Genomic DNA, 111580 nt, shown 5'->3' on the forward strand with positions numbered 1-111580 from the left:
GGTGCGACGAAGGAGCTTCGAAGCCACCCTCGGCACCTTGGTCATCGTCCCGGGTGGTCTCGCCCGGCACGATGCCCTCGCACCTCGACCAGCGAAGACGTCAGGCGGTGGTGCCGGGCTCGAGGCGGGCGCCCGGCTCGAGGACGACCCCCTTCGCCACGTGCGACTCACGACCGACGAGCACGACGGCGGAGTCCGAGGGCGGCCAGCGCTTCGGCTGGGCCCCGACCTGCGCGTCCTCGCCGACCCGGCACGAGTCGTCGACGACCGCGGCGAAGACCTGCGCGCCGGACGCGACCCGGACCCGGTGCATGAGCACCGAGTCCTCGACGACCGCCCCCGCCTCGACGACGCAGCCCGGTCCGACGACGCTGCGCCGCACCGTGCCGTGCACGTGCGACCCGGGGCTGATCATCGAGTCCTCGACGACGCTGCCCGCGTGCATCATCGGCGGCGGCATCTCGGGCGACCGGGTGAGGATCGGCCACGAGGGGTCGTCGAAGACGTCGACCCGACCACGCAGCAGCTCGCGGTGCGCGGCGAGGTAGGCGGAGGGGCGGCCGAGGTCGCGCCAGTAGCCCGTGAGCGCGTACGCGTGGGTCTTGCCGCCGTCGACGAGCCGCGGGAGCAGGCGGTCGGGGAAGTCGCCGATCCCCTCCGTGAGCCCTGGGTCGGCCTGCGCCCGTTCGTGCCGGATCGCGTCGAGCGTGCGCAGCAGCACCGGCACGTCGTAGACGAAGACCTCGGCGGCGATCGTCGTGTGCGGCGGGGCGGTGGGCTTGTCGGTCAGCCCCTGCACGACGCCGTCCCGGTCGACGTCGACGACCGTCTTGTGCTTGGCCTGCGCGAGCGGCACCTCGACGGTGACGATCGTGGCCTCGGACCCGCGCTCGAGGTGCTGGGCGACGACGGCCCGCATGTCGAGGCGGTAGACCTGGTCGGCGCTCGTCACGACGACGACCTCGGCACCCGCCTCACGCAGCTGGGCACCCATCTTCAGCAGGTCGTCGGCGTTGCCGGCGCTGAAGCCCTCGGACCCGCTGGCCTGCCCTTCCTCCGGCACGAGCCGCCGGTAGCCGCCGCGGGTGCGGTCGAGGTCCCAGGGCCGCCCACCGGCGAGGTGGCGGTCGAGCGAGGACGCCTCGTACTGCACCGAGACCCACACGTCGGAGATGCCGCTGTTGCCGAAGTTGCTCAGCGCGAAGTCGACGAGCTGGTAGCTGCCGGCGAAGGGGAGCGCGGGCTTGGCGCGCTCGCGCGTGAGGACGTCCATGCGGGAGCCCTGACCACCCGCCTGGACGACCCCGACGATCTTCGGGACGCGGGAGAGGGGGACGACGCTCGACATGCGGCTCAACCTAGTCGCGCGGACCGCCGTCACACGGCGGGTGGCTCCCCCTTCGCCAGCCACGACATCGCCGCGGCGACGAGGGTGCTCACCCCGGTGTCGAGGGTGGGCTGGACGACGGGGGCGAAGGCCGGCGAGTGGTTGACCGGCAGCTCGCCGAGGCGGCCCTCCTCCTGCGCCCGGCGGTAGACCTCGGGGTCGGTGCCCCCGATGCCCCAGTACGTGTAGGGCACCCCGAGCGCGGTGGGGACGTCGCTGAAGTCCTCGCTCGCCGACTGCAACGGCAGCTCGACGACCGCGTCGCCGAAGACCGCCGCGAAGGCCTCGTGGACGCGCTGCGTCGTGCCGGCGTCGTTGTCGGTCAGGGGGTAGCTCTGGTAGCGCTCGACGTCCGCCGGGTGCGGGGTGCCGGCCGCTGCGCAGATGCCCTGGACGACCCGGTCGATCCCGTCGAGGACGACCTGACGGGTGTCGTCGTCGTAGGTGCGGATGTTGATGAGCAGCTCGGCGGTGTCGGGGATGATGTTCGCCGTCGTGCCGGCCCGGATCGACCCGACGGTGAGCACCGCCGGCTCGGTCGGCGCGACGTCGCGCGAGACGACCTGCTGCAGGGCGACGACCGCGGTCGCGGCGACGACGACCGGGTCGACGGCGACGTGGGGCATCGACCCGTGGGCGCCGCGCCCGTGGATCGTCACCCGCAGGCTGTCGGCGGCGCTGAGCACCGGGCCGGACCGGGTGCCGACGTGGCCCGCCGGGGCGACGAGGACGTGCTGCCCGAGCGCGACGTCGGGCGAAGGGATGAGATCGGCCAGCCCGTCGTCGACCATCCGCTGCGCCCCGTCGCCGTGCTCCTCGCCCGGCTGGAAGAGCGCGACGAGCGTGCCCGACCAGTGCTGCGACCCCTCGGCGAGCAGGTGGGCCGCCCCGAGGAGCGCGGTGACGTGCACGTCGTGCCCGCAGGCGTGCATCACCGGCTCGCCGTCGGCAGACGTCGCCGTGCTCGCGTAGTCGAGACCGGTCGACTCGAGCACCGGGAGCGCGTCCATGTCGGCCCGGAGCAGGACGACGGGGCCCTCGCCGTCCGCGAGGACCCCGACGACGCCGGTGCCGCCGACCCCTTCGTGCACCTCGAAGCCGTCGGCCCGCAGCCGCTGCGCGACGAGCCCGGCGGTGCGGTGCTCCTCGTGGGAGAGCTCGGGATGGGCGTGCAGGTCGCGGTAGAGCTCTTCGAGCTCGGTGCGGACGGTGGCGAGGGGCTCGAGGACGCTCTGCACGCTCATGCCCCATGGTGCTCCTCCTCGGGCTCAGTCGGCGTACTGGACCCGGGCGTCGCCGACCGAGCTGCTCACCGTCACCGAGCGGTCTGCGGTGGGGTCGTCGTCGACCTCGACGACGGGGCTGCCGACATCGGCCTGCACGTCGACCCGGTAGCGTTCGCTGCCGCGGGGCAGGACGAGGACCGCCTCGCCGACGTCGGTGCTCACGTCGGCCGAGCGGACGGGAGACGCCGCGACGACCCGCACCGAGCCGACGTCCGCCCGGGCGGTCACCCGCTCAGCGGTCGTGCCGACGACGCGGATCTCCCCGACGTCGGTCTGCACGTCGACGTCGCCGGAGGTGCCGGCGACGCGGATCTCGCCGACGTCGAGGTCGACGCCCACCTGCGTGCCCTCGGGCACGACGAGCACCCACCGCGTCTCGCAGGGGTTGCTGAAGGGCCCGCTGCGGCACTCGCTGCTGGCCACGACCTCGTCGCCGGCCGTGCTCACCGAGACCTCCGGCCGCACGAAGCTCCACCGCGTCGTGCGCACGAGCGAGGGTCGCTCGCCCGGGTCGGCGGCGCGGACCTGCACGGACCCGGTGCCCCCGGCGACGCGCAGGCTCGTCATCCCGACCGGGAGGGCCTGCTCCTGGCGGTCCTCCTTGGTGATCATCGGCCCGACGAGTCCCGACATCACGCCGAGGACGAGCAGGGTGGCGAGGACCCCGGCGACGAGCCGGACGAGCCAGGCGAGAGACCGGGTCGTCGGGCCGCCGCGCGGGCGCTGGGTCGGTGCCCCTTGGCCGGGGGCGCCGGGTGCACCGGAGGTGCCGGGCAGACCGGGCAGGGCCGCCGGGCCGCCCGCACCTGCGGGTCGTGCCGTCGGCAGGGTCGCGGTCGGGGTCGAGCCCGCGGGGGGCGGGGGGACCGGCTGGGTGCGGTCGTCGGCGGCCATCTCAGCGCTCCTCTCCGTGGTCGAGCCAGCGCAGGACGGCGAGCACGCGGCGGTGGTCGCCCTCGGCCGGCGGCAGGTCGAGCTTGGTGAAGATCGAGGAGACGTGCTTCTCGACGGCCCCGTCGGAGACGAAGAGGGCGGCACCGATCGCGGAGTTCGTCCGGCCCTGTGCCATGAGCCCGAGGACCTCGCGCTCGCGGGGGGTGAGGGCGGCGAGCGGGTCGCGGTTCGCGGCCCGCGAGAGCAGCTGGCCGACGACCTCGGGGTCGAGGACGGTGCCGCCGCCGTGCACCTCGTGCAGCGCGGCGACGAAGTCGCCGGTGTCGGCGACGCGGTCCTTGAGCAGGTACCCGACTCCGCGCGGCCGCGAGGCGACGAGCTCGGTGGCGTACTGCTCCTCGACGTACTGGCTGAGCACCATGACGGCGGTGTCGGGGTGCTGCTCGCGCACGACGAGCGCGGCCTTGATCCCCTCGCTCGTGTACGTCGGCGGCATCCGTACGTCGACGACGACGAGGTCGGGCTCGTGCTCGGCAACCGCGCGCAAGAAGCTCTCGGCGTCGCCGCACGCGGCGGCCACGGTGATGCCGGACGCGCCGAGCAGCCGCACCAGCCCGTCGCGCAGGAGGACCGAGTCCTCGGCGAGGACGACCGTGAGGTCGGTGGGGGTGGGGGTGGTCATGACTGGCTCCTGCCGGGACGAAGGGGGAGGACGGCGTGCAGGGTGGTGGGCCCGCCGGCGGGGGAGGTGACGTAGAGCTGGCCGTCGACCGCAGCCACGCGCTGCTGCAGGCCGGCGAGCCCGGTGCCGCGCGAGGGGTCGGCACCGCCGCGGCCGTCGTCGCTCACGGTGAGCGCGAGCACCTCGCCGTCGGCGGCGGTCGCGCGGCTGACGTCGACCGTGGCCGAGGTGGCCGCGGCGTGCTTGGCGACGTTGGTCAGCGCCTCGGAGACGATGAAGTAGGCGATCGCCTCGAGCGTCGGGTCGACCCGGCCCACCCCGCGGACGGTGACGGAGACGGGCAGCGGGCTGCGGTTGGCGAGCGCGGAGAGCGCGGCGTCGAGCCCGCGGTCGGCGAGGATCGGGGGGACGATGCCACGCGCCACCTGGCGCATCTCGACGATCGCCTCCTTCGCCGAGGCGTGCGCCTCGTCGACGAGCTCGCGGGCCGTGGCGGGGTCGCGCTCGAGGGCGTCGCGGGCCATGCCCAGGCTCATCGCGATCGAGACGAGCCGCTGCTGGGGACCGTCGTGCAGGTCGCGCTCGATCCGGCGGCGCTCGGCCTCGACGGAGTCGACCGTCTCGCGCCGGCTCTCGGTGAGGGTGTCCACCCGGGCGCTCAGCTGCTCGACCTCCCGGCGGCGGTCAGCCCCCAGCAGCCACCGGGCGAGGTTGACGTCGACGGCGGCCAGGGCGCGGGCGGCCAGCGGCAGCAGGAGCAGGACGACGACGCCGATCGCGGTGCCGACCCACGGCCCGCTCCCGTCGCCGATGGGGATGCCCCAGAAGATCCGGACCGTCTCGACGTCGACGCCGAGCCGGATGAGGGGCAGCAGCGCGAGGAGCAGGGCCTGGGCGAGGACGGCGAGCGTCACGGCCCCGATGAAGGTGCCCCACAGCGCGTGGAGCGCCCAGTACGCGGCGGCCCGCCAGTCGGCGGGGTCGAGGACGAGCCGGCGCCACAGCGGCTGGTCGGTGCGCACCGTCGGAGGGTCGATCGTCGCGCCGGTGAGCGCGCCGACGCGGTGGCGCTCGGCCCGACCGAGCCAGCCGCCGAGCAGCAGCGTGCCGACGGCGAGCGGCAGGGTGACGAGGGCACCGGGCAGGCTGACGATGCTCGCGAGGAGCACAGAGGACAGCACGATCGCGACGGCACCGGTGAGCAGGTCGGTGAGGAGCAGGGCGAGCGAGCCCCAGCCGCGCACCCAGGTGCGGGCCAGGCCGGGTGGGTGCGTCGGGGTGGCGACGGCGGTGCTGGTCATGACGACAAACCTAGGAGGACCGGCTCGTCACGTCTGCCCCGCGGGCACCCAGGTCGGGGGTGGGGCTGGCCCCACCCCCGAGGTGGGGTCGGCGGCGGTGAGGACGGGCGCCGGCACCAGTGCGGCGCACGGGTGCCCGGCGAGAGGTTGGAGGCGCACGACCACGCCACGTCTCACCCCTTCGCCACCCCATGGAGCCACCCATGTCCGTGCTCACGCCGCACCGCGACCCTGCACCGCCCACGCCCCCGCCGACCCCGGCGTCGACCCGCCCGGTCGGGTCCCCGCTCGCCCGGTGGTGCGCCCGCCACCGGTGGGTCGTCCTCGCGCTCGCCCTCGTCGCCCTCCTCGGCGGCGGGGCCGCCGCGAGCCGGGACATCGTCACGACCCCGCCCGAGGCCCAGCTCGTCGGCGACTCCCGCGCGGCGGTCGACATCCAGATGGCGTCCGACCTCGGCGGCGCCCCCGTCGAGCACGTCGTCGTCACCGCGCGGGACGGCTCGATGTCGGTGGCCGAGCGGACCGCTCTCGGTCGCGAGCTCATCGCCGCCTACGAAGGGGTCGACGGCGTCGCCTTGGTCGGCGACCCGGTCCCCGGGGCCGACGGCGCGAGCGTCGTGCTGCCCGTCGAGCTCGACGCGGTCTCGAGCTCCGGCGGTGCAGAGGCCGAGGGACCGAGCGCCTCCGACGTCGTCGGCCCGGTCCTCGCCGTGACCGACGACGTGCGCGCGGCCCACCCCGATCTCGAGGTCGGGCAGGTCGGCGAGGGGTCGGCCTCCCTGGCGCTCGACGAGTCGATGGGCGAGGACTTCGCCCGGGCCGAGCTCTTCAGCATCCCGCTGACCCTCGTCATCCTCGCGATCGCCTTCGGCGCGGTCGTCGCCGCAGGCGTGCCGCTCGTGCTCGGTCTGCTGAGCGTCGTCACGGCGATGGGCATCACGGCCGCGCTGAGCCGTGGTGCCGTCGACGTCGACCCGAACGCCCAGAGCCTCGTCCTGCTCATCGGGCTGGCCGTCGGTGTCGACTACGCGCTCTTCGTCCTGCGCCGCGCCCACGAGGAGCGGGCCGCGGGGGCGAGCGTCGAGGACGCCATCGCCGTCGCCGGTGCCACCGCGGGTCGGGCCGTCGTCATCTCCGGCGTCACCGTCGTCGTCGCGATGGCGGGGATGCTCGTCGCGGGCGGGCTCTTCGCCTCGCTCGCGGTCGGCACGATCGTCGTCGTCGCGCTCGCCGTCGTCTTCTCCGCCACCGTGCTGCCGGCCCTGCTCGCCGTCCTCGGCGACCGGGTCGACGCGCTGCGGCTCCCCTTCGCCCGGCGCCGAGAGGCGCGCCGCGCCGCCGGTCGCTCCGTCTGGGGCCGCGTCGCCGGTGTCGCCACCCGCCGCCCGCTCGCGTGGGCGGCGGTCGTCACCGCGCTCCTCGTCGCGCTCGCCGCCCCCGCGCTCGGCATGAAGACCGCGCTCGGCGGGGTCGAGACCCTGCCCCAGGACCTGCCCGTCGTCGCCGCCACGCACCAGCTCGAGCGGGCGATCCCGAGCGACGGCACCGCCGTCCAGGTCGTCGTCAGGGCTCCGGCCGGCAGCGAGGCCGAGGTGGCCCGGGCGCTCGAGGCGTCCTCGGGCGACCTCGCCGCTCTGCCGCACGTCTCCGGGGTGGCGCCCCAGCCGCAGGTGTCCGGCGACGGCACGGTGAGCGTGCTCGACGTCGGTGTCGGCATGAGCGCGTCCGACGAGCGCCTGCCCGGCGTCGTCGCCCAGGTGCGCGACGAGGCCGACGACATCCGCGCGGAGCTCGCGGACGTGCCGGGCGCGCAGGTGCACGTCGGCGGTCAGGCCGCGTCGACCGACCTCACGCAGTGGATGGACTCGCGCCTGCCGTGGGTCGTCGGCTTCGTCCTCGCGCTGACCTTCGTCGTCATGGCGCTGTCCTTCGGGTCGCTGTGGCTGGCTGCCGCGACGATCGGGCTCAACCTGCTCTCCGTGGGCGCCGCGTACGGCGTGATGACCGCGATCTTCTCCGGCACGTGGGCCGAGTCGGTGCTCGACTTCGACTCGACCGGTGCGATCGCGGCCTGGTTGCCGCTGCTGATGTTCGTCGTGCTCTTCGGGCTGTCGATGGACTACCACGTCTTCGTCACCAGCCGGGTGCGCGAGGCGCGGCTGGCCGGGTCGTCGCCGCGCGAGGCCGTGCGTCTCGGGGTGGCCCGCTCCGCCGGGGTCGTCACGAGCGCGGCGGCGGTGATGATCGGCGTCTTCTCGATCTTCGCCACCCTGTCGGTGCTCGACATGAAGCAGCTCGGCGTCGGGCTGGCCGTCGCGATCCTCCTCGACGCGACCGTCGTCCGCGCGCTGCTGCTCCCCGCGGTGCTCGCGCTGCTCGGTGACCGGGCCCACCGCGGCCCGCGGTGGCTGCCGGCCTTCCACCACTGAGGGGCTGACGGTCCCCCTTCGCCCCCACCCCCCCAACCACCCACCACGCCGAACCCCGCTCGTGGTCCGTGAGCCCCGCTCGTCGCCGCCCCGCGAAGAGCGGGCATGACGGACCACGAGCGGGTCTCGGCGGGCGAAGGGGGGAGGGGGGCGAGCCGGCGCGAAGGGGGGACGTCGGCCGGCGAAGGGGGACCGTCGTGGGTGACGATGGGAGCCCGCCCTCACCCACCGCAGGAGCTGTCATGGCCGGTCCCACCTCGTCGCCCGTCGCGATCGTCACCGGTGCCTCCTCGGGCATCGGGGCGGCCACCGCCCGCCGTCTCGCGCGGGCGGGCTTCGTCGTCTACGGCGCCGCCCGCCGGGCGGACCGCCTCGCCGAGCTCGGCGACGGGGTGCGCCCCCTGGTCCTCGACGTCACCGACGACGCGAGCATGGTGGCCGGGGTGGAGCGGGTGCTCGAGGAGCACGGCCGGGTCGACGTGCTCGTCGGCAACGCCGGGTACGGCTCGTACGGGTCGGTCGAGGAGGTGCCGCTCGACGAGGCCCGGCGCCAGCTCGAGACCAACGTCATCGGCCTGGCCCGGATGATCCAGCTCGTGCTGCCGACGATGCGTGAGCAGGGATCTGGCCGGATCATCAACGTCTCGTCGATGGGCGGGCGCTTCGCCGGGCCCTTCGGCGGGTGGTACCACGCGAGCAAGTTCGCGCTCGAGGGTCTCAGCGACTCGCTGCGGGCCGAGGTCGCCCCCTTCGGCATCCGGGTGAGCGTCGTCGAGCCCGGCGCCATCAAGACCGAGTGGGGCGGGATCGCCACCGACTCGGCGGTCGAGGTGTCGGGCGACGGGCCGTACGCGGCGCGGGTGCGGCGGATGGCGAAGGGGCTGTCCAGCGGCATCGAGCGCATCGCGTCGTCGCCGGACGTCGTGGCCAAGGCCATCGAGCACGCCGCCACCGCCGATCGTCCCCGGATCCGCTACGCGATCGGCGCGGGCGCGAAGCCGGCGACCGTCGCCGCGAGGGTCCTGCCGGCCCGGGTGCTCGACGTGCTCGTCGCGCGCGGGATGGGCTGAGCCCGCCGCCCCCCCGCCGCCCGCGGCACGGGCTGAGCCCGCCCGCCGCGCCGAGACCCGCTCGTCGTCCGCGAGGCCCGGTGCCCGCCGGTCGGCGAGGAGCGGGTGTCACGGACCACGAGCGGGTCTCGGCGTCGCAGGCACTGTGAGTGCAGGGGGGAGGGCTGGGGGTAAGAGGAGGGTGGCGGGTTCGGGTGCCGCTCAGACCGTGTCGTCGAGGGGCTCGTCACCCTCGACGTGCATCGCGGCCTCCTCGGCCGGGTCGTCCTGCGAGACGTGCCGCTCGTCGGCCGCGGAGTCGGAGACGAAGTCGTCCTCGGCCGGGATCGACAGCGGGTCGTCGCCGCCGACGCGCGGCTCGCGGTCCAGGCCGCTCTCGTTGTCGGGGGCGCCGTAGGCGGTGCCCTCCTCGGGCACCTCCTGCGCGATCCGCTCGTCGATGGTCTCCTCGCCCTCGGCCCAGCCGGCCATCTCGCGCTCGGTGTTGCGCGGCTGCATGTCGGGGGGCGTGATGGGCAGGTCGTCGGTCTCGTCGGAGCCGATCCGGACGTCCTGCTGAGCCTCGTCGAGGTGCTCGTCGAGCCCGACGATCTCGCGGTCGGTGTTGTCGCTGGTGGGCTGGTCGCTCATGCCTCCACCCTGACACGCGGGGGGTGGGCCGACGGGGGTTCTTGTCCACCCCGGCTGCCCGCGAGCGGCTACCCCGGCAGGAGCGAGATCTTCTGCCAGATCTTCGCGGCGAGGCCCGAGCACAGGGTCTCGACGTCGGAGACGGTGTCGAGGACGACGTCGTCCTCGCTCGCCTCGGCGCACAGGGCGGCGACCTTGCCGGTGAGCGAGAGCAGCTCGGAGCAGTAGTCGAGGTACTGCGCCATCTGGGCGCGGGTCATCGCGTCGCCGACCGAGGCCTCGGTGGGGACGTACGCGGGGTTGAGGTGCTCGGGGTCCTTCGTCAGCTGATGCATGTCGATGACGTGCGCGAGCGAGCGCAGCCGGTGCAGCAGGGCGAGGATCCGGGCGCGCTCGAGCCGCGAGGGCAGTGCGAGGAGGAACCACACGGCGATCGCCGCGAAGACCACGTCGTTGATGCCCGACTCGACGAGCGGCACCCAGCGGCCGGCCTCGCCCTCGTAGGTGCCCATGACCTCGCGCAGCACCGCGGCCACGACGTAGAGCGTGACGCCGACGATGACCAGCCCGAGCGCGAAGGACATCCACCGCGTCATCCGCAGCCGCACCCGCGAGGCCCCGGAGACGTCCTCGACCTCGTCGGCGAGCATCGACAGCTCGCGGGCGACGCGAGGGAGGTTGCGGTCCGGGAAGCGCGTCGTCACGCGCTCCTCGAGGGTGGCGATGGTGGCCTGGACGCGGTCGGCGTCGAGGCGGTCGAGGCGAGGCACGCAGGAAGGGTAGGTCGTGGGTCGCCGCGTGGCAGCCGCGGTGCCATGCTCGACGCGACGCCGAGCGAAGGGGGCAGCCGTGGCCTTCGAGACCCATCCGCTGACCCCCGCACGCTTCGAGGACTTCGCCGACGTCATCAACCCGAACCGCCGTGCCACCCACTGCTGGTGCCTGTCGCACCGGTTGCGCGCGGGCGAGATCGAGGAGCTCGGTGGCGGCAGCCGCGAGGAGGCGATGCGCGCGCTCGCCGCCCGCCGCAGCCGCCCCGGCGTCATCACCTACGACGACGGCGTGCCCGTCGGGTGGTGCCACATCAGCCCGCGCGAGGAGATTCCGCGGCTCGTGCGCTCCGAGCTCATCCGCCCCGTCGACGACGTCCCCGTCTGGTCGATCATCTGCCTCGTCGTGCGCGGAGGGCACCGGCGAAGGGGTGTCACCGCCCACCTCGTCGACGGTGCGGTCGCGTACGCCCGCACCCGCGGGGCGCCGGCGGTCGAGGCGTACCCCGTCGACCCGGAGGGCCGGATGGACACGACGATGGCCTTCGTCGGGACACGGGCGATCTTCGAGCGGGCGGGCTTCGAGCAGGTCGGCGTGACCGACGCCGTCGCCTCGAAGATGCCCCGCATCGTCATGCGGCGCAGCCTGGTCTAGGGGCTCAGGCCGGCGTCGGACCTGGGGGACGACGGGACCCCGCCGCGCTCCTGACTCCCCCCTTCGCCGAGGTACCTGACTCCCCCCCTTCGCCGAGGTACCTGACTCCCCCTTCGCCGAGGTATGGCAGATCGGCCCCGGATCCACGGATCCGGGGCCGATCGCCATACCTCGGCGGGGGTCGTGGGCCACGCGCGGGTCATGGACCCCGCACGCAGTCCTGCTCCCCGCGGGTATCGACCGGCCGCCATGCACGGGACGTGGCGAGGCGACGGGGCGGACTAGCCGGCGGCGGGGACCCGGTCGAGGTGCTTGATGTCGTCGGGCAGGCCGGAGCGGGAGAACTCGCCGTCCCGCTCGCCGCCGGGCAGGAAGTGCGGCTCGATGACGAAGTCGCTGCTCTCGTCCGTCCCGTAGCTCGGCTCGGTGACCTGCGTCCCGATGAGCATGGTCCGCCCGTCGCACTCGACGACCACGGCCATGCTCCGCATCTGCGGTGTGATCGCACCCGGGGCGACCTCGGCGGAGTCCTCGTCGACGGAGCACCGGGTGTGGAAGTCGTCGAGCACCGCCATCTGCGCAGCGCTCGGCGCGGGCTCGAAGAGCTCGGGGTGCTCCGAGACGGTGCCGTCCGCGACGGCCTCGGCGAAGTCGTCCGCCGTGTCGTGCGCGCTGCGGGCACCGCAGGACGCGAGCGTCATCACCCCGAGCACCGTCGCCGCCGCCGCACCTGTCCTGATCCCCCAGCTCGCACGCATGGACCAGATCGTAGGTGGCGTCGGGGGCGGTCATCACCAGCTGTTGACGACGACGGCCACGTCTGCCCCGCAGGTCTGCTCGACCCGGTCGAGCACCGAGGCGTTCGTGGCATCCGTGACGCAGCCCTGGTCGTCGAGGCCGGTGACCGTGAAGGTCTTCAGCGCGTCGTTCATCGACGCCAGGCGCCCGGTCACCAGACGTGCGCCGTCGTCGCTCTCCTGGACGTCGCCCCCGCACGCACCCAGCACCACGAGGCCGATGCTCAGCGGGAGCGCGCGGAGGGTCCGGCCTCGGCGTGCGCGTGCCAGCACTGTCATGGCGTGACGCTAGCGGGGCTCGCGGCCGCGGGGACGGCACCCGGCGAGCCCGTCGTCTGATCGAGACCCGACCGGGTGCGGTTCTACTCTTCGTGGGTGGACGAACTGCCGGTCAGGCATGGCACGGGTCGGCGCGCGGAGACGTGCGCCGAGAAGGGCAGGAAGTAGACCCCGGTCATGCTGCACGCACCCGGCCGCTGCCCGGGCAGCGCGCGGGCGACGACCGTTGCCGTCCCGCCGCACTCGTCCGGTCCCGCGATCGCGGGACCGGCGCGAAGGGGGTGACCCCGGTGGTCGTCGTACCCGCGGGTCACGACCGAGGCGTGGTCTCGAGGCTCCGGCCCTGGCGGGCCTCCGCGCCTCGACCAGCAAGGGCCCGCCGCCTCAGGTCTCGCGACGGACCAGCACGGCGGCCTGGCCGTCCTGCTCGGCGCCCACCGGGCCCCGTCGCATCACCGCGACCTCGACGAGGCCGGCTCGGGCGAGCATCGACAGCACCGCGTCGGGCTCGCGGTGCCACCGGGGCAGGTGGTCGACGGCGAGCCCGCGCTCGCGCATCCGCTCGCCGAGGTCGCGCACCCCCGACCCGGTCTGGAAGCCCACGAGCACGAGCCCGCCGGGCCGGACCACCCGCGCCATCTCGCGCACGGCGCGCGCCGCTTCGGCGTCGTCGAGGTGGATGAGCGAGTACCACGCGAGCACCCCGTCGTACCGACCGTCGTCGCCACCGAGGTCGACGAGCGACTCGGTCTCGAAGCGGATGTCGGGGTGCGCGGCTCTCGCCTGCTCGAGCATCCCCGGCGAGACGTCCACGCCCTCGACGACCGCCCCTCGGTCGGCGAGGTAGCGGCTCATCCGGCCCGTGCCGCACCCGGCGTCGAGCACCCGGGCGCCCGGTCCGAGGAGCTCGACGAGGTGGTCGACCATCGCCAGCTCGGGCGCGCTCTCGGGCTCGGTCGTCGGGTACGCGGCCGCGTACGCCTGCGCCATCGCGTCGTAGGCCGCGCGCACGTCATCGGTGTCGCTCACGACAGCACCGACCCGATCGCGGCGGCGAGCCCGCCGAGGAGGAAGCCGACGATGCCGAAGACGAGCGGGCGGTTGTCCATCGCCGCGTGCCCGGTGGCCTCGTGGGTGATCGCATGGCCCCGGCCTCGTCGCAGCAGGTAGCGGTTGACCGGCAGCGCGGCGAAGAACGCGACCGTCAGGGCGAGCCCCATCGAGACCCAGAAGAGCCAGTCGCCCAGCCCCGCCTCCATCGCGCCCGGCACGAGCCACATGACCGCGTTGTCGACGACCTCCATCGTCGCGATCGAGAGGGTGTCGGCAGCGAGCACGAGGGTGAGCGCCGAGCCCAGGGCGACTCCGGCCCGCACCAGGGGCAGGGCCGACAGCGAGTACCCGAAGACGAAGGCCAGCGCGATCGCGAGAGCCGTGGTGCCGAGCGTGTGCCATCCCAGCGCCGTGCCGATCATCAGACCGGCGATCTCCCCGATGGCGCACCCGGTGAGGCAGTGCAGGGTCGCGCTGACCGCCATGCCGGACATGTCGTGCGCGTCCTCGGGGTGAGCGGTGGTGTCCATGATCGTGACAATATACCCCATAGGGGTATGTGCGCCAGGCATCATGACGCCCATGCGCGCCGTCCTCGTCACCCGCACCGGAACCCGCCCCGAGGTCACCGAGGTGCCCGACCCCGTGTGCCCGTCCGACGGCGTCGTCGTCACCGTGACGGCGACCGGGGTCTGCCGCAGCGACTGGCACGCATGGATGGGTCACGACCCGGTCGAGCTGCCCCACGTGCCCGGTCACGAGCTCGTCGGCACGATCCGCGAGGTCGGCCCCGAGGTCGCCCGCTGGCAGGTGGGGGAGAGGGTCACCGCTCCCTTCGTCTGCGGATGCGGCCGGTGCCAGTGGTGCGCGCAGGGCGACGGCCAGGTCTGCCCCGACCAGACCCAGCCCGGCTTCACCGGGTGGGGCAGCTACGCCGAGCAGGTCGCCCTGCACGCCGCCGACCACAACCTCGTCGCCGTGCCCGAGGGCGTCGGCGACGTCGAGGCCGCGGCACTGGGGTGCCGCTTCGCGACCGCCTACCGCGCCGTCGCCCAGCACGGCGGGGTCGCTCCCGGCGACGAGGTCGCTGTCCACGGCGCCGGCGGTGTGGGCCTGTCCGCGCTGCTCGTCGCGCGCGCCCTGGGCGCCCGCGTCACGGTCGTCGACGTCGCGCCGAGCGCGCTCGAGCTGGCCCGCACCCTCGGGGCCGACGCGGTCGTCGACGGGTCGGGGCGCACCCCCGAGGAGGTCGCGGCCGAGGTCGTCGCGGCGACCGGCGGTGGTGCCCATCTCTCCCTCGACGCCTACGGGTCCGTCCCCACCGCGCGGGCGAGCGTCCTCTCCCTTCGCCGCCGGGGGCGTCACGTCCAGGCCGGTCTGCTCCTCGGCGACCAGGCCGACGCCGCCCTGCCGATGGACCCGGTCGTCGGGTGGGAGCTGTCGGTGCACGGGACCCACGGCCTCGCGGCCGCGGACTACCCCGCGATGCTCGACCTCGTCGCCGACGGGATCGACCTCACCGCGCTCGTCGGGCGGGTCGTCGGCCTCGACGAGGCCCCGGACGCGCTCGTCGCGCTGGGCGCGGGCGCGCCCGCCGGCATCACCGTCGTCCGGCCGTGACCGACGACGGGCTCACCTCGCGCACCGAGACCACCCAGGAGTGCACCGAGTCCTCGCGGTAGCGCGACCGGCGTGAGGTCGTCGACCGGCCGTCGACCGACGCGCTCATCGCGACGAAGCCGTCGGGCGAGACGGAGCTGCCCGGCGACAGCCCGCGGTCGGTGCTCACGACGAGCTCGCCGGTGCGGGTGTCGAGCACCTGGACCTTCGTGCGCAGGCGGTTGCCGGTGAACCACGAGCTCTCCTTCGTCTCGTAGAGGACGAGGGCCCGGCCGCGCGGCTCGTTCGTGGCGATGCGCATGCCCTCGGGCACCTCGACGGTGCCGAGGTCGCGCTCGGTGAGCGCGTCGCGGACGGCGAGGGTGTCGCCCGTGCGGGTCAGCACGAGCCGGTCGTGGCTGACCGACCCGCCGTCGGGCACCTGCTGGTCCTTGCCGACCGGGGGAGCGTCGACCGTGACGAAGGTGGACCCGTCGAGCAGGCGGACCGAGTCGCCGCACTCGACGGTGAGCACCCCGTCCTCGGAGAGACGACCCTGGGTGTCGCCCGGGTTGCCCAGCCGGGCGCCCGGGCAGGTCGTCGTCGCGACCGTGCGCCCGGTGCGCAGCGAGGTGACCTCGACGGTGTCGCCGTCGCGGCGCATCGCGCGCTCGCCCTGGACGACGACCCGGCCGGTCGTCCGGTCGGTGAGCTTCGCGACGGTCGCGCCGGTCGCGAGGTCGAGGACGTCGGTGCGGGTCTGCGAGGGGTGGATGGCGACGTAGCGCTGCTCGGGCTGGGCCATCGAGCGGTAGCCCGCGACGTCGGCCTCGCAGCCCACCTCGGTGTCGTGCGTCCAGGCGACCCGCCCGTCGTCGAGCCCCACCGCCGCGACGACGGTCCGCCCGCCCGGCGCCTCCTCGTCGAGGCGCCCGCCGTCCGTCGACAGGCAGGTCGCGACGACGACGTGCTCGTCCGACAGCGCGACGAAGACGGCGTCCTCGCCGGCGACGAGGCGGCGGTCGCCGAAGGCGACGAGGAGATCTCGGGCGCTCGCCTCGATGCGCGTGCCGTCCTCGCTGATGATCGTGACGTCACCGCCGAGCAGCGAGATGGCCCGCCCGTCGGAGGTGATGGCGTCGGGGCTGTCGAAGGAGGGCATCGACCACTGCCGACCGGTCGGCCCGTGGACCATGAGGACGTCCGCGTCCCCCTTCGGGGAGGTGGAGAACCACCCGCCGGGGCCCATCGTCACGAAGCGGCTCTCGCCGGACCACACGACGCCGACGGCGTCGTCGGGTCCGGTGAGGTCGTCGACCCCGGCGGCCCGCTCGGCCCGGCTCGGGCCGAGGACGCCGGCGCCGAGGAGCACGACGAGCAGGGCGACGACGGCCACCGCGACGCCGACGAGGACCCGGACCGGGCGCGCGCGGCTCATCGGGCCACCCCGACGACCCAGTGCGTCTCGTGGTCCGCGGACTCGACGAGCGCGTAGCCGTCGGGCGTGACGTCGGCGCTGAAGTCCAGGCGCCCCGTCGCGTCGGCGACGAGGTCGCCGGTCTGCAGGTCGACGAGACGCATCGACGAGGCGTGGTCGTCGCCGACCTCGGCGAGCACGAGCAGGCGGCCACCGGGCTGGTACGCGGCGACGACGGCGTCCTCGGACTGCATCGCCACCTCCTGGTCGGGCCGCTCGCCGAGCAGGTCGCGCACGTGCAGCGTCGTGCCCTCGCGGGTCAGCGCCAGCCGGCCGCGGGCGACCTCGCGACCCTCGGAGAGGGGCTCGTTGATCCCGCCCCCGTCGTCGGGGCCCTCGACGAGCTGCTCGCCGTCCCACACCCAGGAGCGCTCCATGCACCCGGCCGAGAGCGCGCCGAGCTCGCTCACCTGCCCGTCGATGCCGATGTCGTCGCCGAGCGAGGCGACCCGGCACTCCTGCTCGTCGAGCGTACGACCGGAGCGAAGGGAGATCGCCCGCACCCGGTCGCCGACGGTGACGAGCGCGTCGTCGCCGCGCACGGCGACGTCGTGGATCTCCAGGCCACGCCACCGCTGGGCGACGTCGCCGTCGGAGAGGTCGACGGCGAGGACCTCGTCCGGGGTCTCGACGAAGGTGTACCGCTGGGCGGGGACATGGCGCGCTTTGTAGGTGGCGACCTCGGGGTCGCAGGAGGCGGCGACCCGGGTGGCCCACGAGACGTCGCCGTCGTCGAGCGCGACGCCGGCGAGCACGGTGACGTCCTGGGCGGCGCCGTCGGACTCGTCGGTGAGGCAGCTGCGCACGACGGCGTGGGTCGCGCTCGCACCGACCAGCTCGAGCCGCTCGCCGGGCCACAGGTCCTCGCCGTAGGCCTGCGCGACGTCGCGCACGTCCGCGCGCTGAGTGCCGTCGGCGGTGCGGATCTCGACGGCGTCGCCGTCGAGCAGGAGCACCGTGCCGTCCTCGGTGAGCAGGTCAGGGGTCGCGCTGAGGCCCGACTCCATCTCGGGCACCTCCCACGACGCGTCGGTGCCCACCTGGCGCACGAGGTCCGGCGCCCCGCGCCGTCCCGACTCGTAGTACCACCCGCCGGGCCCGATCCGCACGAGGGCCTCGCTCGTCAGCGCGACCTGGCCGGTGACCTCGGTCGTGGGGTCGAGGGCGCGCCAGGCCAGGCCCGCGGTCGCCGCGACCGCGACCCCGGCGGCGAGCACGCCGGCGACGACGAAGGGGGTCTTGCTGCGCGGGGTCGTCAGGTCGGCGATCTCGTGCGGGCTCATGGCGACATCGTCTCCCGGCCGCCGCGGCCGTCGGTACCCCACGAAACGACGGCGATTGGGACCGGGGGAATGGATCGGCTATCGTGTTAGTTGAGAGTTAAACCAATGCACGTAGCATCACCGAAGGAGAGCACCACATGAAGATCGGCATCATCGTCGGCTCCGTCCGCGAGGGCCGCGCGGCCCGCACCGTCGCCGAGTGGGTCCAGGCCACCGCCGACCAGCGCGAGGAGGCCACCTTCGAGATCGTCGACCTCGCCGACTTCGACCTGCCGATGCTCACCTCGCCGGTCATCCCCGGCATGGCGAACCGCCAGTACGACGACGAGCGCGTCGTGCGCTTCGGCCAGGCGATCGACCAGTACGACGGCTTCGTCTTCGTCACCCCCGAGTACAACCACTCGATCCCCGGCGCCTTCAAGAACGCCTTCGACTCCCTCGCCCCCGAGTGGATGGGCAAGACGGTCGCCTTCGTCTCCTACGGCGCCGACGGCGGCATCCGCGCGGTCGAGCACTGGCGCTCCGTCGTCGCGAACTTCTCGATGCACGCCGTGCGTCAGCAGGTCGCGCTCAGCCTCTTCACCGAGCTCGGCCAGGACGGCCTGCAGCTCCAGGAGCGTCGCGCCGGTGAGCTCGACGTCCTCGTCGACCAGCTCGTCGCCGCGACCCGCGCGCTCGTCCTGCAGGACCAGCCCGTCGCCTGACCGGCCCCGCCAGACCTCGAGCTACGGCGCGGTACTGGTCGCGATCGCGACCAGTACCGCGCCGTAGCGCGCGGCAGAGCGTGCACCGTGGTGGCACGGCCCGTCGGACGACGAAGGGGACCCCGACCGATCCGGTCGGGGTCCCCCTTCGTCGTCTCGGCTCAGCGCACGAGGGCGGGACGCTTCGGGTCGAAGGTCCAGCCCGGCACGAGGGCCTGCATGGCGATCGCGTCGTCGCGGGCGCCGAGCGCGTGCTCCTCGTACAGGGCGTTGGCCTCGGCGAGTCGCTCGCGGTCGAGCGTCACCCCGAGCCCCGGGGCCGTCGGCACCTCGATCTGCCCGTCGCGGATCTGCAGCGGGTCGGTCGTCAGCCCTTGCCCGTCCTGCCAGATCCAGTGCGTGTCGAGCGCGGTGATCTCGCCCGGGGCGGCCGCGCCGACATGGGTGAACATCGCCAGCGAGACGTCGAAGTGGTTGTTGCTGTGCGAGCCCCACGTCAGCCCGAACTCGTGGCACATCTGCGCGACGCGTACCGAGCCGGCCATCGTCCAGAAGTGCGGGTCCGCGAGGGGGATGTCCACGGCGTTCGTCCGGATGGCGTGCGCCATCTGGCGCCAGTCCGTCGCGATCATGTTCGTCGCCGTCCGCAGACCGGTGGCCCGCTTGAACTCCGCCATGATCTCGCGACCCGAGTAGCCCCCTTCGGCACCGCACGGGTCCTCGGCGTAGGCGAGGACGTCACCGGTGCCACCCAGCAGGCGGATCGCGTCGGCGAGCAGCCACCCGCCGTTGGGGTCGAGCGTGATCCGCGCGTCGGGGAAGCGCTCGTGCAGCGCGGTGACGGCCGCGACCTCCTCCTCGCCGGGCAGCGCGCCGCCCTTGAGCTTGAAGTCGGTGAAGCCGTACCGGGCCTGCGCAGCCTCGGCGAGACGCACGACGGCCTCGGGCGTCATCGCGACCTCGCGGCGCACCCGCTCCCAGTCGTCGGCGCCGTCCGGCTCGCGCAGGTAGGCCCCGCCCACCTCGTCGGGGTCGGCGACGTAGAAGAGGTAGCCGAGCATCGGCACGTGGGTGCGCTGCTGGCCGTCGCCGAGGAGCTCGGCGACGGGCACGCCCTGCTCCTGGCCGGAGAGGTCGAGCAGCGCGGACTCGAGCGCGGTCACCGCGTGGATCGTCGTGCGCAGGTCGAAGGTCTGCAGCCCGCGCCCACCGGAGTCCCGGTCGGCGAAGGCGGCGGCGACGTCGCGCAGCAGCGAGCGGAAGCGGGCGACCGGCTGACCGACGAGCAGCTCGGAGGCGTCGAGGACGGTGCGCCGGATGGCCTCGCCACCGGGCACCTCGCCGACCCCTTCGCGACCCTGCGAGTCGGTGACGATCGCGATGTTGCGGGTGAAGTACGGGCCGTGGCACCCGCTGAGGTTGAGCAGCGCCGAGTCGTGCCCGGCGACGGGCACGACCTCGACGCGGGTGATCGTCGTGCTCACGCCTGCAGCTCCCCGTCGACGCGCCGCAGCAGACCCCACGGGTTGTCGTCGCGCAGCGCCTCGGGCAGCACGTCGGACGGGACGTCCTGGTAGGCCACCGGACGCTGGAAGCGCTCGATCGCCAGCGAGCCGACCGAGGTCGTGCGGCTGTCGGAGGTCGCGGGGAAGGGACCGCCGTGGACCATCGCGTGCCCGACCTCGACCCCGGTGGGCCAGCCGTTGAAGAGGATGCGTCCGACCTTGCGCTCGAGGGTCGGCAGCAGCGCGCGTGCCGCCTCGGCGTCGCCCGCGGCCGCGTGGACCGTCGCGGTGAGCTGGCCCTCGAGGTCGGCGAGCGAAGGGAGGAGGCCCTCGACCGAGTCGTAGCGGATGACGACGCCGGCGGGCCCGAAGACCTCGTCGGCGACGACGGGGGAGTCGGCGGAGGCGGCCTCGGTGAGCTGCGGCGCGGGGGCGTCGGAGCCCTCGCCGGCCGAGCCGGTCGCGAGCACCGTCATGCCGTCGCCGGAGGACTGGCGGGCCGTGCCCTCGGCGTACGCCTGGGCGATGCCGGACGTGAGCATCTGCGTGCCGGAGGCCTGGCCGACCGCCTCGGCGGCGGCGGCCACGAAGGCGTCGCCCGCCTCGCCGCGGGGCAGGAAGAGCAGGCCGGGGTTGGTGCAGAACTGGCCCGCCCCGAGGGTCAGCGAGCCGACGTAGGCCTGCGCCAGCGCGGCGACGTCGCCCTCGAGCGCCCCGGGGAGCACGACGACGGGGTTGATCGAGGACATCTCGGCGTAGACCGGGATCGGCACCTCGCGCTCGGCCGCGGCACGCACGAGGGCGAGACCGCCGCCGCGCGAGCCGGTGAAGCCGACGGCGGTGATCCGCGGGTCGCGGACGAGCTCCTGGCCGAGCTCGATCCCGTCGCCGAGGAGGAAGGAGAAGGTGCCGGCCGGCAGACCGGCGCTCGCGACGGCGCGGGAGACGGCCTTCGCGACGAGGTAGCCGGTGCGCGGGTGGGCGGGGTGACCCTTGACGACGACCGGGCAGCCGGCGGCGAGCGCGGACGCGGTGTCGCCGCCCGCGGTCGAGAAGGCGAGCGGGAAGTTGCTCGCCCCGAAGACGGCGACCGGGCCGAGCGGGATCATCCGCTGGCGGATGTCGGCGCGGGGCAGCGGCGTGCGGTCCGGCTGGGCCGGGTCGACCCTCACGCCGAGGTGGTCACCGCGGCGCACGACGCCGGCGAACATCCGCAGCTGGCCGGTCGTGCGACCGACCTCACCGGTGATGCGGCCCTGGGGCAGGTGCGACTCCGCGACGGCGGCCTCGACGAGGGCGTCGGTGTCGGCCTCGATCTCGGCGGCCACCGCCTCGAGGAAGTCGGCGCGCTGCTGCGGGGTCGTCGCGCGGTACTGCGCGAAGGCGTCCTCGGCGGCCTGGGTGGCGGCGGCGACGTCGGCGGTGGCGCTCTCGGCGCCGGCGACGATCGAGGTGGGCTGGTCGGTCATGTGGTGTCCTCTCAGCGGGCGGTCTCGACGAGGCGGGTGCGCTCGACGAGGGTGGCGAGCTCGGCGCGCTCGTCCGGGCGGAGGTCGGTCAGCGGCGGGCGGACCGGGCCGGCGGGACGGCCGATGGCCTCGAGCCCGGCCTTGACGATCGAGACGGCGTACCCGGGGGTGCGGTCACGGATGTCGAGGTAGGGCAGGACGAACTCGCGCAGCCGACGGTAGACCTCGTCGGTGTCCTGGCGGCGCACGGCGTCGTAGAAGGCCACGGCCCACTCCGGCACGAAGTTGAAGAGGGCGGAGGAGTAGGTGCTCACGCCGAGCTGGAGCAGCGGCAGGGCGAAGGTCTCCGCGGTCGGCAGGCCGCCGATGTACATGAGGCGGTCGCCGACGGTGGCGTAGGTGCGCGTCATCTGCTCGACGTTGCCGATGCCGTCCTTGAAGCCGATGAGGGTCGGGTTGGCCTCGGCGAGACGGGCGACGGTCGGGGCGTGGAGCACGGCGTTGGCGCGCGAGTACACGACGACGCCCAGGCCGGTGGCCTCGCACACGCGGCTCACGTGCTCGTAGAGGCCGTCCTGGCCGGCCTCGGTGAGGTAGGGCGGCATGAGCAGGATGCCGTCGGCGCCGGCGTCGGCGGCCGCGCGGGCCTGGGCGACGGCGTTGACGGTCGCGCCGGTGGCGGGAGCGAGGACCGGGGTGCGCCCGGCGACCTCGGAGACGGCGGCGCGCACGACGGCGTCGGTCTCGGCGAGGCTGAGGCTGAAGCCCTCGCCGGTGCCGCCGGCGGCGAAGAGGCCGGCGACGGGGTGCTCGGCGAGCCAGGCGAGGTGCTGGCGGTACGCGTCGAGGTCGAGCTCGAGGTCGGGGGTGAAGTGCGTGACCGGGAAGGAGAGCAGTCCGCTCTTGAGCTGCTCGGCCAGGTCTGCGGGGCTGTAGGCGGTCACGCTGTCGTCCTTGTCGTCGTACCGGTGGGGGGTTCGTCGATCACGCTAGGAGGGGTGGACGATGCCTGTCCAAGCCCAAAGATGTATCCCGCAATACCCCCCGGGCATCGCTGTCGCGCGACGACGACGCCCGGGGAGCGCGCGGACGTCAGCGCCGCGGTGCGACCTCGGGCTTGACGGCGACGACCGGGCAGCCCGCCTCCAGCAGGAGGCGCTGGGCCGTGCTGCCGAGGAAGAGCTTGCCGACGGGGGACCGGCGGCGCAGGCCGATGACGAGCATCTGGGTGTCGTCCTCGTAGGAGCGGTCGAGCAGCTCGGTCTCGGCCTGCCGGTCGTCACCGACCTCGACGACCTCGGCCTCGGCCCCGGCGGCGGCGAGGGCGTCGTCGGCGTCGGCCCGCTCGGCTGCGGGGACGACGAGGACGAGCTCGCTGCCGTGGGCCCGCCCGTGCGAGACGGCCTCGGCGAGGGCGGCGCGGCCCGCCTCGGTGGCGCGGTAACCGACGACGACCTTCATCGGGTCACCTCCGGCACCGGGGTGAGCACGGACCCGCGCTCGAGGAAGGCGTCGAGGTTGTCGAGCACCATCTGCTCCATCGCGGCCCTCGTCTCGTGGGTACCGCTGCCGAGGTGCGGCAGGAGGACGACGGAGTCGAGGTCGAGCAGGGCCTGCGGCACCTGCGGCTCGTGGGCGAAGACGTCGAGCCCGGCGCCCCGGAGCCGGCCGGCGAGCAGCAGCTCGACGAGCGCCTCCTCGTCGACGACCGACCCCCGCGCGACGTTGACGAGGAACCCGTCGGGGCCGAGCGCCTCGAGCACCTCGTGGTCGACGAGGTGGGTGCTCGACGGTCCGCCGGCCGCGGTGACGACGAGGACGTCGACGCCGGCGGCGAGCTCGCGCGGGGTCGCCGCGTAGGTGTAGCCGACCCCGGGCACCTCGCGCCGGCTGTGGTAGCTGATCGGGCAGCCGAAGGCGGACAGCCGGGTGGCCACGGCCTGGCCGATCCGGCCGAGCCCGAGGATGCCGATGCGACGGCCGCTGAGCCGGTGCATGAGCGGGTAGGGGCCCTGCGCCCAGTCGCCGCGGCGCACGAAGCGGTCGGCGGCGCTCAGCCCGCGGGTGACGTCGAGCGCCAGGCCCACGGCCGTATCGGCGACGCAGTCGGTGAGGACGTCGGGGGTGTTGCTCACCGTGATGCCGCGCTCGACGGCGCGGGCGACGTCGGTCGTGTCGTAGCCGACGCCGAAGTTGATGACGGCGCGCAGGTCGGGGAGGCGCTCCATGAGCGCGGCGTCGACGCCCGTGCGACCGGAGGTCACCGCGGCGGTGACCCCCGCTGCGTGCTCCGCGAGGAAGTCCGCGGACGCCTCCCCCGGCGGCAGCTCGAGGGCGCGGTACCGCGTGCGCAGCGTCTCGGACAACGATGGCTTGAGGGGGCCGACCTGGAGGACCCGGGGAGCTTCTGTCATGCGCTCGACGATAGCGGTGTCGTATATATCTGGACAGAGTTCATGGATGTGAACTCTTGACGGCGGGGTGATCGACCCTTAGCGTTCCACCACCGGAACGTCATCCACATCCGTGAACGACCGGCGCCAGCGATGTCGCCGAGCCAGGAGGCCCCATGGCGCAGCGTCGTCCCTCGTCCCGAGGCCGGGTGCGCCTGACCGCGCTCGCCGCCACGCTCCCGCTGCTCGCCGCCTGCTCGGTCGGCTCGGGCGAGTCCTTCTCCACGGACGCCCTGCGGGTCGTCCTCTCGCAGGAGCCACCGTCGCTCGAGCCGTGCGACTCCTCCCTCACCGGCACCGGTGTCGTCGTCCGCTCGAACATCACCGAGCCGCTCGCGGAGCGCAACCCCTCGACGGGCGAGCTCGAGCCGCTGCTGTCCACGGGGTGGACCTCCTCGGCCAGCGAGCGCACGTGGACCTTCGAGCTGCGCGACGACGTCCGCTTCTCCGACGGGTCGACCTTCGACGCGAAGGACGCGGTCCACTCCATCGACCGGGCCGTCAACGGCGACCTCGCGTGCAACGTCGAGGGCTACGTCTTCGGCGACACCGACCTCGAGGCCGAGGCGGTCGACGCGACGACGCTGCGGGTCACCGCGCCCGAGGCCGACCCGATCCTCCCCCTTCGCCTCTCCTTCGTCGAGATGGTGCCCGAGGAGACCGACGGCGAGGCCAAGGTCCGGCAGTCGATCGGCACCGGGCCCTACCAGGTCGACTCCTGGCGGGCCGGCACGAAGCTCAGCCTCTCCGCGAACCCCGAGTACTGGGGCGACGCCCCCGACTTCGACCGCGTCGAGTACCAATGGCGCGGCGAGGGCAGCGTGCGGGCCGCGATGGTCGAGCGCGGCGAGGCCGACGTGGCGACCAACCTCGGCCCGGAGGACGGCTCCGAGGAGCTGACGACGACCTACCCGAACAACGAGACCGCCGCGCTGCGCATGCAGATGGAGCAGCCCCCGCTCGACGACCGCCGGGTGCGCGAGGCGATCGCCTACGCGGTCCCGCGCCAGGCCCTCGTCGACGAGCTCTACCAGGGCGAAGGGGAGGTGGCCGCCCAGCTCATCCCGCCCGGCGTCGTGGGCCACGACGACGACCTCGAGCCCTGGCCGACCGATCTCACCAAGGCCAAGCAGCTGCTCGCCGAGGCCGAGGCCGACGGCGTCGACCTCAGCCCGCAGATCCGGCTCGTGGGTCGCTCCGGGCAGTTCCCGCTCATCGACGAGACCATCCAGGTCATCCAGCAGCAGCTGAGCGGCCTGGGCCTCGACGTGAAGATCGAGATGACCGACACCCTGGGCACCGTGGCGCTGCAGGAGCGGCCCTTCCCGCAGGACTCCGGGCCGTACCTGCTGATGATCCAGCACGGCAACCAGGCCGGTGACGGCATCTTCACGATGGAGCAGTACTACCTCAGCGAGGGCAACCAGAGCGCCGGTGGGACGACGGAGCTGGACGAGATGATCGAGAGCGCCTCGCAGGACACGGGGGAGGGCCGGCAGACGAAGCTCGAGAAGGTCTTCCAGACCGAGCCGAAGACCTCGACCCAGTTCGCCTTCATCGCCCACCAGCGCGCCACGATGGCGCTCGCGCCGCGGGTGTCCTACGAGCCGAACTCCGCGACGGGCGACGAGATGCGCCTCGCCGAGTTCACCCGAGACCAGTGACGGGCGCCGCCATGACCGCCACCGCCACGACGACCCGGACGAAGGCCCACCCATGCTGAGATTCCTGCGCCGTCGCTCGCTGACGAGCGTCCTGCCCCTCGTCGTCGTCCTGCTCGGCGTCTTCGTGCTCGCCCGGCTCACCGGCGACCCGTCCGCCCTGTACCTGCCGGAGTCGGCGACGCCCGCCCAGCGGGCCGAGTTCGCGGCGGCCAACGGCTTCGACGACCCGATCCACGTGCAGATGCTCGACTACCTCAAGGGCGTCGTGCAGCTCGACCTCGGTCAGTCGCTGCGCACCGGCGAGGACGCCGGGACGATGGCGCTGCGCGCCTTCCCCGCGACCCTGCAGCTGGCCGGGGCGACGATGCTCATCGCGATCGTCCTCGCGATCGTCATCGGCAGCTGGGCGGCCTACCGGCCCAACTCGATCGGCGACCGGATCGCCTCGACCCTGTCGATGATCGCCGCGAGCGTCCCCGACTTCTGGCTGGCGATCATGGGCGTGTGGATCTTCGCCGTCGTGCTCGGCATCCTGCCGACGTCGGGCGTCGACTACGGGATGGCGTCCTGGGTGCTGCCGGTCGCCGTCCTCGTCGTCCGGCCCCTCGGCGTGCTCACCCAGGTGGTGCGCGGCGCGATGGTCTCCGCCCTGTCCGCCCCGTACGTGCGGCTCGCCCGCAGCAAGGGCGCCTCGGACACCCGCGTCGTCACCCACCACGCGCTGCGCAACGCGGCCGCCCCGGCCCTCACCGTCGCCGGCGACCTCACCGTCGGCCTCGTCAACGGCGCCGTCGTCGTCGAGACGATCTTCGGCTGGCCGGGCATCGGCAAGCTGATGATCGACTCGATCGTCGGCCGTGACTTCGCCGCCCTGCAGGCCGCGGTGCTGCTGACCGCGGTCGCCATCTTCGTGCTCAACATCGTCATCGACATCGGTTACGCGCTCCTGGACTCCCGGGTCCGCGAGACGGCCACGGCCTGAGGAGGACCAGATGAGCGCCACCCTCGAGTCCCGCACCGAGACGCCCGTGGAGGGCGAGCCGGCCCGGACGTCCTCGCTGCCCCTGTGGCGGCTGCTGCTGCGCGACCGCGTCGCCACGGCCGCGGCCGTCGTCCTCGCCCTCGTCCTGCTCACCGCGGCGATCGGGCCGATGCTCGTCGGCGACGCCGCCAACCGCATCGACCTCGCGCGCGGACGCCAGGCCCCCTTCTCGCTCGAGTCGGGCTGGCTCGACGTGCTCGGCACCGACCTGCTCGGCCGCAGCCTGCTGGCCCGTCTCGTCGTCGCCGCCCGCACGACGATCCTCGTCGCCGTGCCGGCCGTGCTCGTCGCGGCGGTCATCGGCTCGGCGATCGGCATGTGGGCCGGCTACCACCGCGGCCGCCGCGAGACGATCGCCATGCGCGTCGCCGACGTCATCCTCAGCTTCCCCTCGCTGCTGCTCGCCGTCGTCGTGCTCTACGTCTTCTCGCCGAGCGCCGCGAACATCGTCCTCGTCCTCGCGATCACCCGCATCCCGATCTACCTGCGCACCGCGCGGGCCGAGGCCGCCGAGCTGCAGAGCCGCACCTTCGTCGACGCGGCCCGCACCTTCGGCACCCCGAGCGGGGCGATCATCCGGCGGCACGTCCTGCCGGTCATCCTTCCGACGCTGCTCACCGTCGCGACCCTGGAGTTCTGCTTCGTCATCCTCGCCGAGTCCTCGCTGAGCTTCCTCGGCATCGGCATCCAGCCCCCGGACGTCAGCTGGGGCCTCATGGTCAGCCAGGGCCGCGCCTACCTGCAGACCGCGTGGTGGCTCTCCTTCTTCCCCGGCCTGGCCATCGTCCTCACCACCGTCTCGGCGAGCATCCTCGCCGCCTGGGTCCGGCTGGCGACCGACCCGGCGCAGCGCTGGCGCCTCGCGCTCCCGCGCTCGGCCCGCCGCCGCTCCGTGCCCCAGATCAAGGAGTCCACGACGTGAGCACCGCAGCCACCCAGACCCGTCCGACCCCGTCCGAGGACCGCGAGGTCGCCCTGCGCGTCGAGGGCCTCAGCGTCGACATCAGCACCCCCGGCGGCGTCGTGCGCGCCGTCGACGACGTGAGCTTCGTGGCGCGAAGGGGGCAGACCGTCGCCCTCCTCGGTGAGTCCGGCTGCGGCAAGTCGCTCACCGCGACCGCCGTCGTGGGCCTGCTCGACCCCGTCGCGAGCATCGGCAGCGGGTCGGTGCACGTCGGCGACACCGATCTCGTCACCGCGAGCCGCTCGCGGCGCCGGCAGATGGCCGGCCCCGAGATCGCCATCGTCTTCCAGGACGCGCTCACCGCGCTCAACCCGGTCAACACCGTCGGCAGCCAGCTCGCCGAGCCCTTCCGGCTGCACCGGGGGATGTCGCGCAAGCAGGCGAAGGTCGAGGCGGTCGACCTCATGCGCCGGGTCGGGATCCCCGAGCCCGAGGAGCGCTACCACGCCTACCCGCACCAGTTCTCCGGCGGCATGCGCCAGCGCCTGCTCATCGCGATCGCCGTGGCCCTCTCGCCCGACGTGCTCCTCGCCGACGAGCCGACGACCGCCCTCGACGTCACGGTGCAGGCGCAGATCATGCAGCTGCTCGCCGACCTGCGCACCGAGCACGACATGGGCGTCGTGCTCATCACCCACGACCTCGCGCTCGTCTCCGAGCGCTGCGACCGCGTCGTCGTCATGTACGCCGGGCGGGTCGTCGAGGAGGGCCCGGTCGAGGAGGTCTTCGGCTCGCCGCGCCACCCCTACACGCGGGGGCTGCTCGAGTCCGTGCCGAGCGAGGACCACCGCGGGGCGGACCTGCCCTCGATCGGCGGCTCGCCGCCCGAGCTGCACGCCATCCCCGCGGCCTGCGTCTACCAGGACCGCTGCCCGCTCGTGCAGGACGTCTGCCGCGCGGAGCGCCCCGCGGTCCGCGAGGTCGAGCCGGGCCGGCTCGCCGCGTGCCACTTCGCCGAGGAGGTCGCCCGATGACCGACACCACCGCTGCCCCCACCTCCACCGAGGGTGCCGAGCCGCTGCTCCAGGTCCGTGACCTCACGAAGACCTTCAGCGTGCGCGGTGGCTCCCTCACCGCTCTCGACGGCGTGAGCCTCGACCTCGCCCGCGGCGAGACCCTCGGCCTCGTCGGCGAGTCCGGCTGCGGCAAGTCCACGCTCGCCCGCTCCCTGCTCATGCTCGAGCGCCCCGAGAGCGGCACGGTGCGCTTCGACGGGGTCGACCCCTTCGCCCTGTCCGGCAAGGAGCTCCTCGACTTCCGCCGCCGCGTGCAGATGGTCTTCCAGGACCCCTTCGCCTCGCTCAACGCGCGGATGAGCGCGGGCGACATCATCGCCGAGCCGTGGGCCACCCACTCGGGGATGTATCGCACCCGGCGCGACCGGGCGGCCCGCGTGCGCGAGCTGCTCCACCTCGTCGGGCTGCGCCCGAGCGACGCCTCGAAGTACCCCCAGGAGTTCTCCGGCGGCCAGCGCCAGCGGATCGGCATCGCGCGGGCCCTCGCGCTCGGGCCGTCGGTCATCGTCTGCGACGAGCCGGTCTCCGCCCTCGACCTCTCCGTCCAGGCCCAGGTGCTCAACCTCCTCGAGGAGCTCCAGCGCGAGCTCGGCGTGGCCTACCTCTTCATCTCCCACGACCTGTCCGTCGTGCGCCACGTCGCCGACCGCGTCGTCGTCATGTACCTCGGCCGGGTCGTCGAGTCCGGGGAGGCGCAGCAGGTCTTCGACCAGCCCCAGCACCCCTACACCGCGGCGCTGCTGTCGGCGGCGCCCTCGCTCGACCACAGCCGGCGTCGCGAGCAGATCATCCTGCGCGGCGAGATCCCCTCGCCGATCGACCCGCCGTCGGGCTGCCGCTTCCGCACCCGGTGCTGGCGGGCCACCGACGAGTGCGCGACCGCACGGCCGCCGCTCGTGGAGCAGGTCGACGCGCCCACGCACGTCGCCGAGTGCTTCCACCCGCTCACCGACGGGGCGGCGAGGGTCGACGAGCGGGTCGCCAGCACGACGTGAGCCCCGGCGAGCTCCTCGTCGTCGGGGTCGCCGTCGCCCTGGCGGCGATGCTCCAGGGGTCCATCGGCTTCGGCATGGGCATGATCGCGGCGCCCGTCGTCGCGCTCGTGCAGCCGACCCTGCTGCCCGCGACCCTCGTCCTGCTCGCCGCCGTCGTCACGACCCTCACGCTCGTCACCGACCGGCAGCACGTCGACCTGCGCGGCACCGGGTGGGCGCTCACCGGACGTGTCCCGGGGTCGGTCGCGGGGGCCGCGGTCGTCGCGCTCGCGCCGGACCGCGTGCTCGCCCTGCTCGTCGCCGCCGTGGTCCTCGCGGGCACGGTCATCACCGGTCTGGGCTGGCGGCCCGAGCCGACGAAGGGGGCCCTGCTCACCGCGGGCGCGGCGTCAGGCCTCTTCGGCACCGCGACCTCGATCGGCGGGCCGCCGATGGCGCTCGTGTGGCAGGGCCACCACGGCGCCCGGCTGCGGGGCACGATGAGCGCGTTCTTCCTCGTCGGCTCCGCGGTGTCGGTCGCGACCCTCGCCGTCGCGGGAGCCGTCGACGCCGAGATCATGCGGGCCGTCCTGCTCCTGCTGCCGATGCCCGTGGTCGGCTTCGTCCTCTCGCGCGGGCTCAACCGGGTCCTCGACCCGGTGCGTCAGCGACGGGTGGCGATCGCCGTCTCCGTCGTCGGCGCGGTGCTCCTCATCGGCCAGCAGGTGCTCTGACGACACCGCGCAGCTCGCGGCCGTCGGCGAGGGCGTCGACGTTGTCGGTGATGTCCTGCGCCCGACCGGCGAAGGTCTCCCACGTGTGCCCCGACTGGTGCGGCGTGAGCACGACGTTGTCGAGGCCGGTGAAGTCGAGGTGCGACGGCGGCGGGGCGTCGGGGTCGCGCGGGTTGCGCCACCACACGTCGATGCCGGCGCCGCCGATCCTGCCCTCGCTCAGAGCGTCGTGGAGGGCCTGCTCGTCGACGACCGGGCCGCGGGCGACGTTGACGAGGACGGCGTCGGGGCGCATCGCCGCGAGCGCGGCCGCGTCGATGCTGCCGCGGGTGGCCTCCGTGAGCGGCACGGTGACGACGACGACGTCGCTCGCCCCGAGCAGCTCGTGCAGCGCCTCGGTGGGTCCGCTCCAGTCGAGCTCGACCCCCTCGGGCGGCGGGGCGTCGGGGCTGCGGCGCACCGCGCGCACGCGCATGCCCATCACCTGCGCGAGGCGGGCGACGGACCCGCCGATCTCGCCGAGACCGACGAGACCGAGGGTGCGTCCGGACAGCAGGGTGCCGAAGGGGTAGGTCTGGTCGACGATCGCGTTGTGCCAGCGCCCCTCCCGCATGCGCGCGTCGGAGCCGCGCACCCCGCGCAGCAGCATCATCGACACCATCATCACGTGCTCGGCGATGGAGGGTCCGTGGTGCGAGGTGGTGGCGACGGCGACGTCGGGGCCCAGGGCGTCCATCGCGATCTTGTCCGTGCCGGCCCCGGTGACGTGGAGCAGACGCAGCCGGGGCATCGTCGCGAGCAGCTCGGGCGTGGCCGAGGAGCACACGAGGACCTCGGCCTCGGCGGCGTGCCGCGCGGCATCGGGGCCGCTCGCGAGGTGCCAGGCGTGGGGGCTCGCGCCGTCGCGGGTCAGCACGTCGGCGAAGCGGGTCATGATCGGCTCGGTCACGAGGACCTCGAGCGGGCGCGGGGTGCTCATCGGGGTCACCACGCGAGCGTCCGGGCAGCGGGCAGGACGGTCGCGGTGATGCGCTGCGCGGCCTGCTGCAGCGCCCCGATCACCTCGCGCTCACGGGCCTCGTCGAGACGGGCGAGCGGTACGGAGGCGCTGATCGCGTCCGACGTCGGCTGGAGGTAGCGCAGCGGCACGGCGAAGCAGCGCACGCCGAGGGTGTTCTCCTCGTTGTCGATGGCGTACCCGCGCTGCCGGGTCAGGGCGAGGTCGTCCTCGAGGCCGGGCCGGGTGGTGATGGTGCGCGGGGTGAGCGGCGCGAGCTCGGGGGGCAGGTGCGCCGCGAGGTCGTCGGGCGGCAGGTCGGCGAGGATCGCCTTGCCCAGCGAGGTGCTGAAGGCGGGCAGCCGTCGGCCGACCCGGCTGAAGGGGCGCAGGTACTGGCTGGACTCACGGGTCGCGAGGTAGACGACGTCCTGACCGTCGAGGCGACCGAAGTGCAGGGTCTCGTCGAGCTGCTCGCGCAGGTCCTCGAGGACCGGGGTGATGAGCGGGACGAAGGGGTCGGAGTCGAGATACGTCGTGCCGGCCAGGAGGGCGCGGATGCCGATGCCGTAGAGGGTGCCGGTGCTGTCGGCGCGGACCCAGCCGCGCTGGGTGAGCGTGCGCAGCAGGGCGTGGAGGCTGCTGCGGGGGACGCCGAGGCCCTCGCTCAGCTCGCGCAGCCGCACCGGTCGGTTGTCGCGGGCGGCGAGGAACTCGAGCACCTCGACGGTGCGCGCGGCCGACTTGACCTCGCGGACCTCAGGACGCTCCGCCGGCACCTCGGGCTGCGGCTCGGTCGCGCTCGTCACCAGGTCCTCCTGCTCCCCGCGTCGTCGCGGGCTCGGCTGTCATCGACGGGGCACGCGTCCACATCCGTGGACGTCGTGCTCCCTGGCTGAGACCTTAGCCGGGTTGCTCCACGCGCCGGGCGCGATCCGTCGCCGCGGCGGCGCGCGCCTCGGGCGCCGCCCGCATGACGTCGAGCACCCGGCGCACGACCGGGCTGACCGACGAGCGGTCCCAGATCGCGTGGAGCTCGACCGGCCGCTCGGGGTCGGCGTCGAGACCGGTGCGCCCGCCGCCGTGCGCGAGCTCGGCGAAGACGACCCCGGCGACGCCGAGGGAGCGGGCCGACTTCGGCGCGAGGGTCGTGCCGCGGCCGGCGGAGACGAGGAGCAGGGCGGTGAGCACCTGGTGCACCCGCTGGTCGACGCGCGGGTGGGCGTTGGCGAAGAAGCGCACGAGGAGCTCGTGGAAGTAGCGGGACTGCCGGGGGTCGTAGGCGATGACGGGCTCGCCGTCGAAGTCCTCCGGCGTCAGCGGGCGGTCGAGCCCGGCGAGCGGGTGGCCCGTGGGGAGCACGGCCATGAGCGGCTCGCGCAGGACGACGCGCGAGCTGAGCAGACCGGTGTCGAAGGGGGGTCGCGCGAGCCCGAGGTCGAGCTCGCCGCGGCGGATGCCGTCGGCCTGGGCCCCGGTGACCCGCTCGGAGAGGAGCACCTCCACGTCGGGCAGCTCGGTGCTCAGCCGGCGCAGCAGCGGTCCGAGGATGGAGATGGCAGAGACGGCGGTGAAGCCCAGGCGCAGCACGCCTGCGGCGCCGGCGTCGACCCGGCGGGCGACGTCGCCGGCGCTCTCGACGACGGAGAGCAGACGGTAGGCCTCGTCGAGGAAGGCCAGACCGGCCCCCGTCAGCTCGACGTGCCGGTTGTCGCGCTCGAGCAGGTGGGCGCCGACGGCGCGCTCGAGCTTCTGGATCTGGCGGGAGAGCGGGGGCTGGGTCATCTGCAGCCGCTGCGCCGCGCGCCCGAAGTGCAGCTCCTCGGCGACCGCGACGAAGCAGCGGACCTGGTCGAGGGTGATCACGAGCCCGAGCGTACGCGGGCGGTGGGTCGAAGACGGGGTGTCACCTCGAGGTGACACCCCCTCGTCGAACCGGTGCCACGCGACGGCGGCTCAGTCGTCCTGCCGGCCGCTGCGGGTCGCGGCGAGCGCGCTGCCGACGACGCCGATGATGATGACCGCGACGGCGACGCTGGACCAGCCCTCGCTCGTCCAGTACACGTCCTCGAGGGTGACGAGCAGCGCGATCTCGTCGACGATGAGCGCCACGCCGACACCCAGGGCGGCACCCATGACGGACCGGGTCCGTGCGCTGCGGTCGACGAGCCCGTAGATCGCGACGGCGACGACGATGGCGATGCCCCACAGGTAGTGGTGCAGGTGCACGCCGCCGACGACGACGTCACCCGTGTCCTGGTCGCCGATCTTGATGACCCCGGTGACGAGGCGCGCGAGGGCGAAGGTGAGGGTGAAGCCCACCCACGCCAGCACGAGGCCTCGTCGGGCCGGGTCGACGTGCGCCCACCGGCGGGCTCGGGCACGGGCTGCTGCAGCAGGGATGGGAGGCGTCCAGACGTCGAAGGGGTGGTGAGCCCTCACCCTCGCACTGTCTCCTGCGAGCAGCCCGGTCGCTGTCCAGCGCTGAGAAATTCTCTAGGGGTAGTAAAGCGAAAGTAAAGACGCAGTAAAGAGACGCGAGTACCGTCGTCGCATCGGCGCACCACGGCCGCTGGGGGGATGGGAGCGACGAGGGCGACGAGGGAGGGCCCAGCTCGGCGAGGTCACGCACTCGTCACGCTGTGCTCGACCCTCGCCGCTCCCACCAGCCGACCGCGGCCCGCACCTGAGCGGGACCGCCCGAAAGGGGGCCTGCGTCGACCAGGCCACCGCCGTAGCGTGGAGAGCGGCCCGCCGTGGGTGCTCCTGGCCGACCCGCGGTGGGTCCCCCGTCGTCAGGGGTGGTGGTGGCGGAAGCCGTGGTCGACGCCCCACAGCACCGCCTGGCTGCGCGAGCTGACGCCCATCGTGCGGTACGCGGCGCGGATGCAGGACTTCACCGAGTTCATGCTGAGGTAGCACGCGTGAGCGATCTGCTGGTTGCTCAGACCGACGACGACGAGGCGCACGACGTCGGACTGCCGCCGGGTGAGGCCCTCGGCCCGGCCCGGCCACCCGTCGCCCTCTGCCCACTCCTCGGTGACCTCGTGCTCTGGCCCCATGACGACGAGGTCGCCCGCGTCGACGCGCTCGAGGGCGTCGACGAGCCGGCCGGTGCTCGCCGACTTCGACAGCACCCCGGACAGGTGACGCTCCTGGGCGAGCCGCACGCTCCGGCTCGAGACGTCCCACGTGTAGAGCACCGTGCGGCGCACGAGGGAGTCGTCGACGGCTCCGGGGCGGTCCTTCGCGCTCGCCCCGGGCGCGAAGGCGTCCCACAGGGCGATGTCGACGGGCTGCGCGACGACCAGCCGGTGGTCGGCCTCGACGAGGTCGACCCGGCCGGGGTGGTCGGCAAGCATCGCGGCCACCCCTCTGGCGACCATCTCGCAGTCGTCGAGCAGGGCGACCCTGATGGGGGCTACTCCGTCCGCTGGAGACATCTCTCGACGGTAGCCCGCACGAAGGGGGCCTTGGCGAGGATGCCGCTGCGGCCGGTCGGCCCGTCCTCCCTTCGTGATGCTCTGCGTGGATCACTCCATGCTCACTTGGGCTTGGACGTGCATCGACACCCCCTCCTAGTGTCATCCCTCGTCACGCGGAACCCCTTAGGAGCAACGATGCCCACGAAGACCCCCGCCCTCGCCGCCCTTGCCGGCGCGAGCGTCCTCGCCCTCACCGCCTGCGGCGGTGTCCAGACCTCGACGGGTGGAGGCGGCGGCGACGACGCGTCCTACCCCTCCGGCACCGTCGAGATGTACGTCGGCGCCTCGGCCGGCGGGTCCTCGGACCTCATCAGCCGCGCGGTCTCGAAGGGGCTGTCCGACTCGCTCGGCGGCACCTTCGCCGTCATCAACCGCGAGGGCGCCAACGGCGCGCTCGCCGCGGCCGAGATCAAGGACGCCAAGAACGACGGCTCCGTCATCGGCATCCAGAACGCCTCGCTCTTCGCGATCACCCCGCTCGCCGTGAAGGAGTCCGAGGTGACGAGCATCGACGACGTCGAGGTCGTCGGCGGCGTCAGCCGCGACGACTACGTCCTCGTGACGAGCCCGAAGAGCGGTCTGAAGGACCTCGACGACATCAAGGGCGCGTCGAAGACGCTCACCTACGCGACGACCGGTGTCGGCACCGGCGCGCAGCTCTCCTGCGCCCTCACCTTCGAGACGGCGGGCGCGACCTCCAAGCCCGTCCCCTTCGACGGCGGCGCCCCCGCGCTCACCGCGGTCCTCGGCGGCCAGGTCGACACGGCCTGCCTGCAGATCGGCGAGGCGGTCGAGAACATCGAGTCCGGCAAGCTCACGCCGGTCACGGTCTTCGCCCCCGAGCGGATCGAGTACCTCAAGGACGTGCCCACCGCCAAGGAGCAGGGCCTCGACGTCGAGGTCTTCCAGTACCGCTTCATGACCGTGCCCAAGGGCACCCCCCAGGACGTCAAGGACACCATCGCGAAGGGGATGAAGGACACCTTCGCCACCGATGCGTACAAGAAGTTCAACGAGCAGAACAGCCTCACGCCGATGGAGGTCTCCGGCGAGGAGGTCACCACCCAGCTCGAGGCCGACAAGAAGCGCTACGCGGAGCTCGTCGAGAAGTACGACCTCGACCTGGCCAAGCAGTGATCTGACGCCTCACGGCACCCGCACCACCTGCACCATCACGCACAGCACCCGCACCACCTCGCAGGACCGAAGGAGAAGAGCATGAGCGACGAGCGCGCACCGGGCAGCCCCCGGACGGCACCGGAGGGCGACGTCCTCGCCGAGCTCGAGGCCGAGGTCGCCGAGGAGCTGGCCGAGGAGCGTCCGCCCGCAGGCGGGCCCGGCTACCAGATCGCCGGCGCGCTCGTCGCGCTCGTCATCGGCATCGCCGGTGCGGTGCTCGCCTCGGGCTACGGCCTGGGGTCGCCCCGCGACCCCGGCCCGGGCCTGTGGCCCTTCATCATCTCGGTCGGCATCGCCGCGCTCGGTGTCCTGCTGCTCGTCTTCGGGCGCGGCCTGACCGACACCGAGGTCTTCAGCCGCTCCAGCCTGCTGCCGCTCGTCGGCCTGGCCACCTTCTTCGGCGTGGCGGTCCTGCTGCCGGTCATCGGCTTCGAGATCCCCTCGCTGCTCCTGTGCCTCGTGTGGCTGCGCTGGCTCGGCGGCGAGAGCTGGCGGACCTCGATCGCCGTCTCCGTGGGGACTGTCGCGGTCTTCTACGTCCTCTTCCTCTACGGCCTGCGCATCCCGCTGCCGCACCTCATCGCCCTCTGACCAGGAGTCGTCATGGATGTCAGCGCCTTCCTCGAGGGCTTCAGCGTCGTCGCCGAGCCCCGCAACCTCCTCTACTGCCTCATCGGCGTGCTCATCGGCATGCTCATCGGCGTCCTGCCCGGCCTCGGCCCGGCGGCGACCATCGCGATCCTCCTGCCGATCGTCTACGGCACCGACCCGGTCTCGGCGATCATCATGCTCGCCGGCATCTTCTACGGCGCCCAGTACGGCGGCACGATCACCTCGGTCCTGCTCCGGCTGCCAGGAGAGGCGTCATCGGTCGTCACCGTCTTCGACGGCTTCGCCCTGGCCAAGCAGGGCAAGGCGGGCACCGCGCTCGGCATCGCGGCGATCGGCTCCTTCATCGGCGCCACCGTGTCGATCATCGGCCTGAGCCTGCTCGCCCCGGTCATCGCCGGCTACGCCCTCGACTTCGGCCCGCCCGAGATGGCCGCCCTCGCCCTGCTCGGCGTGCTCCTCGTCTCGACCATCGGCAGCGGCCACATGCTCAAGGCGCTCATCGCCGCCGGCATCGGCATGCTCCTCGCGACCGTCGGCCGCGACAGCTTCAGCGGCGCCGAGCGCTTCACCTTCGGCAGCCTCCAGCTCTCCGACGGCATCGACTTCGTCGTCGTCGCCATGGGCCTCTTCGGCGTCGGCGAGATCCTCTACAACCTCGAGGAGCGCCACGGCAAGGTCCACGCCCCGGCGAAGGTGGGCAACGTCTGGCCCTCGCGAGCCGACCTCAAGGAGTCCTCGGGCGCCATCGCCCGCGGGTCCGGCATCGGCTTCCTCCTCGGCGTGCTGCCCGGCGGCGGCGCGGTGATGTCCTCGCTCGCGGCCTACGCGACGGAGAAGCGGATCAGCAAGACGCCCGAGCGCTTCGGCCGCGGTGCCATCCAGGGCGTCGCCGCCCCCGAGACGGCCAACAACGCCGCCGCGACCTCGTCCTTCATCCCGCTGCTCACCCTCGGCATCCCGGCCAACGCCTCGATGGCCATCCTCTTCGGCGCCCTGCTCATCCTCGGTGTCACGCCCGGCCCGCAGCTCGTCGACGAGCGCCCCGACCTCTTCTGGGGCGTCATCAACTCGATGTACGTCGGCAACCTCATCCTGCTGCTCCTCAGCATCCCGCTCGTCGGCATCTTCGTGCGGATCCTGCGGGTGCGCCCGGCGATCCTCGCCCCGATCACCGTGCTCATCACGGTCCTCGGCGTCTACACGATCAACAACAGCGTCTTCGACATCTACGTGATGATCATCTTCGGCGTCATCGGCTACCTCATGAAGAAGCTCGGCTTCGAGCCCGGGCCGCTCGTCCTCGCCTTCGTCCTCGGCGGTCTCGTCGAGGCGAACATCCGACGCTCGCTCATCATCTTCGAGGGCGACCCGACCGGCTTCGTCACGCGCCCGATCTCCGGCACGATCCTGCTCGTGCTCGTGCTCGTCGCCGCCTGGCCGATCGTCAGCGGCATCCGCAAGCGCCGCCGCGCCGCGGCGGTCGCCGACCAGCCGGACCGCGAGGACCTGCGGGTCTGACCCCGTGCCCATCTGACCCCGTGCCCATCCCGCCCCGCACCCCCGCACGAACCCCAAGGAGAGACCCGTGAGCATCCTCGTCGGTTACGTCCCCACCCCCGAGGGCGAGGCCGCGCTGGCCCGCGGTCTCGAGATGGCGGCGGCCCTCCAGCAGGACGTCGTCGTCGTCAACAGCCCGCGCCGCGGCAGCACCGTCGACGCCGAGATGGTCGACGACGAGGCCCGCGAGCGGATCCTCGGCGCCGCCCGCGCGGCGGGCGTCGAGGCCACCGTCGAGCAGCCGCTGCACGGCTCCGACATCGTCGACACCTTCGAGGGGCTCGTCGCGAGCACCGGCGCGAGCATGGTCGTCATCGGTCTGCGTCGCCGCAGCCCCGTCGGCAAGCTCGTCCTCGGCAGCGACGCCCAGCGCCTGCTCCTCGGTCTCGACGTCCCCGTCCTCGCCGTGAAGCCGACCGCATGAGCAGCGCCAAGATCTCCCGCGTCGTCGTCACCCCGCTCGCCTTCGCCGACCCGCCCCTGCTCAACGTCGTCGGCGTCCACCAGCCGTGGGCGCTGCGTGCGGTCGTCGAGGTGCACACCGACGACGGGGTGCTCGGGCTCGGCGAGACCTACGGCGACGAGACCCACCTCGCCCGGCTCGAGGCGGTCGCCGCCCGGATGCCCGGCACCGACCCCTACGACCTCAACGGCCTGCGCCGGCTCGTCGCCGAGGTGCTCGCGACGGGCGACGGCGGCGCGGGCGCGAGCTTCGGCGGGATGCTCGACGTCGACTCCGCGTCGGACACCGTCTTCTCCCCCTTCGAGGTCGCCTGCCTCGACATCCAGGGCCACCGCGCCGGGGTGCCCGTGAGCGACCTGCTCGGCGGCGCCGTGCGCGACGAGGTGCCCTTCTCGGGCTACCTCTTCTACAAGTGGGCCGGTCACCCCGGCGCGCCCGACGACGAGTGGGGCGAGGCGCTCACCCCCGACCAGGTCGTCGCCCAGGCCCGCCGGCTCGTCGACGGCTGGGGCTTCGGCTCGCTCAAGCTCAAGGGCGGCGTCTTCCCGCCCGACGAGGAGTGCGCGGCGATCGAGGCGCTGCGTGAGGCCTTCCCCGACATGCCGCTGCGGCTCGACCCCAACGGCGCGTGGACCGTCCCCACCTCGATCGAGGTCGCCCGCCGGCTCGACGGGGTCCTCGAGTACCTCGAGGACCCGACGCCCGGGATCGAGGGGATGGCCGCCGTCGCGGCGCAGAGCCCGCTGCCCCTCGCGACGAACATGTGCGTCATCGCCATGGAGCACCTGCCGCCGGCGATCGCGCAGGACGCAGTCCAGGTCGTCCTGTCCGACCACCACCTGTGGGGCGGTCTGCGCCGCTCGGCCCTGCTCGGCGGCATCGCCGACACATGGGGTCTCGGCCTGTCGATGCACTCGAACAGCCACCTCGGGGTCAGCCTGGCCGCGATGGTCCACCTCGCCGCCGCGACGCCGAACCTCACGTACGCGTGCGACACCCACTACCCGTGGAAGACGCAGGATGTCGTCGAGCCCGGCGTGCTCGACTTCGTCGACGGGTCGGTGAAGGTCCCGACGACCCCCGGCCTCGGCGTGACGCTCGACCGCGACGCGCTCGGCCTGCTCCACGAGCAGTATCTCGAGTGCGGGGTGCGGCGTCGCGAGGACACCGTCTACATGCGCTCGATCGAGCCGGGCTTCAGCCCCCGGACGGCGAGCTGGTAGACCCCACCCGACGCCGGCTGCTGCCGAGGTGCACGCGCATCGCGGCCCGGGCGGTTTCGGCGTCACCCGCGAGCACGGCGTCAGCGATGGCGTCGTGCTCGCGCTGCACCCGCTCGACGTGCGTCGCGTCGGTCATCGAGTACGGCTCGCCGAGCTGGGTGCGCGGCAGCATGATCATCATCGGCCCGAGCGACTCGACGAGCTCGAGGTAGAAGCGGTTGCCGGTCGCGGCCGCGACCGCCCGGTGGAAGTCGAAGTCGGCGCTCACCGCCCCTTCGTGCCCCTGCCGCCCGAAGTCCTCCGTCGCCGCGCGGATGGCCCGCTCGTCGGCGGGGGTGCGGTGGTGCGCCGCGAGCGCGGCGGCCTCGCTCTCGACGCCGATGCGGAAGTCGAGCATCGCCAGGACGTCGTCGTGGGTGCGGATCCGGGTCGACTCGGCGGCGAAGGGGGAGGGCTCGGGCAGTGCGAGGACGAAGGACCCGCGCCCGTGGAAGGTCTCGACGAGCCCCTCGCTGCGCAGCCGGGTCACCGCCTCGCGCACGACGGTGCGCGAGACGCCGTACTCCTCGACGAGCTGGGGCTCCGAGGGCAGCTTCGCCCCGGGCGGCAGGTCGCCGCGCAGGATCGCCTCCTTGAGCCCGGTGACCACGGCATGCGCGAGGGTCGTCGTCATGCGGGCATCATGCCCGCACGACGACGACAGGGCTGGTCGAGGTGCGACGGGCCCTCAGAGCCCGAGCCTCGAGACCACCCGACCGCACCTCGACCGTTCACGCCATCGCTCACGCGGCGCCGATGGTGACGGTGTCCTTCGTCAGCTGACGCATCCGCTCGCTGAGGGTGAAGCCCAGACCCGGGCGGTCCGGCACCCACATCTGGCCGTCGCGGATCTCGATGCGCTCCTCGAAGAGCGGGTTGAGCCACTCGAAGTGCTCGACCCACGGCTCGGTCGGGTAGGCCGCGGCGAGGTGGAGGTGGATCTCCATCGCGTAGTGCGGCGCGAGGGCGAGCCCGGCGTGGGAGGCGAGGGTCGCGAAGCGCAGGAAGGGCGTGATGCCGCCGATGCGCGGCGCGTCGGGCTGGACGATGCCGCGGTAGCCGGCGTCGATCAGCGCCATGTGCTCGGGCACGGAGGTGAGCATCTCGCCGGTGGCGATCGGGGTGTCGAAGGTGCGCGAGAGGTCGGCGTGGCCGACGGCGTCCCACGCGTCGAGCGGCTCCTCGATCCACACGAGGTCGAAGGCCTCGAGCTCGCGGCACATGCGGCGGGCGCGGTCGCGGTCCCACTGCTGGTTGGCGTCGACCATGAAGGGGGTGTCGCCGAGGTGCTCGCGCAGGGCGGCGACGCGACGCAGGTCCTCGCGCCAGTCGGGCTGGCCGACCTTGATCTTGATGCCGCCGATGCCGGCCTCGAGCGAGGCGCTCGCCTTCTCCTTGATCTCCTCGACGGAGGCCTGGAGGAAGCCTCCGGAGGTGTTGTAGACGCGGCACGAGTCGCGGTACGCGCCGAGGAGCTTGGCCAGGGGCAGGTCGGCGCGCCGGGCCTTGAGGTCCCACAGCGCGACGTCGAGGGCGGCGACGGCCTGGGTCGCGACGCCGGAGCGGCCGACGGAGGCCCCGGCCCACATGAGGGACTGGTAGATGCGGTCGATGTCGGCCGGGTCCTGCCCGATGGTGACCTCGGCGACCTCGCGGAGGTGGGCGTACTGCGCCGGACCGCCGGCGCGCTTGGAGTAGCTGAAGCCCATGCCGCGGTGGCCCTGCTCGGTCGTCACCTCGACGAAGAGCAGGACGGTCTCGGTGAGCGGCTTCTGCCGGCCGGTGAGGACCTTCGCGTCGCTCACGGGCGTCTCGAGCGGGAGCACGACGTGCGACAGGGTCAGGGAGCGGATCGCGTCGGCCATGGGGGTCCTCCGGTGGTTGTGTGGGGCGGGTGCGGACGGCGGGTCAGGGGACGCCCCGCCAACTCATGCGATGAGTATGGAGGTTGTATGATGAGTTGTCCAGACCGTCGAAGGGAGGTCTACCCGTGATCGTGGGATTCGCGACGATCCTCTTCGTCATCGCCGTGGGCGCCGGGCTGGCGCATGTCGGGGTCGTCGACGACCGGATGATCGTCACCCTCGGCGAGGTCGCGTTCTTCGCGGCGATGCCGGCGCTGCTCGTCGTCACCGTCTCGCGGATCGACCTCGTCGGGGCGGGGGTCAACGTCGTCGCGTCGGCGAGCGCCCTCGCCGTCAACCTCGTGCTCTACGCGCTCGTCGCACGGCTGGTCTGGCGCCGGCCGGCGGGCGAGGTCGTCATCGGCTCGCTCGTCTCCGGCTACGTCAACGCCGGCAACCTCGGCATCGCCATCGCCGCCTTCGTCGTCGGCGACGTCGGCGTCGTCGTGCCCACCCTGCTCCTCCAGCTGCTCGTCGTGCAGCCGGTCGCCCTCGTCGTGCTCGACCGGCTCCGCGGCGGGGCCGCAGGCGCTGCCGCCGCGCTGCGCCGGGTCGCGACGAACCCGCTGACCGTCGCCGCCGTCATCGGCTCGGTCATCGCGATCGCCGGCTGGCCGCTGCCCGAGGTCGTCGAGGCCCCGCTGTCGCTGCTCGGCGGCGCGGCGATCCCGCTCATGCTCCTCAGCTACGGCGCCGCGCTGCGGCTCTCGCCCCCGGTCGGCCGCTCCGGTCACACGGCCGAGGTCGCCCTCGCCTCCGGCCTCAAGCTCGCCGTCATGCCCGTCGTCGCGTGGGCGGTCGCCTCCGCGCTGGGTCTCGAGGGCCCGGCGCTGCTCGGCGTCGTCCTCACCGCCGCGCTGCCGAGCGCGCAGAACATCTTCCTGCACGCGACGCGCTACCGCGTCGGGCAGGACGTCGCCCGCGAGACCATCCTCGTGACCACCGTCGCGGCCCTGCCGGTCGCGCTCGTCGTCGCCGCGGTCCTCGGATGACGCACCCCCGCCCCCGCACCTGACGAGAGGTCGACCATGTCCGCTGCCCTCACCCCGCGCCCGGCCCGACGCGTGCCCCGATGGGCCGACGTCGAGCCCTTCCTCCACCTGCGCCGGCCCGCCGCCGACGCGGTGTCGCGGCGTCTCGCCCGGGCGGTGAGCATCGACGACGTCGAGGCGATGGCCCGGCGGCGGGTGCCGGGCGCGGTGTGGGACTACGTGCACTCCGGCTCCGACGCCGAGATCGCGATGGCGCGCAACAGGGCGGCCTTCGAGCGGGTCGAGCTGCGGCCCACGGTCTTCGGCGCGGTCGCGACCCCCGACCTCACGACGACGATGCTCGGGCGGCCCGCGGCCTCCCCCTTCGTCCTCGCGCCGACCGGGTACACCCGGCTGAGCCACCACACGGGGGAGTGCGCGGTCGCCGCGGCGGCCGCCGACGCGGGGGTGCCCTACACGCTGTCGACGTACGCGACGACCTCGATCCCCGACCTGGCGGCCGCGGCGCCCGGCGGGCGCAACTGGTACCAGCTCTACCTCATGCGCGACCGCGGGGTGAGCCTGGAGCACCTCGAGCAGGCGCGCGAGCACGGGTACGAGGCCGTCATGCTCACCGTCGACACGGTCGTCACGGGGATGAAGCGCAAGGACAGGCGCAACGGCTTCGCCATCCCGCCCGAGCTGACCCCGCGCACGCTCGCCGGGCTGGCCCGTCACCCGGGGTGGGTCGGCGGCATCCTCACGAGCGAGCCGCTGCGCTTCGCGACCTTCCCCGAGGGGTCCGAGCACGCGCGGTGGGGGGTGTCGAACGCGCTGCGAGAGCAGGCGATCCGCCCCGAGGACATCGCCTGGGTCAAGGAGCGCTCGGGCCTGCCGGTGGTCGTCAAGGGCGTGCTCACGACGCAGGACGCGCGCGTCGCCGTCGACGCGGGGGCCGACGCGGTCGTGCTCTCCAACCACGGCGGGCGTCAGCTCGATCGCGCGCCCGTGCCGCTCGAGCTGCTGCCGGAGGTCGTCGACGCGCTCGGCGACCGCACCGAGGTCTACGTCGACTCCGGGGTGCGCTCCGGCGGTGACGCCGCGGCGGCGCTGGCGATGGGCGCCCGCGGCGTGCTCGTCGGCCGGCCGTACCTCTACGGCCTCATGCTCGGCGGCCGACGCGGGGTCGACGCGGTGCTCGAGATCGTGCGCTCCGAGCTCGAGCGCACGATGTGCCTGCTCGGGGTGCCCGACGTGGGCTCGCTCGGCCCGCAGCACGTCCGGCTCCGGGGGGACTCGTGAGCGCGGGGCTCGTCGCGGCGCTGCGCGAGGTGCTGGGCGACCGGGGGCTGCTCGCCGACGGCGACGACCTCGAGCCCTACCTGCGCGACTGGACCGGCACGGTCGTCGGCTCGGCGCTCGCGGTCGCGCGGCCGGCGAGCACCGCCGAGGTGGCCGAGGTCGTGCGGCTGTGCACGGCCGAGGGCGTCGCCGTCGTGCCCCAGGGCGGGCACACCGGGCTCAACGGCGGGGCGACACCGCGGCACGACGGCCCGTCGGTCGTCCTCTCGCTCACCCGGATGCGCCGCATCCGCGACGTCGACCCCGTCTCTGACACGGTGACCGTCGAGGCCGGCGTCGTCCTCGCCGAGCTGCAGGAGGCGGCGAAGGGGGTCGGTCGGCTCTTCCCCGTCTCGCTCGGCTCGGAGGGCTCGGCGACCGTCGGCGGCATCGTCTCGACCAACGCCGGCGGCACCGCGGTGCTGCGCTACGGCATGACCCGTGAGCTCGTCCTCGGCCTCGAGGTCGTCCTGCCCGACGGGCGGGTGTGGGAGGGGCTGCGTGCGCTGCGCAAGGACAACACCGGCTACGACCTCACCCAGCTCTTCGTCGGGGCCGAGGGCACGCTCGGGGTCGTCACGGCGGCCGTGCTGCGTCTGCTGCCGGCCACCCCACGGCGGGCGACGGCACTTGTCGCGCTGCCCGACGTCGGGTCGGCCGTCGCCCTGCTCGGTCGGCTGCGCGAGCACGCCGCGGAGAGCCTCATGACGTGGGAGCTCGTCGGGCGCCAGGCCCTCGACCTCGTCCTCGCCCACGTGTCCGGCGCGCGGGACCCCTTCGCCCAGGTGCACCCCTGGTACGGGCTCGTCGAGCTCGCGGGGGTAGACCAGTGCGCGCTCGACGCGCAGCTCGAGGGCGCGCTCGGCGCGGCCGTCGAGGAGGGTCTCGTCGCGGACGCAGTCGTCGCGACAGGGTCCGCGCAGCGCGCCGCGCTGTGGGTCCTGCGCGACGGGGTGTCCGAGGCCCAGCGGGTCGAGGGGCCGTCGGTCAAGCACGACGTCACCCTCCCGATCGCCGGTCTCGCCGATGCCGTGGCCGCGCTCGCGCCGAGGCTCGACGCGGTCCTGCCCGGGGTCCGTCTCGTCACCTACGGGCACGTCGGCGACGGCAACCTCCACCACAACCTCACCGCGCCCGTCGGGCAGGAGGACGCGCTGCGCGCCGCCGCGCCCGAGCTGACGGCGGCGGTCTACGACGAGGTGACCGCGCGCGGCGGGTCGATCAGCGCCGAGCACGGTCTGGGGCGCACGAAGGTCGGCGCGCACCAGCAGCGCACGTCCGAGGTCGAGCTCGACCTCATGCGCGCGGTGAAGTCCGCCCTCGACCCCGCCGGCCTGATGAACCCCGGCGCCGTCCTCCCGGGGTAGGGGCCCGACCCCCGAGGCGCCGCGCCGGAGGGAATGGCCAAGCCGGGGGCGTCGTTGCTATGGTTGAAACGTCAATCAAAGGGAGCGCATCATGCAGTTCGGCATCTTCTCCGTCGGCGACGTCACGACCGACCCCACGACCGGCACCGCCCCGAGCGAGGCCGAGCGCATCGACGCGATGCTCCAAATCGCGCTCAAGGCGGAGGAGGTCGGTCTCGACGTCTTCGCGACCGGTGAGCACCACAACCCTCCCTTCGTGCCCTCCTCGCCGACGACGATGCTCGGCTGGATCGCCGCGAGGACCGAGCGCCTCAAGCTCTCGACCGCGACGACGCTCATCACGACGAACGACCCGGTGAAGATCGCCGAGGACTACGCGATGCTGCAGCACCTCAGCGGGGGCCGCGTCGACCTCATGATGGGTCGCGGCAACACCGGCCCGGTGTACCCGTGGTTCGGCAAGGACATCCGCGACGGCATCCCGCTCGCGATCGAGAGCTACCACCTGCTGCGCCTGCTGTGGCGCGAGCGCGACGTCAGCTGGCAGGGCCGCTACCGCACGCCGTTGCAGGGCTACACCTCGACGCCCTTCCCGCTCGACGAGGTCGCCCCCTTCGTCTGGCACGGGTCGATCCGCTCGACCGAGATCGCCGAGCAGGCCGCCTTCTACGGCGACGGCTTCTTCCACAACAACATCTTCTGGGACCTCGGGCACACCGCGCAGATGGTCGACCTCTACCGCCGCCGCTTCGAGCACTACGGGCACGGCGCCGCCGACCAGGCGGTCGTCGGGCTCGGCGGGCAGGCCTTCATGGCCGCGACGGAGGCCGAGGCCAAGCGCACCTTCCGGCCCTACTTCGACAACGCCCCCGTCTACGGGCACGGCCCGAGCCTCGAGGACTTCACCCGGCAGACCCCGCTCACCGTCGGCACCCCGGAGATGGTCGTCGAGCGCACCCTCGGCTTCGCCGACCACGTCGGTGACTACCAGCGCCAGCTCTTCCTCATGGACCACGCGGGGCTGCCGCTGCCGATGGTCCTCGAGCAGGTCGAGATGCTCGGCACCGAGGTCGTGCCGACGCTGCGCGCCGAGTTCGAGCGCCGTCGTCCCGCGCACGTGCCGAGCGACCCGCCGACCCACGCCTCGCTCGTCGCGGCCGGTCCCGACAGCCCGCACCGCCAGGTCATCAGCAGCCCCGTCGCCCGGGCCGAGCAAGAGCGCGCGCGCGAGCAGGCGCAGGCCGAGGCGGTCGCCCGATGAGCCGCCGCGTCGTCGTCCTCACCGCCGGTCTCTCCCAGCCCTCGAGCACCCGGCTGCTCGCCGACCAGGTCGCCGACGCCGTGCGAGCGGCCGTCGGCGGGCGGGGCGAGAGCGTCGAGGTCGAGACGATCGAGCTGCGCGAGCTCGCCGTCGAGATGGCGCAGACGATGGTGTCGGGCAACCGCCCGACGCCCGGTGTCGTCGCCGCCCAGGCGCAGGTCGCCGCGGCCGACGGGCTCGTCGCGGTGACCCCGGTCTTCGCCGCGAGCTACTCCGGCCTCTTCAAGACCTTCGTCGACCTGCTCGACCCCAAGGCCCTCGACGGGATGCCGGTCCTGCTCGCCGCGACCGCGGGCACCCCACGGCACTCGCTCGTCCTCGAGCACGCGATGCGCCCGCTCTTCGCCTACCTGCGCGCGGTCGTCGTGCCGACCGGCGTCTTCGCCGCGACCGACGACTTCGGCGGGGGCGAGGGCGGGTCGGACCTGCAGCGACGCATCCAGCGCGCCGCCGGCGAGCTCGCGGCCCTCGTCGTCGCCGAGCCGACGGCGGTCGAGGGCTTCGCGCCGACGACGCGCGACGTCCGTCCGCAGGCCTTCGGTCTCACCCCCTCGGCGAGCTTCGCCGACCTGCTCCGCGGGCACGACGGCTCCGCCTGACCGGTCGTCGTCGCGGCGACCGGGGGGTCAGCCCTGGAGCTGGCTCAGCCGCACCGTGCGCACGGCGTTGTCGACGTTGAGGTCGACGAGGCAGATCGACTGCCACGTCCCGAGCGCGAGCCGCCCGTCGAGCACGGGCACGCTCGCGTACGGCGGGATGATCGCCGGCATGACGTGCGAGCGACCGTGCCCACGGCTGCCGTGCGCGTGCTGCCACCTCTCGTCGGCGGGCAGCAGGTCGCGCAGCGCGGCGAGCAGGTCGTCGTCGCTGCCGGCGCCGGTCTCGATGATCGCGATGCCGGCCGTCGCGTGCGGGACGAAGACGTGGAGCAGCCCGTCGCCCTCGACGAAGCGCTCGCAGTCGGACGTGATGTCGAGGACGACCTCGTCGCCGCCGGTGCGGTACTCGCGGGTCTGCGACCTCATCGCCGCGCCTCAGCGCCGCCGGTCGAGCAGGCCGGCCAGGCCGCGCTGCTGCTCGCCGAGATAGGCGTCGAGCACGAGGAGCGCGCCGGTCGCCGCGGGCGTCGCCCACTGGAGCCAGGCGAGCTGCCGCTCGGCGGTGCGCGCCTGCTCCTCCCGACCGCTCGGGGTGGCGGCGATCTCCCCCTTCGCGTCGGTGTCGCTGCCGCGCAGCTGGCCGAGCCGCTCGCCGAAGACGTAGGCGCCCGCGGTGCTCGCCAGCGCGGCCCCGGTGAGGACGGTCTTGACGACGACGGCCTCGCGGGTGGGGCGGTGGCGCATCGTGCGGTTCTTGTTGTCGGCGAGGATGCCCAGACCGCTCAGCAGGTGCAGCCCGATCGCCGCGCCCTGCACGGGACCCCAGCGCTCCCACCCCTCGCCGGACACGTCGACCTGCTCACGGGTGCTGCCGGCGCGACGGGCGGCGGGGTTGAGCCCGACCGCGCCGAAGAGAGAGCCGCCGAACCACGCGGCGTTGGTGACGAGGTGGGTCGCGCGGATCGCGGTGCTCAGGGTGCTCATCGCCCGACCGTACCGAGCGCGACCGGTGCGAAGGGGGCGCAGCCGGGTGGTCGGATCAGGTCGGGTCGTCGTCCGTGCGCAGGGTCTGCAGGGCCTGCTCGTAGCGCTGCCGACGCGCGTCGTCGTCCTGCTCCCACCACGGGGTGCCGCGCTCGCCGAGCCCGTGCTTCGCGGCGCTCACCCGGGCGCGGTACGGCGCGGGGTCGGTGCCCTCGCGGCCGGCCCGCCCGATGGCGGAGCGGGCGCGCCCGAGGTGCGAGCGCAGCTCCTCGGCGACTTCGCTCGGCAGGTGGGGGTCCTCGCGGCGCCAGCGGCGGCCGTCGACGACGAAGAAGTGCTCGTCGGGCTCGCTCATCGCGCGGCTCGTGAGGTGCGTACGCGGATCGGCCCGCGGGCGGTGCGCGCGTCGACGACCTCGCCGCCCTGGGTCGCCTCGACCTCACCGGCGTCGGCGAGCCGGGCGACGACGTCGCGGGCCGGCTGCATGAGGTCGCGCCAGTCGTCGCCGCCGACCTGCCGGGCGGCCTCGCTCGGGCAGATGGTCGCCTCCACCGAGCGCGCCCCGAGGAGCTCACGGATCGCGGCCTCGAGCTGCTCCGGCGTGGCCTGGCTCATCTGACCAGCCTAGACACGCACGCCGTCGCGTGCGTGGTCCGTGAGCTCGTCGTCGACGCTCGCCGCGCGCACGGCCCGCAGACCGGCCCACACGAAGGGGACGGCGGTGGCGGTGAGGACCCACAGCACGACGGTCCAGCCACCGGTCGCGTCGTGGAGGACCCCGACGAGCAGCGGGCCCGCGCCGGCGAGCAGGTAGCCGACCGGCTGGACGAAGCCGGAGACCCGCGCGGTGACGAGCGGCGAGCGCGTGCGCGCCGTGATGAGGGCGATGACGAGCGGGAAGGCGAAGCCGGACAGCCCGAGCGCGACCGCCCACACCCACGGCGTGGTCGCCGGGGCGGCGATGAGGCCGCCGTAGCCGAGGACGAGGAGCAGGCCGAGCACGACGATCATCGGGCGCAGCCCTCGGCCGCGGGCGATCACGCCGGGCATCGTCAGCCCGCCGATGATCGTCACCGCGGCGAGCAGGGCCTGCATCGAGCCGGCGGTCGCGGCACTGAGACCGGCGTCGCGGTAGATCTGGGGCAGCCATCCCATCTGGATGTAGGCGTGCATCGACTGCAGCCCGAAGAGCACGGTCATCGCCAGGGCGGTGGGGGAGCGCACGACGTGCGCGCTCGGCGGGGCGTCGACGTCCGTGCCGACGACGACCCGTCGGCGCTCGGTGCGCGAGAGCCACCACCACAGGGGGACCGCGACAGCGGCGCCGACGCCCCACACCCCGAGCCCGGTGCGCCAGCCGCCGGCGGCCGCGGCGGGGGCCGCGAGGAGCGAGCCGATCGCGCCTCCGACGATGAGGCCGGTGCCGTAGAGGGTCATGAGACGGACCTCGTGGCCACGATGCGACTTCACCCACGCGGGGACGAGGACGTTGCCGACGGCCATGCCGAGCAGGGCGACCGCCGAGAGCACGAGGAAGGCGGCGGGTGCGTCGACGAGGGGGCGCAGGAGGAGCCCGACGGCGGCGAGCAGCAGGCCGATCGCGATGCCCCCGGCGGCGCCGACCCGGCGTCCCAGCCCGACGGCGAGCGCGCCACCGACGCCGAAGCACAGACCCGGCAGCCCGGTGAGGGCCCCGGCCGCACCCCCGCTCATGCCCAGGCCGTCGCGGATCTCGTCGAGCACCGGGCCGACGGTCGACGCGCCAGGGCGCAGGTTGAGCGCGACGAGCGCGGTCGCGACGAGCAGCACCAGGCTCGTCCCGGCCGGCCCCGGCCTGCCTCTCGTCATCACCAGCCGACCTTACGTCCGTGCACGCACGACCACCCGACGGGTTCACCCTTCGTCGCGGGGTCCCAGGTCCTGCGGGTCACCGGAGCTCTTGGTGACCGGAGCTCCTGGTCCCGGGGCTACGAAACCCTGCTGGCAGCCTTTCGACGTGCGAGGAGCCTGTCGAGAGGCACCTGGCACATCAAGACCCAGCCAGCAGGGTTTTGTAGGAGGAGGGAGGAGGGGCGAGGGGGCGAAGGGGGACCCAGCAGCACCTCGTCGGGCGAGGGAGAGGGATGCTGGGGGTGTGGCACGGCACTCCCTCGACCTGACCCTCGACCCGGTGGGTGACGCCGTCGTGCGGGGGTGCTGGGAGCGGCTGCACGCCGCGGGCCTGGCCTCGCCGCACGGGCACGCGAGCACGAGCAACCGCCCGCACGTCACCCTCGCGGCCGCGGCGACGATGAGCGCGGACCTCGCCGCGCAGGCAGGCGCTGCGGTCGAGCCGCTGCTGCCGGTGCCCGTCGAGCTCGGGGAGCCGGCGACCTTCGCCGGCCGCGCGCTCGTGCTCCACCTGCCCGTCGTCGTGCCCGAGGAGCTGCGCACCGTCGTCGACGGGGTGCGCCGCGCAGCCCAGGACCCGCGGGCCGACGAGCCGTGGGCGCCGCACGTCACCCTCGTCGCGAGACTGGCGCTCGAGGACCTGCCCCGCGCCCTCGCCGTCGTCGAGGAGGAGCCGCCCGGGGCGGTCGTCCTCGCCGGCCTCACGTGGTGGGACCCGCAGGCCCGCACCGTCACCCGGCTCGTCGGCCCGGACGCCGGCCGCGTCGAGCACCATCCCTGAGCGCCGGGAGCTCAGCCGCCCGCCGGGCCCCCACCAGGGGCGTCGCCCATGCCACCACCCATGCCGCCGCCCGTCGGCTCGGTCGTCGTGTCGACGCCGACGGTCAGGGTGACCTCGTACCCCTTCGTCACGTCGCCGGTGACGTCCGCGAGCTGGCTCGTCCCGCCGTCGTCGCCGAAGACGTTGTCCGAGGTCAGGCTCAGCCGGCCGAGGTTGCCCACCGAGTCCTCGTACCCCGAGGTCGCGTAGACGGCGTCGCACGCGTCCTTGGGCAGGGCCACCTGCGAGGTCGCGATCGCGGTGCCCGCGTCGGTGATGCTCGCCTCGTCGGGGTAGACCTCGAAGTGGATGTGCGGCCACCGCCCCGAGTAGCACGCGGGGAAGATGCTCGTGAAGCTCACGCGCCCGCTGTCGTCGGCCACCTGCACCCCGCGCAGGTAGTTCTCGTCCTCGGCGCCCTCGGTGTACATCGAGTAGCGGCCCTCGCGGTCGCAGTGCCAGACGTAGACGGCCACCCCGGCGAAGGGGGTGCCGCCCCCGGCGAGGTCCTTGAGGGAGAGGGTGAGGGTCATCGGGATCCCTTCGGCCGTCGTCGTCGAGGAGCCGAAGCTCGAGCGGATGTCCTGGCGCACGACGCCGGACTCGGCGAGGACGTCGGGGCCGTTGCTCCCGTCACCGGGGTAGGGGCCCGCGGTCTCGTCGGGGATCTCGGCGAGATCGCCCGAGCTCGCGCTCGACGCGCTGCCGCCCGAGGTCGTGCTGCTGCTCGTCGTCGCGCTCGTGGTGCTCGGGCTGCTGCTGTCGGTGCCGGCCGCGCAGGCCGTCAGCCCGAGCACCCCGCTCGCGCCGAGGAAGGTCAGCACCCGGCGGCGCCCCAGCAGCGTGCCGATGTCGAACTGCAGCCCCTGGTCGACGAGCTCCTCGTCCTGCCTGGGCAGCTCGCGGCCCTCGTACGTGCGCCTGTCGCTCATGTCGTCCTCCGTCGTCGCGTGCGGGCCCTGGACCGGGCTGCGCTGTCGGATGACAGTCCAGGCCGCGGCCCTGTGCGCCTGCTGTGGGGCGGGTGTGGGGGCCTGCTGAGTGAGGCCAGGCGTCCTTGCAGAGCAGGACGGGTGGGAGTAGATCAGGGTCATGAGCGATGCCCAGCCCAGGACCCCTGAGTCCCTGCCCCCGATCCCCGCCGACGAGCAGGCCGGCGCCCTGTCGGCGAAGCTCAACTGGCTGCGGGCGGGCGTCCTCGGCGCGAACGACGGCATCATCTCCACGGCCGGTCTCGTCATGGGTGTCGCCGGGGCGACGACCGACACGAGCGCGCTCCTCGTCGCCGGCACCGCGGGCCTCGTCGCGGGGGCGCTGTCGATGGCCGGGGGCGAGTACGTGTCGGTGAGCAGCCAGCGCGACACCGAGATCGCCGAGCTGCGGCACGAGGCGCAGGAGATCGCCGAGGACCCCGAGGGCGAGCTGCGTCAGCTCGCCGGGATCTACGAGCGCAAGGGGATCCCCGCCGACGTCGCCCACGAGGTGGCCGTCGCGCTCACCGAGCGCGACGCGCTCGCCGCTCACGCCGAGTCCGAGCTCGGCATCAGCCCCGACGTGCGAGCCAACCCGTGGCAGGCGGCCGGGGCGTCGGCGGCCGCCTTCAGCCTCGGCGCCCTCGTGCCGCTGCTCGTCATGGTGCTCTCGCCGGTGGCGCACCGGGTGCTGCTCACGCTCGGCGCGGTCGTCCTCGCCCTCGTCCTCACCGGCCTGACCAGCGCGACGCTCGGCGGCAGCGGGCGTGCCCGCCCGATCGCCCGCAACGTCGTCGTCGGTCTGCTCGGGATGGGTCTGACCTATCTCGTCGGCACCGTCGTCGGCGGCTGAGGCGGCGGGCTCGGCCACGGGGCCCGCCCCTGCTGCAGCACCTGCGCGATCTCGCTGATCGCGCGCCCGCTGCGTGCCCAGTCGCCGGCCTCGGTGTCCCACACGGGGGTCCAGCCCTCGCGCACCTCGACGCGCCACTGCCGCCCGAGCAGCACGCGCCCGAGGACGACGAAGGGGACGAGGAGCAGCAGGAGGAGCAGCTCGACCGCGACGAGCAGCGCGGTGATCAGCACGGGGATGAAGAGCACGAGCAGGACCAGACCGATGATCATGCTGATGGGGTCGTCACCGAGGCCGGTGCTCGACGGGACCTCGGGACCCATGACGCGGGTCCGACGGCGCCACGGCACCCACCGCCGGGAGACCCGCCACGTGCGTCCCTGAGGGTCGACGACCTTCACCCGCGGCCCGACCCGCCCCGGCCCACCTTCGCCCGCAGCCGTGACGGCAGCCCGGCCGCCGCGGCCACCCCGAGGGCCGAGCGTGGCTCGTAGCCCACGCGCCACAGCCCGCCGTGGGCGGCGCCGTCGGAGAAGAGCTCCTCGGGGTGGGCCCGCACCACCTGCGGCGCCATGAGGTCGTGGACGAGGAGCGCTGCCATGAGCGGCCGGACGGTCTCGGGCTCGAAGACCTCGATCCCGAAGCGGTGCGCGCCCGCGTACGCCGCGCCGAGCACGGGGTTCTTCACCACCGAGCGGGTCCACGTCGCGGGCGCGACGTTGAAGGACACCCGGTGCCCGCCCGCCTCGGCCGCGACCCCGCGCCAGCGCTGCAGCCTCTTCGCGACGGCGTAGTTCGGGCCCTGCTGGGGCACGAGGACGTCGGCGATGCCCGGCTCGCCGTCGGACGAGCCCGCGTACGCCGGCGCGAAGAGCGCCCCGCGGGCGAGCGCCCGGGCCGGGGCCTGCACCCCGCGCAGCGCGAGACCGCGGGCGTCCCACCGGCGCCGCGCGTCGGCGACCACCTCGGGCGGGACGACGAAGGTGTCGGTCGGTGTCGCGAGCCAGGCGAGCGCGGTCTGCGGCTCCTGCTCGAGCAGCGCGGTCATGAGCAGGTCGCTCGCCGCGCTCACGCGCACGTGGACCCCGCTGTCGGCGTAGGCGTGCATCCCGACGACGAAGGGGTCGTCGCCGCGCGCCCGGCGCACCCAGTCGAGCACCTCGAGGGGCTGGTGCACGACGTCGGCACCCGCGTCGCCGTGCTCGTCGACGGGGAAGCGCAGGGTGCCGGCCAGACCCGCCGCGAGCCCGCGCTTGTAGCGCCACGCGCGGGAGCGCGGCAGGTCGATCGCGTGCACCTCGACCCCCCACGACAGCAGCGGCTCGAGCGGCCCCATCTCGGCACCTGCGCCGACGAGGAGCACCCGCCGACCCGGCAGCGTGAGCCACTCGGGGTGCGCGACGACCTCGCGCACGGCGTCACCGACGCTCGGCTCGACGACCCCCTCCTCGACCCAGCGCTCCACCTGCGCGAGGAGCGCGGTGCCGCTCAGGTCGCGTCCGCGCAGCGGCACCCGCAGCTCGCGGACCGCCTCTCCGGTGCCGGTGACCGACTCGGTGGCGAAGGGGGTCAGGCTCACCCCTTCGTGCCCGGTCCCGTCGGTCGAGGTGCCGAGGTCGACGTCCTCGAGCGGGGTCTCGCACCCGTCCTCGCCGACGAGGACGAGACGGCGGCGCATCGAGGCCAGGCCGTCACGCGCGATCTGGCGGGCCGCGAGCGACGAGGCGGCCGAGGCCGCGGTGATGTCGTGCACGTTCGTGAGGTATCCCTTGCGCCAGTCCGGCGTCGCCTCGATGCGCTGGGCGAGCGCGGCGTCGACCCCGGCGACGGAGTCGGCGAGGATCCCCCGGGTCGTCGCCGTCGTCGGCCGCTCGTCGCCGACGGCGGGGAAGTGGATGCCGGCACTCGTGCTCGCGCTCATGGGCGTCATCCTCACCTCCGCGTCGTGGGGCGGCAAGGGCGGGGAGCGCTTCGTAGACTCACCGGCATGCGCGCCCCCCTCGCCCTGCTCGCCGTGCCCGCCCTCGCCCTCGCGCTCGCCTCGTGCGGCTCCGACGAGCCCGAGAACCCCACCGGGGTGAGCCAGAGCGGCGAGGCGGTTGAGTGCCCGCCCGCCGAGGGGGTCGAGACGCCGGTGCAGACCTTCGAGCAGGCGCCGCCGATGTGCATCGACGAGGCGAAGACCTACACCGCGGTGGTGACGACCGACGTCGGTGACGTCACCTTCGCGCTCGACGCGAAGAAGGCGCCGAAGACCGTCAACAACTTCGTCGTGCTCTCGCGGTACGGCTACTACGACGGCGTGCCCTTCCACCGCGTCATCCCCGGCTTCATGATCCAGGGCGGCGACCCGACCGGGCAGGGCAACGGCGGCCCGGGCTACGAGTTCGAGGACGAGCTGCCGGCAGCCGGCGAGTACGAGATCGGCTCGCTCGCGATGGCCAACGCCGGCCCGGACACGAACGGCTCGCAGTTCTTCGTCGTCACCGGGGACTCCGGCGTCGCGCTGCCGCCGGACTACTCGCTCTTCGGCAAGGTCACGAGCGGCATGGAGACCGTCCGCGAGATCGAGGAGGACGGCAGCCCCGACGGCTCCCCGGGCGAGCAGCACACGATCGACTCGATCACCATCACCGAGAAGTAGCCCCGGGGTGGACGACGTCGTCGCCGAGCGCGTCCTGCGCGCCGTCGAGCTCGTCCCGCCGGGCCGGGTCGTCAGCTACGGAGACCTCGGCGAGCTCGTCGGGCGCGGCCCGCGGCTCGTCGGCCGGGTCATGAGCACGTACGGCAGCGATGTCGCGTGGTGGCGGGTGGTCAACGCCTCCGGCGAGCACGTCCCGCACCTGCGGGCGGCAGCCTTCGAGCGGTGGGCCGACGAGGGGATCGCCGTCAAGCCCAATGGCCGCGGCTGCCGCATCGCCGACTACCGCGCCGATCTCGAGGCGCTCGCGAGCGCCCACGCCGCGGCCTGCGCCGACCTCCCCCCGATCTGACCCCTTCGCTCCCGCCCCCCGCCCCCTTCGCGCTCCCGCGAGGTATGGAGATCGGTCGGGATCCCCCGGGGGTCGCCGACCGATCGCCATACCTCGGCGAAGGGGGAGGACCTCGGCGAAGGGGGAGCGGCCTCAGCTCTCGGCGGCGTCGAGCTCGGCGGCGAGCTCGGCCCAGCGCACGCTCAGGGCGTTGAGCTCGGCCATGATCTCCTCCTTGCGCCGGGGCGCGTGGGCGAAGAGGGCCTCGTCGAGGGGCGTGATGCACTCACGGCTGCGCGCGAGCTCGGCCTCGCCGAGCGCGGTGATCTGCACGACCTTGCGCCGGGCGTCGATCGGCGAGCGGGTGCGCACGATGAGCGAGCGGCGCTCCAGCCGGCGGGCGACGTCGACCATCGTCGAGGCGTCGAGAGCCGCCGCCGAGCCCACCGACGCCTGGTCGGACCCGTCGTGCTCGTCGAGCACCGCGAGCACGGCGAACTGCGGCCCGGTGAGGCCGGTGTCGACCATGCGCGACCACGCCGCGGTGTAGCTCTGGTAGAGCTTGCGGATGACGAAACCGGGGGCGTCGCCCAGCCGGTCGGGCGTCTGCGCCCGTCGTACGTCGGTGCTGCCCCTGCTCACCCGGTCCCTCTCGTCACGCGCCGTCGACGGCGTCGAGCGCCTCCGACAGGACCTGGTCGGCCCCCTGCGCATTGTCCCAGAAGACCATGTGACCGGCCTGCGGGACGACGTGCACGGACGCGTGCGGGTTCGCCGCCTCGACCTCGGCCATGACCTCCTCGGGCACGACCGGGCTGTCGGCGCCGCGGACGAAGGCGACCGGTGCGGGCACCTGCGGCCACCACGAGAAGAAGTCCTCGCTCTCGAAGCCGTCGTGCGTCGCGCCGATGGCCTCCGGGTCGCAGGACCCGAGCCAGCGCGCCCGGATCTCCTGCTCGCGGCGGGGCCAGCTCGGCCACGACGCCGCGACCTCGTCGGCGTCGGTGCCGCGCAGGGCCTGCTCGACCTGGCCCATGAAGGCGGCGCGGGTCGTCAGGTACGGCGCGCGGCCGGGGCCGGACAGGGGCGGGTCGACGGCGACGACGCCGCCGTGGGCGACCCGGCCGCGGGCCGCGACGAGGGTGACGATGCGGGCGCCCATCGAGTGGCCGACGAGCACGGCGCCCTCGCCGGGCACGAGGGTCTCGATCACCCCTTCGAGGTCCTGCGCGTAGTCGGTCATCGCGTAGCCGCCGCCGGACTGCGACAGCCCGCGACCGCGCACGTCGGTGACGAGGACGCGCCGGGTGGCGCAGAGGTCACGGGCGACGAGGTCCATGCCGATCGCGGGCATCGAGATGCCCGGCACGAGGACGACGGGCGCGAGGGTGGAGCCGGCCGGGCCCGGGTAGTCCAGGACGTGCAGGCCCACCTCGCCCTCGACCCAGCGGCTGGTCGCGCCGGTCGGGGGCAGGTCGGCGAGGGCGGTGAGGGTGACGGTGCGGGTCATGCGGGTGCTCCTTGCCCGGGCGTACCGGAGAGGTAGGTCAGGGCGTCGTCGAGCTCGACGACGTCGCCGTACTTGGCCTGGATGTCGAAGAGGTTGGCGTCGTGCGGGCCCTGGGCGCGGTCGCCGACGGCCTGCCGCGGGACGAGGACCGAGAAGCCGTCCTGGACGGCGTCGACGGCGGAGGCGCGCACGCACCCGCTCGTCGTCGCGCCCGTGAGGACGACGGTGTCGCAGCCCGCCGAGCGCAGCAGCGCGGCGAGCGTCGTGCCGTGGAAGCCCGAGGCACCCTTCTTGTCGACGACGACGTCGCGCTCGGGGTCGACGCTCAGGCGCGGGTCGATGTCGACGGCCTCGCTGCCCTCGAGCATCGCCCGCATGCCGGCCGCCTTCGTCAGCCAGGCGATCGCGCCGGGGCGCACCTCGGCCGGGCTGTAGACGATCCGGGTCCAGATGACGGGGTGGCCCTGGCGGTGGGCGACGTCGACGAGCCGCTGCGTGGCGGCGACGACGTCGGTGAGGTCGGCGCCGGCGTCGAAGCCGGGCTCGGTGAAGCCGCGCGTGAGGTCGATGACGACGAGCGCGGGGCGCGGGCCCCGCACGACGCTGCCGCCCCAGCCGGCGCGGTCGTACGTCGCGAGGGTCGACGCGTCGTGGACGTCCTGCTCGCCCATGCTCATCCCCTCCGTCCGAAGGCCCGGGTGAGGATCCAGCCCTCGACGCACCCCGCGACGAAGGTCGCGGCGAGGACGAGACGGCGGCGGGCCGCGTCGTCGCCGACCGCCATCGGGCGGTGCGCGGCAGGCGAAGGGGGAGCCCCCGCCGTCGCGGGCGCCGCGGCGCTCGCGCCGGCGGGTGCCACCGCAGCCGCCGGGGCGTCGCCCTGCTCGAGCAGGGCGGCCATGTTCGTCGCGAACTGGCCGAGGATCTTGTTGCTCACCGAGGCGATCGCGCCCTTGCCGAACTGGACGAACTTGCCCCGGATGTTCAGGTCGGTGGTGATCGTCAGCAGTGACCCCTCGGGGTGCTCGACGACCGCGAGGCGCACGTCGGCCTCGGCGTCGCCGTTGCCCTTGACGTCCGAGCCGCGCCCGACGAGGTGCATGGTGCGGGCCGCCTCGTCGACCTCGACGAAGCGCAGCACCCCCTCGAAGGACGCGCCGATCGGCCCGACCCGCAGGCCGACCCGGCCGCGGTAGGCGTCCTCGCCCTCACGACCGAGCAGCTCGGCCCCGGGCAGGCACGAGGCCACCCGCTCGACGTCGTTGATGAGGTCGAAGACCTCCTGGGGACCCGCGGCGACGAGCGCCTCGTTGTCGATCTTCATGCGTGCGCTCCTTCGGTGACGGCCGGCTCGTCGCCCCGGCGCTGCCGGGCGACCTGCTCGACCGCGTCGACGATGGTCTCGTAGCCGGTGCAGCGGCACAGGTTCGCCGAGACGAGCTCGCGGACCTCCTCGCGCTCGCTGCTCTCCAGGTGGGGGATGCCGCCCTCGGCGAGCATGAGCATCCCCGGGGTGCAGAAGCCGCACTGCAGCGAGTGGCACGCGGTGAAGGCCTGCTGCAGGTCGCTCAGCCCGCTCTCCTGCGCGAGCGACTCGACGGTGCGGATCTCGCTGCCGTCGGCCATGACGCCGAGGACGAGGCACGAGCGGGTCGGCTCGCCGTCGACGAGGACCGTGCACGCGCCGCAGATGCCGTGCTCGCACGCGACGTGCGTGCCGGTGGCGCCCACGCGGTGCCGGATGACGTCGACGAGGGTCTCGCGGGCCTCGACGAGCAGCTCGTGCTCCTCGCCGTTGACGGTGAGCTCGATGAGATGCCGGTCGCTCATCGGGTACCTCCTGTGATGGCCGCGTGCACCGCACGCGGGGTGATCGGGGTCCGGCCCAGCAGGGCGCCGGTGGGACGAAGGGCGTCGTTGACCGCGCCGAGGACCGCGGCCGGGGCGCCGATGGTGCCGCCCTCGCCCGCCCCCTTCGCGCCGGTCTCGTTGTAGATGCACGGGGTCTCGAGGTGGGCGATGCGGATGTCGGGGGTCTCCATCGCCGTCGGGACGCAGTAGTCCATGAAGCTCGCGCACGACGGCTCGCCGTTCGCGTCGTAGGTGATCTCCTCGTAGAGCGCGCCGGCGATGCCCTGGGCGATGCCGCCGCGGGCCTGGCCCTCGACGACCTGCGGGTTGATCGCGACACCGCAGTCCTCGACGCAGAAGTAGCGCAGGATGCGCACCGCGCCGCTCACCGGGTCGAGCTCGACGACCGCCGCCTGCGTGGCGTTGGAGAAGGTGCCGTCGTTCGTCACGTCGAAGGACGCGGTCGCGTGCAAGCCGGGGCTGACCCCCTTCGGCAGGCGGTGCGCCTGGAGGTAGGCGACGTCGGCGATCTCCTCGTAGGTGACGCCCTCCTCGGGCTCGTCGCGGCGGCGGACCGCGCCGTCGCGCAGCTCGAGGTTGTCGACATTCGTCTCGAGCAGGTGCGCCGCGATCTCGACGAGGTCCTCGCCGAGGGCGCGCGACGCGAGCTGCACCGCGCTGCCGCCGATGACCGCCGAGCGCGAGGCGAAGGTGCCGAAGCCGTAGGTGATCCGGTCGGTGTCGCCCTGGTGGAGCTTGACCCGCTCGACGTCGACCTTGAGCGTGTCCGCGACGATCTGGGCCATCGTCGTCTCGTGGCTCTGCCCGTGGTTCATCGTGCCGCTCGTCACGGTGATCGTGCCGTCGAGGTCCATCCGGATGTCGGAGATGTCGAAGCCCGGCACGACGAGCATCTTGCGCGCGGCGAAGGCGGAGGAGCCGTACCCCGTGCGCTCGCTGAAGCACGAGAAGCCGATGCCGACGTAGCGCCCCTCCTCGCGGGCCTGGGCCTGCCGCTCGAACCAGCCCTCCTCGCGCACCATCTGCTCGCACAGGTCGAGCGACTCGAGGTAGGAGCCCGGGTCGTAGGTGATGGAGTTGATCGAGGTGTACGGGAAGTCGGTGATGAGGTTGCGCCGGCGCACGTCGAGGGGGTCCAGGCCGAGCTGGTGGCCCGCCCGGTCCATGATCTGCTCGAGGAGCATGACGTACTGCGGGCGCGAGACGCCGCGGTAGGGAGCGGTCGGCGCCTTGTTCGTCGCGACGGCGAGGCCGTGCACGCGGTAGGCCCCGAGCCGGTAGACCCCGGGCATCTCGCCGGAGGCCATGAGCGGCTCGATGCCGGCGGTGAAGGGGTAGCAGGAGTAGGCGCCCATGTCGCAGACGACCTCGACGTCGAGGGCGAGGAACTCGCCGTCCTGCGCGAAGGCGGCGCGCGCCGTGTAGTGCTGCTCGCGGGCGAGGAAGGAGGCGGTGAGCGCGTCCTTGCGGTCCTCGACCCACTTCACCGGGCGACGCAGCCGGCGGGCGGCCGCGGCGACGACCATCTCCTCGCGGCCGACGACGCACTTGATGCCGAAGCCGCCGCCCATGTCGGGCACGACGACGCGCACCTGGCGCTCGGGCAGCCCGAGGCTGGCCGCGGTGGCGGTGCGCACGAGGTGCGGCACCTGGGTGGGGGTGTGCAGGACGAGCTGCGACTCGCGCTCGTCCCACTGGGCGAGGGCGGCGCGGGTCTCCATCGGCAGGGCGTTCTGGCGGCCGGTGTCGATGGAGATCTCGACGACCTCGGCGGCCTGGGCGAAGGCGTCGTCGACCCCGGGGGTGTCGAAGAGGGAGACGTCGACGAGGACGTTGTCCGGCGCGCCGTCGTGCAGGCGGCGGGCGCCGGGAGCCATGGCCGCGTCGGCGGCGACGATCGCGTCGTAGGTCTCGTACTCGACCCGGGCGGCCTCGACGCCGTCCTCGGCGGCGTACGGGGTCTTCGCGACGACGATCGCGACCGGCTCGCCGATGAAGCGCACGGTGTCGTGGGCGAGGACCGGCATCTCGGTGGGGCGGAACTGCTCGACCGGCCGGTCCAGCAGGGCGGTGATCGGCGCCATGACGAGGTCGTCGGCGGCGAAGGCGGCGACCACCCCGGGCACCGCGCGGGTGGCCTCGAGGTCGACGTCGAGGATGCGGCCGAAGGCGACGCGGCTGCGCACGAACTGGGCGTGCAGCTGGCCGGTGAGGTCGATGTCGTCGACGAAGCGGCCCGCGCCCGTGAGCAGCCGGGGGTCCTCGCGGCGGCGGACGGAGGCGCCGATGAAGGCACCGTCGCGTGTCATCGCCGGGCCACGGCCGTGGGCGCCGTCGCGCGGCGCGTCGTGCTGGTGCTCGGTGCTCATGACTGGCGTGCCTCCTGCACGGCCCGCGTGACCATGCCGGTCACGAGGTCGCGCTGGTAGTCGTCGTCGACCTCGAGGTCGTCGAGGTCCTGGGTGACGGCCCGGCGCAGCCGGTCCTCGTCGGCGTCGGCCGCGAGGGCCGCCTCGGCGTGCGGGAGCCGGGTCGGGGCGGGGGCGGCCCCGCTGACGACGACGCGGGCGTCCGTCGCGCCGGGGGACGACGGGAGGACGACGCCGGCCGAGGCGAGGGCGAAGTCGCCGTGCCGCAGGCCGTGCTCGGCGAAGCCGGTCTCCCCCGTCGCCGCGGGGAAGATCACCCGCACGACGATCTCGTCGGGCTCGATCGAGGTCGTGTAAAGGCCGTAGAAGAGCTCGGCGGCGGGGATCTCGCGCTCGCCGGAGGAGCCCTCGACGACGACGCGGGCGCCGAGCAGGACGGCGAGGAGGGGCCACTCGGCCGAGCCGTCGGCATGGGCGATGCTGCCCCCGACGGTGCCGCGGGTGCGGATCGGCAGGTGGCCGACGTGGCGCATCGTCGTCGCGACGACACGGTGACCACGGCTGCCGCGCACGACGTCGCTCTCGAGGACCGCCTGGTGGGTGACGAGCGCACCGATGTGCAGCTCGTCGCCGACGACCTCGAGGGTGTCGAGCCCGGGGATGCGGGTGATGTCGACGAGGTGCTCGGGGCGGGCGAGGCGGAAGCTCATCATCGGCACGAGCGACTGGCCGCCGGCGATGACCTTGGCCTCCTCGCCGAGGCTCGTCAGCAGCGCGACGGCGTCACGCACGCTCGACGCGCGGTGGTAGCTCACGGGTGCGGGCTTCACGGGGCAGCTCCTGAGGGGAGACGGGGCTGCCGCGCCACGCCCCCGTGGGGGGCGCGGCGCGGCAGCGGGATCAGTCGAGCGCGCCGGCGCGCGCCGGGGCCGGGGCGGCCTCGACATCCTCGACGACGGCGTCGAGCTCCATCCCCTTGGTCTCAGGACCGAACTTCGCCATGACCGCGACGGCCACGAAGACGGCACCCATGAGGACGAGGAAGGTGTTGACCAGGCCCAGCGTCGGGAAGGCCCAGGCACTGAAGACGATCGGCGCGAGGCCGGTCGCGATGCGGCTCATCGATGACGCCCAGGCGAAGCCGCTCGCGCGGACCTCGGTGGGGTAGATCTCGGCGATGTAGGCGTAGAGCACCGGGATCGCCACCTGGATGACGAAGCCGAAGATGCCGATGGCGATGAGCGCGGTGCCCGGCATGTCGATCGTGTAGCCGATGCCGACGAGGGCGACCGAGCCGAGCGACGCGCTGACGCCGAGCAGCCACTTGCGGCCGGTGATGTCGACGAGGACCGCCGACAGCGCGCAGCCGAAGATGCCGATGGCGCTCATGATCGTCGAGCCGAGGAAGGCGACGGTGAAGGTCGCCCCGGCGTCGCGCAGCAGCGTGGGCAGCCAGCTGAGAGCGGCGTAGTAGACGACCATGATGCTCACGAAGAGCAACCAGGCCATGAAGGTGATCATCGGCAGCTGGCCCCAGATGGTGCGCAGCTGGCGCGACGCGGCGACGACGCCGTTGACCTTCGCCTGGACGACCGGCGGCTTGATCTCGTAGGGCTCGGGGGTGGCCCCGGTCTCGACGACGAGCCGGTCGATGATCTCTCGGGCCTCGGCCTCGCGGCCGACCTTCGCGAGGTAGATCGGTGACTCGGGGATGCCGCGGCGCACCCAGAAGGTGAGCAGGGCGGGCAGCACCATGATGCCGAGCATGACCCGCCAGTTGTGCTCCACGTTGAGCAGGGCCCACGCGGACAGGCCGGCGAAGGTCGCGCCGATCGGCCAGAAGAGGTCGAGAGCGGTGAGGACCTTGCCGCGCACGGCCCTCGGCGAGAACTCGCCGACGATCGCGTAGTCGACGGGGATGCACCCGCCGAGGCCGAAGCCGGCGAGGAAGCGGAAGAGCAGGAAGATGCTGTACGTCGGCGAGAAGGCGCCGAGCACCGAGAAGAGCGCGAAGATCATCAGCGTGATGCTGAAGGCCCGCTTGCGCCCGAGGCGGTCGGCGATGCTGCCCCACGTGATGGCCCCGACGGCCATGCCGATGAGGTTGGCCGTCGCGACGTACCCGCGCTCACCGGGGGAGAGGTCGAACTCGAGGCCGACGAGCGGGGTCAGGAAGCCGTTGAGCGCGATGTCCCAGGCGTCGAAGAGGTAGCCGAGGCCGCCGATGAGGAAGATCTTCCCCTGGACGTTCCACCTCCAGGGGAGGTCTTGGACGATCTGATCGCCAGTACGCATGCGAATCTCCGTTGGTCGTGTGGCACGGGTGACGTCGAGCCGGGTGGCTCAGCGGCGGAACTGGTAGTGGTAGGACTCCATGTCGGCGTTGTTGAGCGGGCTGCCGCTCCACAACCAGTGGTACGAGACGTCCGACTCGCCGTTGAAGGCCGCGAGCTTGGCGTCGCGCTCCTCCTGCTCGGGACCGTCGGGCAGGTGGTAGAAGTCCTTGTTGCGCAGCGACGCGTCCTGGACCATCCCGGCGTGCTTCGAGCGTCGCGAGACGTAGCGGGCCAGGGCGGAGGGGATGTCCGCGCGCGAGACCGCGCCGAGCTCCTCGGCGAGGACGGCGGCGTCCTCCATCGCCTGCGAGGCGCCCTGGGCCTGGTAGGGCAGCATCGCGTGGCACGCGTCGCCGAGCAGGGCGACCTGGCCGTCGACCCACAGCGGGTCGCGGCGGCGGTGGTACATCGCCCAGGCGCTGCAGTGCTCGGCCTTCGAGAGCATCGCGGCGACCCGGTCGTCCCAGTCCTGGTACTGCTCGAGCAGCTCGTCGGTCGTCGCGGGGCGCGACCAGCTCTGCGCGATGCCGTCGTCGGCGGGGACGATGGCGACGATGTTGAGCATCTCGCCGCCGCGGATCATGTAGTGCACGAGGTGACGGTCCGGGCCGTACCAGATGGTGCTCTGGAAGCGGTCGACGAGCCAGCGGGTCGCGGGGTCCTCGCGGATCGCGTCGCCGGGGACGAGCACCCGGTAGGCCATCTCGCCGGAGAAGACGAGGGTGTCCTCGCCGCCGATGGCGTCGCGCACGGCCGAGCGGATCCCGTCGGCGCCGACGACGACGTCGCCGGCGACCCGGCGTCCGTCGGCGGTGACGACGACCGGTCGGGCCGGGTCGCTCTGGTCGACCTCACGCACCTCGGCGCTCGTGATGACCTCGACGACGGGGCCGTGACCCTGCGGGTCGACGCAGGCCTCGTGGATGACCTGGTGCAGGTCGGCGCGGTGGTAGTGCCAGTACGGCGCGTTGTACGTGTCCTTGACGTAGGACCCGAGGGCGGTCAGACCGATGACGCTGCCGTCCTTCCAGCGCCGGCGGACCTGGTCCTGCGGCTCGGTCTTGATGCGCTCGAGCTCGGGCAGCAGCCCCAGACCCATGAGCACCCGGGCGGCGTTGGGGGCGGTCTGGATGCCGGCGCCGACCTCGCCGAGCGCATCGGCGCGCTCGAGGACGGTGACCCTCAGGCCCTGCTGGCGCATGGCGAGGGCGGCGGTGAGCCCGCCGAGACCGCCGCCGACGACGACGACCTCGAGAGATTGGCTCATGGACACGTGGTGCCTCCTGGTGGGGTGGGGAGAATTCTCGACGGGGGGACCGGCGGGGCCGGTGGGGGGGGTGGCGGGTCAGGACTCGACGAGGGTGCCGTCGGCGACGACGGTCGTGTCGTCGAGCGTCACGGTGCAGCCCCGCATGGCGATGTCGAGGTGGGCGTAGGAGTCGCGGTGCAGGACGGGGTGGGGACCCGTGGACCACAGGAAGTTGCCGGCGAAGGCGCGGGCCTCCATGCCCATGACCTCGTGCTTGGCGTACATCGCCTGGGCGAACCAGTCGGCGGTCTTCATCAGGCCCCAGCCCATGTGGGAGAGGTAGCGCGCCCACTTGTCGTCGGAGTCGGCGAAGTAGGTCTCGAGCATGTTCGCGTCGGCACCGCCGCTCACCCGCTCGATGTGACCGCCGGAGACGGTGAGGGTGACCGGCTCGCGGACGTACTCCTTGAAGGGCAGGAGGATGTCGCCCGGCGCGATGACGATCTGGCCGTCGGAGATCTCCGGCCAGCACAGGACCATCGTGCTCGGCCAGTGGTCCCACCGGCCCGGGTCGTCGGTGAAGCCGACCTGGTAGTCGCAGCGCACGTTCGTCAGGTCGACGGTGAGGTCGGTGCCGGCCGCGCTCGTCACGCGCATCGTGCTCGAGTCGTGCACGAGCTGCTGCCCGGAGAGCACGCGCGGCTTGTCGGCGGCGGTGGGCATGTTGCGCACGAGCACGTCCGGGGCGTCGCACACGAAGAGGATCCGGGTGCCGCCCTGGAGGATCTCGTCCTGGATCGGCGCGTGGATGAAGCCCTCGCGGGTGAGGTCGAGGACGAGGTCGGCCTGCTTGAGCAGCTGCTGGGCGACGGTGTCCTGCAGGACCGAGCTGAGACCTGGACCTGCGCCGGTGTGGGTGCTCGGCACCGGGTCGGGGTTGCCGCCGGGCACGGTGGCCGCGATGACGTGGGCGCCGCACGCCTTCGCGGCGGCGAAGGACGCGGCGACGTAGTCCTGGCGGCTCGACGGCTCGGAGAGCACGACGACGTGCTCGCCCGGCTCGAGCTTGCACAGGCGCAGCTCGTCGGTGAAGGCCTGGACGAGGTCTGCGGAGGTCAGCTGGGTCATCGTCTGCATCTCTTTCTCACTCGGCGCTGGGTGGATATGGAGGTCGTTTCTATACGCACTAGTTGGGACCGTCAAGACCTTCGGCGGAACTTCTCGACGGGCGGCTGTCGCGGGCCGGGGGTCTCCCTCCACCCCCGAAACCTCGCGGAAACATGGCGGAAATCCGGTGCGCGACAGGGGATCTCGACGGATACGTCGGCCGTCCGCCAGGTGCACCCGACCGGTGGCCGAGAGGGCCTTGTCAACGGCAACTAGTGCGTGTACGAATGTTTTATGACCACTGCCGCTCAGCCCCTGCCGACGACCTCCGCCACGACCCGCCACATCGGGATGATCGTGCCGAGCTCGAACCTGACGATGGAGACCGAGCTGCCGCAGATCTTCGGGCGACGCGAGCTCGTGCACCCCCAGGACCACTTCGTCTTCCACTCGAGCCGCATGCGGATGAAGCACGTGACGCCCGAGGAGCTCGTGAAGATGAACGCGCAGACCGAGCGCGCCTCGCTCGAGCTCGCCGACGCGCGTCCCGACGTCGTCGCCTCGGCCTGCCTCGTCGCGATCATGGCGCAGGGTGCGGGCTACCACTGCACCGCCGAGGACCAGATGCGCGCCGCCCTCGACAGCGAAGGGGTGAGCGCCCCCGTCATCAGCAGCGCGGGCGCCCTCCTGCGCGCGCTCACCGCGCTCGGCGCGCGCAAGGTCGTCATGGTGACGCCGTACATGAAGCCGCTGACCCAGCTCGTCGCCGACTACGTCGTCGACGCGGGCTTCGAGGTCCTCGACACCCTCTCGCTCGAGGTCTCCGACAACCTCGAGGTCGCCCGCCTCGACCCCGCCGACCTCACCGAGCACTGGAAGCGGCTCGACGCCCAGGCCCTCGAGGACGCCGACGCGCTCGTGCTCTCGGCCTGCGTGCAGATGCCCTCGCTGCCGGCGATCCAGGCCGTCGAGGACGCCTACGGCAAGCCCGTGCTGTCGGCCGCGACGGCGACCGCCTGGTCGATCCTCACCGACCTCGGCCTGCCCGCCGAGGCGCCCGAGGCCGGGAGCCTGCTCAGCGGTCGGTACTGAGCCGGCTGCTCGGGCTAGCCTGCGAGGACCGCCGAGGCCGTGACGAAGGGAGCCCGCCGTGCGTGACGTCCTCGACGACCTCGTCGAGAGCTGGCGAGCCGGCCGCACCGTCGGTCTGGCCACCCTCGTCGAGACCTGGCGCTCCGCGCCGCGCCAGCCCGGCGCGGCGATGCTCGTCGACGAGGGCCGCGCCGTGGGCTCGGTCTCCGGAGGCTGCGTCGAGGGTGCGGTCTACGAGCTCGCCCAGGAGGTCGCGACCGCCGGCGCGCCGCAGCTGGTCCGCTACGGCGTGAGCGACGGCGACGCGCTCGAGGTGGGTCTCACCTGCGGCGGCACGCTCGAGCTCTTCGTGCAGCCCGTCTCGCGCGACCTCTTCCCCGAGCTCGGCGCGATCGCGCAGGACATCCGCTCCGGGCGCCCGGTCGCCGTGGCGACCGTCGTCGAGCACACCGACGCCGCCTTCGTCGGGCGGCGTCTCGTCGTGCACCCGGGGGCGGACGAGCGCGAGGAGGTCGACGCCGCGGGCTTCCCGGGCGGTCGCCGTGGGCTCGACGCCGTCACCGACGACGCCCGGGGCCTGCTCGCGCAGGGCACGCCGGAGCTGCTCACCTACGGCACGTCCGGGGAGCGGCGCGGCGAGGGGATGCGGGTCTTCGTCGAGGTCTTCGCGCCCCGGCCCAGGCTCGTCGTCTTCGGGGCGATCGACTTCGCCTCGGCGATGGTGCGCCAGGGGCGTCTGCTCGGCTACCACGTGACGGTGTGCGACGCGCGGCCCACCTTCGCCACCGCCGCCCGGCTGCCCGGCGCCGACGAGGTCGTCGTGCGCTGGCCTCACCAGTACCTGCGCGAGGAGGCCGAGGCCGGGCGCATCGACCGGCGCACCGCGCTCACGGTGCTCACGCACGACCCGAAGTTCGACATCCCGCTGCTCGAGGTGGCCCTGCGGCTGGACGTCGCCTTCGTCGGGGCGATGGGCTCGCGGCGCACGCACGAGGAGCGCGAGGCCCAGCTGCGGGCCGCCGGGGTCACCGAGGCCGAGCTCGCGCGGCTCAGCTCGCCGATCGGCCTCGACCTCGGGGCGCGGACCCCGGAGGAGACAGCGGTGTCGATCGCGGCCGAGATCATCGCGCTCCAGTGGGGCGGCGCGGGCACCCGGCTCTCCCACCGCGACGGCCCCATCCACCACCCCCACGCCTGACCCCCCTTCGCCCTCGCCCCTTCATCTCCCGCCCCGCCGAGATATGGCAATCGGTCGAGATCCGGTGCGGATCCCGACCGATAGCCATACCTCGGCGAAGGGGGGAGGGCGAAGGGGGGGAGGGCGGCCGGCGAAGGGGTGATCCGCCGGGCCCCGGGGCTCAGCCCTTCGTGTGGCTCATCCGCTCCAGGCCGGCGGCGGCGAGGGCGCCGACGACGAGGACGGCGGCGGGCAGCAGCATCGCCTCGCCGAAGGCCTTCGACAGGGCGTCGGCGACGGCCGGCGGGATCTGCTGGGCCGACGCCCCGGCGCCCTCCATGCTCATGCCCTGACCGGCGCCACCCCCGACGTTGGCCGCGATGCGCGAGCTCATGAGGGCGGCGATGGCCGCGCTGCCGACGACCGAGCCGACCTGGCGGGTCGTGTTGTAGACGCCCGAGCCGGCCCCGGCGAGCTGCACCGGGAGGTTGCGGTTGGCGGTCGTCGCGAGCGGGCCCCAGATCGAGGCGCCGGTCACGCCGACGAAGGTCGAGGTGAGCACGACCGCCCACAGCGGGGCGTTGGCGCGCATGAGCAGGGCGAGGACGACGAGGGTCACCGCGAAGCCGCTCAGCCCGATGGTCGGCAGGATCCGGGGGTGGATGCGGTCGACGAGCTGGCCGACGGGGCGGGCGAGCACGATCGAGGCGATCGCCTGCGGGGCGAGGACGAGCGCCGCCTGCGTGGGGGACAGGCCCCGCACGCTCTGCAGCCACACGAGGAGGGGGAACATCATCGCGGTGATCGCCAGACCCATCGTCGTGATGGCGATGTTCGACAGCGAGAAGTTGCGGTCGCGGAAGAGGCCGAGCGGCACGAGAGGCTCGGGGCGCACGCGGGACTGCCACCACACGAAGGCGGCGAGGACGACGAGGCCGACGACGACGAGGAGCGGCACCGAGAGGGGCCCGGTGATCGTGCCCCAGTCGTAGCGCTCGCCCTCCTGGACGGCGAAGACGACGGCGAAGAGGCCGACGGCGGACAGCACGACACCGACCCAGTCGAAGGAGTGACCGCGGGTCTCGAGGTCGGGGACGAGCCGCCACGCGGCGACGAGCCCGGCGATGCCGACCGGCACGTTGATGAAGAAGATCCACTCCCAGCCGACGCTGTCGAGCAGGACGCCGCCGAGGAGCGGGCCGACGAGGAAGGCGACGCCGGCGGTCGCGCCCCACAGCGCCATCGCGGAGCCGCGGCGGTCGACGGGGAAGGTGCGGGTGATGACCGACATCGTCTGGGGCGTCATCATGGCCGCGCCGAGGCCCTGGACGACGCGGGCGACGACGAGCGCGGTGATCGACCCGCTGAGCCCGCAGGCGAGCGAGGCGAGGGTGAAGACGACGAGCCCGACGAGGTAGATGCGCTTGGGCCCGAAGCGGTCGCCAAGGCGACCGGTGATGAGCAGCGGCACCGCGTAGGCGAGGAGGTAGGCGCTCGTCACCCACACGACCGACTCGATGTCGGCGCCGAAGTCGGCCATGAGCGCGGGGGTGGCGATGGAGACGATCGAGGCGTCGACGAGGATCATGAAGAAGCCGACGACGAGGGCCCAGAGGGCGGGCCAGGGGTTGTCCGGACCCTGGGCGTTCGTGGAGCTGGTCGGAGCGGGTGCGGGGCGGGCCGTTGTCACCAGATCACGCTACGCCGCACCTCCGACAGCTCACTCCTCCTCGTCCAGGCCGGGCCGCGCCGCCCCGGCGTCCGCGTCCCCGTCGCGAGCCCCCTCGCCCGTCTGCTGAGCCTCCCGGTCGTCGCGCGCCGCGGCGTTGCGTCGCCGACGGCGGTGCTCGCCGACCGCGACGGCGATGCCGAGCAGGAGCGGCCACAGCACCTTCGCGGCGCCGAGGAGCGCGCCCACCCACCCCGGCAGGGTGACGTCCGGCCAGGGCACCGACAGGTCGGGCCAGGGGATCGAGGGCAGGTCGGGCCACGGGATCGAGGGGAGGTCGACGCTCGGCAGGTCGAGGTCCCAGTCCGGGAGGAGGCGTCCGAGGACCGGCAGCAGCGCGGCGAGGAGGAGCGGCACGACGACCTTGCCCGCACCGCCGAGGACGTCGTCGGCGGAGGCGAGCACCGGGTGCCGTACGGCCCACTCCTCCCGGCGGTGCGCCCGGCTCCCCGGCTCGGGGTCGAGGTCGGTGCCCCCGGTCCCGACGAGCGCCCGGGGCAGCGCCGCGGACTTCGCCCCCGCGAAGTGCGTCACCCGGCGCGGGCGCCCGGTCGCGGCGAAACGGGCCTTCATCGCGCCGATCTCCTCGACGAGCTCGTGGTCGTCGGGCACGACGAGCTCGAGGGAGTCCGCGCTGCCGCTGCTCGACGCGACCTCGACGCCGTCGACCGACCACGTCGCGAGGTTGCGGAAGCCGCGCTGCGAGGTGCGCACCTCGTGCCGGCGCCCGTCGATGTCGAGCACCCACACCTGCGGGTCCTCGATGTCGATGTGCGGCGTCTCGTCCGTCGTGTCGGTCACGTCTCGACGGTAGGTGCCCTCCCACCGCGTCGTCCTCAGCCCTCGGGCTGGCGCACCCCCTCCCCAGGTACCCCCTTCGCGGTGCGCCTCCCCGGACCGGCGGCGGAGCCGCCATAGCGTGGCCGGGTCGCGCGGGGGACGCGCGAGACCCGAAGGGGGAGCAGGGATGTACGTCGACGACGACCCGGTCTACAAGAGGCGCCGCCTCGTCGCGCTCGCGGTGGTCATCGCCGTCGTGCTCGGGCTGTGCGCGCTCGGCCGCGTGCTCCTCGGCGGCGACGACGCGGAGCCCGCGGCTGCCGCCACCCCCGTCGCCGCAGCCGCGCCGGCGAAGAAGGCGACGACGGTCGAGCAGGCGGCGCCACCCCTTCGCCCCCAGGAGGAGCAGGGCGAGCCGGCGGGCACCGCTGACACCGAGCTCGTCCGGGTGCAGCGGATCACCGGCGGCCTCACGCCGAAGTCGGTCGTCGCGAGCGGCCAGGGTCTCGTCCTCGCGCAGAACATGATGTACAGCCACACCGTCACCGCCTACCGGCCCGACGGCGCCCGGGTGGCGACGGTCTCCGACACCGTCGACCTGTCCGACTTCGGGGTGAAGGGCCACCCCGGTCGCAGCAAGGGCGCGCCGGTCGAGGTCGCCTTCAGCCCCGACGGGCGCACCGCGTGGGTGAGCCAGTACTCGATGTACGGCAAGGGCTTCGCCCCCGAGGGCGCCGACTCGTGCACCTCGGGCGCCGGCATCTCCAACAGCTATCTCTACGAGCTCGACACGAGCACCTTCGAGGTGCGGCGGGTCGTCGAGGTCGGCGCGGTGCCGAAGTACGTCGCCGTGACTCCCGACGGCCGCTCGGTCCTCGTGAGCAACTGGTGCTCGATGGACCTCACCGTCGTCGACGCGGCGAAGGGGACGGTGACCCGCACGATCCCCACGGGCGGGCAGCACCCCCGCGGCATCGCGGTGAGCCCGGACAGCACGACGGCCTACGTCGCGATCATGGGCAGCGACCGCACCGTCGCGGTCGACCTCGCGAAGGGGAGCGTGCGCACCCTCGCCGAGACCGGCGACAAGCCGCGCCACGTCGTCATCTCGCCCAAGGGCGACTACCTCTACGTGACGAACAGCGGGGCCGCGACGGTGAGCAAGGTCGAGGTGTCGAGCGGGGAGGTCGTCGCCGAGGCGAAGACCGCGGCCGACCCGCGCTCGACGGCGATCTCGCCGGACGGCGCCGCCCTCTACGTCGTCGAGTACGGCGCGGCGCGGGTCTCGAAGATCCTCACCGCCGACATGGAGCTCGTCGACTCCGAGCCCACCGACGGCCTGCCGATCGGCGTCACCTACGAGCCGACGACCAAGCGGGTCTGGGTGGCCTGCTACTCCGGCTCGATCGTCGTCTACGACGACTCCCGCCGCGGCGCCTGACCTCGCCCTCGTCTCCCTTCGCTCCCCAGTCACAGCTTTCCCGCCCAGGGCGGGAAAGTGCGACCTCGGGAAAGAACATGTCCTTCCCGAGGTCGAATGTTCCCGCCCTGGGCGGGAAAGTGGAGGGGGCGAAGGGGGATCAGGCGGCGAGGAGCGCGTCGATCTGGTTCATCGCGCCCGCGGTGCCCTCGACGACGCCCATGTCGAGCACCTGCTGGAGCGCCTCGGCGCTCTCGTAGGTCGACACGGTGGTCAGGCGGGTGCCGCCGTCGGTGGCCTCGAAGGTCATCGTCGCGCGCGACACCGGCAGCTCCGGGGCAGGGGTGCCGGCCTCGTCCGTGGCGAAGCCGTCGGCGAAGTCGAAGCGGCGGGGCTCCTCGACGTCGCCGACCTCCCAGTAGCCGTAGTACTTCTCACCCTCCGGCGAGGTCATGTAGTAGACCATCCGGCCGCCCGGCGTCAGCGAGTGCTCGACGAAGGTCGCGGGGTAGTCCGGCGGGCCCCACACCTGCTCGAGCTGGCGCGGGTCGGCGTAGACCTGCCACACGCGGTCGACGGGGGCGGCGAAGTCGGCGACGACGGTGAGGGTACGACCCTCGACGTCGGGGGTGATGTCGGTGACGGGCATGGTGCTCAGTCCTCTCGGTCCTGCTCGGGTGGGGTGGTCGGTGAGACGTCGGTGCTGCCGCGCAGGAGCAGGTCGTCGATCCGGGCGACCCGGCCGCGCCAGACCTGCTCGATCTCGCCGAGCAGCTGACCCACCGAGCGCACGGCCTCGACGTCTCCGCTGGCCATCGCCGTACGACCTTCGCGTCGCTTGGTGATCAGGCCCGCGCGCTCGAGGACGGCGACGTGCTTCTGCACCGCGGCGAAGGACATGTCGTACTTCTCCGCGAGCGCTGACACCGAGTGCTCCCCGGCCAGCACGCGGCGCAGGATGTCGCGCCGGGTCCGGTCGGCGAGGGCGTGGAACATCGCGTCCGCGCGGTCCTCGTCGTCAGCCACACGACAAACATACAACCGATCGGTTGTATGTCAAGGCCCCCAAGACGCGGCGCCTGCATGGGCCGTACCCGGCGCTCGTGCCGGCATCTCGGGCGGGCGCGACCCGTAGCCTTCGGGCATGACGCGCGTCGCGGTGGTGGTCAACCCCTCCAAGACGCGGGCGAAGGGGGTCGCCGACCGGGTCGCGCAGGGGTGCGCCGAGCGCGGGTGGCCCGAGCCCGAGGTGCTCGAGACCGCCGTCGACTCGACCGGTCGCGACCAGGCGGCCGCGGCCGCCGGGGCCGGCGCCGAGCTCGTCCTCGCGTGCGGCGGCGACGGCACCGTGCGCGCCGTCGCCCACGGGCTCGCCGGCACGGGGGCCGCGATGGCGCTCGTGCCCGTCGGCACCGCGAACCTCCTGGCGCACAACCTCGGTCTCGCGACCCGCGACACGGGCCGGGCCGTCGACACGGCCCTCGACGGCCGTCGCCGCCCCCTCGACCTCGGTCTCGCCCGCCTCGGCGAGGACGGGAGCGAGCACCCCTTCGTCGTCCTCGCCGGCATCGGCCACGACGCGGCCACCGTCGCCGACACCCGCGACGACCTCAAGCACCGCATCGGCTGGCCCGCCTACGTCACCCCGGCAGCGCGGCACGCGCTGCGCCGCCCCGTGCCCGTCCGGGTGCGCCTCGACGACGGCCCGGCCCGCGACGTCGTCGCGTGGAGCGTGCTCGCCGCGAGCTGCGGCCGGGTGCGCGCCGGCGTCCAGATCGCCCCGGGCGCCCTGCTCGACGACGGTCTCCTCGACGTCCTCGAGGTGACCGTCGCCCGCCCCGTCGGCTGGCTCCCGGTGGCGGCGAAGGGGGTCCTCGGCCTGCGGCGGGACGTGCCGGGTCTGCGCACCCGCCGGGCGGCCGAGCTCGAGGTGACCGCGGACCAGCCGCTGCACGTCCAGCTCGACGGAGACATCATGGGCCGGGTCGACCGGCTGCGGGTGCGCGTCCAGCGACGCGCGATCGACGTCGTAGGAGGAGCCCGATGAGCGCGGACCTGGTCACCGAGGTGCACGAGCTGCAGGAGGGGTGGACGAGTGCCGCCGACGAGCGCCGGCTCGCGGAGATCTTCCTCGGCGTGCACGGCGTCGAGCTCACGGAGCTGAAGAACGCGATCAACCGGCGCGACGACCACCACGACCTCGAGGAGCTGCTCTTCGACGACGTCGACGACGACGAGATCCGCGCACGGGTCCTCGCCCATCTCGCCGCCGAGGCGCAGGCCCTCGGCAGGGTCGGGGTCAAGGTGCTCTCCGACATCGACGACACCGTCTTCCCGATGATCCACGAGACGCGCTACCCCCGCGGGCACACCCCGGTGCCGGGGGTCCTCGCCTTCCTCCAGGCCCTCGACGACGGACCGGTCGACAACCCGCTCTCGCGCGGCGACCTCACCTTCGTCACCGCCCGGCCCGAGCTGGCGATGGGTCTCGTCGAGGGCTCGACGAAGGACGCGCTGCGCACGGCCGGCGTCGTCTCCTCCTCGGTGCTCGCCGGAGAGGTCCTCGGGCTGCGCAGCAAGGACGCGATGGCCGACGTCAAGCTCGCGAACGTCGAGCGCTACCGGCAGGCCTTCCCCGAGTACGGCGTCGTCTTCGTCGGCGACACCGGGCAGGGTGACGTCCTCGTCGGCACCCGGATGCGCGAGGCCTACCCGCAGGACTGCCCCGCCGTCTTCGTCCACGACGTCGTCGCCACGGCGCAGCCCGAGCGCGACCGGCTGGCCGCGCTCGGCGTGCACGTCGTCGACACCTACGTCGGCGCCGCCGGGGTGGCCCGGGGGCTGGGGCTCGTCTCCGACGCAGGCGTCGCCGAGGTCACCGAGCAGGCCCTGGCCGAGCTCGACGAGGTCGCCTGGGAGAGCGCGGAGCAGGAGCGCGACACCCGGGCGCTCTTCGAGCGTGACGTCGGGGGGCTCCTGGGCTGACACCGCCCGCCCCTACGCTGGGGCGATGAGCGAGCACGAGCCGGCCGAGACCTCCGACGGCGAGCGCAGGGCGGTCGCGGCGATGCTCGCCGCCGGCATCGAGCACGAGGTGACCCGGCACGGCCGGGTGGGCTCGCTCGCCGAGGCCGCTGCCGCGCGCGGCGTGGAGCCGGCCGACATCGTCAAGACCCTCGTCGTGCGACGGGGCGACGACGACCACCTCTTCGTCCTGGTGCCGGGCGACCGCGAGATCGACTGGCCGCTGCTGCGCGAGCACCTCGGGGTGAGCCGGCTGTCGATGCCCGACGCGGGCACCGCCCGCGACGCGACCGGCTACGAGCGGGGCACCATCACCCCCTTCGGGTCCACGCACGCCTGGCCGGTCGTCGCGGACGCCTCGATCCTGCGGCCCGAGGGGCGCCGCGTGTCCATCGGCGCGGGCGCGCACGGGGTCGCCGCGACCGTCCCCGCAGCCCGTCTCGTCGAGGTCCTCGGGGCCGACGTCGCCGGGGTCACCCGGCCCGCCTGAGCGGCCACGTCCCGCGCTCGGGGACGCGGCAGAGGGGGCCGACGACCCCCGGATAGCCTGTGCCGCGTGAGCGACTCGTCCCCCACCTCGACCCTGCCCGACCCCACCGCCGTCGCGGTCTCGAGCGAGGTGCGCGAGGCCGTCGCCGCCGGCCGCCCGGTCCTCGCGATGGAGTCGACGATCTTCACCCACGGGCTGCCGCGCCCGCGCAACCTCGAGGTCGCGCTGGCGGCCGAGGAGCAGGTGCGCGCCGCCGGCGTCGTGCCCGCGACAATCGGCGTCGTCGACGGCGTCGCGACGGTCGGCATGAGCACCGCGCAGGTCGAGCGGCTCGCCGGCGAGGACGTCATGAAGGCCTCGGTGCGCGAGCTGCCGATCGCCCGTGCCACCGGTGCGAGCGCCGGCACGACCATCGCGGCGACCGCCTTCCTCGCGCACGCCGCGGGCATCGAGGTCTTCTCCACCGGGGGGCTCGGCGGCGTCCACCACGGGGCGAGCACGACCTTCGACGAGTCCGCCGACCTCGTGACGCTCTCGCGGGTGCCCGTCGTCCTCGTCTCGTCGGGCGCGAAGGCGATCCTCGACATCCCCGCGACGCTCGAGCGCTTCGAGACCCTGTCGGTGCCGGTCGTCGGCTACCGCACCCTGCGCTACCCGGGCTTCTACGTGCACGACTCCGGCTACCCCCTCGCCCAGCAGGTCGACAGCCCCGAGCAGGTCGCGGCGCTCTACCGCGCCTCGCGCGGCCTGGGCCTGCCCGCCTCGGTCCTCGTCGGCAACCCCATCCCCGAGGGCGACAGCCTCGACCCGGTGGCCCTCGACGAGGTCATCGAGCGCGCCTGGGCGGCAGCCGACGACCAGGGCGTGCGCGGCCAGGCGACGACGCCCTTCCTCCTCGACTTCATCCAGCGCGCGACGAAGGGGGAGTCCCTCGACGCCAACGTCGCGCTCTACCGCAACAACGTCGCGCTGGGCTGCGAGGTCGCCACGGCGCTCGCGGTCGGCGTGAGCGGCTGAGCCGCGTGCTCGCGGTCGCGGGCGACCTCGTCCAGGACGTCGTCGTCCTCACCCACGAGCCGCTGCGGCGGGGGAGCGACGTCGCCGCGCAGGTGAGCACGCAGCGGGGTGGGTCGGCGGCCAACGTCGCGGCCTTCGCCGCGGCGAGCGGCACCCCGACCCGCTTCGTCGGGTGCGTCGGCGACGACGTCGCCGGGCGGGCCCTCGTCGCCGAGCTCGCCGGCCACGGGGTGGACGTCCGGGTCCAGGAGCGCGGCACGACCGGCGTCATCGTCGTCGTCGTCGAGCAGGACGGCGAGCGCACGATGTACCCGAGCCGTGGGGCCAGCGCCCTCGTCGAGAGCGTCGATCCTGGGTGGCTCGACGGCGTCGAGGTCTTGCACCTGCCGCTGTACGGCTTCGACGGCGGGAGCACGCCCGACGCGCTCGCCGCGGCCGCGGACACGGTGCGCTCCGCCGGCGGACGGGTCTGCGTCGACCTCTCCTCGACCCTGCTCGTCGACCGCCACGGCGCGGGCTGGGTGCGCGAGGTCCTCGCCCGGGTCGCCCCGACGTGGGTGAGCGCGAACGCCGACGAGGTCCACGCCCTCGGGCTCGACGACCCCGCCTGGCTCGACGCCCATCCCGTCACGGTCGTCCTCGCCCGGGCCGGTGCCGACCCGACGCGGGTGCTGCGAGCCGGCGCGGACGCGCTCGTCGTGCCCGTCGCCCCCGTCGACGGGGTCGTCGACACGACGGGCGCGGGCGACGCCTTCGCCGCGGGCTTCCTCGGGGCGACGCTCGCCGGGAGCGAGCTCGTCGCCGCCGTCGAGGCCGGGCACGCCCTGGCTCGCCGGGTCGTCACCGCCGCCGGTGCCGTCCTCCCTCCGGCCTGAGGGCCCCCCCTTCGCCTCGTGACGCGCGGGTACGACGACCGCGGCCGCCCACGAGCTCGGTCGTACCCCGGTCCTGCGGGAGGTGCGGACCGTGCTCGTCCCGTGACGGTCGTCCTACCCGCGGGTCACGTGCCGCGACCTCCTCCTAGGGTGGGCCCGACCCGCCGCCCGCTGACCCGCAGGAGACCCCATGCCCACCACCCTCATCACCGGCGCGAGCTCCGGGCTCGGCGCCGAGATGGCCCGTCAGATGGCGGCGCTCGGCCACGACCTCGCCCTCACCGCCCGCCGCACCGACCGGCTCGACGCGCTGCAGGCCGAGATCACCGCGGCGCACCCGGGTCGCCGGGTCGAGACCTACCCGCTCGACGTCACCGACGACGAGGCGGTGCTCGCGGTGACCCGGCGGGTGCAGGAGGACTTCGGCACGATCGAGCGCTACGTCGTCAACGCCGGGCTCGGCAAGGGCGCGCCGGTCGGCAAGGGCAGCCACTACGCCAACCGCGAGACGCTGACGACGAACGTCCTCGGGGCCTTCGCGCAGGCGGAGGCCGCGATGCAGGTCTTCCGCGAGCAGAAGAGCGGGCACCTCGTCATCATCAGCTCGGTGACCTCGGTGCGCGGCTTCCCGTCGTCGATGACCGCGTACGCGGCGAGCAAGGCGGCCGTCGCGAGCCTCGGCGAGGGCATCCGCAGCGAGATGCTCGGCAAGCCCGACCTCGACATCGACGTCTCCGTCATCTGCCCGGGCTACATCCGCTCGGAGATGAACGAGAAGGTAGAGCAGAAGGTGCGCTTCATGGTCGACACCGAGACCGGCGTGCGCTCGATGGTCGCGGCGATCGAGGCGCGTCGGGCGAAGGCCTTCGTCCCCGCCCGCCCGTGGGCCGCGCTCGCCAAGGTCATGCAGGTCGCGCCGCTGCCGGTGGTCCGCAAGCTCATGTGACCGGGGACCCTCGACGCCGTCGTGCGTCGCCGGCCCCCCACCTGCGAGGCTGCGCCCATGAGTGACACGCAGCGCGCGCAGGAGGTCGTCGGGATCAGCGGGGTGAGCATCGCCTCCGAGGACGTCGACGCCACCCGCGAGGCGTGGTGCCGCTTCGCCGGGATCGAGCACTCGCCCGCGCTCGTCGTCGGCGGTGTCGCCGTGGGCGTCGGCCCGACCGTCGGGGGGCCCGAGGGGCTCGCCGCCGTCACCCTCGCGGCCACGGACGTCAGCGAGACGCTCACCCTCATCGGTCGTCGCGGCCTGCCCGTCGACGGGGGCGTCGTCGACGTCGCCGGCACGTCGTGGCGGGTGGCGGGCACGACCGGTCAGGTCGACCTCGACCCCCGCGGCGGGATCGAAGGGGTCGACCACGTCGTCGTCAGCAGCACCGACCCCGACCGGGCTGCGGCGCTGTACGGCGCGCGGCTCGGGCTCGAGCTGCGCCTGGACCGCACGATGCCCGAGCACCGCATGCGCGGCCTGTTCTTCCGCGCGGGCGACTCGGTCGTCGAGGTCGTCACGCGTCTGGACGGCGAGGGCGACGGGGGCGAAGGGGGAGCCGACCGCCTCTCCGGGATCGCCTGGCGCACCCCCGACGTCGCCGCGGTCCGCGAGCGGCTGCTCGGTGCCGAGGTCGACGTCTCCGAGGTCCGTCCTGGTCGCAAGCAGGGCACCCTCGTCGCCACCGTCCGCGACCCCGACCTGCGCGTCCCCACCCTCATCGTCGGCCCCGCGTAGGGGTCGTCGCTGGTCGAGGTGCGACGAAGGAGCCTCGAGACCACGCGCCGCCGGTCTCCGCCTGTCGGGTGAGCGCGAATCGCCGCTACCTCATGGGTGTAGCGGCGATTCGCGCTCACCCGCCGGGGTGGCGGTCTCGAGGCTCAGGCCTGGGCGGCCTTCGCACCTCGACCACCAGCAGGCCGGAGCCCGTCAGAGGCCGCTGATCTCGAAGCACTCCCGCACGAGGGGCTCGATCTCGCCCTCGAAGCCGCGCTGGCCGTAGGTCCAGATGGCGGCGCGGACGGCGCCGAGGGCGGTGAAGACGGCGACGGCGGGGGCGATGTCGTCGGCCGGGTCCACCCCTTCGCGCGCGTAGGCCGCGTCCGCGAGCGCCCGGGCGGTCTGCGCGCCCGCGCCGAGCACCGCGACGGAGATCGAGGGCGACTCGCGCGCGACGACGGCCCGCATCCGCCACATCTGCGGCTCGCGGGTCGCGGTCGCCATCCGCTCGACGAGCACCGCTCGAAGGCTGTCGCGCAACGGCTCGTCCTGGGGTCGCTCCCGCAGGGCCTGCGCCAGTGCTGCCGGCAGGTCGGGATCCACGCCCGAGAGGGCGTCGTCCTTCGTCGCGAAGTAGTTGAAGAAGGTCCGGGGCGACACGCCCGCCCGCTCGGCGACCCGCTCGACGGTCGCCGCGGCCACCCCTTCGTCATGGGCGATCTCCAGGGCGGCGCGGTGCAACGCGGCCCGGGTCACCCGCTTGCGCTCGGCCCGGCGTCCACGCTCTGGCTCGCTCATGGCGGCCATTGTGCTGGAGACGGCTGAGGGAGGGGGACCCGCCTACTTTGCAGTGACTGCAAGTTTGTCATATGCTTGCTGCATGCAAGGAACCTCGCAGGGTGCTCTCCACGACGCACTGACCCGCGCGTTCCGCCAGCTCACCGCCACCTTCACCACCCGGTCCGAGGTCGACCCGCAGGCCCTGCGGCGCCCCGACTACGCCCTCCTCGCCGCCGTCGAGCGGCACGGCTCGGTCCGGCCCAGCGATCTCGCCGCCGCCGACGGGCACGACCTGTCGACGGTCAGCCGGCGGGTCGCCTCGCTCGAAGGACGCGGATGGGTGGTGCGAGAGCGCGACCCCGACGACGGCCGGGCCTGCCGCGTCGCCCTCACCGACGAGGGCACGACCCGGCTGACGACCGAGCGCGCGGCGCGCGCCGCGATCGTCACCGAGGTCCTCGTCTCCTGGAGCGAGGACGACGTGCGGACCCTGACCGACCTGCTCGAGCGGATGAGCGACGACGTGGCCGCCTCCCGCCCCCTGACCACCCATCTCGAAAGGAGCTCCGCGTGAGCGCGAGCGTCACCACCCCGGCCGTGGGCACCACGACGGCCACCAGCGACCCGGCGTCCGCCGGCGCCGCTCCCTACCGGCTGAGCCCCGAGCACCGGCGCGTCTTCGTCGGCCTCATGCTCGGCATGCTCGTCGCCTCCGTCAGCCAGACGATCGTCGGCCCCGCGATGCCGCGCATCGTCGCCGAGCTCGGCGGCATCGACCACTACAGCTGGGTCGCGACCGCGGCCATGCTCGTCTCCGCCTGCACGGTCCCCGTCGTCGGCAAGCTCTCCGACATCTTCGGGCGCCGCGGCTTCTACCTCGCCGGCATCATCGTCTTCATCGTCGGCTCGCTCATCTGCGGCTTCTCCCAGAACTTCTGGATGCTCGTCGCCGGTCGTGCCGTCCAGGGCCTCGGCATGGGCACGCTCATGCCGCTGTCGCAGACGATCATCGGCGACATCATCCCGCCGCGTCAGCGCGGCAAGTACCAGGGCCTCATGGGTGCCGTCTTCGGCGTCACCTCGGTCGCCGGCCCCCTCGCGGGCGGTGTCATCACCGACCACCTGGGCTGGCGCTACCTCTTCTTCGTCGCCGTGCCGATCGGCCTCGTCGCCTTCTTCGTCATCGGCCGCTTCCTCCACCTCGAGCACACCGCTCGCGAGGTGACCATCGACTACGCCGGCATCGCCACCCTCACCGTCGCGCTCACCTCGCTGCTCCTCGCCACCTCCCTCGGCGGCACGAGCTGGGCCTGGGGCTCGGCGGAGTCCATCGGCCTCTACGCCGTCGGCGTCGTCGCCCTGCTCTCCTTCATCGCCATCGAGCGCCGCGCGGTCGAGCCGGTCATCCCCCTGCGCCTCTTCTCGAGCAAGGTCTTCTCGATGGCCAACATCGCGGCCTTCGGGGTCTCGATGGTGATGTTCGGCGCGATCATCTACATCCCGGTCTTCGCCCAGGGCGTCATCGGCGTCGACGCGACGAACTCCGGTCTCATCCTCATGCCGCTCATGGTCGGCTTCATCGGGCTCGGCATCATCACCGGCCAGCTCATCACCCGTACGGGGCGCTACCTGCCCTTCATGATCACCGGCGTGCTCGTCATGGCGCTCGGCATCTTCCTGCTCACCCGGCTCGACCACACCGCGACCCAGACCCAGCTCACCGTCGCGATGACGGTCCTCGGCCTCGGGCTCGGCATGGCGATGCAGCAGTACGCCCTCGTCGTGCAGAACGACGTGCCGCGCCGCGACCTCGGCGTCGCGACGGCGACCGTGCAGTTCTTCCGCAACGTCGGCTCGACCGTCGGCATCGCGGTCTTCGGCACGATCATGACGAGCGGCCTGGCCGACCGCATCGCCGGCCACCTCCCGGCGGGCGCCCAGCAGCAGATGGGCGACGGCGGGGTCTCGATCGGCTCGGTCCTCGACCCCTCGGCGCTGTCGAAGCTGCCCCCGGTCGTCGCCGACGCGGTCCGCCAGGGCCTGGCCGAGAGCCTGCACAACGTCTTCCTCATCGGTCTGCCGATCCTCGCCGTCGTGCTCGTCGCGACCGCGCTCATCCCGGCCAAGCCGCTGCGCGAGACGCTCGACCACCCCTCCGAGGCGGTCTCCGACCGCGCGGAGTGAGCGATCCGCGTCACCCGGTGCCGTCATCCCTTCGCGAAGGGGTGGCGGCACCGTCGCGTGCGGCGACCGCTCGTCGCGGAATAGTTGAACGATAAATCGTTGTTGGTAGGGTCGTCAGCGACCACCCGTCACCAGGAGAGCGCCATGCCAGCCATCACCGTCGACGACATCTTCACCCTGCCCCGCGTGACGCAGCCCGCGCCCGACGCGGTGGTCCGCCCGGTCCACACCGTCTCGACCGCCCCGAAGGGGTTCGAGGGCGAGGGCTTCCCCGTCCGGCGGGCCTTCGCCGGTGTGCCGATGGAGCGGCTCGACCCCTTCATCCACATGGACCAGATGGGTGAGGTCGAGTACGCGCCGCTCGAGCCCCGCGGCACGAGCTGGCACCCGCACCGGGGCTTCGAGACCGTCACCTACATCATCGACGGCTCCTTCGACCACGAGGACACCCACGGCGGCGGCGGCACGATCACCGACGGCGACACCCAGTGGATGACCGCCGGCTCGGGGCTGCTGCACATCGAGGCCCCGCCGGAGCAGCTCGTCATGAGCGGCGGGCTCTTCCACGGCATCCAGCTGTGGGTCAACCTGCCCGGCGCGATGAAGATGTCCGACCCTCGCTACCAGGACATCCGCTCCGGCGAGGTCGGCCTGCTCTCGAGCCAGGACGGCGGCGCGCTGCTGCGCGTCATCGCCGGTGACGTCGACGGGCACTCCGGCCCGGGCATCACGCACACCCCGATCTCGCTCGTCCACGCCACCGTGGCGCCGGGCGCGCGGGTCCAGCTGCCGTGGCAGCGCGACTTCAACGCGCTCGTCTACGTGCTCTCGGGCCGTGGTGTCGTCGGCGAGGAGCGCCGGCCGGTCCGCGAGGGACAGCTCGCGGTCTTCGGTGCGGGCGACGTCATCGAGGTCGCGGCCGACGACCGGCAGGACTCGCGCACCCCGCAGCTCGAGGTGCTCGTGCTCGGCGGTCGTCCGATCCGGGAGCCCGTCGCGGCCTACGGCCCCTTCGTCATGAACACCAAGGACGAGCTCGTCACCGCCTTCGAGGACTTCCAGGCGGGGCGGCTCGGCGTGCTGCCGAAGACCCCGCGGGTGCGCCCGGCGCTCGAGGTCGTCGCCGACCAGCCGGGTCACCACGTGCTCTGACCCTGCCCGTGGCAGAGTCGCAGCGTGCGACTGACCCTGCTCGACCGACGCCGCACGGTGCGTGTCGTCCTCGGGCTGTGCCTGCTCGCGCTCTTCGTCCTCGGTGCCCTCGGCCAGCGGATCATGCCGGCATGGGGGAGCAGCTGCCCCGACGGCGGTGAGTGCGACCCGGCGGCGCTGCGCTCGCTCGTCGTCAGCGCCTGGGCCCTGCACGCGCTGAGCGTCGTCGGGCTCGTGGCGGGAATGCTCGCCGTCGGGCGGACCCGCCCCGAGAGCCCGCACGGCGACGGCATCCCCGACGAGCACGCGGCCCCGCCGTGGCGGCACGCGCTGCTCGCGGCGGGCTTCGTCGGGGTGACCAACGCGATCACCGCCGCGGCCCTCGGCGTCGCCGTGATCTTCGGCGGTCTCATGGTCGGGGCGGTCGTCGCCGCGTGGTGGGTCGGGCTCACCGTCTTCCTCGACGCGCTCGACCGCCTCGCCCGACCCCAGTCCGAGCGACGCGGCTCGTGGTGGCGCGCCCTCGCCGTCTCGACCCTCACCGTCGCGATGCTCTGGGTCGTGCCGGTGCTCGTCGTCGGCGTCGAGAGCAAGGGGTGGAGCGAGGCCTTCCTGCTCGCCGACCTCCTCGTCGCCGGGGTCACCGGTGTCGCGACCCTCGGCACCCGCCTCGTGCCTGGTGGGCGCCGCGAGGACGAGCACCCCCACCGGGGTCGTCTGCTCTCGGCCACGCTCGCCGGCAGCCTGCTCCTGCCGCTCGGCATGGCCCTCTACGTCGACCTCGGCGGGTCGACGTGGCACCGGGCCGGTGAGATCGTCGGCGACCTGCTCAACCCCTACCCCGCCTCGGTCGTCGCGGCCGACGACGAGGCGGCCACCCCGTCGCCGCCTCGGACCACGTCGCCGTGCACCGTCGCGGACCTCACCGTGACCGCCGTGCCGGGCGACCCCACCCTCGGGGGCCGCTCGGCGGTGCTGCGGGCGAGCAGCACCTCCGACGCGCCGTGCGTGCTCGGCGGCTACCCCGACCTGCGGCTCGCCGACGACGACGGCCCGATCCCGCTGTGGACGACGCCTGCCGACTACACGGTCACGGGGGAGCCGGCCGAGGTCGAGGCGATCACCCTCGCGCCCGGCGAGAGCGCCTCGGTCACCGTGTGGTGGCGGGCCCGCCCGCCCGGTGACGTCGAGGACGGGGCCCGGGTGCTCCGGGTCGACCTCGGCGACGACGCGTCGGTCCGCGGGGTGCAGACCGTCGAGGTCGACGGCCCGCCGGGTCTCACCGAGGGCCTGGCCGCCGGCTCACGGGTGCGCATCGAGCCGTGGTCGACCGGCGACCAGCTCCCGCTGCCCTGAGCCGGCGAGCTGGGCGGCGGGGGAGCCCGCAGACGGGCCCGACGGGGGAGCTCCCCCCGGCCGGCCCGACGCGAGTCGGCCCGCCCGTCCGCCCTACTCCGTCGCGAGCGCCTCGGCCGGCGACACCCGGGCGGCACGACGGGCCGGCAGCACCGAGGCGACGAGCGCGGCGGCGACGGCTGCCGCGGCGACCCCGCCGAGCAGGCCCCACGGGACGACGACCCGCAGGTCGGTGAGCTGGCCGACGACCGAGCCCGCCCCGGCGACGCCGTAGCCGATGCCCAGGGCGGTGCCGAGCACGATGCCGACGAGCGCGAGGAGGACCGCCTCGAGGGCGAGCATTGCCCGCAGCTGACCCCGGGTCGTCCCGAGCGCCCGGAGCAGCGCCGACTCGCGCGTGCGCTCGAGGACAGACAGCGACAGCGTGTTGGCGATGCCCACGAGCGCGATGAGCACCGACACGGCGAGCAGCGAGAGGACGACGGAGAGCACGACGTCGAGGACGCTGTCCATCTCCTCGCGCTGGATCGCCGACCCGCCGACCTCGACCCCGCGGTCGACGGTGACGGCCTGCAGGCCCTCGACGGTGCGCTGGGCGTCCTCCTCGGAGAGCCCGAGGAGCAGGGCGCGCGGGGCGGCCTCGGCGTCGACCCGCCGGAGGTCGGCCGCGGTGAGGGTCCACGGCCAGCCGAGCGAGTCGCGCACCTGGACGGCGGCGGTGAGCTGCCCGTCCGGACCGCGAAGGGTGACCCGGTCGCCGTCGACGAGCCGCAGGCCCCGAGCGGTCTCCTCCGACACCTGGACGACCCCGTCGCGCAGCCCGGCGAAGGCTGCGGGGTCGCGCACGACGGCCGTCGCGTCGTCGTCGACGCCCGCGGCGACCTGGTCGCGGCGGGCCTGCCCGTCGACGACGACGACGAGCTCGGAGCCCGGCACGCTCGCGACGGAGGTCACGCCGTCGACCTGGGCGACCCGCTCGCGCACCCCGGCGGGCACCGCGCCGTCCGGTGCGGTGACGACCGCGTCGACGGAGTACTGCTCGTCGAGGGCGGCGGAGACGCTGGCCTGCGCGGTCCGCGCGCCGACCGCCGTCGTCGTCACGAGGGTGACCCCGACGAGCAGCGCCGCGGTCGTCGCGGCCGCACGGCGCGGGTTGGCGACGGCGTTGCCGGCGGCCAGGCGGCCGGGGGCCCCGAGCAGGCGGGCCGGCACGGCCCCGACGACCCGGGCCACCGCCGGCACGAGCAGGCTGCCGGCCATCAGGACGCCGACGAAGGAGAGCATCCCGCCCGCGAGTCCCGCCGGGAGCGCGCCCGCGGCCCCGCCGACGACGAGCAGGGCACCGCCGACGACGACGAGGGCGACGCCGATGCCGCAGCGCACGAGCCCCCGACGGCTGCGGGCGGCGACGGCGGGCACCGGGCGCAGCGCCTCGAGCGGGGCGACCGCGCTCGCGGCGACGACCGGGCGCACCGCCGCGGCGAGCACGACGAGCACACCGGTGACGAAGGGGACGACCACGGCCGTCGGTGCGACGGAGAAGGTGAGCGCCGGCACCGAGTCGGGCAGCAGCGACGCGGCGGCGACGAGCCCCCGGCACGCGGCGATGCCCAGAGCCGTCCCGACGGCCGAGAAGACGACACCCGTGACGAGCGCCTCGAGCAGCGCGCCCCGCACGACCTGGCCGCGAGACCCGCCGACCGCCCGCAGCAGCGCCGTCTCACGGGTGCGCCGCGCCATGAGGATGGCGAAGGTGTTGCCGATGACGAGCGCGCTGACGAAGAGCGCGACGAGAGCGAAGCCCATGAGCAGGGCGGTGAAGACGTCGGTGCCCCCGGTCAGCCGGGACGCGACCTCGTCGGCGTGCTCGGTGCCGGTGCGCACCTCGGCGCCTGCGGGGCCGCCGACCGCCTCGCGGACCCGGTCGGTCAGCTGGGTGTCGCTCACCCCCTTCGCCGCCTGCGCGACGACCTCGGTGTAGCCGCCGGCCCCGGTCCACCGGGTGACGGCGTCGTGGGTGCCGAAGACGGCGGGGGTGCCGCCCGCCCACCGCGGGTCGCGGCCGGCGTCGACGACACCGACGACGCGGGCGCTCGCCGGGCGCTGCGCGTCGGGCGGCGTGAGGCGGATCGTGTCGCCGACGTCGAGACCTCGGGCGGTGGCGACCGAGCGCGAGAGGGCGATCTCCGAGGTGCCTCGCGGGAGTCGTCCCCGCTCGACCCGCGCCTGGCTGTCGGAGGTCGGCGCGGTGCTGACGACGAGGTAGGAGCTCGCGTTCCCGCCTGCGAGCCTGGCGTACGCCGTCAGCTCGCCGGTGGCGCGCTCGACGCCCTCGGTGCCGCGGACCTCGTCGAGGACGGACGCGTCGAGGCCGTCGGCCTCGTCGGTCGACACGACCGTGTCGACGTGGGTGTAGTAGCCGGCGACGAGGCCGCGCACGGAGGCGCCCATCGTCTGGCCGAGCGCGAGGCTGGTGGCGACGAAGGCGATGCCGAGGACGACGGCGACACCGGGGGCGACGAGCCGGCGGCTCTGGGTGCGCAGCGAGGCGAGGGTCAGCTCGAGCACCGCGATCACGCCCCGAGCTGCCGCATGGCGGCGATGACGGAGTCCTCGGTGGGGGCGTCGACGTCGTCGACGAGCCGCCCGTCGGCCAGCAGCACGACCCGGTCGGCGTAGGCGGCGGCCCGCGGGTCGTGGGTCACCATGACGACGCTCTGCCCGAGCTCGCGCACCGAGGTGCGCAGGAAGGCGAGCAGCTCGGCCGAGGAGGCGGAGTCGAGGGCGCCCGTCGGCTCGTCCGCGAAGAGCACGTCGGGCCGGGTGACGAGCGCGCGCGCCGTGGCGACCCGCTGCTGCTGCCCGCCGGAGAGCTCGGCCGGCCGGTGGTGCAGCCGGTCGGTGATGCCCAGCACGCCCGTCACGTGGTCGAACCACGCCTCGTCGACGCGGGTGCCGGCGAGGCTGAGCGGCAGCAGGACGTTCTGCCGGGCGGTGAGCATCGGCAGGAGGTTGAAGGACTGGAAGACGAAGCCGATCCGCTCGCGGCGCAGGATCGTCAGCGCACGGTCGCCCAGGCTCGTCGTCTCGGTGCCGCCGATGACGACCTGCCCGCTCGTCGGGCGCTCGAGCCCCGCGAGGCAGTGCATGAGCGTCGACTTGCCCGACCCCGACGGGCCCATGATCGCCGTGAAGCGACCGGCCTCGAGGTCGACGTCGACGCCGTCGAGCGCGGTGACGGCGGAGGGGCCGCTGCCGAAGACCTTCGTCAGGGAGCGGGCCTGCGCGGCCGGCTGCCCGGAGCTCGGACGGAGCTGCGCGGCGGGCGGCGCGAAGGGGTGACGGTCGGTGGGGAGGGGTGCTGAGGTCATACTCGAAGACTTCCGTCGCGGCCCCCCTCGCGTCGTCGGCCCGCAGGCCGACCCGACCGGCCGGACGGCTACGACCCTGGTCGTACCGCGACGAGGCCGGTGTCGTACGCGAGGAGCACCATCTGCACCCGGTCGCGCAGCGCGAGCTTGTGCAGGATGCGCCCGATGTGAGTCTTGACCGTGGCCTCGGCGACGTACAGCTCGGCGCTGATCTCGGCGTTGCTGCGCCCCTCGGCCACCGCCCGCATCACCTCCACCTCGCGGGGGGTGAGGGCCGTCAGGCGCGGGTGGTCAGCCCCGGTGGGCTCGCTCGGCTGCGCGGGCGAGGGCGCGACCGGCCCGGCCCCGTCGCGGGTGAGGTGCTCGACGAGCCGGCGGGTCGTGCTCGGCGCGATGACCGCGTCGCCGCCGTGGACCGCGTGGATCGCGGCGAGCAGGTCGGCGGGCCCCGCGTCCTTGAGCAGGAAGCCCGAGGCCCCGGCGCGCAGAGCGGCGTAGGCGTACTCGTCGAGGTCGAAGGTCGTGAGCACGACGACCTTCGGCCCGTCGGGGTCGCGGCGCAGCAGCTCCTCGGTCGCGGCGACGCCGTCCATGCGCGGCATGCGGATGTCCATGAGGACGACATCTGCGCTCACCGCGCCGAGGACCTCGAGGGCGTGCTGGCCGTCCTCGGCCTCGCCCACGACGACCATGTCGGGCTGGGCGTCGAGCACCATCCGGAAGCCGGCCCGCACGAGCGCCTGGTCGTCGACGAGGACGACGCGGATGGGGTGATGGTCGGTGCGTGAAGTCACGGCTGGTCCTCTCGGGTCGGTCCCGGGTCCTCGGGCAGGTGGGCGGTGACGAGGTAGCCGCCGCCGGCGCGCGGGCCCGCGGTGAGGTGCCCGCCGAGGGCGCTCGCCCGCTCGCGCATGCCGACGACGCCGTACCCCTGGCCGTCGTCCGTGGCCGCCGCGCCGCGCCCGTCGTCCTCGACGGTGACGCACAGGCCGTCGTCACGGCGCACCCGCACGCTCGCGATCGCGCCGGGGCCGGCGTGCTTGATGACGTTGGTCAGCGCCTCCTGGACGATCCGCAGCGCCGCGAGCCCGACGTCCCGGCTCACCCCGTCGAGGTCGTCGCTCACGAGCTCGACGGGCAGGCCGGAGGAGCGGACGCGGTGCACGAGGGCCGGCAGGTCGGCGACCGACTCGGTCGGCGCGTAGCCGTCGAGCTCGTCGGCGCGCAGCACCCCGACGAGCCGCCGGGTCTCGGCGAGGGCCTCACGAGCGGTGGCCGCGATGGTCTGAAGGGTCTGGGTGGCCTGCTCGCGGTCCCACTGCGGAGAGCTCGTCGCGGCGTAGGCGCCGCCGTCGGCCTGGACGACGACGACGGCGAGCGAGTGGGCGACGACGTCGTGCATCTCGCGGGCGATCCGTGTGCGCTCGTCCTGCGCGGCGATCCGCACCCGCTGGTCGCGGTCGCGACGCAGGGCGAGGTTCTGCTCGTGGAGCCGCTCGAGCAGCTCGCGCCGGCGCCGGGTGAGGTCACCCCACGCCCAGCACAGAGATGCGACGGCGCTGAAGAAGATCGCGTTGATGACCTGGGGCACCGCCGACAGCTCGGGGTCCCACCAGTCGGCGACCCCGAGACCGCCGGAGAGCACGCAGACCACGAGCACGGCGAGACGCGCGGGGCGGCTGCCGGACCAGGCCGCCACGGCGTACGCGGCGAAGGGGGCGGCGACGTTGCTCGGCAGCGGCCCGTCGGTGAGCGGCAGCTGGGCCAGGTGGGCGAGCACGACGACCGCGGCCGCGACCTCCGGGCGGGTGCGGCGCCACCACAGGGGCACGACCTGGAGCAGGGTGACGACGAGGACGAGCCCGGCCGGCACGCCCGGTCCGTCGACCTCGGGACCGACGGCGGCGAGCGTCGCCGGCAGCACGCCGAGCAGGAGCAGCGGGCCGACGACGAGGGCGTCGACGACACGGGGGTGGCGGGCCAGCGGGCCGCCGAGAGCGGGGGTGTCCATCGCGGCGAGCCTAGGCACACCTCGCGCCCTGCGCGTCAGACCACGGTCTGACCAGCGCATACGATGGCCCGGCACCCGCCGCGACGACAGGAGACACCGTGAGCGAGCCCGCACAGGACGACGCCCGAGAGCTGCTCAACGAGTTCGGCGCGCAGCCCGGCGACGGCCACGCCCGCACGATCCGCGCCCAGTGGGACCGCGACATCCTGCCCCCGATCCGGGCGGCCCTCATGGAGGACCTCCAGGCGCGTGGGATGTCCGAGGAGATCATCGACGAGGCCGAGATCGTCGTCACCGAGCTCGTCACCAACGCCCTGCGCCACGGCAGCCCGCTGCCCGACCGCTGCGTGCGCGTGCACTGGAAGGTGCGCGGCGAGGTGTGCGAGGTCGAGGTGAGCGACGGCGGCGGTCACACCGCGCCCAAGCCCGTCCCCCCGGCCCTGTGGGCGACCTCGGGACGCGGCCTGCGCATCGTGCGCAGCCTCGCCCACGAGTGGGGCGTCTCCGAGGACGAGAAGCGGATCACCGTGTGGGCATCGCTCGGCGGGCCCTCGCGCCGTCGGGTCGGGAGCTGACCCACCGCGCCCTGACCTAGGCTGCACGCCATGGGCAAGGCATCACGACGCAAGAAGACCGACGGCGGCCGGGTCAAGGTCGCCCCCGCCCCGTACGTGGCTCGACCCTTCGCGGGTCTGCCGGGCGAGACCGACTGGGTGGCGGCGCACGAGATCGTCCCCGCGGCGACGGCGACGCTGACGCTGCGCGCGGACGCCGTGCCCGAGGGTGCGCCGACGACGGCGACCCTCGCCTCGGTCCTGCCCCTCGCGTGGTCGGGCCTGCACCGCGCCGACGGCACCGTGCTCGTCGCCAGCCAGTCCGGCTCGAGCAGCGGTGACGCCAGCCGCGACCTCGCCGCCGCCCTGCTCGCCACCCTCGCAGCCGAGCCCGGCAGCCCGGTGCCGCGCGCCGAGCGCGCGACCGAGGAGACCCCCCGCCTGCAGGACCTGCTCGACCTCGACGCCCCCTTCGCGCTCGAGGTCCACGAGGGCTTCGACTTCTGGGTCGGCGAGGGCGAGCTCGACCAGGAGGGCCAGGAGTCCCTCGACCGGGCCAACGAGAGCGTCGTCCCGACCGTCGCGATGAGCTCGGCCCCCTCCGCCTACTGGTGCCGCATCGGCGAGCGCACCTACGTGCGCTGGGTCCTCGGCGACGACGAGGACGCGGCGACCGACGCCCTCGCCCGTCTGTCCGCGGCCGGTGAGTCCGAGCTCGGCGAGGGCAACAAGCTGCTCGGCGCCTTCCGTGCCGGCGGGCTCCTCGTGCCGGTGTGGGAGGTCCCCGCCGACTCCGAGCCCGCGACCCACGAGGACGCCCTCGCCGCGATGCGCGAGCGCTACGAGGCCGCACTGCGCGACGAGCCGCTGAGCGCCGACGAGCGCCGCGCCCGCTCCGGGCTGCTGTCGCGCCAGGTCACCCTGCGCTGATCATGAGCGCGCTGGCGGCGGTCGTCCCGGCCAAGGACGAGGCGGAGCGCATCGGCGCCACCGTCGCCGCGCTGCGCGCGCTGCCCGAGGTCGAGCTCGTCGTCGTTGTCGACGACGGCTCGAGCGACGACACCGCGGCCGCCGCCGCCGACGCCGGTGCGCTCGTCGTGCGCCACCCGACCAACCTCGGCAAGGCCGCCGCGATGACGACCGGCGCTGCCCGGGTCGCCGAGGAGGAGACACGTCGGGGTGGCCCGCCCTGGGTGCTGCTCTTCGCCGACGCCGACCTCGAGGGGTCGGCCGCGCACCTCGGCCCGCTCGCCGAGCCGGTCCTCGCCGGGGTCGCCGACCTCGCCGTCGCCAACATCCCGCGCGCCGCGAGCTCTCAGGGCGGGGGACGGGTCGTGCGCCTGGCCCGCGGGCAGATCGAGACGATGACCGGACGGCGGGTCGAGCAGCCGCTCAACGGCATGCGCGTGATGACGCGTGAGGCCTTCGGCTGGGCGAGCCCCCTCGCCGCCGGGTGGGGCGTCGAGGCCGCGATGCTCGTCGACGTCCTGCGCGCCGGGGGCCGGGTCGTCGAGGTGCCCGTGCCGCTCACCCACCGGGCGACCGGGACCGACCTCGCCGGTCAGGTGCACCGCGCCCGTCAGATGCGCGACGTCTCGCGAGCCCTGCTCGAGCGGCGCTTCCGTGGCGGCTGACGCACCCGACGCGCTGCCGACCGGTCCTCACCGAGCCGGGCGCGACCCCCTTCGCCTCGGTCTGCTCGCTGGCTCGCTCCTGTGCCTGCTCCTCGTCGGCCTCGCCCACCCCTCGGTCGCCGCACCGCCGCTCGGCCCGGCGGGCTGGGTGCCGCACCTGCCCGACCTGCCGCTGGGTGGGTGGGTCGTCGTCGCGCTGCAGGTCGCGGGCTACGCGCTCGGCGCGGCCGCGCTGCTGCGCGGCCTGCGGGTCCCCTCCCGGCTCGACATCCCCTGGGCCGCCTGGGCGATCGTCGGCGGCCTCGTCCTGCTCACCGTGCCCTACGGCACCGCCGACCACACGAACTACGCCGCCTACGGGCACATCCTCGTCGAGGGGGGCGACCCGTGGGTGACGACCCCGCAGGACTTCGGGCCGGACCGGATCACCTCTGCCGTGCAGCCGCCGTGGGAGGACACCCCGAGCGTCTACGGGCCGGTCGCGACCGGGCTCATGGGGCTGTCGGCCCTCGTCGGCGGTGAGCTGCCCCGCCAGGTCGTCTGGGTCTGGCAGGTCCTCGTCGTCGCCGCGTGGCTGCTCGGCCGCGCGCTGCTCCTGCGGCTCACCGGTGACCGCGAGAGCGTCGACACGTGGTGGACCGGCAACGTCCTCGTCCTCGGCGCGGGGGTGCTCGGCGCGCACGTCGACCTCCTCGCGACGACCGCGCTCGTCGGGGCGCTGCTCGCGACCCGGGTGCGCGGGGTGCCCGGTGCCCTCCTCGCGGGGGCGCTCGCCGGCGTCGCGGCCTCGACGAAGATCACCGCCGGCGTCGTCGTGCTCGTCCTCGCCTGGCTCTACCTGCGCCGAGATATGGAGATCAGCTCTGCGGAGGAGCTCCGGGCAGCGGATCCCCATACCTCGGCGAAGGGGGTGGGGGCCGTGGCGAGGGGGGTGGGGTCCTCGGCGAAGGGGGCGGCGGCGCGGGTGGTCGCGGTGGTCCTCGCCGGCCTGGCAGTCGCCGTGCCCCTCCACCTGTGGGCGGGGCCCAACGTCTTCGGTCAGCTGCTCACCGCGAGCGACGGGGTGAGCTACGCGAGCCCGTGGCGCGCGGTCTACACGGTCCTCGACCTCGGTGTCGCCGAGCCGAGCGCCCGGGCCTGGGTCGCGCGGGCGTCGGCCGTGCTCTGCGTCGTGCTCGCCATCGTCCTGTGGCGCCGTCTGCCCGGCACGGACAGCGGGCCCCAGCGGCTGCTCCTCGTGCTCGTCACGGCCTACGCGCTCGGCGCGGCCTACGTGCTGCCCTGGTACGCCCTGCCGATGTGGGCGGCCCTCGCGTGGTGGGTCGCCGACGGCGGGCGGGCCCCGCGGCTGCTCACGGCCCTCGTCGTGCAGGGGGCGGTCGTCGCGATCGGCTACGTGCCGGGGCGGGTGCGCATCCCCGAGGACATGGCGACCGTGACACTCGCGTGGCGGATGGTCGTCGTGCCGCTCGTCACAGCGATCGTGTGGCTGCTCGTCCTGCGGCCGGCTCGGCGGCCAGGGCGAGGACGACGAGGCTCGGCACGAGGATGATCGAGGCGACGGCCGGGATCCCCGTGCCCGAGTCGTTGAGCAGGAAGCCGGCGGTGAGCGCGACGACGAGCGCGACGAGGCCCGGGCGCAGGGCCGGGTGCTCCTCGAGCGGGCCGGCGAGCGGACGCGCGAGACGGCTGCCCGGACGGGCGAGCGCCCAGATGACGAGGACGAGGCCGACCGGCACGAGCAGGGCCGCGCGCTCGGGGCCGAGGAGCATCTCGAGATTCATCACGAGCTTGCGCTCGACGACCTCCCACGCGTCACCGGTGAGCACGCGCCCGAAGAAGCGTCCGAGGTGGCTGCGCTCGTCCTCGGGCCGCAGGTAGTCCAGGCCCGCGACGGCGAGGAAGCCGCCGACCGTCACGACACCGATGAGCAGCAGGCGCAGCAGCGTGACGCGGGCGCCGGAGACGGCGAGGACGAGGTAGCCGACCGCGGGCACGACCGCGAGGGTGCCGCCGCCGTCGGCCCCGACGAAGGGGGCCGCCACGAGGACGAGCAGGACGAGCCCGAGCACGGCGGCCAGGGCCGTCGCGGCCCGGCGTCGGCCGGCGCGCAGGAGCGGGTCGAGCAGCGCGGTCACCGCGAGCAGGGCGCCCGTGACGAAGAGGGCGAAGGGGACGTTGCCGAAGCCGTAGAAGCGGCCGCCGTCCCAGGGGTGGAGGCCGAGGACGCCGAGGAGGATCGACGCGCCGTCGCGCAGCAGGAGGTCGGCGGTGAGCAGGAGCGCGGTGACGCCGCCGACGACGCCGACGGCGGTGAGGCCACGGCGGGTGCTGCCGGCCGTGACCGCGAGGGCCAGGGCGGTGAGCAGGCCGGCGCCCAGCGCCGTCCAGCCGGCGAGGGCGAGGACGGGGTGGTCGCCCAACCACCACGGGGCGAGCGTCGCCGCGTAGGTCGCGGCCGGCACGCTCGCGAGGACGAGGGCGGCGGTGCGCAGGACGTGCACGAGCGGGCGGCGGGCCGGGCGGCGACGCAGCAGCGCCCAGGCCAGGGCGCCGAGGACGCTCGCCACGACGACGACGGCGGCCAGGCCGCGGAAGAAGGGCGGGATGCTCGCGTCGGCCACCTCGAGCTGGCCGGCGACGTCGGCCTGGTCTGCGAGGCGCTCGGCGGCACCGCCGCGATCGTCGCGGACGAGGGAGAGGGGGCGACCTGCGAGCGGGGCGACGGGCTCGGCGCCGACGCGCTCGAGGAGGTCGGCGGTGAGGTCGGGCAGCTGGACGACGCCGGTGCGCCGGGTGGTGGGCGAGCTGAGCGCGCCGGGCTCGACGCCCGCCGCGCTGCGGGGGTCGCCGCCGCCGGAGTAGACGAGGGCCCGCAGCGCGGGCCCGGTGCCCGAGTCGCCGAGACCGGCGACGACGACGAGGGTCTCCTCGGGCAGGCCCGAGACCGCCTCCTGCACCGCCGTGTCGACGTCGCGCACCTGGGCCTGCCGCGCCGCGTCGCGCTCGCCGTCGACCTGGCCGACGTCGACGAGACGCACCGCGCACCCGCCTGAGCCGTCACCGACCTCGCCGCGGCCGTCCGCCGCGGCGATGCTCGCGCCCGCCCCGCCGGAGGCCTCCACGCACGTGCCCGCGGCGCGCAGCGAGTCCGCGAGGACGCCGAGGGTGGCGTCGGTCTTGCGCTCGCGGACGAGGTCGACGGCGTCGCCCCAGCCCTCGACCGCGCCCGTGCCGGTCAGCCCCACCTCGGGGCAGACGGGCGCGGCCTCCGGGTCGGTGAGGTCCGGGCTGCCCGGGCGGGGGAAGGCCACCCGGCCGCCGGCGCCGAGGCTGAGCCAGCCGTCGACGCCGCACGTCTGCAGGTACCCGCCACGCACGACGAGGTCGGCGGTGGCCCCCTTCGTCGCGAGCGACCACAGGGTCGGCGTCTCCTGCGGCGAGAGGTCGCGCAGGCTCAGCCCCGGGGCGCCGAGGACGACGACCGCCGGCTGGTTCGGGTCGGGGGCCGTGAGCGCCGTGGTACCCGTCGCCGATGCCGCCGGGACCGCGCCGAGGACAGCGGCGCACGCGGCGACGAGGGCGAGGAGGAGTCGGGTCACCGGGCCATTGTGGCGGGCCGAGCCTGGACGTCCTCTGAGGCCACGGGCGGCAGGAGAGCACCCACCCACGTCTGCGACCATGACCCGGTGACCCGACGGACCCCGACGACGACCCACTGGGTGCTCGCGGCTCTCGTCTTCGTCGCGCTCGCCGCCTGGCCGATCACGAAGTTCATGTTCCTCTTCCCGCAGGACCAGTGGCAGGTCGACATCCAGGTCTACCGCGAGGCGGGCATCTCCGTGCTTCAGGGCCGGCCGATCTACGAGCAGATGACCGACCCGCCGCAGCTGCTGCCCTTCACCTACCCGCCGGTCGCGGCGCTGCTCTCGGTGCCGCTGGCCTTCGTCCCCTTCGCCGTGGCGGCCTGGTCGTGGACGATCCTGCAGCTCGCCGCCGACCTCGCCATCGCGTGGGTCGCCTGGTACCACCTGCGCGACCGGGTCGGGGCGTGGGCGCCGGTGCTCGTCGCCGCGGTGGCCGGGGCCTTCCTGTGGACCCAGCCGGTCGGCGACGGCATCCGCTTCGCGCAGATCAACGCCTTCCTCGTCCTCGCGATCCTGCTCGACCTCAAGCGGCCGCGGACGCGCTTGCTGCGCGCGGTCCCGCCCGGGGTGCTCGTCGGGCTCGCCATGGCGATCAAGCTGACGCCCGGCGTCTTCGTCATCCACTACCTCGTGTGCCGCCGCTGGCGCGAGGCCGCGACCGCGATCGTCACCGCGACGCTCGTCTCGGTCGGCGCGTGGATGATCCTGCCGCCGGCCTCCTTCGCCTTCTGGGGCGGGGCGCTGTCCGACCCCACGCGGCTCGGCCCCAACGACGGCTCGGCCAACCAGGCCTTCCGGGCGCTGCTGCTGCGCCGCGGCCTCGACGGCAGCGAGCTGCTCCTCGCCTGGGCGCCCTACCTCCTCGTCGTCGGCGTCGTCGTCTTCTGGCTCGGCCGTCGCGCCTACCAGCAGGGCGACTGGCTCATGGAGGCCGCGGTCATCGGGCTCGCAGGCTTCCTGCTCTCGCCGGTCTCGTGGGTACACCACCTGCACTGGCTCATGGTGATCGTGCCGGCGATCCTCGGCGCCGCGGCCTGGCGCGACCGCCCGCGCGTCGTCGCGGCCGCGATCCCCTTCGCGTGGTTCGTGTGCACGATGCCCTTCTGGGGCGTGCTGTGGAAGCGGGAGGGGCGCGAGCCGGCCGTCGTCGGCGACGTCCTCGTCGAGGGCAACGTCATCGGCTCGCTCGTGATCCTCGGGCTCCTCGCCTGGGCGATCCACCGCGCCGACGCCCTCGAGCCCCGCTCGCAGTCCGCGACGCCCGGTCGTCGCGGGCCCGCGACGACCGGGGCTCGCGGACCACGAGCGGGCGTCGGCGCGGACCGGGCCGAGGGCTAGGGTCGCAGCCGTGCTCCTCTCCGTCGTCGCGCTCGTCGTCGCGGCCCTCGCCGTGCTGCTTGCGCTCGGCCTGGCCCGTCAGCTCGGCGTCCTGCGCCGACGCCTCGCCGAGGTCGAGCGCGGCTCCCCGATCGGCGACGCCGACGCCCGCCGTCTGCGCGCCGAGGTCGACGCCGCGCTGAGCCGGGTCGCGGTCGTGCGCTACGACGCCTTCGGCGACATGGGTGGGCGGCTCTCCTTCTCCGCCGCGCTCCTCGACGGGCAGGGCGACGGCCTCGTCCTCACCTCGATCCACGGCCGCGGCGAGTCGCGGACCTACGCGAAGGGGGTCGCCGGCGGCGAGTCCGAGACGACCCTCACCCCCGAGGAGCGCCAGGCCGTCGCCGCTGCGCGGGCCGGGTCGCCGACCGCCTGAGCGGCGCGTCGTCCACCGTCATGCCGAGGAGCGGGACCGCGTGGCCGCCGCCGGCGCCTCTGGGCGAGACTGGCGCTGACCGGCAGGACCGCTAGGAGGACACGTGACGCGCTTCGGCTACCTCGGGCCCGAGGGCACCTTCACCCAGATGGCGCTGCTGTCGTGGCGACCCGCGACGAGCGCCGAGCACGTCCCCTTCGGGTCCGTCGACGCCGCCCTCACCGCGGTGCGCGAGCGCGAGATCGACGCGGCCGTCGTGCCCATCGAGAACTCCGTCGAAGGGGGAGTGAGCGCCACCCTCGACGCGCTCGCCTCGGGTGCGCCGCTGAGCGTCACCGGCGAGGTCCTCGTGCCGATCACCTTCGTCATCGCCGCCCGTGAGGGCGTCGAGCTCGCCGACGTGCGCGCCATCGGCACGCACTCGCACGCGTGGGCTCAGGTGCGCGGGTGGGCCCAGCAGCACGCCCCCGAGGCGGGCTACGTCGCGACCCTGTCGACCGCGTCGGCCGCCGCCGACCTCGCGGCGGGGGGCGCCCCCTTCGACGCCGCCGTGTGCGCCCCCGTGGCCGCTCACAACCACGGCCTGCAGGTGCTCGCCCACGACATCGGCGACCTGTCCTCGGCGGTGACGCGCTTCGTCGTCGTCTCGCGTCCCGAGTGGCTGCCGACGCCGACCGGCTTCGACAAGACGACGGTCGTGCTCTACCAGCGCAGCGACCGCGCGGGTGGTCTGCTCGAGCTGCTCGAGCAGCTCGCCGCCCGCGGGATCAACATGACCCGGCTCGAGTCGCGCCCGACGAAGGAGTCGATGGGGTCGTACTGCTTCTCCATCGACCTCGAGGGGCACGTCGCGGACGCCCGTGTCGGCGAGGCGCTCATGAGCCTGCACCGCGTGTGTGCCGAGGTCCGCTTCGTCGGCTCCTACCCGGCGGCGAACGGCCAGGCGGTCTCCGTCGACCCGCTGACCTCCGACACCGCCTTCGCCGAGGCGTCGAGCTGGCTGGAGTCGCTGCGCCACCCCGGGCGGTGAGACGGGCCTGGGCGCTCGTCGCCCTCGTCGGGGCAGGGCTCGCGGTGCTCACGCTGCTCGCGGCGGCGGCCGCCGACCAGCTCGACGGGCACCCCGCCGCCCGGGTGGTCCTCGTGCTCGCCAACGCCGGGTCGGTGTGGGCCAGCCAGGCGGTGCTCGCCGGCTGGCTCGTGCGGCGCCCGTGGGCTGCCGCCCTGGCGGGCCCGCTCGTCGGGCTGCTCTCGCTGGTGACCTTCTACTTGCTCGGGGCGCTCACGGGGCTCACCCCGTGGTCCGGCCTCGCCGACAACCTCGGGTGGCTCGTCGCCGCGGCGCTCGCCGGGGTGCCGCTCGGGCTCGTCGGCGCCCTCGCCCGTCGCCGTGACGGCCTCGGTGTGCTCGCCCGGCTCGTCGTGCCCGCCGGCGCGGTCCTCGAGCCGCTCGTACGGGGATGGCTCGACGGCGGGGTCGGCGGCGGCGGGGCGCTCGGGGGTGGGGTCCTCGGCGTCGCGGGCCTGGTGCTGGTCGTCGCCGGTCTCGCCGGCGGCGCCCTCGTGGTTCGAAGAAGGATCGTCACCTCGAGGTGACGATCCTTCTTCGACCGGACCTGCGCCGGACGGCGGGGGATCGGCGACGATGACGCCATGACCGCTGCCCACCGCCCGCTCGACGGCGTCCGTGTCGTCTCCCTCGCCGTCAACCTCCCCGGCCCGCTCGCCGCTGCCCGGCTGACCTCGATGGGCGCCGCGGTGACGAAGGTCGAGCCCCCGACGGGTGACCCCCTCGCCCTCGTCGCCCCCACCTGGTACACCGAGCTCGTCGGTGGCCAGGAGGTCGTCCGGCTCGACCTCAAGGACCCTGCTGACCGGGCGGCCCTCGAGGACCGGCTCGCCGGTGTCGACGTCCTGCTCACCTCGATGCGCCCCTCGGCGCTGGAGCGGCTCGGCCTGCCCGAGAGCGTCGAGCGTCACGGCCTGCTCCTCGTCGAGGTCATCGGCTACGACGGGGACCGCGCCGAGGAGGCCGGGCACGACCTCACCTACCAGGCCTCGCGCGGCATGGTCGCGCCGCCCACGATGCCCCTCGTGCCGATGGTCGACGTGCTGGGCTCCGAGCGCGCCGTGTCGGCGACGCTCGCCGGGCTGCGGGTGCGGGAGAGCCTCGGCGCGGCCGTGCACGAGCGGGTCGTGCTCGACGAGGTCGCCGACGATGCCGCCGCCTCGCTGCGGCACGGGCTCACCGGCCCGGGCGCCGTCCTCGGCGGCGCGCTGCCGGGGTACGCGATCTACGCGACCTCGGACGGGTACGTCGCGGTAGGGGCGATCGAGCCCCACTTCGCGGCCCGTCTCGCCGAGCACGTCGGCTCGACGAGGTCGGAGCTCGAGACGGCCTTCGCGTCGCGGCCGAGCGCCCACTGGGAGCAGCTCGGCCGCGAGCACGACGTGCCGGTCGTCGTCGTGCGCGACCCGGGCTCGGCCTAGAGCGTCGCGAGCCGCACGTTCGGGATGTCGCTGTAGTGCCGGCGCACGCTCACCTTGCGCTCGAGGTCCTCGATGACCCGCGGCACGAAGTCGATGCCGTAGAGCTGCTCGCACGAGCCGAAGCCGCCGGGGCTGAAGACGTTGACCTCCATGAGCTTGTCGCCGACGATGTCGAGCCCGACGAGCGTCATGCCGTCGGCGATGAGCTTGGGCCGCACGGCCTCGACCATCTCGAGCATGTCGTCGGTGATCTTCACCTTCTGCGCCTTGCCGCCGGTCGACATGTTCGAGCGCAGGTCGTCGCTCTGGCTCACCCGACGGAAGGCCGCGACCTGGCCGTCGACCTCGAGCGGACGGCCGTTCATGACGAACATCCGGATGTCGCCGTCCTTGGCCTCGGGCAGGTACTCCTGGGTGACGACGTAGCCGTCGCGCGAGATCGCCTCGATGATCTGGCTGAGGTTCGGCGACTCCTTGCTGTTGACGAGGAAGACCCCGCTGCCACCGGAGCCCTGCAGCGGCTTGAGCACCGCGCGCCCGCCGAGGTCGGCGACGAACTGCTCGATCATCTCCTCGTCGCGGCAGATGAGGGTGCGCGGCCGCACGATCTCGGGGAAGTGCTGGAAGTAGGCCTTGCTCAGCGCGTTGGCCAGCGACGTCGGGTCGTTGACGACGAGCACGCCGGCGGCGGCGAAGAGCTGCCCGAAGGCGACGCCCGCGTTGCCGGCCCACGGGTTCTCCTCCGCGTCGTCGGCGGGGTCGAAGCGCAGCATGACGACGTCGAACTCGTCGACCCGCAGGCGCTGCTCGACGTCGGGCTTCTGCACGTCGGCGAGGTAGCGCTCGAGCGACTTGTAGCTCTTCGAGGACGCAGTGCGCGCCCGCGCGGAGAGCGAGCCGTCCGCCTCGTAGGCGAAGTCCCCGATCCCCATGTGGTACGCCTCGTGGCCCATCCGGTGGGCGGTCATCGCGAGCCGGGTCGTCGTGTAGACGGACTTCTCGGTCGCGACGTCGTTGACGACGAAGCCGATCTTCATGGGGTCTCCTTCGACGGGGGGTCGGTCGGGTCCGCGGGCGGGGGTGGGCCCGCGGGCGTGCAGATGGCGGCGACGTCGTCGGCCTGGGCGGCGGCGTCGGTCAGACGGTCCGCGGCGGCGGGGTCGGCGAGCCACCGCGGCATGATGCGCGGCGGCCCGAGGACGCCGTCCTCGGCCAGTGAGCGCACGAGCGGCAGGTCGTCGAGCGAGAACTTGCCGAGCCACAGGTGCTCGAGCGACCCGCCGTCGCGCAGGTGCGCGAGCAGGTCGACGAGACCGCGCAGGTAGATCGCGTCCTTCGTCAGCCCCCCGCAGCGGTAGGCGCGCATCGTCGTCGTGAAGGCGCTGGCCTCCGGGAAGCCCTCGTCGACGAGCCCGCGCCAGGCGTCGACGAAGCTCGCGCCGCTGCTCATCCGGTGCACGGTGACGACGCGGGCGGCGAGCTGGCGCAGCCGGAAGGGGGTGAGCCCACCGCAGCCGATCTCGGCGAGCACGGCCAGCCCCTCCTGGGTCTCGTCGTACCCGGCGAGACCGGTGCCGAGCACCTGGACCGGCTGCGCCGAGCCGTTGACCTGGGTGACGAGGTGCGTGCCCACCTCGTGCTGGATGAGCGCGTCGGCGCGGGCGCGCTGCACCGCCGAGTCCGGGTCGACGAGCAGGGTGTTGCCGCTCACCATGATCCCGTTGACCTCGTCGCGGATCTCGGCGTGCATGTCGACCTCGGGGTCGAGCTGCGCGTAGTGGTCGATCTCGGCCTGGGCGAGCTCGAGGAACTCCTGCGCGGTGAGGGACTCCCCCTTCGCCTCGGGCCGCGGGACGGCCTCGAGGACGTGCTCGGCCTGGGCACGAAGGGAGGGCGAGGCCGACCCGTAGAGCTCGGTGCTCAGGGCGCGGAAGTCCTCGCTGTCACGGGCCCGCAGCATGTCGAGCTGGAGCCCCAGCTCGCGCTGCTTGGCGCGCAGCAGGGTCGCCAGGGTCGGGTCCTCGACGGAGGAGACGACGACGTTGTCGACGACCTGGCGCAGCACCTCGGGGTCGGCCTCGAGCTCGCGGTAGACGAAGACCGGGTCGTGCACGCGACCGGCGACGAAGTCGGCCTTGATCTCGTCGGAGTTCACCGGGGTGATGTCGAGCAGGAAGCGCATCGAGCCCGACATCTGCGCCAGGGCGTGGTCGACGGCGAGGTCGGCGACCGAGACCCGGCGCAGCGCGGGCGCGTCCTCGCTCACAGCTCGGTGCCCCGCCCGGTGATCCGGTCGAGCGCGGCGAGCACCGGCTCGTAGGTGTCGGCGAGCGCCGCGGCGATGCGGCTCACGGCCTCGTCGTCGGGCTGGCCGCTCCACTCGTCCATGTAGGTCTTCTTCATCTCGATGGCCAGGACGATGCCGGTGTCGGGGTAGCGCGAGTGGACCCACTGGGCCAGGCCGCGGCCGACGAACTTGACGTTCTCGCGCACGTCGCGCTGCTCGCGCGGGCCGTGGATGGTCGTCCACGACGTCGAGAAGGAGTCGATGAAGGCGTCGACGACCCGCCCCCAGCGCTCGCGGTCCAGCGAGCCGGTCCCGACGTTGACCTCGGGGTTGTCGTCGGGGTCGGCCGGCGGTGCGCCGGAGCCGTCACGGCGGTGGTTGTAGGAGTGCACGTCGTAGACGACGAAGGGGCCGCGGGCGGAGATCTCGTCGAGGTGGGTGGCCAGGGTGGAGTAGAAGTCGTCGTAGACCTCGAGCGAGCGCTGCGCGATCGCGTCGTCGAGCGGGTGCTCGCGCCAGACCTCGAGGCCCCAGCAGTCGTCCGGCTCGCGGTAGACGGCCTCCTCGCGCACGCGGTTGAGGTCGACCTCGAAGCGGGAGCGGTGGGCGACGACCCGCGCGGGCAGGTGGGCGATGAAGCGGTCCGTGCACGGGTCCTCCTCGCGCAGACGCACCTCCTCGTCGAGGACCATCTCCTGCGCGACCTCGGGCCGCAGGTCGTGCCCGGCGTGGACCGCCGTCGCGACGAGCTGACCACCGAGGTCACCGAGGACGCTGAAGGCGGGCGTGTGCTCTGCCTGATCCGTCATGCCCCTGGTCTACCGGACATGGCCCGCTCAGCCCGCGTCGTCGTCCAGTCAATCCGAGCCGGTTCGAGGCGTCAGTCTCGAAGGCGGAGGACCTGCCGCCCGAAGGCTGCCGTCTCGGCGAGGCACTCGCGGGCCTCGGGCGAGGCGGTGTCGTTCTGGAAGGCGTGCCACATGCCCTCCCACAGCGCGAGCTCGACGTCGCCGCCGCTCGCGCGCAGGCTGCGCTGCAGGCGCACCGCGTCGGAGAGGAAGAGGTCCCGCGTGCCGGACGTGAGCAGCGTCGGCGGCACGGGCGGCTCGCCCCACACCTGGTGCACCGGCGAGACGAAGGGGTCGTCGGCGCCGGTCCGCCCGCGGTAGGCGCGCGCGAAGCGCTCCTGCTGGCCCGACCACCGCACGTAGGCGTCGCGCCCCTCGTTGCCGCTGTAGGAGTCGCCGTGACCGGCGAGATCGGCGAAGGGGGTCGCGGCGAGCACCCCGACCGGTTGCGGGCTGCCGGCGGCGCGCAGCCGGGCGAGGACGCCGAGGGCGAGGTTGGCCCCGGCGGACAGCCCGGCGAGCAGGACCCGCGGGCCCCACTGCGCGACGTGGGCCTCGTAGGCGGCGACGCACGCGTCGAGCCCGGCGGGGAAGGGGTGCTCCGGGGCGAGCGGGTACTCGACGGAGACGACGGGCACCTCGAGGTCGTGCGCGAGCTGCACGGCCGAGCCGTCGAGGGCCGAGCCCCAGCAGAAGCCGCCGCCGTGGACCCAGAAGACCCACGGCTCGTCCTCGCCGGCTTCCCGGGCCCGCTCCGGGACGGCCGGGGTCATGACGAGCGAGCGGACCGTGGAGCCCCCGCTCGTCACGGCGACCTGCGAGGCGGTGACGTCGACCCCGAGCCGACGCGCGATCGCCGTCACCGCCTCCTGGCGCTCGCGGGCGCCGCGGCGGCGCAGCACGGCGGTGACGCGCGGGGTGAGCGGCCACCGGTGCGGGGTGCTGTCGGCGCGGTGCGCCACCTCGGCGGCCTCCGGCGAGATCGTCATCGGCAGCGGCAGGTCCCGGCGGCGCAGCATGCTCACGATCCTCGCAGCCCGGGCCGGCGGTGGCTCTCCACCCAGGCGTCGACCTCGGTCCAGCGCTCGTCGAGCCAGGTGGCGACCTCGTCGGGGTCGCGCGGCACGTCGCCCGCCGGGTAGGTCGTCGTGCGCACGACGAGACCCTCGGTGGGGCCGAAGGGGATGCCCCGCCAGATGTCGCCCGGCGAGTCGAAGAGCTCGAGCCCGGTGTGAGCGACGACGACGACGTCGGCGTCGGGTCGGGCCTCGAGGATGGCCTGCACCCCGCGCTGGCGGGGCGGGAGCACCCAGCGCCAGCGGGCCGCCTGCTCGGCGCGCTCGTGCTCGCCCTCGGCGCGCAGGCCCTCGACCCCGGCCTGCTGGCGGTGCATCGTCCAGTTGCGCCCCTCGGGGAAGATGAGCAGGGCGTCCCGGGGGGCCAGGCCGCGGGCGAGGTCGGCCACCCCCTTCGTCCGGTCGTCGCCGGCCCCGGAGCGCGACGGCACGAAGTACGCGCGCAGCCGGCGCAGGACGAGCGCCAGGCCCGGGTCCCACAGCAGGCCCGCGGCGAGGACGACACGGGGCACCCGGCGGGCCTTCGCCGCGATGATCCACGCGAGGGCGAGGGAGTCTGCGGGGCCGGCGTGCCGCGAGAGGACGACCGCCGGGCGGGTGGGGTCGCCGAGGTCGATCTCGCCGTCGGCGACGACGTGGAAGGAGACGACGCGCTGCGCGGTGCGGAAGAAGTTCTCCAGCGCGTGCGCGACGAGCTGCTCGTGATGGGCGATCCAGTCCTCGCCCCGGTCGACGGGAGAGCGCACCCGCAGCCACATGCACTGCACGAGGATGCTCACGTCCTCCCACATGAAGTACACGGCGAGGAAGACGACGCGCGCCAGACGCATACGACGGTCGAGCGGCCACAGCAGCACGCCGAGGGCGATGAGCGGCAGCGCGGCCACCGTGACGAGGACGGCGAGCGGCGGGTAGACGAAGCGCAGGACGACCTGCAGCCAGTACGGCGGGGGACCGATCTTCATGCGTGCAGGGCGAGGTGGTCGGTCGTCGCCTCGTAGGCGGCGGTGATGCGGTCGGACACCCGCTCGCCACGTCCGACGCTCAGGGTCGCCAGGGCGGGGGAGCGCTCGACCCCGCTGGGCAGCACGTGCAGCTCGACGTCCTCGGGGACCGTCGCGATCTCCTCGACGAAGCGATGCCGGCGGGCGATCTCGAAGGCGACCATGCCGACGTCCCACGGGGTCGCCGGCACGCTGAGGGGCTGCTCGACCCGGCCGACGTGGAGCACGAAGATCCGGTCCGCGCCGAGCTCGAGCGCCCGGCCGACGGGGATCGAGTGGACGAGGCCGCCGTCGAGGTAGTGCAGCCCGCCGATCTCGACCGGCGCGAAGAGCCCGGGCACCGCGCAGCTCGCGGCGACCGCGGGGGCGATCTCGCCGGCGGTGAACCAGTGCGAGCGGGCCGACTCGATCTCGGCGGCGACGCACTGGAAGGGCACGGGCAGGTCCTCGATGAGCTCGGTCTCGAGGTACTGCGTGACGAGACGCGGGATCGTGCCCGGCGACATGACGTGGGTGCCGCTGCGGGCCAGGCGGGCGGCCTGGCGCACGGGCGACTCGCGCAGCGCACCCGAGCGCACGACGTCGACCCACAGCTCCTCGAGCCGGGCGACGGTCGCGCTGCTGGGGTCGGCGGCGACGAAGGCGCCGTTGATCGAGCCGATGCTCGACCCGACGACGAGATCGGGGGTGATGCCGTGCTCGAGCAGCGCGCGCAGCATGCCGACCTCGGTCGCGCCGAGCACGCCGCCACCTCCGAGGACGAAGGCGGTGGTCATCGGGCCTCCTGGGGACGGGGCGGACGGGGGTGGACGCGGGGGTCGGGGCGGTCCTGACGGATGACGTCGACGGCGACGTCGAGCGTGCTGCCGCGGCCCTCGGTGAAGATCACGCCCTTGAGCGGCGAGACGTCGCGGAAGTCGCGGCCCCACCCGGTGACGACGTACCGGCTGTCGGCGAAGTGGTCGTTCGTCGGGTCGAGGTCGACCCAGCCGCCGTCGGGGGTCATCGCCGAGACCCACGCGTGGGTGGCGTCCGAGCCGGCGAGCTTGGTCTTGCCCGGCGGGGGCATCGTCTCGATGTAGCCCGAGACGTACCGCGCGGGGATGCCGACGACCCGCAGGCAGCCGACGGCGAGGTGGGCGAAGTCCTGGCACACCCCTTCGCGCTGGGCGAGGAGCTCGGGCAGGGTCGTCTTGACGCTCGTCGTCCCCTTCGCGTACCGGAAGTCGCGGTAGATCTGCGAGTACAGCGCGACGAGGGCCTGGCCGAGCGGGCGGTCCTCGGGCAGGACCTGCCGGGCGTAGGTCTCCACCTCGTCGGTGAGGTCGACGAGCTGGCTGGGCAGGACGTACTGGGTCGCCTCGACGAGGTCGAGGGTCGGGGGCGAAGGGGGATCCCCCACCCCCTCCTCGGTCGTGTGCTCCCGGATCCCGCCCGCGGCGATGATCTCGGCCGCCTCGCCGACGCTCCACCCGTCGAGCCGGGCGAGGTCCGGGGCGGGCCACTCGACCTCGACGACCGAGCGCTTGAGCACCGACAGCGTCGTGTGGGGGGTGCGCACCTCGTAGAAGTGGCTGAGGTTGCCGAAGTGGTCGACGTGCTCGGAGAGGACGTGGGGCTCGGGGGTGATCTCGACGGTGTGCTCGAGGACGCGCTGGTGCGCGGTCTCGCGCGGGGCGAGCATGGCCCGGCCGAAGGAGTCGGTGACGTACTCGGCGTACTGGTACTCCGTGCGGTGGGTCACCTCGTAGGGCCGGCGCGAGTGGTGCTCGGGGTCCGGCACGGGGTGGGGGACGGTGCTCACCAGGCCACCCCGTCGGTCCACGAGACGGTCTGGACGGTGTGCTGCGTGGCCTTGCGCACGAAGTAGCGCTCGACGACGCGGTCGTGCTCGGCGCGCAGCGCCGCGTCGAGGCGGTCGAGCTCGGAGACGAGTCCCGCCCGGTCGTCGCGCATGAGCTGGGGCAGGTCGAGACCGGCGATGTGCTCGGCGAGGGCTCGGGTGGCCTCGACGACGGCGTCGTCGCCGACGAGGTCGAGGGCCTCGGTGAGCCGCTCGACCTGGAAGACGACGGAGCGCGGGTTGATGCGGTCGCGCAGGAGCAGGTCGAGCGCGGACTCGGTCGCCGACAGCGGCCCCAGCCCGGCGGCGAGGCGGCGGCGGTAGGTGATGACGGACTCGGCGGCGGTGAGGGCGGACTCGCTGACCGCGCCCTCGACGAGCGGGGTGCGCACGACGGCGAGGGTGCGGCGCAGCAGACGGATCGTCTGCTGGGCGCGCTCCATCCGCTTGCCGGCCTCGGTGAAGGCCCAGGCCGGGTCGCGCACGGTGGACTCGACGGAGATCCCGGAGAGCGCGAGGAAGGCCTCGATGCTCTCCATGAGGATCTCCTGCAGGTCGTCCTCGGGCCGGACGTGCGCGAGCGTGTGCTCGAGGCGGCTCATGACGAGCCAGGTGTCCTGCGAGAGCTGCTCGCGCACGGCCTGGGCGGCGACGACCGCGCGCCGCGCGCTGCAGCTCACCGAGCCCGACAGGCGGGGGTCGAGGACGAGGTCGCGCAGGTGGGGCAGGGGGTCGACGAGGCGCTCGTCGCTGCCCGCGCCGACGAAGCCGGGGCGGGTCGAGGTGATCTCGGTGACCGCCCGGAGCACGGCGACCATCGCCGCGTGACCGGTCGTGCCGGGACGCTGGGCGTGGTCGTCGACGAGGTTGTCGGCGACCCGCAGCACGCGGGCCGCGCACTCGGCGCGCTCGGCGTAGCGGCCGAGCCAGTAGAGGTCGGAGGCGACGCGCGGCGCCGGGGCGACGAAGGCCTCGGCGTGGTCGACGGCCGGGCTGGGCACGAGCTCGGGCAGCACCCCGTCGTCGCGGGTGACGGAGGGGATGTCGCCGGCGAGCACCCACACGTCCTTGCTCGGCGCGCCGCGGCCCGAGGAGACGTCGGCGGAGTCGCGCTCGACGCTCAGCCGGCCCAGGCCGCCGGGCATGACGAGGTAGTCCTCGTCGTCGGCGACGGCGAAGGTCCGCAGCACGACGTTGCGCGGGTCGAGCCCCTGCGGCGTGACGACCGGCGCGCTCGACATCGACACCGGGTCCTGCGCGGTCCAGCGCCAGGGCTCGTCCTCGATGCGCGCGGCGAGGGCCTCGCGCTGGGCCTGGTCGAGGTCCCACCCGCGGATCGCGTCGCTGCCGGCGAAGCGGTGGATGGGGCGGATGACGAGGCTCGAGAGATGGGCGAGCACGTGCTGGCGGTGCGTGTCCTCGCCGGCCCACCAGGTGCGCGGCGAGTGCAGGATCTGCTCCTCGCCGAGGACACGTCGGCACACCGTCGGCAGGTAGGGGATGAGCGCGGGGTTCTCGAGCAGGCCCGCGCTCAGCGGGTTGACGACGGAGACGTTGCCGAGCCGGGCGGCCTCGACCATGCCGGGCAGGCCGAGCCGGGACTCGGGGCGCAGCTCGAGCTGGTCGCACCAGTCCGCGTCGACGCGGCGGATGACGACGTCGACCGGGGCCAGCCCGCTCGTCGTGCGCATCCAGATCCGGCCGTCGCGCGAGACGAGGTCCTCGGACTCGACGAGGGGGAAGCCGAGGAGCATGGCCTGGAAGGCCTGGTCGAAGGCGGTCTCGGACAGGGTGCCCGGGCTGAGGATGACGACGCGGGGGCTGTCCTGCGTGCGCGGCGCCACCTGGCGGACCGCGCGCTGGACGCCGTAGAAGAAGCCGCGCAGCCGCGACAGGTCGCTCGCCCGGTGCAGGTCGGGCATGACGCGGGCGACGATGCGTCGGTTCGCCATCGCGTACCCGGCGCCGCTCGGGGCCTGCGCGCGGTCGGCGAAGACGCGCCATGTGCCCTCGCGGTCCCGGGCGAGGTCGGTCGCCGGCAGCACGAGCTGGTGGGCCCCGGGCAGCGTGATGCCCTCGGCCTGCGGCAGCCAGCCCCCGTGCCCGTAGACCACCTGGCCGGGGATCGTGCCGTCCCGCACGAGCCGCTGCTCGCCGGTGAGGTCGGTGAGCACGGCGTCGAGCAGATGGGCACGCTGGCGCACGCCACGCTCGAGCTGGGCCCACTCCTCGGTGCCGATGACGAGCGGCAGCGGGTCGACCGTCCACGGGGCCCCGGTCTGCGGCGTCCCCGACGGTGGTGGTGCGGCTCCCTGCTCCTGGCCCCGGGTGCCGTAGGTGATGCCGTCGTCGGCGACGAAGCGCTCGGTCTCGCGCTGCCGGGCGAGCAGGCCGGGCAGCCCGAGCCGCTCGATCGTCGCGACGAGCGCGTCGGTGTGGGGTCGGGTGCCGTCGACCGTGAGGGTCTCGTCGACGCCGTCGAGATGCTCCTCGACCCGCCGACGGTAGGCGTCGAGGACCTGGGTGCCGTCGGCCGTGGGGCCAGGATCGGCGACGGCGGTCATGCGGCGACCTTACGCGGACGGCGCGGTGAGGTGACGCTCAGCGGTGGGGACCCCCCCTTCGGCACCCGGACGTCGAGCCAGACGAGACGGTGGTCGGAGGCTGGGAAGGGGTAGCCCCCTTCGCCCGGGCCGTCATGGCCGACGACCCGCGAGGACCACGTGGCGCCCCCCGTCCCCCCGGTGGGACGCCACGTGGCCGGCTTCGGGGTCAGCGCAGGGAGACCGTCACGCCGTCCGAGAACATCGAGTCGTGCAGCTCGATCGAGGCGGGCGTCGCGCCCTTGGGCATGTCGAAGACCATCGTCCCGGTGGCGGTGTTGCCCGGGTTGACGTCGGTGAGCCACACGTCGGAGTTGCCCTCGATCGAGATCGCGGCCGAGCTGTTGGCCTCGAAGGTGCGCCCCTGGGTGTCGATGATCTTCTGCTCGGAGTCGAACATCGTCTGGGCCTCCTCGCCGATGTTCGTCACCGAGATCTCGACGAGGACGAACTGGCCCTGCGCCTTCTCCTGGAGGAAGTCGTCGCCGACCGAGGCGACACCGGGCTCGACGCTCTTGACGACGAACTCGAACTTCCCGTCCCGGGCGGCGTCGCCGATGCCGGGGCCGGAGGCCTTCGTCGCCGCGGCCTTCTTCTTCGAGCCCTTCGTCGGGGTCGTCGAGCGGCCGTCGGTCGGTCGTGAGGTGCTCGACCCCGCCTCGGTGGTCGGGGAGGTCGACGAGCCGCCCTCGGCGAGGACCGCGGCGCCGCCGCCGCAGCAGGCGAGCAGGAGGGCGCCGCTGGCGAGGACGACGGTCAGGCCCTTGTGGCGCGAGACCCAGCCGCGCTGCGGCGGCGGGGCCGGGGCGTAGGTCGGCTGCCACTGCGGCTGCGAGGGGTCGTGGGGCTGGGTCATGGGGTGCCTCCTGGCGGTCCGGGGTGATGGCCTCATCGGATCGCGAAGGGGGAGCCCGCCACCTCCGCCGAGCGGCTCGACCGGGGTCCGCCGATCGGGGGAGGGCGGCTGTCGCCGGGGCGCCCTACTCTCACGCCATGACCGTCGCCGCCGCCCCGGACCGCCGCGCTCGCGCGTGGTGGTCGGCGTCGGCGCGCTCGGCAGCAGCTCTTGCCGGGTGGTGGCTGCTGGGGATCCTCACGCTGGCGATGGCCCTGCTCACCACCGACGCACGTCGCGCGCCCGGTCTCCCGACGACGCACGACACGCCGGCGACCCCGCTGGGCATGCTGAGCTTCTTCGTCGGTCTGGCGCTGCTCGTGCTCCTCGTGTGGCGGGTGCGCCTGGCCCTGCCGCTCGCGGTGGGCGGGTCGCTCTTCGCGGCGATCGCCCCCTTCGACCCGTTGGTGGCGCTCGTCGCCGGTCTGCATGTCGTGCGCCGTCAGCGGACCGCCGTCGCGGTGCCGGTGGCGGCTCTCGTCACCGTCTGCACCGTCGTGGTCACGTGGCGTGACCTGCAGGGCCGCAACAGCTATGAGTCGGCCTGGCGGGGGCTCGTCGTCGACACGACGACGGCCGAGGCCGCGGTGGACCGAGGTGCGGCGCCGTGGTGGGTCCCGGTGACGATCGGGCTCGTCGTGAGCGCGATCTTCCTCGGGGCCGGTGCCGTGC

111 protein-coding genes (1 of these 111 only partly in view) are annotated in these 111580 nt (G+C 74.0%); 49 read left to right on the forward strand and 62 right to left on the reverse strand.

The annotated features are described in order from the left end of the window. Positions 1–100 precede the first annotated feature (100 nt). The 5 genes from EEW87_RS12660 to EEW87_RS16840 are packed head-to-tail and all read right to left on the reverse strand — an operon-like array spanning position 101 to position 5550. Positions 101–1348, reverse strand: a complete 1248-nt coding sequence (locus tag EEW87_RS12660) for a glucose-1-phosphate adenylyltransferase family protein (protein WP_123092704.1) — start codon at positions 1346–1348, stop codon at positions 101–103. 29 nt (positions 1349–1377) lie between these two features. Beyond that, positions 1378–2631, reverse strand: a complete 1254-nt coding sequence (locus EEW87_RS12665) for an amidohydrolase (protein ID WP_123092703.1) — start codon at positions 2629–2631, stop codon at positions 1378–1380. A gap of 24 nt (positions 2632–2655) precedes the next feature. Continuing rightward, the gene (locus EEW87_RS12670; RefSeq protein WP_123092702.1) at positions 2656–3567 is read right to left on the reverse strand and encodes a DUF4097 family beta strand repeat-containing protein; all 912 of its coding nucleotides are present in this window, start codon (positions 3565–3567) and stop codon (positions 2656–2658) included. A gap of 1 nt (position 3568) precedes the next feature. Beyond that, a complete protein-coding gene (locus tag EEW87_RS12675; RefSeq protein WP_123092701.1) occupies positions 3569–4249 on the reverse strand; it encodes a response regulator in 681 nt (226 codons plus the stop codon). Continuing rightward, the gene (locus tag EEW87_RS16840) at positions 4246–5550 is read right to left on the reverse strand and encodes a sensor histidine kinase (protein ID WP_123092700.1); all 1305 of its coding nucleotides are present in this window, start codon (positions 5548–5550) and stop codon (positions 4246–4248) included. Before EEW87_RS16840 ends, EEW87_RS12675 begins: the two co-directional genes overlap by 4 nt. Positions 5551–5753: 203 nt before the next feature. On the opposite strand from EEW87_RS16840, the gene EEW87_RS12685 reads away from it, so the two are divergent. Both EEW87_RS12685 and EEW87_RS12690 read left to right on the forward strand, forming a co-directional pair. Then, a complete protein-coding gene (locus EEW87_RS12685; protein WP_123092699.1) occupies positions 5754–7979 on the forward strand; it encodes an MMPL family transporter in 2226 nt (741 codons plus the stop codon). A 242-nt stretch (positions 7980–8221) separates the two neighbouring features. Next, on the forward strand, positions 8222–9049 hold the full coding sequence (locus EEW87_RS12690; protein ID WP_123092698.1) for an oxidoreductase: 828 nt from the start codon (positions 8222–8224) through the stop codon (positions 9047–9049). 201 nt (positions 9050–9250) lie between these two features. Here the strand turns inward: EEW87_RS12690 and EEW87_RS12695 are convergent, their stop codons facing one another. Next, positions 9251–9679 carry an adenosine deaminase gene (locus EEW87_RS12695; RefSeq protein WP_123092697.1) on the reverse strand — a complete coding sequence of 143 codons (429 nt, stop codon included), beginning with the start codon at positions 9677–9679 and terminating at the stop codon, positions 9251–9253. Between the two features lie 68 nt (positions 9680–9747). Then, entirely contained in the window at positions 9748–10449 is a 702-nt protein-coding gene (locus EEW87_RS12700; protein ID WP_123092696.1) for a hypothetical protein, read from the reverse strand. A gap of 79 nt (positions 10450–10528) precedes the next feature. Here EEW87_RS12700 and EEW87_RS12705 point away from each other — a divergent pair, with 79 nt between their 5' ends. Beyond that, the gene (locus tag EEW87_RS12705) at positions 10529–11104 is read left to right on the forward strand and encodes a GNAT family N-acetyltransferase (RefSeq protein WP_123092695.1); all 576 of its coding nucleotides are present in this window, start codon (positions 10529–10531) and stop codon (positions 11102–11104) included. 281 nt (positions 11105–11385) lie between these two features. Here the strand turns inward: EEW87_RS12705 and EEW87_RS12710 are convergent, their stop codons facing one another. From EEW87_RS12710 to EEW87_RS12725, 4 genes are all read right to left on the reverse strand, one after another. Further along, complete coding sequence (locus EEW87_RS12710) at positions 11386–11862, reverse strand: hypothetical protein (protein ID WP_148041600.1); 477 nt, start codon at positions 11860–11862, stop codon at positions 11386–11388. 33 nt (positions 11863–11895) lie between these two features. Next, positions 11896–12180, reverse strand: a complete 285-nt coding sequence (locus EEW87_RS12715; protein WP_148041599.1) for a hypothetical protein — start codon at positions 12178–12180, stop codon at positions 11896–11898. A 384-nt stretch (positions 12181–12564) separates the two neighbouring features. Continuing rightward, complete coding sequence (locus EEW87_RS12720) at positions 12565–13209, reverse strand: class I SAM-dependent methyltransferase (RefSeq protein WP_123092692.1); 645 nt, start codon at positions 13207–13209, stop codon at positions 12565–12567. Then, on the reverse strand, positions 13206–13763 hold the full coding sequence (locus EEW87_RS12725; RefSeq protein WP_225985089.1) for a DUF4396 domain-containing protein: 558 nt from the start codon (positions 13761–13763) through the stop codon (positions 13206–13208). Before EEW87_RS12725 ends, EEW87_RS12720 begins: the two co-directional genes overlap by 4 nt. A 52-nt stretch (positions 13764–13815) precedes the next feature. On the opposite strand from EEW87_RS12725, the gene EEW87_RS12730 reads away from it, so the two are divergent. After that, on the forward strand, positions 13816–14853 hold the full coding sequence (locus EEW87_RS12730; RefSeq protein ID WP_123092691.1) for an alcohol dehydrogenase catalytic domain-containing protein: 1038 nt from the start codon (positions 13816–13818) through the stop codon (positions 14851–14853). Here EEW87_RS12730 and EEW87_RS12735 read toward each other — a convergent pair. Together EEW87_RS12735 and EEW87_RS12740 are read right to left on the reverse strand one after the other, a co-directional pair. Further along, the gene (locus EEW87_RS12735) at positions 14834–16270 is read right to left on the reverse strand and encodes a beta-propeller fold lactonase family protein (RefSeq protein ID WP_123092690.1); all 1437 of its coding nucleotides are present in this window, start codon (positions 16268–16270) and stop codon (positions 14834–14836) included. The two genes, EEW87_RS12730 and EEW87_RS12735, sit on opposite strands and share 20 nt — an antisense overlap. Next, positions 16267–17592, reverse strand: coding sequence for a hypothetical protein (locus EEW87_RS12740; RefSeq protein ID WP_123092689.1), 1326 nt, complete (start codon positions 17590–17592; stop codon positions 16267–16269). The genes EEW87_RS12735 and EEW87_RS12740 overlap by 4 nt, the downstream gene beginning before the upstream one ends. A gap of 137 nt (positions 17593–17729) precedes the next feature. On the opposite strand from EEW87_RS12740, the gene EEW87_RS12745 reads away from it, so the two are divergent. After that, positions 17730–18296: an NADPH-dependent FMN reductase gene (locus EEW87_RS12745; protein ID WP_123092688.1), complete on the forward strand. Its 567-nt coding sequence runs from the start codon at positions 17730–17732 to the stop codon at positions 18294–18296. A gap of 161 nt (positions 18297–18457) precedes the next feature. On the opposite strand, the gene EEW87_RS12750 is transcribed toward EEW87_RS12745, so the two are convergent. The 5 genes from EEW87_RS12750 to EEW87_RS12770 all read right to left on the reverse strand — a co-directional run bounded on the left by EEW87_RS12750 (position 18458) and on the right by EEW87_RS12770 (position 23684). Beyond that, a complete protein-coding gene (locus EEW87_RS12750) occupies positions 18458–19780 on the reverse strand; it encodes an enolase C-terminal domain-like protein (protein WP_123092687.1) in 1323 nt (440 codons plus the stop codon). Then, positions 19777–21270: an aldehyde dehydrogenase (NADP(+)) gene (locus tag EEW87_RS12755; RefSeq protein ID WP_123092686.1), complete on the reverse strand. Its 1494-nt coding sequence runs from the start codon at positions 21268–21270 to the stop codon at positions 19777–19779. Before EEW87_RS12755 ends, EEW87_RS12750 begins: the two co-directional genes overlap by 4 nt. 11 nt (positions 21271–21281) lie before the next feature. After that, positions 21282–22214, reverse strand: coding sequence for a 5-dehydro-4-deoxyglucarate dehydratase (gene kdgD, locus EEW87_RS12760; protein ID WP_068271292.1), 933 nt, complete (start codon positions 22212–22214; stop codon positions 21282–21284). A 148-nt stretch (positions 22215–22362) separates the two neighbouring features. After that, positions 22363–22731, reverse strand: coding sequence for a universal stress protein (locus EEW87_RS12765; protein ID WP_123092685.1), 369 nt, complete (start codon positions 22729–22731; stop codon positions 22363–22365). Next, positions 22728–23684, reverse strand: coding sequence for a 2-hydroxyacid dehydrogenase (locus EEW87_RS12770; protein ID WP_123092684.1), 957 nt, complete (start codon positions 23682–23684; stop codon positions 22728–22730). The genes EEW87_RS12765 and EEW87_RS12770 overlap by 4 nt, the downstream gene beginning before the upstream one ends. Before the next feature lie 155 nt (positions 23685–23839). On the opposite strand from EEW87_RS12770, the gene EEW87_RS12775 reads away from it, so the two are divergent. Genes EEW87_RS12775 through EEW87_RS12800 form a run of 6 tightly spaced genes read left to right on the forward strand, consistent with a single transcriptional unit; the run spans position 23840 to position 30117 of the window. Beyond that, on the forward strand, positions 23840–25387 hold the full coding sequence (locus EEW87_RS12775) for an ABC transporter substrate-binding protein (RefSeq protein WP_123092683.1): 1548 nt from the start codon (positions 23840–23842) through the stop codon (positions 25385–25387). Positions 25388–25439: 52 nt separating this feature from the next. Further along, positions 25440–26369: an ABC transporter permease gene (locus tag EEW87_RS12780; RefSeq protein WP_123092682.1), complete on the forward strand. Its 930-nt coding sequence runs from the start codon at positions 25440–25442 to the stop codon at positions 26367–26369. A 10-nt stretch (positions 26370–26379) separates the two neighbouring features. Beyond that, positions 26380–27351, forward strand: a complete 972-nt coding sequence (locus EEW87_RS12785) for an ABC transporter permease (protein WP_123092681.1) — start codon at positions 26380–26382, stop codon at positions 27349–27351. Beyond that, the gene (locus tag EEW87_RS12790) at positions 27348–28367 is read left to right on the forward strand and encodes an ABC transporter ATP-binding protein (protein ID WP_123092680.1); all 1020 of its coding nucleotides are present in this window, start codon (positions 27348–27350) and stop codon (positions 28365–28367) included. Before EEW87_RS12785 ends, EEW87_RS12790 begins: the two co-directional genes overlap by 4 nt. After that, positions 28364–29404, forward strand: coding sequence for an ABC transporter ATP-binding protein (locus EEW87_RS12795; protein ID WP_123092679.1), 1041 nt, complete (start codon positions 28364–28366; stop codon positions 29402–29404). Before EEW87_RS12790 ends, EEW87_RS12795 begins: the two co-directional genes overlap by 4 nt. Further along, a complete protein-coding gene (locus EEW87_RS12800; protein ID WP_123092678.1) occupies positions 29401–30117 on the forward strand; it encodes a sulfite exporter TauE/SafE family protein in 717 nt (238 codons plus the stop codon). Before EEW87_RS12795 ends, EEW87_RS12800 begins: the two co-directional genes overlap by 4 nt. Here the strand turns inward: EEW87_RS12800 and EEW87_RS12805 are convergent. From EEW87_RS12805 to EEW87_RS12825, 5 genes are all read right to left on the reverse strand, one after another. Further along, positions 30095–31096 carry a 2-hydroxyacid dehydrogenase gene (locus EEW87_RS12805; protein WP_123092750.1) on the reverse strand — a complete coding sequence of 334 codons (1002 nt, stop codon included), beginning with the start codon at positions 31094–31096 and terminating at the stop codon, positions 30095–30097. The two genes, EEW87_RS12800 and EEW87_RS12805, sit on opposite strands and share 23 nt — an antisense overlap. 5 nt (positions 31097–31101) lie before the next feature. Beyond that, positions 31102–31923 (reverse strand): IclR family transcriptional regulator, encoded by an 822-nt coding sequence (locus tag EEW87_RS12810; protein ID WP_224766923.1) that lies wholly within the window; start codon positions 31921–31923, stop codon positions 31102–31104. A gap of 94 nt (positions 31924–32017) precedes the next feature. After that, positions 32018–32980 (reverse strand): LysR family transcriptional regulator, encoded by a 963-nt coding sequence (locus EEW87_RS12815; protein ID WP_123092677.1) that lies wholly within the window; start codon positions 32978–32980, stop codon positions 32018–32020. Positions 32981–33070: 90 nt separating this feature from the next. Continuing rightward, positions 33071–33448 (reverse strand): hypothetical protein, encoded by a 378-nt coding sequence (locus EEW87_RS12820; RefSeq protein WP_205473727.1) that lies wholly within the window; start codon positions 33446–33448, stop codon positions 33071–33073. Between the two features lie 461 nt (positions 33449–33909). Then, positions 33910–34557 (reverse strand): response regulator transcription factor, encoded by a 648-nt coding sequence (locus EEW87_RS12825; RefSeq protein WP_148041598.1) that lies wholly within the window; start codon positions 34555–34557, stop codon positions 33910–33912. A gap of 177 nt (positions 34558–34734) precedes the next feature. Here EEW87_RS12825 and EEW87_RS12830 point away from each other — a divergent pair, with 177 nt between their 5' ends. From EEW87_RS12830 to EEW87_RS12850, 5 genes are all read left to right on the forward strand, one after another. Beyond that, positions 34735–35736: a Bug family tripartite tricarboxylate transporter substrate binding protein gene (locus EEW87_RS12830; protein ID WP_123092675.1), complete on the forward strand. Its 1002-nt coding sequence runs from the start codon at positions 34735–34737 to the stop codon at positions 35734–35736. Positions 35737–35817: 81 nt separating this feature from the next. Further along, entirely contained in the window at positions 35818–36369 is a 552-nt protein-coding gene (locus tag EEW87_RS12835; RefSeq protein WP_123092674.1) for a tripartite tricarboxylate transporter TctB family protein, read from the forward strand. 12 nt (positions 36370–36381) lie between these two features. Beyond that, complete coding sequence (locus EEW87_RS12840) at positions 36382–37908, forward strand: tripartite tricarboxylate transporter permease (protein WP_123092673.1); 1527 nt, start codon at positions 36382–36384, stop codon at positions 37906–37908. Between the two features lie 67 nt (positions 37909–37975). Next, the gene (locus EEW87_RS12845) at positions 37976–38371 is read left to right on the forward strand and encodes a universal stress protein (protein WP_068271335.1); all 396 of its coding nucleotides are present in this window, start codon (positions 37976–37978) and stop codon (positions 38369–38371) included. Beyond that, positions 38368–39633, forward strand: coding sequence for a glucarate dehydratase family protein (locus tag EEW87_RS12850; protein ID WP_068271339.1), 1266 nt, complete (start codon positions 38368–38370; stop codon positions 39631–39633). The genes EEW87_RS12845 and EEW87_RS12850 overlap by 4 nt, the downstream gene beginning before the upstream one ends. Here EEW87_RS12850 and EEW87_RS12855 read toward each other — a convergent pair. Both EEW87_RS12855 and EEW87_RS12860 read right to left on the reverse strand, forming a co-directional pair. Beyond that, on the reverse strand, positions 39608–40306 hold the full coding sequence (locus EEW87_RS12855; RefSeq protein WP_123092672.1) for a FadR/GntR family transcriptional regulator: 699 nt from the start codon (positions 40304–40306) through the stop codon (positions 39608–39610). The genes EEW87_RS12850 and EEW87_RS12855 overlap by 26 nt on opposite strands. 109 nt (positions 40307–40415) lie before the next feature. Further along, entirely contained in the window at positions 40416–41537 is a 1122-nt protein-coding gene (locus EEW87_RS12860) for an L-talarate/galactarate dehydratase (RefSeq protein WP_123092671.1), read from the reverse strand. Positions 41538–41662: 125 nt separating this feature from the next. Here EEW87_RS12860 and EEW87_RS12865 point away from each other — a divergent pair, with 125 nt between their 5' ends. From EEW87_RS12865 to EEW87_RS12885, 5 genes are all read left to right on the forward strand, one after another. Next, on the forward strand, positions 41663–42568 hold the full coding sequence (locus tag EEW87_RS12865; RefSeq protein ID WP_224766939.1) for an AEC family transporter: 906 nt from the start codon (positions 41663–41665) through the stop codon (positions 42566–42568). Positions 42569–42604: 36 nt separating this feature from the next. Then, on the forward strand, positions 42605–43849 hold the full coding sequence (locus EEW87_RS12870; protein WP_123092670.1) for an alpha-hydroxy acid oxidase: 1245 nt from the start codon (positions 42605–42607) through the stop codon (positions 43847–43849). Continuing rightward, the gene (locus EEW87_RS12875; RefSeq protein ID WP_123092669.1) at positions 43846–45255 is read left to right on the forward strand and encodes an FAD-binding oxidoreductase; all 1410 of its coding nucleotides are present in this window, start codon (positions 43846–43848) and stop codon (positions 45253–45255) included. Before EEW87_RS12870 ends, EEW87_RS12875 begins: the two co-directional genes overlap by 4 nt. 91 nt (positions 45256–45346) lie before the next feature. Further along, positions 45347–46516, forward strand: coding sequence for an LLM class flavin-dependent oxidoreductase (locus tag EEW87_RS12880; RefSeq protein WP_123092668.1), 1170 nt, complete (start codon positions 45347–45349; stop codon positions 46514–46516). Then, positions 46513–47175 carry an FMN reductase gene (locus EEW87_RS12885; protein WP_123092667.1) on the forward strand — a complete coding sequence of 221 codons (663 nt, stop codon included), beginning with the start codon at positions 46513–46515 and terminating at the stop codon, positions 47173–47175. Before EEW87_RS12880 ends, EEW87_RS12885 begins: the two co-directional genes overlap by 4 nt. A 27-nt stretch (positions 47176–47202) precedes the next feature. On the opposite strand, the gene EEW87_RS12890 is transcribed toward EEW87_RS12885, so the two are convergent. From EEW87_RS12890 to EEW87_RS12910, 5 genes are read right to left on the reverse strand one after another with little or no spacing between them, the layout of a single operon-like run. Then, complete coding sequence (locus EEW87_RS12890) at positions 47203–47601, reverse strand: secondary thiamine-phosphate synthase enzyme YjbQ (RefSeq protein ID WP_123092666.1); 399 nt, start codon at positions 47599–47601, stop codon at positions 47203–47205. Positions 47602–47610: 9 nt separating this feature from the next. Then, positions 47611–48159 (reverse strand): hypothetical protein, encoded by a 549-nt coding sequence (locus tag EEW87_RS12895; protein WP_123092665.1) that lies wholly within the window; start codon positions 48157–48159, stop codon positions 47611–47613. Positions 48160–48214: 55 nt separating this feature from the next. Next, complete coding sequence (locus EEW87_RS12900; protein ID WP_123092664.1) at positions 48215–48514, reverse strand: hypothetical protein; 300 nt, start codon at positions 48512–48514, stop codon at positions 48215–48217. After that, the gene (locus EEW87_RS12905) at positions 48511–48774 is read right to left on the reverse strand and encodes a DUF3253 domain-containing protein (protein ID WP_123092663.1); all 264 of its coding nucleotides are present in this window, start codon (positions 48772–48774) and stop codon (positions 48511–48513) included. Before EEW87_RS12905 ends, EEW87_RS12900 begins: the two co-directional genes overlap by 4 nt. A 9-nt stretch (positions 48775–48783) precedes the next feature. Then, the gene (locus EEW87_RS12910; protein ID WP_123092662.1) at positions 48784–50007 is read right to left on the reverse strand and encodes an MFS transporter; all 1224 of its coding nucleotides are present in this window, start codon (positions 50005–50007) and stop codon (positions 48784–48786) included. 286 nt (positions 50008–50293) lie between these two features. On the opposite strand from EEW87_RS12910, the gene EEW87_RS12915 reads away from it, so the two are divergent. Continuing rightward, positions 50294–50830: a 2'-5' RNA ligase family protein gene (locus EEW87_RS12915; RefSeq protein ID WP_123092661.1), complete on the forward strand. Its 537-nt coding sequence runs from the start codon at positions 50294–50296 to the stop codon at positions 50828–50830. A gap of 11 nt (positions 50831–50841) precedes the next feature. On the opposite strand, the gene EEW87_RS12920 is transcribed toward EEW87_RS12915, so the two are convergent. Next, on the reverse strand, positions 50842–51801 hold the full coding sequence (locus tag EEW87_RS12920) for an intradiol ring-cleavage dioxygenase (RefSeq protein ID WP_123092660.1): 960 nt from the start codon (positions 51799–51801) through the stop codon (positions 50842–50844). Positions 51802–51961: 160 nt separating this feature from the next. Here EEW87_RS12920 and EEW87_RS12925 point away from each other — a divergent pair, with 160 nt between their 5' ends. Then, positions 51962–52693: a VIT1/CCC1 transporter family protein gene (locus EEW87_RS12925; RefSeq protein WP_068271380.1), complete on the forward strand. Its 732-nt coding sequence runs from the start codon at positions 51962–51964 to the stop codon at positions 52691–52693. Here EEW87_RS12925 and EEW87_RS12930 read toward each other — a convergent pair. Next, the gene (locus EEW87_RS12930; RefSeq protein WP_148041597.1) at positions 52663–53016 is read right to left on the reverse strand and encodes a hypothetical protein; all 354 of its coding nucleotides are present in this window, start codon (positions 53014–53016) and stop codon (positions 52663–52665) included. The two genes, EEW87_RS12925 and EEW87_RS12930, sit on opposite strands and share 31 nt — an antisense overlap. A 74-nt stretch (positions 53017–53090) precedes the next feature. Then, positions 53091–54614, reverse strand: a complete 1524-nt coding sequence (locus tag EEW87_RS12935) for a hypothetical protein (RefSeq protein WP_205473728.1) — start codon at positions 54612–54614, stop codon at positions 53091–53093. Between the two features lie 66 nt (positions 54615–54680). Between EEW87_RS12935 and EEW87_RS12940 the strand changes: the two genes are divergently transcribed. Next, positions 54681–55337, forward strand: a complete 657-nt coding sequence (locus EEW87_RS12940) for a peptidylprolyl isomerase (protein WP_123092657.1) — start codon at positions 54681–54683, stop codon at positions 55335–55337. A 7-nt stretch (positions 55338–55344) separates the two neighbouring features. Then, a complete protein-coding gene (locus tag EEW87_RS12945) occupies positions 55345–55686 on the forward strand; it encodes an MGMT family protein (RefSeq protein WP_123092656.1) in 342 nt (113 codons plus the stop codon). 132 nt (positions 55687–55818) lie between these two features. Here the strand turns inward: EEW87_RS12945 and EEW87_RS12950 are convergent, their stop codons facing one another. The 10 genes from EEW87_RS12950 to EEW87_RS12995 all read right to left on the reverse strand — a co-directional run bounded on the left by EEW87_RS12950 (position 55819) and on the right by EEW87_RS12995 (position 66129). Further along, entirely contained in the window at positions 55819–56307 is a 489-nt protein-coding gene (locus EEW87_RS12950) for a MarR family winged helix-turn-helix transcriptional regulator (RefSeq protein WP_205473730.1), read from the reverse strand. Positions 56308–56320: 13 nt separating this feature from the next. Next, positions 56321–57175: an alpha/beta fold hydrolase gene (locus EEW87_RS12955; protein WP_123092654.1), complete on the reverse strand. Its 855-nt coding sequence runs from the start codon at positions 57173–57175 to the stop codon at positions 56321–56323. Then, positions 57172–57846, reverse strand: coding sequence for an isochorismatase family protein (locus tag EEW87_RS12960; protein ID WP_123092653.1), 675 nt, complete (start codon positions 57844–57846; stop codon positions 57172–57174). The genes EEW87_RS12955 and EEW87_RS12960 overlap by 4 nt, the downstream gene beginning before the upstream one ends. Positions 57847–57848: 2 nt before the next feature. Further along, positions 57849–58499, reverse strand: coding sequence for an SRPBCC family protein (locus EEW87_RS12965; protein WP_123092652.1), 651 nt, complete (start codon positions 58497–58499; stop codon positions 57849–57851). Beyond that, positions 58496–59005, reverse strand: coding sequence for a (2Fe-2S)-binding protein (locus tag EEW87_RS12970; protein WP_123092651.1), 510 nt, complete (start codon positions 59003–59005; stop codon positions 58496–58498). Before EEW87_RS12970 ends, EEW87_RS12965 begins: the two co-directional genes overlap by 4 nt. Beyond that, positions 59002–61416: a xanthine dehydrogenase family protein molybdopterin-binding subunit gene (locus EEW87_RS12975; protein WP_225985086.1), complete on the reverse strand. Its 2415-nt coding sequence runs from the start codon at positions 61414–61416 to the stop codon at positions 59002–59004. The genes EEW87_RS12970 and EEW87_RS12975 overlap by 4 nt, the downstream gene beginning before the upstream one ends. Beyond that, positions 61413–62246, reverse strand: coding sequence for an FAD binding domain-containing protein (locus EEW87_RS12980; protein ID WP_123092650.1), 834 nt, complete (start codon positions 62244–62246; stop codon positions 61413–61415). The genes EEW87_RS12975 and EEW87_RS12980 overlap by 4 nt, the downstream gene beginning before the upstream one ends. Before the next feature lie 70 nt (positions 62247–62316). Further along, a complete protein-coding gene (locus EEW87_RS12985; RefSeq protein ID WP_123092649.1) occupies positions 62317–63711 on the reverse strand; it encodes an MFS transporter in 1395 nt (464 codons plus the stop codon). A gap of 48 nt (positions 63712–63759) precedes the next feature. Beyond that, positions 63760–65019, reverse strand: a complete 1260-nt coding sequence (locus tag EEW87_RS12990) for an FAD-dependent monooxygenase (protein ID WP_224766942.1) — start codon at positions 65017–65019, stop codon at positions 63760–63762. Positions 65020–65097: 78 nt separating this feature from the next. Further along, a complete protein-coding gene (locus tag EEW87_RS12995; RefSeq protein WP_123092745.1) occupies positions 65098–66129 on the reverse strand; it encodes a 2,5-dihydroxypyridine 5,6-dioxygenase NicX family protein in 1032 nt (343 codons plus the stop codon). A gap of 273 nt (positions 66130–66402) precedes the next feature. Here EEW87_RS12995 and EEW87_RS13000 point away from each other — a divergent pair, with 273 nt between their 5' ends. Beyond that, the gene (locus tag EEW87_RS13000; RefSeq protein WP_123092647.1) at positions 66403–67200 is read left to right on the forward strand and encodes a maleate cis-trans isomerase family protein; all 798 of its coding nucleotides are present in this window, start codon (positions 66403–66405) and stop codon (positions 67198–67200) included. A 58-nt stretch (positions 67201–67258) separates the two neighbouring features. Beyond that, positions 67259–68398, forward strand: coding sequence for an XdhC family protein (locus tag EEW87_RS13005; protein ID WP_123092646.1), 1140 nt, complete (start codon positions 67259–67261; stop codon positions 68396–68398). A gap of 160 nt (positions 68399–68558) precedes the next feature. On the opposite strand, the gene EEW87_RS13010 is transcribed toward EEW87_RS13005, so the two are convergent. Both EEW87_RS13010 and EEW87_RS13015 read right to left on the reverse strand, forming a co-directional pair. After that, positions 68559–70067: a DHA2 family efflux MFS transporter permease subunit gene (locus EEW87_RS13010; protein WP_123092645.1), complete on the reverse strand. Its 1509-nt coding sequence runs from the start codon at positions 70065–70067 to the stop codon at positions 68559–68561. A 30-nt stretch (positions 70068–70097) separates the two neighbouring features. Then, positions 70098–70907, reverse strand: coding sequence for a hypothetical protein (locus tag EEW87_RS13015; RefSeq protein WP_123092644.1), 810 nt, complete (start codon positions 70905–70907; stop codon positions 70098–70100). Positions 70908–71073: 166 nt separating this feature from the next. Between EEW87_RS13015 and EEW87_RS13020 the strand changes: the two genes are divergently transcribed. Beyond that, a complete protein-coding gene (locus tag EEW87_RS13020) occupies positions 71074–72327 on the forward strand; it encodes a YVTN family beta-propeller repeat protein (RefSeq protein WP_163562454.1) in 1254 nt (417 codons plus the stop codon). Between the two features lie 139 nt (positions 72328–72466). Here EEW87_RS13020 and EEW87_RS13025 read toward each other — a convergent pair whose 3' ends face one another. Together EEW87_RS13025 and EEW87_RS13030 are read right to left on the reverse strand one after the other, a co-directional pair. Then, positions 72467–72955 (reverse strand): SRPBCC family protein, encoded by a 489-nt coding sequence (locus EEW87_RS13025; protein ID WP_123092642.1) that lies wholly within the window; start codon positions 72953–72955, stop codon positions 72467–72469. A gap of 5 nt (positions 72956–72960) precedes the next feature. After that, positions 72961–73302: an ArsR/SmtB family transcription factor gene (locus EEW87_RS13030; protein WP_068272399.1), complete on the reverse strand. Its 342-nt coding sequence runs from the start codon at positions 73300–73302 to the stop codon at positions 72961–72963. Positions 73303–73450: 148 nt separating this feature from the next. Between EEW87_RS13030 and EEW87_RS13035 the strand changes: the two genes are divergently transcribed. The 7 genes from EEW87_RS13035 (at position 73451) to EEW87_RS13065 (ending at position 79438) form a co-directional block, all read left to right on the forward strand. Then, positions 73451–74353 carry a diacylglycerol/lipid kinase family protein gene (locus EEW87_RS13035; protein WP_123092641.1) on the forward strand — a complete coding sequence of 301 codons (903 nt, stop codon included), beginning with the start codon at positions 73451–73453 and terminating at the stop codon, positions 74351–74353. Further along, the gene (locus EEW87_RS13040) at positions 74350–75291 is read left to right on the forward strand and encodes a phosphatase domain-containing protein (protein WP_123092640.1); all 942 of its coding nucleotides are present in this window, start codon (positions 74350–74352) and stop codon (positions 75289–75291) included. Before EEW87_RS13035 ends, EEW87_RS13040 begins: the two co-directional genes overlap by 4 nt. A 25-nt stretch (positions 75292–75316) precedes the next feature. Then, positions 75317–75820 carry an aminoacyl-tRNA deacylase gene (locus EEW87_RS13045; RefSeq protein WP_123092744.1) on the forward strand — a complete coding sequence of 168 codons (504 nt, stop codon included), beginning with the start codon at positions 75317–75319 and terminating at the stop codon, positions 75818–75820. A 66-nt stretch (positions 75821–75886) separates the two neighbouring features. Continuing rightward, positions 75887–76837, forward strand: coding sequence for a pseudouridine-5'-phosphate glycosidase (locus EEW87_RS13050; RefSeq protein WP_240341599.1), 951 nt, complete (start codon positions 75887–75889; stop codon positions 76835–76837). 5 nt (positions 76838–76842) lie between these two features. Beyond that, the gene (locus tag EEW87_RS13055) at positions 76843–77712 is read left to right on the forward strand and encodes a carbohydrate kinase family protein (RefSeq protein ID WP_123092639.1); all 870 of its coding nucleotides are present in this window, start codon (positions 76843–76845) and stop codon (positions 77710–77712) included. Positions 77713–77902: 190 nt separating this feature from the next. Continuing rightward, on the forward strand, positions 77903–78658 hold the full coding sequence (locus EEW87_RS13060) for an SDR family oxidoreductase (protein WP_123092638.1): 756 nt from the start codon (positions 77903–77905) through the stop codon (positions 78656–78658). A gap of 57 nt (positions 78659–78715) precedes the next feature. Continuing rightward, positions 78716–79438 (forward strand): VOC family protein, encoded by a 723-nt coding sequence (locus tag EEW87_RS13065; protein WP_123092637.1) that lies wholly within the window; start codon positions 78716–78718, stop codon positions 79436–79438. A 192-nt stretch (positions 79439–79630) separates the two neighbouring features. Here EEW87_RS13065 and EEW87_RS13070 read toward each other — a convergent pair whose 3' ends face one another. Then, positions 79631–80218 (reverse strand): TetR/AcrR family transcriptional regulator, encoded by a 588-nt coding sequence (locus tag EEW87_RS13070; protein WP_068272405.1) that lies wholly within the window; start codon positions 80216–80218, stop codon positions 79631–79633. An 82-nt stretch (positions 80219–80300) separates the two neighbouring features. Between EEW87_RS13070 and EEW87_RS17055 the strand changes: the two genes are divergently transcribed. From EEW87_RS17055 to EEW87_RS13090, 4 genes are all read left to right on the forward strand, one after another. Next, positions 80301–80774 carry a MarR family winged helix-turn-helix transcriptional regulator gene (locus EEW87_RS17055; protein WP_163562455.1) on the forward strand — a complete coding sequence of 158 codons (474 nt, stop codon included), beginning with the start codon at positions 80301–80303 and terminating at the stop codon, positions 80772–80774. Next, positions 80771–82384, forward strand: coding sequence for an MDR family MFS transporter (locus tag EEW87_RS13080; RefSeq protein WP_318825917.1), 1614 nt, complete (start codon positions 80771–80773; stop codon positions 82382–82384). Before EEW87_RS17055 ends, EEW87_RS13080 begins: the two co-directional genes overlap by 4 nt. Before the next feature lie 144 nt (positions 82385–82528). Beyond that, positions 82529–83536 carry a pirin family protein gene (locus EEW87_RS13085; protein WP_068271463.1) on the forward strand — a complete coding sequence of 336 codons (1008 nt, stop codon included), beginning with the start codon at positions 82529–82531 and terminating at the stop codon, positions 83534–83536. Between the two features lie 24 nt (positions 83537–83560). Further along, a complete protein-coding gene (locus EEW87_RS13090; RefSeq protein ID WP_123092634.1) occupies positions 83561–84892 on the forward strand; it encodes a DUF4232 domain-containing protein in 1332 nt (443 codons plus the stop codon). 93 nt (positions 84893–84985) lie between these two features. Here EEW87_RS13090 and EEW87_RS13095 read toward each other — a convergent pair whose 3' ends face one another. From EEW87_RS13095 to EEW87_RS13110, 4 genes are all read right to left on the reverse strand, one after another. Next, positions 84986–87469: an FtsX-like permease family protein gene (locus EEW87_RS13095; protein ID WP_123092633.1), complete on the reverse strand. Its 2484-nt coding sequence runs from the start codon at positions 87467–87469 to the stop codon at positions 84986–84988. After that, positions 87466–88263: an ABC transporter ATP-binding protein gene (locus EEW87_RS13100; RefSeq protein ID WP_123092632.1), complete on the reverse strand. Its 798-nt coding sequence runs from the start codon at positions 88261–88263 to the stop codon at positions 87466–87468. The genes EEW87_RS13095 and EEW87_RS13100 overlap by 4 nt, the downstream gene beginning before the upstream one ends. A gap of 68 nt (positions 88264–88331) precedes the next feature. Then, entirely contained in the window at positions 88332–88979 is a 648-nt protein-coding gene (locus EEW87_RS13105) for a response regulator transcription factor (RefSeq protein ID WP_123092741.1), read from the reverse strand. A gap of 74 nt (positions 88980–89053) precedes the next feature. Beyond that, positions 89054–90274, reverse strand: a complete 1221-nt coding sequence (locus EEW87_RS13110) for a sensor histidine kinase (protein ID WP_123092631.1) — start codon at positions 90272–90274, stop codon at positions 89054–89056. 98 nt (positions 90275–90372) lie between these two features. On the opposite strand from EEW87_RS13110, the gene EEW87_RS13115 reads away from it, so the two are divergent. Genes EEW87_RS13115 through EEW87_RS13130 form a run of 4 tightly spaced genes read left to right on the forward strand, consistent with a single transcriptional unit; the run spans position 90373 to position 94014 of the window. Continuing rightward, positions 90373–90849, forward strand: a complete 477-nt coding sequence (locus EEW87_RS13115) for an ATP-binding protein (RefSeq protein WP_083968346.1) — start codon at positions 90373–90375, stop codon at positions 90847–90849. Between the two features lie 30 nt (positions 90850–90879). After that, complete coding sequence (locus tag EEW87_RS13120) at positions 90880–91758, forward strand: DUF5926 family protein (protein WP_123092630.1); 879 nt, start codon at positions 90880–90882, stop codon at positions 91756–91758. Between the two features lie 2 nt (positions 91759–91760). After that, positions 91761–92462 carry a glycosyltransferase gene (locus EEW87_RS13125; RefSeq protein ID WP_123092629.1) on the forward strand — a complete coding sequence of 234 codons (702 nt, stop codon included), beginning with the start codon at positions 91761–91763 and terminating at the stop codon, positions 92460–92462. Further along, entirely contained in the window at positions 92452–94014 is a 1563-nt protein-coding gene (locus EEW87_RS13130) for an MptA/MptB family glycosyltransferase (protein ID WP_123092628.1), read from the forward strand. Before EEW87_RS13125 ends, EEW87_RS13130 begins: the two co-directional genes overlap by 11 nt. Here EEW87_RS13130 and EEW87_RS13135 read toward each other — a convergent pair. Beyond that, a complete protein-coding gene (locus tag EEW87_RS13135; protein ID WP_123092627.1) occupies positions 93935–96064 on the reverse strand; it encodes a hypothetical protein in 2130 nt (709 codons plus the stop codon). The two genes, EEW87_RS13130 and EEW87_RS13135, sit on opposite strands and share 80 nt — an antisense overlap. Before the next feature lie 87 nt (positions 96065–96151). Here EEW87_RS13135 and EEW87_RS13140 point away from each other — a divergent pair, with 87 nt between their 5' ends. The 5 genes from EEW87_RS13140 (at position 96152) to EEW87_RS13160 (ending at position 100352) form a co-directional block, all read left to right on the forward strand. Continuing rightward, complete coding sequence (locus tag EEW87_RS13140; protein WP_240341600.1) at positions 96152–97447, forward strand: glycosyltransferase 87 family protein; 1296 nt, start codon at positions 96152–96154, stop codon at positions 97445–97447. A gap of 10 nt (positions 97448–97457) precedes the next feature. Then, positions 97458–97862 carry a DUF4446 family protein gene (locus EEW87_RS13145; protein ID WP_123092626.1) on the forward strand — a complete coding sequence of 135 codons (405 nt, stop codon included), beginning with the start codon at positions 97458–97460 and terminating at the stop codon, positions 97860–97862. 103 nt (positions 97863–97965) lie between these two features. Further along, positions 97966–98892, forward strand: a complete 927-nt coding sequence (gene pheA / locus EEW87_RS13150; protein ID WP_123092625.1) for a prephenate dehydratase — start codon at positions 97966–97968, stop codon at positions 98890–98892. After that, positions 98889–99458 carry a DUF6518 family protein gene (locus EEW87_RS13155; RefSeq protein ID WP_123092624.1) on the forward strand — a complete coding sequence of 190 codons (570 nt, stop codon included), beginning with the start codon at positions 98889–98891 and terminating at the stop codon, positions 99456–99458. The genes pheA and EEW87_RS13155 overlap by 4 nt, the downstream gene beginning before the upstream one ends. 57 nt (positions 99459–99515) lie before the next feature. Further along, the gene (locus tag EEW87_RS13160) at positions 99516–100352 is read left to right on the forward strand and encodes a CoA transferase (RefSeq protein ID WP_123092623.1); all 837 of its coding nucleotides are present in this window, start codon (positions 99516–99518) and stop codon (positions 100350–100352) included. Here EEW87_RS13160 and EEW87_RS13165 read toward each other — a convergent pair. The 9 genes from EEW87_RS13165 to EEW87_RS13205 form a co-directional block, all read right to left on the reverse strand. Then, complete coding sequence (locus EEW87_RS13165; RefSeq protein WP_068271498.1) at positions 100349–101389, reverse strand: glutathione synthetase; 1041 nt, start codon at positions 101387–101389, stop codon at positions 100349–100351. The two genes, EEW87_RS13160 and EEW87_RS13165, sit on opposite strands and share 4 nt — an antisense overlap. After that, positions 101386–102618 (reverse strand): peptidase MATCAP family protein, encoded by a 1233-nt coding sequence (locus EEW87_RS13170; protein ID WP_240341601.1) that lies wholly within the window; start codon positions 102616–102618, stop codon positions 101386–101388. Before EEW87_RS13170 ends, EEW87_RS13165 begins: the two co-directional genes overlap by 4 nt. After that, a complete protein-coding gene (locus EEW87_RS13175; RefSeq protein ID WP_123092622.1) occupies positions 102615–103448 on the reverse strand; it encodes an N-formylglutamate amidohydrolase in 834 nt (277 codons plus the stop codon). The genes EEW87_RS13170 and EEW87_RS13175 overlap by 4 nt, the downstream gene beginning before the upstream one ends. Before the next feature lie 71 nt (positions 103449–103519). After that, positions 103520–104506 carry an alpha/beta hydrolase gene (locus EEW87_RS13180; protein WP_123092621.1) on the reverse strand — a complete coding sequence of 329 codons (987 nt, stop codon included), beginning with the start codon at positions 104504–104506 and terminating at the stop codon, positions 103520–103522. 2 nt (positions 104507–104508) lie between these two features. After that, positions 104509–105528, reverse strand: a complete 1020-nt coding sequence (locus tag EEW87_RS13185) for a 1-acyl-sn-glycerol-3-phosphate acyltransferase (protein ID WP_123092620.1) — start codon at positions 105526–105528, stop codon at positions 104509–104511. Then, positions 105525–106343 (reverse strand): patatin-like phospholipase family protein, encoded by an 819-nt coding sequence (locus EEW87_RS13190; protein WP_123092619.1) that lies wholly within the window; start codon positions 106341–106343, stop codon positions 105525–105527. The genes EEW87_RS13185 and EEW87_RS13190 overlap by 4 nt, the downstream gene beginning before the upstream one ends. Then, entirely contained in the window at positions 106340–107371 is a 1032-nt protein-coding gene (locus EEW87_RS13195) for a transglutaminase family protein (protein WP_229300174.1), read from the reverse strand. The genes EEW87_RS13190 and EEW87_RS13195 overlap by 4 nt, the downstream gene beginning before the upstream one ends. After that, the gene (locus EEW87_RS13200) at positions 107368–109974 is read right to left on the reverse strand and encodes a circularly permuted type 2 ATP-grasp protein (protein ID WP_123092618.1); all 2607 of its coding nucleotides are present in this window, start codon (positions 109972–109974) and stop codon (positions 107368–107370) included. Before EEW87_RS13200 ends, EEW87_RS13195 begins: the two co-directional genes overlap by 4 nt. Before the next feature lie 208 nt (positions 109975–110182). Beyond that, positions 110183–110869 carry a DUF4352 domain-containing protein gene (locus EEW87_RS13205; RefSeq protein WP_205473732.1) on the reverse strand — a complete coding sequence of 229 codons (687 nt, stop codon included), beginning with the start codon at positions 110867–110869 and terminating at the stop codon, positions 110183–110185. A gap of 137 nt (positions 110870–111006) precedes the next feature. Here EEW87_RS13205 and EEW87_RS13210 point away from each other — a divergent pair, with 137 nt between their 5' ends. Continuing rightward, positions 111007–111580 carry the 5' end (the start) of a sensor histidine kinase gene (locus EEW87_RS13210; protein WP_123092617.1) on the forward strand. 686 nt of this gene lie beyond the right edge of the window, so 574 of the gene's 1260 nt are visible here — the first part of the coding sequence; the start codon lies at positions 111007–111009; its stop codon lies beyond the right edge, outside the window.

The sequence above is a fragment of the Janibacter melonis genome (genome assembly GCF_003721155.3).
Classification (GTDB): Bacteria; Actinomycetota; Actinomycetes; order Actinomycetales; family Dermatophilaceae; genus Marihabitans; species Marihabitans melonis.

Coding starts and splice junctions, on each gene's coding strand:
- EEW87_RS12660 (WP_123092704.1), bottom strand. CDS start 1,348: ATGTCGAGCGTCGTCCCCCTCTCCCGCGTCCCGAAGATCGTCGGGGTC.
- EEW87_RS12665 (WP_123092703.1), bottom strand. CDS start 2,631: ATGAGCGTGCAGAGCGTCCTCGAGCCCCTCGCCACCGTCCGCACCGAG.
- EEW87_RS12670 (WP_123092702.1), bottom strand. CDS start 3,567: ATGGCCGCCGACGACCGCACCCAGCCGGTCCCCCCGCCCCCCGCGGGC.
- EEW87_RS12675 (WP_123092701.1), bottom strand. CDS start 4,249: ATGACCACCCCCACCCCCACCGACCTCACGGTCGTCCTCGCCGAGGAC.
- EEW87_RS16840 (WP_123092700.1), bottom strand. CDS start 5,550: ATGACCAGCACCGCCGTCGCCACCCCGACGCACCCACCCGGCCTGGCC.
- EEW87_RS12685 (WP_123092699.1), top strand. CDS start 5,754: ATGTCCGTGCTCACGCCGCACCGCGACCCTGCACCGCCCACGCCCCCG.
- EEW87_RS12690 (WP_123092698.1), top strand. CDS start 8,222: ATGGCCGGTCCCACCTCGTCGCCCGTCGCGATCGTCACCGGTGCCTCC.
- EEW87_RS12695 (WP_123092697.1), bottom strand. CDS start 9,679: ATGAGCGACCAGCCCACCAGCGACAACACCGACCGCGAGATCGTCGGG.
- EEW87_RS12710 (WP_148041600.1), bottom strand. CDS start 11,862: ATGCGTGCGAGCTGGGGGATCAGGACAGGTGCGGCGGCGGCGACGGTG.
- EEW87_RS12715 (WP_148041599.1), bottom strand. CDS start 12,180: ATGACAGTGCTGGCACGCGCACGCCGAGGCCGGACCCTCCGCGCGCTC.
- EEW87_RS12725 (WP_225985089.1), bottom strand. CDS start 13,763: ATGGACACCACCGCTCACCCCGAGGACGCGCACGACATGTCCGGCATG.
- EEW87_RS12730 (WP_123092691.1), top strand. CDS start 13,816: ATGCGCGCCGTCCTCGTCACCCGCACCGGAACCCGCCCCGAGGTCACC.
- EEW87_RS12735 (WP_123092690.1), bottom strand. CDS start 16,270: ATGAGCCGCGCGCGCCCGGTCCGGGTCCTCGTCGGCGTCGCGGTGGCC.
- EEW87_RS12740 (WP_123092689.1), bottom strand. CDS start 17,592: ATGAGCCCGCACGAGATCGCCGACCTGACGACCCCGCGCAGCAAGACC.
- EEW87_RS12745 (WP_123092688.1), top strand. CDS start 17,730: ATGAAGATCGGCATCATCGTCGGCTCCGTCCGCGAGGGCCGCGCGGCC.
- EEW87_RS12755 (WP_123092686.1), bottom strand. CDS start 21,270: ATGACCGACCAGCCCACCTCGATCGTCGCCGGCGCCGAGAGCGCCACC.
- EEW87_RS12765 (WP_123092685.1), bottom strand. CDS start 22,731: ATGAAGGTCGTCGTCGGTTACCGCGCCACCGAGGCGGGCCGCGCCGCC.
- EEW87_RS12770 (WP_123092684.1), bottom strand. CDS start 23,684: ATGACAGAAGCTCCCCGGGTCCTCCAGGTCGGCCCCCTCAAGCCATCG.
- EEW87_RS12775 (WP_123092683.1), top strand. CDS start 23,840: ATGGCGCAGCGTCGTCCCTCGTCCCGAGGCCGGGTGCGCCTGACCGCG.
- EEW87_RS12780 (WP_123092682.1), top strand. CDS start 25,440: ATGCTGAGATTCCTGCGCCGTCGCTCGCTGACGAGCGTCCTGCCCCTC.
- EEW87_RS12785 (WP_123092681.1), top strand. CDS start 26,380: ATGAGCGCCACCCTCGAGTCCCGCACCGAGACGCCCGTGGAGGGCGAG.
- EEW87_RS12795 (WP_123092679.1), top strand. CDS start 28,364: ATGACCGACACCACCGCTGCCCCCACCTCCACCGAGGGTGCCGAGCCG.
- EEW87_RS12805 (WP_123092750.1), bottom strand. CDS start 31,096: ATGAGCACCCCGCGCCCGCTCGAGGTCCTCGTGACCGAGCCGATCATG.
- EEW87_RS12825 (WP_148041598.1), bottom strand. CDS start 34,557: ATGTCTCCAGCGGACGGAGTAGCCCCCATCAGGGTCGCCCTGCTCGAC.
- EEW87_RS12830 (WP_123092675.1), top strand. CDS start 34,735: ATGCCCACGAAGACCCCCGCCCTCGCCGCCCTTGCCGGCGCGAGCGTC.
- EEW87_RS12835 (WP_123092674.1), top strand. CDS start 35,818: ATGAGCGACGAGCGCGCACCGGGCAGCCCCCGGACGGCACCGGAGGGC.
- EEW87_RS12840 (WP_123092673.1), top strand. CDS start 36,382: ATGGATGTCAGCGCCTTCCTCGAGGGCTTCAGCGTCGTCGCCGAGCCC.
- EEW87_RS12850 (WP_068271339.1), top strand. CDS start 38,368: ATGAGCAGCGCCAAGATCTCCCGCGTCGTCGTCACCCCGCTCGCCTTC.
- EEW87_RS12855 (WP_123092672.1), bottom strand. CDS start 40,306: ATGACGACGACCCTCGCGCATGCCGTGGTCACCGGGCTCAAGGAGGCG.
- EEW87_RS12860 (WP_123092671.1), bottom strand. CDS start 41,537: ATGGCCGACGCGATCCGCTCCCTGACCCTGTCGCACGTCGTGCTCCCG.
- EEW87_RS12870 (WP_123092670.1), top strand. CDS start 42,605: ATGTCCGCTGCCCTCACCCCGCGCCCGGCCCGACGCGTGCCCCGATGG.
- EEW87_RS12880 (WP_123092668.1), top strand. CDS start 45,347: ATGCAGTTCGGCATCTTCTCCGTCGGCGACGTCACGACCGACCCCACG.
- EEW87_RS12885 (WP_123092667.1), top strand. CDS start 46,513: ATGAGCCGCCGCGTCGTCGTCCTCACCGCCGGTCTCTCCCAGCCCTCG.
- EEW87_RS12890 (WP_123092666.1), bottom strand. CDS start 47,601: ATGAGGTCGCAGACCCGCGAGTACCGCACCGGCGGCGACGAGGTCGTC.
- EEW87_RS12895 (WP_123092665.1), bottom strand. CDS start 48,159: ATGAGCACCCTGAGCACCGCGATCCGCGCGACCCACCTCGTCACCAAC.
- EEW87_RS12900 (WP_123092664.1), bottom strand. CDS start 48,514: ATGAGCGAGCCCGACGAGCACTTCTTCGTCGTCGACGGCCGCCGCTGG.
- EEW87_RS12905 (WP_123092663.1), bottom strand. CDS start 48,774: ATGAGCCAGGCCACGCCGGAGCAGCTCGAGGCCGCGATCCGTGAGCTC.
- EEW87_RS12910 (WP_123092662.1), bottom strand. CDS start 50,007: ATGACGAGAGGCAGGCCGGGGCCGGCCGGGACGAGCCTGGTGCTGCTC.
- EEW87_RS12920 (WP_123092660.1), bottom strand. CDS start 51,801: ATGAGCGACAGGCGCACGTACGAGGGCCGCGAGCTGCCCAGGCAGGAC.
- EEW87_RS12925 (WP_068271380.1), top strand. CDS start 51,962: ATGAGCGATGCCCAGCCCAGGACCCCTGAGTCCCTGCCCCCGATCCCC.
- EEW87_RS12930 (WP_148041597.1), bottom strand. CDS start 53,016: ATGGGTCCCGAGGTCCCGTCGAGCACCGGCCTCGGTGACGACCCCATC.
- EEW87_RS12935 (WP_205473728.1), bottom strand. CDS start 54,614: ATGAGCGCGAGCACGAGTGCCGGCATCCACTTCCCCGCCGTCGGCGAC.
- EEW87_RS12940 (WP_123092657.1), top strand. CDS start 54,681: ATGCGCGCCCCCCTCGCCCTGCTCGCCGTGCCCGCCCTCGCCCTCGCG.
- EEW87_RS12955 (WP_123092654.1), bottom strand. CDS start 57,175: ATGACCCGCACCGTCACCCTCACCGCCCTCGCCGACCTGCCCCCGACC.
- EEW87_RS12960 (WP_123092653.1), bottom strand. CDS start 57,846: ATGGGCGAGCAGGACGTCCACGACGCGTCGACCCTCGCGACGTACGAC.
- EEW87_RS12965 (WP_123092652.1), bottom strand. CDS start 58,499: ATGAAGATCGACAACGAGGCGCTCGTCGCCGCGGGTCCCCAGGAGGTC.
- EEW87_RS12970 (WP_123092651.1), bottom strand. CDS start 59,005: ATGAGCGACCGGCATCTCATCGAGCTCACCGTCAACGGCGAGGAGCAC.
- EEW87_RS12975 (WP_225985086.1), bottom strand. CDS start 61,416: ATGAGCACCGAGCACCAGCACGACGCGCCGCGCGACGGCGCCCACGGC.
- EEW87_RS12985 (WP_123092649.1), bottom strand. CDS start 63,711: ATGCGTACTGGCGATCAGATCGTCCAAGACCTCCCCTGGAGGTGGAAC.
- EEW87_RS12990 (WP_224766942.1), bottom strand. CDS start 65,019: ATGAGCCAATCTCTCGAGGTCGTCGTCGTCGGCGGCGGTCTCGGCGGG.
- EEW87_RS12995 (WP_123092745.1), bottom strand. CDS start 66,129: ATGACCCAGCTGACCTCCGCAGACCTCGTCCAGGCCTTCACCGACGAG.
- EEW87_RS13000 (WP_123092647.1), top strand. CDS start 66,403: ATGACCACTGCCGCTCAGCCCCTGCCGACGACCTCCGCCACGACCCGC.
- EEW87_RS13020 (WP_163562454.1), top strand. CDS start 71,074: ATGTACGTCGACGACGACCCGGTCTACAAGAGGCGCCGCCTCGTCGCG.
- EEW87_RS13025 (WP_123092642.1), bottom strand. CDS start 72,955: ATGCCCGTCACCGACATCACCCCCGACGTCGAGGGTCGTACCCTCACC.
- EEW87_RS13030 (WP_068272399.1), bottom strand. CDS start 73,302: ATGTTCCACGCCCTCGCCGACCGGACCCGGCGCGACATCCTGCGCCGC.
- EEW87_RS13035 (WP_123092641.1), top strand. CDS start 73,451: ATGACGCGCGTCGCGGTGGTGGTCAACCCCTCCAAGACGCGGGCGAAG.
- EEW87_RS13040 (WP_123092640.1), top strand. CDS start 74,350: ATGAGCGCGGACCTGGTCACCGAGGTGCACGAGCTGCAGGAGGGGTGG.
- EEW87_RS13045 (WP_123092744.1), top strand. CDS start 75,317: ATGAGCGAGCACGAGCCGGCCGAGACCTCCGACGGCGAGCGCAGGGCG.
- EEW87_RS13060 (WP_123092638.1), top strand. CDS start 77,903: ATGCCCACCACCCTCATCACCGGCGCGAGCTCCGGGCTCGGCGCCGAG.
- EEW87_RS13065 (WP_123092637.1), top strand. CDS start 78,716: ATGAGTGACACGCAGCGCGCGCAGGAGGTCGTCGGGATCAGCGGGGTG.
- EEW87_RS13070 (WP_068272405.1), bottom strand. CDS start 80,218: ATGAGCGAGCCAGAGCGTGGACGCCGGGCCGAGCGCAAGCGGGTGACC.
- EEW87_RS17055 (WP_163562455.1), top strand. CDS start 80,301: ATGCAAGGAACCTCGCAGGGTGCTCTCCACGACGCACTGACCCGCGCG.
- EEW87_RS13085 (WP_068271463.1), top strand. CDS start 82,529: ATGCCAGCCATCACCGTCGACGACATCTTCACCCTGCCCCGCGTGACG.
- EEW87_RS13100 (WP_123092632.1), bottom strand. CDS start 88,263: ATGACCTCAGCACCCCTCCCCACCGACCGTCACCCCTTCGCGCCGCCC.
- EEW87_RS13105 (WP_123092741.1), bottom strand. CDS start 88,979: ATGGTGCTCGACGCCCAGCCCGACATGGTCGTCGTGGGCGAGGCCGAG.
- EEW87_RS13110 (WP_123092631.1), bottom strand. CDS start 90,274: ATGGACACCCCCGCTCTCGGCGGCCCGCTGGCCCGCCACCCCCGTGTC.
- EEW87_RS13120 (WP_123092630.1), top strand. CDS start 90,880: ATGGGCAAGGCATCACGACGCAAGAAGACCGACGGCGGCCGGGTCAAG.
- EEW87_RS13125 (WP_123092629.1), top strand. CDS start 91,761: ATGAGCGCGCTGGCGGCGGTCGTCCCGGCCAAGGACGAGGCGGAGCGC.
- EEW87_RS13160 (WP_123092623.1), top strand. CDS start 99,516: ATGACCGCTGCCCACCGCCCGCTCGACGGCGTCCGTGTCGTCTCCCTC.
- EEW87_RS13165 (WP_068271498.1), bottom strand. CDS start 101,389: ATGAAGATCGGCTTCGTCGTCAACGACGTCGCGACCGAGAAGTCCGTC.
- EEW87_RS13175 (WP_123092622.1), bottom strand. CDS start 103,448: ATGACGGATCAGGCAGAGCACACGCCCGCCTTCAGCGTCCTCGGTGAC.
- EEW87_RS13180 (WP_123092621.1), bottom strand. CDS start 104,506: ATGCTGCGCCGCCGGGACCTGCCGCTGCCGATGACGATCTCGCCGGAG.
- EEW87_RS13185 (WP_123092620.1), bottom strand. CDS start 105,528: ATGAAGATCGGTCCCCCGCCGTACTGGCTGCAGGTCGTCCTGCGCTTC.
- EEW87_RS13190 (WP_123092619.1), bottom strand. CDS start 106,343: ATGACCACCGCCTTCGTCCTCGGAGGTGGCGGCGTGCTCGGCGCGACC.
- EEW87_RS13200 (WP_123092618.1), bottom strand. CDS start 109,974: ATGACCGCCGTCGCCGATCCTGGCCCCACGGCCGACGGCACCCAGGTC.
- EEW87_RS13205 (WP_205473732.1), bottom strand. CDS start 110,869: ATGACCCAGCCCCACGACCCCTCGCAGCCGCAGTGGCAGCCGACCTAC.